The sequence below is a fragment of the Mesorhizobium sp. M0590 genome (assembly GCF_040320905.1).
GTDB lineage: Bacteria > Pseudomonadota > Alphaproteobacteria > Rhizobiales > Rhizobiaceae > Mesorhizobium.
This window is the reverse complement of record NZ_JAMYQN010000006.1, coordinates 170,977-285,283: the sequence shown is the minus strand read 5'-3', so window position 1 is coordinate 285,283 and position 114,307 is coordinate 170,977. Positions and strand designations below refer to the sequence as shown.

At 63.5% G+C, this 114,307-nt stretch carries 103 protein-coding genes, 1 tRNA gene, 1 other RNA gene and 1 pseudogene (1 of these 106 cut by a window edge); 64 read left to right on the top strand and 42 right to left on the bottom strand.

Annotated elements, in window-relative coordinates:
* Positions 1-599 precede the first annotated feature (599 nt).
* Entirely contained in the window at positions 600-1,100 is a 501-nt protein-coding gene (locus NKI52_RS13320) for an MmcB family DNA repair protein (protein WP_023676393.1), read from the top strand.
* A 101-nt stretch (positions 1,101-1,201) separates the two neighbouring features.
* On the opposite strand, the gene NKI52_RS13315 is transcribed toward NKI52_RS13320, so the two are convergent.
* The 10 genes from NKI52_RS13315 to NKI52_RS13270 form a co-directional block, all read right to left on the bottom strand.
* Positions 1,202-1,390 (bottom strand): hypothetical protein, encoded by a 189-nt coding sequence (locus NKI52_RS13315; protein ID WP_352570235.1) that lies wholly within the window; start codon positions 1,388-1,390, stop codon positions 1,202-1,204.
* Between the two features lie 135 nt (positions 1,391-1,525).
* Positions 1,526-1,888, bottom strand: coding sequence for a nuclear transport factor 2 family protein (locus tag NKI52_RS13310; protein WP_023676394.1), 363 nt, complete (start codon positions 1,886-1,888; stop codon positions 1,526-1,528).
* A gap of 85 nt (positions 1,889-1,973) precedes the next feature.
* Entirely contained in the window at positions 1,974-2,447 is a 474-nt protein-coding gene (locus NKI52_RS13305) for a carboxymuconolactone decarboxylase family protein (RefSeq protein ID WP_352448517.1), read from the bottom strand.
* 111 nt (positions 2,448-2,558) lie between these two features.
* Positions 2,559-4,112: an alpha/beta fold hydrolase gene (locus NKI52_RS13300; RefSeq protein WP_352635844.1), complete on the bottom strand. Its 1,554-nt coding sequence runs from the start codon at positions 4,110-4,112 to the stop codon at positions 2,559-2,561.
* A 106-nt stretch (positions 4,113-4,218) separates the two neighbouring features.
* Positions 4,219-4,527, bottom strand: a complete 309-nt coding sequence (locus NKI52_RS13295) for a formate dehydrogenase subunit delta (protein WP_352570237.1) — start codon at positions 4,525-4,527, stop codon at positions 4,219-4,221.
* Positions 4,517-5,344 (bottom strand): formate dehydrogenase accessory sulfurtransferase FdhD, encoded by an 828-nt coding sequence (fdhD, locus tag NKI52_RS13290; RefSeq protein WP_502897325.1) that lies wholly within the window; start codon positions 5,342-5,344, stop codon positions 4,517-4,519. The genes NKI52_RS13295 and fdhD overlap by 11 nt, the downstream gene beginning before the upstream one ends.
* Positions 5,345-5,546: 202 nt before the next feature.
* On the bottom strand, positions 5,547-8,459 hold the full coding sequence (gene fdhF / locus NKI52_RS13285) for a formate dehydrogenase subunit alpha (RefSeq protein ID WP_023676803.1): 2,913 nt from the start codon (positions 8,457-8,459) through the stop codon (positions 5,547-5,549).
* A 12-nt stretch (positions 8,460-8,471) separates the two neighbouring features.
* Positions 8,472-10,028, bottom strand: a complete 1,557-nt coding sequence (locus tag NKI52_RS13280) for a formate dehydrogenase beta subunit (protein WP_352698228.1) — start codon at positions 10,026-10,028, stop codon at positions 8,472-8,474.
* Positions 10,025-10,504 (bottom strand): formate dehydrogenase subunit gamma, encoded by a 480-nt coding sequence (locus NKI52_RS13275; RefSeq protein ID WP_352698226.1) that lies wholly within the window; start codon positions 10,502-10,504, stop codon positions 10,025-10,027. The genes NKI52_RS13280 and NKI52_RS13275 overlap by 4 nt, the downstream gene beginning before the upstream one ends.
* 133 nt (positions 10,505-10,637) lie before the next feature.
* The gene (locus NKI52_RS13270) at positions 10,638-11,537 is read right to left on the bottom strand and encodes a LysR family transcriptional regulator (RefSeq protein WP_352698224.1); all 900 of its coding nucleotides are present in this window, start codon (positions 11,535-11,537) and stop codon (positions 10,638-10,640) included.
* A 193-nt stretch (positions 11,538-11,730) separates the two neighbouring features.
* Here NKI52_RS13270 and NKI52_RS13265 point away from each other — a divergent pair, with 193 nt between their 5' ends.
* Both NKI52_RS13265 and NKI52_RS13260 read left to right on the top strand, forming a co-directional pair.
* Positions 11,731-12,372 (top strand): DUF47 family protein, encoded by a 642-nt coding sequence (locus NKI52_RS13265; RefSeq protein ID WP_352698222.1) that lies wholly within the window; start codon positions 11,731-11,733, stop codon positions 12,370-12,372.
* Positions 12,372-13,376, top strand: a complete 1,005-nt coding sequence (locus tag NKI52_RS13260) for an inorganic phosphate transporter (protein WP_352698221.1) — start codon at positions 12,372-12,374, stop codon at positions 13,374-13,376. Before NKI52_RS13265 ends, NKI52_RS13260 begins: the two co-directional genes overlap by 1 nt.
* A 38-nt stretch (positions 13,377-13,414) precedes the next feature.
* Here NKI52_RS13260 and NKI52_RS13255 read toward each other — a convergent pair whose 3' ends face one another.
* Complete coding sequence (locus tag NKI52_RS13255; RefSeq protein WP_352698219.1) at positions 13,415-13,792, bottom strand: VOC family protein; 378 nt, start codon at positions 13,790-13,792, stop codon at positions 13,415-13,417.
* 194 nt (positions 13,793-13,986) lie between these two features.
* Here NKI52_RS13255 and NKI52_RS13250 point away from each other — a divergent pair, with 194 nt between their 5' ends.
* The 5 genes from NKI52_RS13250 to chrA all read left to right on the top strand — a co-directional run bounded on the left by NKI52_RS13250 (position 13,987) and on the right by chrA (position 21,118).
* Positions 13,987-15,171 carry an Mrp/NBP35 family ATP-binding protein gene (locus NKI52_RS13250; RefSeq protein ID WP_352698217.1) on the top strand — a complete coding sequence of 395 codons (1,185 nt, stop codon included), beginning with the start codon at positions 13,987-13,989 and terminating at the stop codon, positions 15,169-15,171.
* A gap of 238 nt (positions 15,172-15,409) precedes the next feature.
* Complete coding sequence (locus tag NKI52_RS13245) at positions 15,410-17,215, top strand: IlvD/Edd family dehydratase (protein ID WP_352577478.1); 1,806 nt, start codon at positions 15,410-15,412, stop codon at positions 17,213-17,215.
* A gap of 128 nt (positions 17,216-17,343) precedes the next feature.
* On the top strand, positions 17,344-18,573 hold the full coding sequence (locus tag NKI52_RS13240; protein ID WP_352698214.1) for an IS4 family transposase: 1,230 nt from the start codon (positions 17,344-17,346) through the stop codon (positions 18,571-18,573).
* A gap of 320 nt (positions 18,574-18,893) precedes the next feature.
* Positions 18,894-19,733, top strand: coding sequence for a chromate resistance protein ChrB domain-containing protein (locus tag NKI52_RS13235; protein WP_352698212.1), 840 nt, complete (start codon positions 18,894-18,896; stop codon positions 19,731-19,733).
* A complete protein-coding gene (chrA, locus tag NKI52_RS13230; RefSeq protein ID WP_352698210.1) occupies positions 19,730-21,118 on the top strand; it encodes a chromate efflux transporter in 1,389 nt (462 codons plus the stop codon). The genes NKI52_RS13235 and chrA overlap by 4 nt, the downstream gene beginning before the upstream one ends.
* A gap of 3 nt (positions 21,119-21,121) precedes the next feature.
* Here chrA and NKI52_RS13225 read toward each other — a convergent pair whose 3' ends face one another.
* Entirely contained in the window at positions 21,122-22,711 is a 1,590-nt protein-coding gene (locus NKI52_RS13225; RefSeq protein WP_352455053.1) for a trimethylamine methyltransferase family protein, read from the bottom strand.
* Positions 22,712-22,905: 194 nt separating this feature from the next.
* Positions 22,906-24,399, bottom strand: coding sequence for a MocR-like pyridoxine biosynthesis transcription factor PdxR (pdxR, locus tag NKI52_RS13220; protein WP_023676815.1), 1,494 nt, complete (start codon positions 24,397-24,399; stop codon positions 22,906-22,908).
* 254 nt (positions 24,400-24,653) lie between these two features.
* On the opposite strand from pdxR, the gene pgi reads away from it, so the two are divergent.
* A complete protein-coding gene (pgi, locus tag NKI52_RS13215; protein ID WP_352698208.1) occupies positions 24,654-26,297 on the top strand; it encodes a glucose-6-phosphate isomerase in 1,644 nt (547 codons plus the stop codon).
* Positions 26,298-26,302: 5 nt separating this feature from the next.
* Positions 26,303-27,025: an HAD family hydrolase gene (locus NKI52_RS13210; protein ID WP_352698206.1), complete on the top strand. Its 723-nt coding sequence runs from the start codon at positions 26,303-26,305 to the stop codon at positions 27,023-27,025.
* Here the strand turns inward: NKI52_RS13210 and NKI52_RS13205 are convergent.
* Both NKI52_RS13205 and NKI52_RS13200 read right to left on the bottom strand, forming a co-directional pair.
* Positions 27,009-27,665 (bottom strand): class I SAM-dependent methyltransferase, encoded by a 657-nt coding sequence (locus tag NKI52_RS13205; RefSeq protein WP_352698260.1) that lies wholly within the window; start codon positions 27,663-27,665, stop codon positions 27,009-27,011. The genes NKI52_RS13210 and NKI52_RS13205 overlap by 17 nt on opposite strands.
* Before the next feature lie 85 nt (positions 27,666-27,750).
* Complete coding sequence (locus NKI52_RS13200; protein WP_352698204.1) at positions 27,751-29,382, bottom strand: long-chain-fatty-acid--CoA ligase; 1,632 nt, start codon at positions 29,380-29,382, stop codon at positions 27,751-27,753.
* A gap of 55 nt (positions 29,383-29,437) precedes the next feature.
* Between NKI52_RS13200 and NKI52_RS13195 the strand changes: the two genes are divergently transcribed.
* The 6 genes from NKI52_RS13195 (at position 29,438) to NKI52_RS13170 (ending at position 35,475) form a co-directional block, all read left to right on the top strand.
* Positions 29,438-30,025 (top strand): hypothetical protein, encoded by a 588-nt coding sequence (locus NKI52_RS13195; protein WP_352698202.1) that lies wholly within the window; start codon positions 29,438-29,440, stop codon positions 30,023-30,025.
* Between the two features lie 165 nt (positions 30,026-30,190).
* Positions 30,191-31,783 (top strand): ABC transporter substrate-binding protein, encoded by a 1,593-nt coding sequence (locus NKI52_RS13190; protein ID WP_023676821.1) that lies wholly within the window; start codon positions 30,191-30,193, stop codon positions 31,781-31,783.
* A 58-nt stretch (positions 31,784-31,841) separates the two neighbouring features.
* Entirely contained in the window at positions 31,842-32,849 is a 1,008-nt protein-coding gene (locus NKI52_RS13185; protein ID WP_023676822.1) for an ABC transporter permease subunit, read from the top strand.
* Position 32,850: 1 nt separating this feature from the next.
* On the top strand, positions 32,851-33,768 hold the full coding sequence (locus NKI52_RS13180) for an ABC transporter permease subunit (protein WP_023676823.1): 918 nt from the start codon (positions 32,851-32,853) through the stop codon (positions 33,766-33,768).
* 4 nt (positions 33,769-33,772) lie between these two features.
* On the top strand, positions 33,773-34,648 hold the full coding sequence (locus tag NKI52_RS13175) for an ABC transporter ATP-binding protein (RefSeq protein WP_023676824.1): 876 nt from the start codon (positions 33,773-33,775) through the stop codon (positions 34,646-34,648).
* Positions 34,645-35,475: a dipeptide ABC transporter ATP-binding protein gene (locus tag NKI52_RS13170; RefSeq protein ID WP_023676825.1), complete on the top strand. Its 831-nt coding sequence runs from the start codon at positions 34,645-34,647 to the stop codon at positions 35,473-35,475. Before NKI52_RS13175 ends, NKI52_RS13170 begins: the two co-directional genes overlap by 4 nt.
* Positions 35,476-35,497: 22 nt before the next feature.
* Here NKI52_RS13170 and NKI52_RS13165 read toward each other — a convergent pair whose 3' ends face one another.
* Positions 35,498-36,418, bottom strand: coding sequence for a LysR family transcriptional regulator (locus tag NKI52_RS13165; RefSeq protein ID WP_352698200.1), 921 nt, complete (start codon positions 36,416-36,418; stop codon positions 35,498-35,500).
* Positions 36,419-36,511: 93 nt separating this feature from the next.
* Here NKI52_RS13165 and NKI52_RS13160 point away from each other — a divergent pair, with 93 nt between their 5' ends.
* Entirely contained in the window at positions 36,512-37,384 is an 873-nt protein-coding gene (locus NKI52_RS13160) for an NAD(P)H-dependent oxidoreductase (protein WP_352698198.1), read from the top strand.
* Here the strand turns inward: NKI52_RS13160 and NKI52_RS13155 are convergent.
* The 16 genes from NKI52_RS13155 to NKI52_RS13080 form a co-directional block, all read right to left on the bottom strand.
* A complete protein-coding gene (locus NKI52_RS13155; RefSeq protein WP_352591261.1) occupies positions 37,315-38,607 on the bottom strand; it encodes a cysteine desulfurase-like protein in 1,293 nt (430 codons plus the stop codon). The two genes, NKI52_RS13160 and NKI52_RS13155, sit on opposite strands and share 70 nt — an antisense overlap.
* Positions 38,608-38,637: 30 nt before the next feature.
* Complete coding sequence (locus NKI52_RS13150) at positions 38,638-39,312, bottom strand: amino acid ABC transporter permease (RefSeq protein WP_292656040.1); 675 nt, start codon at positions 39,310-39,312, stop codon at positions 38,638-38,640.
* Positions 39,313-39,421: 109 nt separating this feature from the next.
* Complete coding sequence (locus tag NKI52_RS13145; protein WP_352680536.1) at positions 39,422-40,213, bottom strand: ABC transporter substrate-binding protein; 792 nt, start codon at positions 40,211-40,213, stop codon at positions 39,422-39,424.
* A 178-nt stretch (positions 40,214-40,391) separates the two neighbouring features.
* The gene (locus NKI52_RS13140) at positions 40,392-40,787 is read right to left on the bottom strand and encodes a RidA family protein (protein ID WP_352680535.1); all 396 of its coding nucleotides are present in this window, start codon (positions 40,785-40,787) and stop codon (positions 40,392-40,394) included.
* 72 nt (positions 40,788-40,859) lie between these two features.
* Positions 40,860-42,008, bottom strand: a complete 1,149-nt coding sequence (locus NKI52_RS13135; protein ID WP_352698195.1) for an acyl-CoA dehydrogenase family protein — start codon at positions 42,006-42,008, stop codon at positions 40,860-40,862.
* A 224-nt stretch (positions 42,009-42,232) separates the two neighbouring features.
* The gene (locus tag NKI52_RS13130) at positions 42,233-43,045 is read right to left on the bottom strand and encodes an enoyl-CoA hydratase family protein (RefSeq protein ID WP_023676833.1); all 813 of its coding nucleotides are present in this window, start codon (positions 43,043-43,045) and stop codon (positions 42,233-42,235) included.
* Positions 43,042-43,512 carry a MarR family winged helix-turn-helix transcriptional regulator gene (locus NKI52_RS13125; protein WP_352698193.1) on the bottom strand — a complete coding sequence of 157 codons (471 nt, stop codon included), beginning with the start codon at positions 43,510-43,512 and terminating at the stop codon, positions 43,042-43,044. The genes NKI52_RS13130 and NKI52_RS13125 overlap by 4 nt, the downstream gene beginning before the upstream one ends.
* Positions 43,506-44,279, bottom strand: coding sequence for an SDR family NAD(P)-dependent oxidoreductase (locus NKI52_RS13120; RefSeq protein WP_352698191.1), 774 nt, complete (start codon positions 44,277-44,279; stop codon positions 43,506-43,508). Before NKI52_RS13120 ends, NKI52_RS13125 begins: the two co-directional genes overlap by 7 nt.
* Entirely contained in the window at positions 44,276-46,570 is a 2,295-nt protein-coding gene (locus NKI52_RS13115; protein ID WP_352698189.1) for a bifunctional salicylyl-CoA 5-hydroxylase/oxidoreductase, read from the bottom strand. Before NKI52_RS13115 ends, NKI52_RS13120 begins: the two co-directional genes overlap by 4 nt.
* Positions 46,571-46,708: 138 nt before the next feature.
* Positions 46,709-47,308 (bottom strand): VOC family protein, encoded by a 600-nt coding sequence (locus tag NKI52_RS13110; RefSeq protein ID WP_023676837.1) that lies wholly within the window; start codon positions 47,306-47,308, stop codon positions 46,709-46,711.
* 80 nt (positions 47,309-47,388) lie between these two features.
* Positions 47,389-48,219: an ATP-binding cassette domain-containing protein gene (locus NKI52_RS13105; protein WP_023676838.1), complete on the bottom strand. Its 831-nt coding sequence runs from the start codon at positions 48,217-48,219 to the stop codon at positions 47,389-47,391.
* Complete coding sequence (locus NKI52_RS13100; RefSeq protein ID WP_031211797.1) at positions 48,212-49,102, bottom strand: ABC transporter ATP-binding protein; 891 nt, start codon at positions 49,100-49,102, stop codon at positions 48,212-48,214. The genes NKI52_RS13105 and NKI52_RS13100 overlap by 8 nt, the downstream gene beginning before the upstream one ends.
* Positions 49,099-49,947, bottom strand: coding sequence for an ABC transporter permease (locus NKI52_RS13095; RefSeq protein ID WP_023676840.1), 849 nt, complete (start codon positions 49,945-49,947; stop codon positions 49,099-49,101). Before NKI52_RS13095 ends, NKI52_RS13100 begins: the two co-directional genes overlap by 4 nt.
* On the bottom strand, positions 49,940-50,947 hold the full coding sequence (locus NKI52_RS13090) for an ABC transporter permease (RefSeq protein ID WP_023676841.1): 1,008 nt from the start codon (positions 50,945-50,947) through the stop codon (positions 49,940-49,942). Before NKI52_RS13090 ends, NKI52_RS13095 begins: the two co-directional genes overlap by 8 nt.
* A gap of 64 nt (positions 50,948-51,011) precedes the next feature.
* Positions 51,012-52,538: an ABC transporter substrate-binding protein gene (locus NKI52_RS13085; protein ID WP_023676842.1), complete on the bottom strand. Its 1,527-nt coding sequence runs from the start codon at positions 52,536-52,538 to the stop codon at positions 51,012-51,014.
* A 107-nt stretch (positions 52,539-52,645) separates the two neighbouring features.
* Positions 52,646-54,220, bottom strand: a complete 1,575-nt coding sequence (locus tag NKI52_RS13080) for a phytoene desaturase family protein (protein WP_352698187.1) — start codon at positions 54,218-54,220, stop codon at positions 52,646-52,648.
* 117 nt (positions 54,221-54,337) lie between these two features.
* On the opposite strand from NKI52_RS13080, the gene NKI52_RS13075 reads away from it, so the two are divergent.
* The 5 genes from NKI52_RS13075 (at position 54,338) to NKI52_RS13055 (ending at position 61,113) form a co-directional block, all read left to right on the top strand.
* A complete protein-coding gene (locus tag NKI52_RS13075) occupies positions 54,338-55,129 on the top strand; it encodes a cyclase family protein (RefSeq protein ID WP_023676844.1) in 792 nt (263 codons plus the stop codon).
* Positions 55,130-55,278: 149 nt separating this feature from the next.
* A complete protein-coding gene (locus tag NKI52_RS13070) occupies positions 55,279-56,850 on the top strand; it encodes a phytoene desaturase family protein (RefSeq protein WP_352698185.1) in 1,572 nt (523 codons plus the stop codon).
* Positions 56,850-57,329, top strand: coding sequence for a MarR family winged helix-turn-helix transcriptional regulator (locus tag NKI52_RS13065; protein ID WP_352455076.1), 480 nt, complete (start codon positions 56,850-56,852; stop codon positions 57,327-57,329). Before NKI52_RS13070 ends, NKI52_RS13065 begins: the two co-directional genes overlap by 1 nt.
* 42 nt (positions 57,330-57,371) lie before the next feature.
* A complete protein-coding gene (locus NKI52_RS13060; protein WP_352698183.1) occupies positions 57,372-59,525 on the top strand; it encodes a thiamine pyrophosphate-dependent enzyme in 2,154 nt (717 codons plus the stop codon).
* A complete protein-coding gene (locus NKI52_RS13055; protein ID WP_352698181.1) occupies positions 59,518-61,113 on the top strand; it encodes an indolepyruvate oxidoreductase subunit beta family protein in 1,596 nt (531 codons plus the stop codon). The genes NKI52_RS13060 and NKI52_RS13055 overlap by 8 nt, the downstream gene beginning before the upstream one ends.
* A gap of 36 nt (positions 61,114-61,149) precedes the next feature.
* On the opposite strand, the gene NKI52_RS13050 is transcribed toward NKI52_RS13055, so the two are convergent.
* Positions 61,150-61,225 (bottom strand) — tRNA-Thr (locus tag NKI52_RS13050).
* Between the two features lie 353 nt (positions 61,226-61,578).
* Here NKI52_RS13050 and NKI52_RS13045 point away from each other — a divergent pair.
* Positions 61,579-62,736, top strand: coding sequence for a hypothetical protein (locus tag NKI52_RS13045; protein ID WP_352698179.1), 1,158 nt, complete (start codon positions 61,579-61,581; stop codon positions 62,734-62,736).
* Between the two features lie 102 nt (positions 62,737-62,838).
* Here the strand turns inward: NKI52_RS13045 and NKI52_RS13040 are convergent, their stop codons facing one another.
* Together NKI52_RS13040 and NKI52_RS13035 are read right to left on the bottom strand one after the other, a co-directional pair.
* Positions 62,839-64,440, bottom strand: a complete 1,602-nt coding sequence (locus tag NKI52_RS13040) for a cisplatin damage response ATP-dependent DNA ligase (protein ID WP_352698177.1) — start codon at positions 64,438-64,440, stop codon at positions 62,839-62,841.
* Between the two features lie 241 nt (positions 64,441-64,681).
* Positions 64,682-65,691, bottom strand: a pseudogene (locus tag NKI52_RS13035) (ligase-associated DNA damage response exonuclease).
* 107 nt (positions 65,692-65,798) lie between these two features.
* Here NKI52_RS13035 and NKI52_RS13030 point away from each other — a divergent pair.
* Complete coding sequence (locus NKI52_RS13030; protein WP_352698175.1) at positions 65,799-66,743, top strand: class I SAM-dependent methyltransferase; 945 nt, start codon at positions 65,799-65,801, stop codon at positions 66,741-66,743.
* 55 nt (positions 66,744-66,798) lie between these two features.
* Positions 66,799-67,155, top strand: coding sequence for a hypothetical protein (locus NKI52_RS13025; protein WP_352588981.1), 357 nt, complete (start codon positions 66,799-66,801; stop codon positions 67,153-67,155).
* A gap of 7 nt (positions 67,156-67,162) precedes the next feature.
* Here the strand turns inward: NKI52_RS13025 and NKI52_RS13020 are convergent, their stop codons facing one another.
* Positions 67,163-68,026, bottom strand: coding sequence for a prephenate dehydratase (locus tag NKI52_RS13020; protein ID WP_352698173.1), 864 nt, complete (start codon positions 68,024-68,026; stop codon positions 67,163-67,165).
* Positions 68,027-68,058: 32 nt separating this feature from the next.
* On the bottom strand, positions 68,059-68,787 hold the full coding sequence (locus NKI52_RS13015) for a 3-deoxy-manno-octulosonate cytidylyltransferase (RefSeq protein ID WP_023676856.1): 729 nt from the start codon (positions 68,785-68,787) through the stop codon (positions 68,059-68,061).
* A gap of 192 nt (positions 68,788-68,979) precedes the next feature.
* On the opposite strand from NKI52_RS13015, the gene NKI52_RS13010 reads away from it, so the two are divergent.
* The 7 genes from NKI52_RS13010 (at position 68,980) to NKI52_RS12980 (ending at position 78,493) form a co-directional block, all read left to right on the top strand.
* Positions 68,980-69,639 carry a c-type cytochrome gene (locus NKI52_RS13010; RefSeq protein ID WP_352698171.1) on the top strand — a complete coding sequence of 220 codons (660 nt, stop codon included), beginning with the start codon at positions 68,980-68,982 and terminating at the stop codon, positions 69,637-69,639.
* 173 nt (positions 69,640-69,812) lie between these two features.
* On the top strand, positions 69,813-71,696 hold the full coding sequence (locus tag NKI52_RS13005) for an extracellular solute-binding protein (protein WP_352570296.1): 1,884 nt from the start codon (positions 69,813-69,815) through the stop codon (positions 71,694-71,696).
* Entirely contained in the window at positions 71,696-73,564 is a 1,869-nt protein-coding gene (locus NKI52_RS13000) for an extracellular solute-binding protein (protein ID WP_352577505.1), read from the top strand. Before NKI52_RS13005 ends, NKI52_RS13000 begins: the two co-directional genes overlap by 1 nt.
* A gap of 30 nt (positions 73,565-73,594) precedes the next feature.
* Complete coding sequence (locus tag NKI52_RS12995) at positions 73,595-74,689, top strand: microcin C ABC transporter permease YejB (protein WP_352570300.1); 1,095 nt, start codon at positions 73,595-73,597, stop codon at positions 74,687-74,689.
* Entirely contained in the window at positions 74,689-75,828 is a 1,140-nt protein-coding gene (locus NKI52_RS12990) for an ABC transporter permease (RefSeq protein WP_352570302.1), read from the top strand. Before NKI52_RS12995 ends, NKI52_RS12990 begins: the two co-directional genes overlap by 1 nt.
* Positions 75,825-77,456 (top strand): ABC transporter ATP-binding protein, encoded by a 1,632-nt coding sequence (locus tag NKI52_RS12985; protein WP_352570304.1) that lies wholly within the window; start codon positions 75,825-75,827, stop codon positions 77,454-77,456. The genes NKI52_RS12990 and NKI52_RS12985 overlap by 4 nt, the downstream gene beginning before the upstream one ends.
* A gap of 95 nt (positions 77,457-77,551) precedes the next feature.
* On the top strand, positions 77,552-78,493 hold the full coding sequence (locus tag NKI52_RS12980) for a 2-hydroxyacid dehydrogenase (protein ID WP_023676865.1): 942 nt from the start codon (positions 77,552-77,554) through the stop codon (positions 78,491-78,493).
* A 24-nt stretch (positions 78,494-78,517) separates the two neighbouring features.
* On the opposite strand, the gene NKI52_RS12975 is transcribed toward NKI52_RS12980, so the two are convergent.
* Genes NKI52_RS12975 through NKI52_RS12965 form a run of 3 tightly spaced genes read right to left on the bottom strand, consistent with a single transcriptional unit; the run spans position 78,518 to position 80,245 of the window.
* Positions 78,518-78,820, bottom strand: coding sequence for a Dabb family protein (locus NKI52_RS12975; protein ID WP_023676866.1), 303 nt, complete (start codon positions 78,818-78,820; stop codon positions 78,518-78,520).
* Positions 78,821-78,845: 25 nt separating this feature from the next.
* Entirely contained in the window at positions 78,846-79,787 is a 942-nt protein-coding gene (nudC, locus tag NKI52_RS12970; RefSeq protein ID WP_352570306.1) for an NAD(+) diphosphatase, read from the bottom strand.
* Positions 79,788-79,825: 38 nt separating this feature from the next.
* A complete protein-coding gene (locus tag NKI52_RS12965; RefSeq protein WP_023676868.1) occupies positions 79,826-80,245 on the bottom strand; it encodes an HIT family protein in 420 nt (139 codons plus the stop codon).
* A gap of 359 nt (positions 80,246-80,604) precedes the next feature.
* On the opposite strand from NKI52_RS12965, the gene ffs reads away from it, so the two are divergent.
* The 12 genes from ffs (at position 80,605) to NKI52_RS12905 (ending at position 93,829) form a co-directional block, all read left to right on the top strand.
* Positions 80,605-80,701, top strand: an RNA gene (gene ffs, locus NKI52_RS12960) — signal recognition particle sRNA small type.
* 104 nt (positions 80,702-80,805) lie between these two features.
* Entirely contained in the window at positions 80,806-82,626 is a 1,821-nt protein-coding gene (locus tag NKI52_RS12955; RefSeq protein ID WP_352570308.1) for a DNA polymerase III subunit gamma/tau, read from the top strand.
* A gap of 32 nt (positions 82,627-82,658) precedes the next feature.
* Entirely contained in the window at positions 82,659-82,982 is a 324-nt protein-coding gene (locus NKI52_RS12950; protein WP_023676870.1) for a YbaB/EbfC family nucleoid-associated protein, read from the top strand.
* A gap of 289 nt (positions 82,983-83,271) precedes the next feature.
* Positions 83,272-84,210 (top strand): cell wall hydrolase, encoded by a 939-nt coding sequence (locus NKI52_RS12945; RefSeq protein WP_352570310.1) that lies wholly within the window; start codon positions 83,272-83,274, stop codon positions 84,208-84,210.
* A gap of 335 nt (positions 84,211-84,545) precedes the next feature.
* On the top strand, positions 84,546-85,151 hold the full coding sequence (gene recR / locus NKI52_RS12940; RefSeq protein ID WP_352448580.1) for a recombination mediator RecR: 606 nt from the start codon (positions 84,546-84,548) through the stop codon (positions 85,149-85,151).
* Between the two features lie 178 nt (positions 85,152-85,329).
* On the top strand, positions 85,330-86,607 hold the full coding sequence (locus tag NKI52_RS12935) for a lytic murein transglycosylase (RefSeq protein WP_352577509.1): 1,278 nt from the start codon (positions 85,330-85,332) through the stop codon (positions 86,605-86,607).
* Between the two features lie 201 nt (positions 86,608-86,808).
* On the top strand, positions 86,809-88,452 hold the full coding sequence (locus NKI52_RS12930; protein WP_352570314.1) for an ABC transporter substrate-binding protein: 1,644 nt from the start codon (positions 86,809-86,811) through the stop codon (positions 88,450-88,452).
* Positions 88,453-88,483: 31 nt separating this feature from the next.
* The gene (locus NKI52_RS12925; protein WP_023676874.1) at positions 88,484-89,551 is read left to right on the top strand and encodes an ABC transporter permease; all 1,068 of its coding nucleotides are present in this window, start codon (positions 88,484-88,486) and stop codon (positions 89,549-89,551) included.
* Positions 89,552-89,564: 13 nt separating this feature from the next.
* The gene (gene nikC / locus NKI52_RS12920; protein WP_352448584.1) at positions 89,565-90,485 is read left to right on the top strand and encodes a nickel transporter permease; all 921 of its coding nucleotides are present in this window, start codon (positions 89,565-89,567) and stop codon (positions 90,483-90,485) included.
* Positions 90,486-90,495: 10 nt separating this feature from the next.
* Positions 90,496-91,329 carry an ABC transporter ATP-binding protein gene (locus tag NKI52_RS12915; protein ID WP_352698168.1) on the top strand — a complete coding sequence of 278 codons (834 nt, stop codon included), beginning with the start codon at positions 90,496-90,498 and terminating at the stop codon, positions 91,327-91,329.
* On the top strand, positions 91,326-92,072 hold the full coding sequence (locus NKI52_RS12910) for an ABC transporter ATP-binding protein (protein ID WP_352698166.1): 747 nt from the start codon (positions 91,326-91,328) through the stop codon (positions 92,070-92,072). The genes NKI52_RS12915 and NKI52_RS12910 overlap by 4 nt, the downstream gene beginning before the upstream one ends.
* Positions 92,073-92,551: 479 nt before the next feature.
* The gene (locus NKI52_RS12905) at positions 92,552-93,829 is read left to right on the top strand and encodes a 4-aminobutyrate--2-oxoglutarate transaminase (protein ID WP_352576922.1); all 1,278 of its coding nucleotides are present in this window, start codon (positions 92,552-92,554) and stop codon (positions 93,827-93,829) included.
* Positions 93,830-93,838: 9 nt separating this feature from the next.
* Here NKI52_RS12905 and NKI52_RS12900 read toward each other — a convergent pair whose 3' ends face one another.
* Entirely contained in the window at positions 93,839-95,092 is a 1,254-nt protein-coding gene (locus NKI52_RS12900; protein ID WP_352698164.1) for an NAD(P)/FAD-dependent oxidoreductase, read from the bottom strand.
* 423 nt (positions 95,093-95,515) lie between these two features.
* Here NKI52_RS12900 and NKI52_RS12895 point away from each other — a divergent pair, with 423 nt between their 5' ends.
* From NKI52_RS12895 to trmB, 18 genes are all read left to right on the top strand, one after another.
* Entirely contained in the window at positions 95,516-96,808 is a 1,293-nt protein-coding gene (locus NKI52_RS12895; protein WP_031211806.1) for an imelysin family protein, read from the top strand.
* Positions 96,809-96,864: 56 nt separating this feature from the next.
* A complete protein-coding gene (locus NKI52_RS12890) occupies positions 96,865-97,176 on the top strand; it encodes a (2Fe-2S)-binding protein (RefSeq protein WP_023676882.1) in 312 nt (103 codons plus the stop codon).
* Positions 97,142-97,627 (top strand): bacterioferritin, encoded by a 486-nt coding sequence (gene bfr, locus NKI52_RS12885; protein ID WP_023676883.1) that lies wholly within the window; start codon positions 97,142-97,144, stop codon positions 97,625-97,627. Before NKI52_RS12890 ends, bfr begins: the two co-directional genes overlap by 35 nt.
* A gap of 12 nt (positions 97,628-97,639) precedes the next feature.
* Positions 97,640-99,247 carry a di-heme oxidoreductase family protein gene (locus tag NKI52_RS12880; RefSeq protein WP_352698162.1) on the top strand — a complete coding sequence of 536 codons (1,608 nt, stop codon included), beginning with the start codon at positions 97,640-97,642 and terminating at the stop codon, positions 99,245-99,247.
* On the top strand, positions 99,247-100,320 hold the full coding sequence (locus tag NKI52_RS12875; RefSeq protein ID WP_352698160.1) for an imelysin family protein: 1,074 nt from the start codon (positions 99,247-99,249) through the stop codon (positions 100,318-100,320). The genes NKI52_RS12880 and NKI52_RS12875 overlap by 1 nt, the downstream gene beginning before the upstream one ends.
* Positions 100,321-100,322: 2 nt before the next feature.
* Entirely contained in the window at positions 100,323-101,429 is a 1,107-nt protein-coding gene (locus tag NKI52_RS12870; RefSeq protein ID WP_352570326.1) for a DUF1513 domain-containing protein, read from the top strand.
* Positions 101,430-101,588: 159 nt separating this feature from the next.
* Entirely contained in the window at positions 101,589-102,341 is a 753-nt protein-coding gene (gene tsaB / locus NKI52_RS12865; protein ID WP_352570328.1) for a tRNA (adenosine(37)-N6)-threonylcarbamoyltransferase complex dimerization subunit type 1 TsaB, read from the top strand.
* On the top strand, positions 102,341-102,835 hold the full coding sequence (rimI, locus tag NKI52_RS12860; protein ID WP_352698158.1) for a ribosomal protein S18-alanine N-acetyltransferase: 495 nt from the start codon (positions 102,341-102,343) through the stop codon (positions 102,833-102,835). Before tsaB ends, rimI begins: the two co-directional genes overlap by 1 nt.
* Before the next feature lie 21 nt (positions 102,836-102,856).
* On the top strand, positions 102,857-103,657 hold the full coding sequence (gene olsA / locus NKI52_RS12855; RefSeq protein WP_352570330.1) for a lyso-ornithine lipid O-acyltransferase: 801 nt from the start codon (positions 102,857-102,859) through the stop codon (positions 103,655-103,657).
* A 63-nt stretch (positions 103,658-103,720) separates the two neighbouring features.
* Positions 103,721-105,130 carry a tRNA (N6-isopentenyl adenosine(37)-C2)-methylthiotransferase MiaB gene (miaB, locus tag NKI52_RS12850; protein WP_352698156.1) on the top strand — a complete coding sequence of 470 codons (1,410 nt, stop codon included), beginning with the start codon at positions 103,721-103,723 and terminating at the stop codon, positions 105,128-105,130.
* A gap of 26 nt (positions 105,131-105,156) precedes the next feature.
* Positions 105,157-106,206, top strand: a complete 1,050-nt coding sequence (locus NKI52_RS12845; protein WP_023676891.1) for a PhoH family protein — start codon at positions 105,157-105,159, stop codon at positions 106,204-106,206.
* Positions 106,207-106,223: 17 nt separating this feature from the next.
* Entirely contained in the window at positions 106,224-106,721 is a 498-nt protein-coding gene (gene ybeY, locus NKI52_RS12840; protein WP_023676892.1) for an rRNA maturation RNase YbeY, read from the top strand.
* A 28-nt stretch (positions 106,722-106,749) separates the two neighbouring features.
* Positions 106,750-107,823: a hemolysin family protein gene (locus NKI52_RS12835; protein WP_023676893.1), complete on the top strand. Its 1,074-nt coding sequence runs from the start codon at positions 106,750-106,752 to the stop codon at positions 107,821-107,823.
* A gap of 17 nt (positions 107,824-107,840) precedes the next feature.
* The gene (locus tag NKI52_RS12830; protein WP_352570334.1) at positions 107,841-108,311 is read left to right on the top strand and encodes a VOC family protein; all 471 of its coding nucleotides are present in this window, start codon (positions 107,841-107,843) and stop codon (positions 108,309-108,311) included.
* A 93-nt stretch (positions 108,312-108,404) separates the two neighbouring features.
* On the top strand, positions 108,405-109,991 hold the full coding sequence (lnt, locus tag NKI52_RS12825; RefSeq protein ID WP_352570336.1) for an apolipoprotein N-acyltransferase: 1,587 nt from the start codon (positions 108,405-108,407) through the stop codon (positions 109,989-109,991).
* A gap of 137 nt (positions 109,992-110,128) precedes the next feature.
* Positions 110,129-110,548: a helix-turn-helix domain-containing protein gene (locus tag NKI52_RS12820; protein ID WP_023676895.1), complete on the top strand. Its 420-nt coding sequence runs from the start codon at positions 110,129-110,131 to the stop codon at positions 110,546-110,548.
* Positions 110,549-110,877: 329 nt separating this feature from the next.
* Positions 110,878-112,167 (top strand): methionine adenosyltransferase, encoded by a 1,290-nt coding sequence (metK, locus tag NKI52_RS12815; protein WP_023676896.1) that lies wholly within the window; start codon positions 110,878-110,880, stop codon positions 112,165-112,167.
* A gap of 11 nt (positions 112,168-112,178) precedes the next feature.
* On the top strand, positions 112,179-112,880 hold the full coding sequence (trmB, locus tag NKI52_RS12810) for a tRNA (guanine(46)-N(7))-methyltransferase TrmB (RefSeq protein ID WP_352614602.1): 702 nt from the start codon (positions 112,179-112,181) through the stop codon (positions 112,878-112,880).
* A gap of 60 nt (positions 112,881-112,940) precedes the next feature.
* Here trmB and NKI52_RS12805 read toward each other — a convergent pair whose 3' ends face one another.
* A complete protein-coding gene (locus tag NKI52_RS12805; protein ID WP_352448601.1) occupies positions 112,941-113,105 on the bottom strand; it encodes a hypothetical protein in 165 nt (54 codons plus the stop codon).
* A gap of 281 nt (positions 113,106-113,386) precedes the next feature.
* Between NKI52_RS12805 and rimP the strand changes: the two genes are divergently transcribed.
* Positions 113,387-114,019, top strand: coding sequence for a ribosome maturation factor RimP (rimP, locus tag NKI52_RS12800; protein WP_023676900.1), 633 nt, complete (start codon positions 113,387-113,389; stop codon positions 114,017-114,019).
* Positions 114,020-114,066: 47 nt separating this feature from the next.
* On the top strand, positions 114,067-114,307 hold the 5' end (the start) of the coding sequence (gene nusA, locus NKI52_RS12795) for a transcription termination factor NusA (protein WP_023676901.1). 1,355 nt of this gene lie beyond the right edge of the window; only the first 241 of its 1,596 coding nucleotides appear in the window; the start codon lies at positions 114,067-114,069; its stop codon lies off the right edge, out of view.

The following is a 114,307-nucleotide window of genomic DNA, read 5'->3' as shown; positions in this document are numbered from 1 at the left end:
GAAGCACTCATTGACGGGACCTACAAATCAATATGACCCAACACCAGATCGGCAGGCGGTGTTGCAGCGTGACCTAGGGTTGTGTCATGGCATTGAAAATGCCGGCGCCAACTATCGCACATAAGGCTGCGGCCCCAAGCCCTCCCACAATGATGCACCACCAGGCGCGGCCATTTCCCCGAAGCACGGGATTCATTTTTATCATCCGTCGCGCCAGAAGCCCCTGGTAGAGTGCATAAGAAGACCCGAAACCGGCGAGCCAAATGACGGAAAATACGACGCCCCGCGTGAGCATCCTATTGAGCCTAGTCTGCTCGACCGTCAAACTTGCATTCTCAGTAACCATGCTTCGCCACCTTTTTGATTATGCTGCGACCACTATCGGGCCTGCAGCGGTGAATATTAGATCAACCGCGACGCCTCGCGAAAACATAGCTCCCCTCACCAGTAGGAAACGCATTCATAACGCGAGCGGCCCGCCTTGTGGAAGGGCGGGCCTTGTAGCGCCCGCTCCACAGTATTTTGCAGATTAGGTTTGTCAGCCAGATAATCGCCGCGACCGGGTTCAAACCGTGAACAAAATCTGGCATGGTGCGGTAATGCCGATCATCTCACCTCTACCCCTCAATCCGCTCATCGACGGCCGCCAGTCGGAGCGCGCCATGCTGGTCAGGCGCGGCGTGCAGCGGCTGCTCAGGCAGATGGGCGCGCATGTCTTGCCCGAACTGTCGCTGGCCACCGGCCGGCGGGCCGACCTGGTTGCGCTGACCCGCCAGGGCGACATCTGGATCATCGAGATCAAATCCTCGATCGAGGATTTCAGGGTCGACCGCAAATGGCCGGACTACCGGCTGCATTCCGACCGGTTCTTCTTCGCCACCCATCCCGGCGTACCCCAGGAAATTTTTCCGCAGGAGTGCGGCTTCATTCTCTCCGACGGTTACGGCGCCGAGATTTTGCGCGATGCGCCCGAGCACCGCATGGCGGCGGCAACGCGCAAGGCGCTGATGCTGAGGATCGCACGCGCCGGTGCGTCGCGGCTGCTGGCGGCGGAGCTTGCCGGCGTGTCGGTGCCCGCGCTGGACGGCGAGAGCGAATAGAGGTTTGCGCTCTCCGTAATTATAGACGTCGCGCTGCCCCTCATCCGGCTGCCGCCACCTTCTCCCCGTAAGTGACGGGGAGAAGGGAGTAAGCCGGACTGCTATTCCACGATGCGGTAGATGTTCCACAGGCTGGTGCCCGACACGACATAGGGCTCCATCTCCTTGCCCCATTTGGCGTGCGCGTCGATCTTGGCGATCCTGGCGAAGAACGCCTCCAATTGGGCGAGGCTTTCGACCTGGTGATGTGACCCGACCGTCGCTTCCCGCGCGCCGTTCGATTCGGTCATGATCTGGAACTTGAGGTCGTCGAGGCCGACCTGCGAGCCGATCTCGCGTTCTCATTCTTTAATAGTTCGAGCACGGTCTGCTTGTGGCCGAACTTGGCGTCGATCTGCCACCTGGCACTGAACATCGCCGCCGCCTCACTCGTCCCATGCCTGCACGACGGTCTGCCGCACGATCAGGCCGTTCTTCAGCTCCAGCATCGCCGCGCAGAACACCTTGGTCCCGTCCGGATAGGCGCAGGCCTGGGTGAAGGCGAGATTGTTGCCGTCGGCGATGGTGGTGTCGACCTTGTGGGTCATCGCCCGGCTGCAGATGTCGTCCCAGAACGTGGTGATCGCAGCGCGCCCGCGGATTTCGCGCGGCTTGCTCGGCGGGTTGTTGCGGTCGATCACCCGCACCAATGCGTCGTCGGCATAGAAGCTCGCCAGCAATTTTCCATCACGGCCCTCAATCGCCTTCTTGATCGCAGCGCCGTCTATCGTCTGTGTCTTGGTCGGCAATTTTTCCTCCATAGGCCCGTCTTCTCGGATCGGGTGGTTGCTTGATCAGGCACTGCCCGGCGCTCGCCGCCGGGCAGTGGCTTCTTCACTGCGACTTCGCCTTGACGGCCGCGAACACCTCGTCGGACTGCTTCTTGAAAGTGGCGAGATCGACCTGGCTGCCGTTGAGCATCGTCGACCAGTGGCGCACGATCGCCGCCATCGCCACCGCCTCCTTGATCTCCTCGTCGCTGGCGCCATTGAGCTTGGCCGCCTGCGTGTGGAAATAGATGCAGTACTGGCAGGGGATCTGCGAGGCGACGGCGAGGCCCATCAATTCCTTGGTCTTGCCGTCGAGCGCGGTGTTTGGGTTGAGCTGCACGCCCTTGATCTCGGCCCAGGCGCCGGCAACGGCGACGTCCGGCAGCGTCTTGAACATGTCCGGTACCGAGCCGAGCGTTGCCTGGATGTCCTTGTAGGCAGCCGTCGCCGAGGCGTCTTCGGCCTTGGCAGGAACGATCGCCAACAGCGCGCCAACGCCTGCCGCCAGCACCAGTGATTTGAGTGTCGACTTCAGCATTTTATTCCTCCCTTCGCAGCGCCTTTCCCGGCGACATCCGCCTGGCCTGCATGGGACGAAGTGATAGCGCTTACGCATGCCCGGCCGCTTCGCCCGAAAGCGCCATGGCTCCTATGGCCCGTGCGGGCCAGCGTGCCGGGCCGAGAACGCCGCCGCCGCCGCCCGCGACGGCAGGTCCAGCTTGAGCAGAATATTGGCTACGTGGCGCTTGACGGTGTGTTCGCTCAGCCCGAGTTCGGCGGCGATCGCGGCATTGCTCTTGCCATCGGCGATGAGGTTCACCACCTCGCTTTCGCGTGCCGTCAGTGCGGCCGGCTCGGCAGCCTTGGCCTTCGGCCGGCAGGCCGGCTCCAGATGCTGTTCCGAGGTCGCCTGCACCAGCGCCAGCGGCTCATCCAGCTCGTCAAGCGCGATGCGCCCGGCGTCATTGAAATGAAGGCCTGAACCGGCGGCGAGGTCGGCGACCAGCCGCGAAGCGAGGATGTCGCCGCGCCCGGCATGCGCGGCAAGCTGCATCGTCACGCGCGCCGTCAACCCCGTCGGCGGCCCACGCAACTCGACCTCGCCGACATGCACGCCCTGCGCGCTGGCGACGCCGATCTCCTGCGCCGCATCGCGCAGCGCCGCCGCACAGCGTACGGCCCGCGCCGGGCCGTCGAAGCGCGCCATCATCAGCTCGCCATTCGTGCCGGCCGGGCGGCCGCCATGGCGCCCGACCAGCAGCCGCCATGTTTCCTGAAAACGCTGGCTGCGCTCGCTCCACATGCGGTCGCCAAGCCGCGCCGTGTCGTAGATCCGGGTGACCAGCAGTGCAGCCAGCACGCGCTCGGCCTCGGCAACGGCGCGCGCTCCGGTCAGGAACTCCTCGATCAGATCGGCCACCCGGTCGACATCGCCGGTCCAGATCGGGTGATCGCGCCCGGGCACCTCGACCAGCCGCGAATTCGGGATCTTCCTTGCCAGGAAGCGGCTGGCCTCCGGGTCGACGCGCGCATCGTTGCGGCGATGGACCAGCAGCGTCGGTGCGCTGATCGCCGCCAGCACGCCGCGCACGTCGATAGCTGCATTCATGCGGGCCAGGGCGATTGCCGCGGTCGGGCTCGCCGACAGCCGCTCGAAGCGCGCCCACCATGTGGCGAAACGCGGATCGTCGACGCGGCCGGGTGCGAAATGCGGCAGGGTGGCGCCGGTGCCCCATGCGGTCTCCGCCGTCGCGATGAACGCCTCCAGGCGTTCCGGCGGCATCACCCATTTGTGGAAATGCGAATAGCCGCCATAAAGCGCCAGCGCCCGCGTCCGCTCCGGGTAGGTGGCGGCGAACAGCATTGCCATCGGCGCGCCTTCCGAAGCGCCGAGCAAGGCGGCGCGGCCGCTGCCGGTCGCATCCATCACCGCGCGCACATCGTCCATGCGGGTTTCGAGGCTGGGCAGATGGTGGGCATCGACGCGATCGGACAGACCGGTGCCGCGCTTGTCGAACAGGATCAGCCGTGAGAACGCGGAAAGCCGCTTCAACAGCCGGGTGTAGCCCTCGTCTTCCCAGTGCAGGTCGAGATTGGAAATGAAACCCGGCACGAAGACGAGATCGAGCGATCCCTGGCCGACCACCTGATAGGCGATCCGCACGTCGCCACTGAGCGCGTATCGAGTTTCGATCGGCCTCACGAGGTTTGTCCGCCCGACCCGACGAATTCTTGTCGCCGATCATAGCAGAGGCGCGCAGCTTGCGGCAGATGAAACTTTAGAGAGCGTGAATGTGGGCCCGCGGCGCCTACTTCTGTGACGCGGCGGTCGTCTCGGTGTTCGCTCCGCCAGCGCTGAAACCTGCGCCCTCCGGCGCGCCAGGCCGCTTGATGTGTGGCGCGGCCGCGACGACAAGCTCGTTGAACCCTTCGCCGCCGCTGTCCAGCATCTCGAACAATTGCCGGCGCATCCTCGGCTCCCAGAACTTGTTGATGTGCTCGGCGACGCCGGCAATGCCTTGCTCGCGCGGCTTTGAGTGGAAAAAGGCGGCGATCTGGTTGGCCATGCGAACCAGCTTTTCGCTGGTGCTCATGAGGTGGCCCTCGTCATGCGACATGCTTGGCAACTCCGGAAACCACTCGGTCAGGATGGGTAAAAATATCGAAATCGTCGCCGCGCACCAGCGCCACCAGCGTCATGCCGGCATCGTCCGCGGTGCGGATGGCAAGTGCGGTCGGCGCCGAGACGGCAATGATGACGGCCGAGCCGATCGCCGCGGTCTTCTGCACCATCTCGACCGAAACGCGCGACGTGACGACGACGGCCCCCGACCTGCCGTCGATACCGGCTTTGGCCAGCGCGCCAGCCAGCTTGTCCAGCGCGTTGTGGCGGCCGACATCCTCACGCGCCATGACGATGCCCTTGCCGGGGAGGTAAAAACCGGCGGCGTGGACGGCACCGGTCTCGGCGTGCAGCGGCTGCAGCTTCGACAAAAGCTTGACCGAGCGGACGATGTCATTGGCCTGAAGTGTAAGTTGCGACGCACCGACCGGGTTTACCGAGCGCATCGCCTCCTCGATCGATTCGATGCCGCACAGCCCGCAGCCGACCGGCCCAGCCAGCCTGCGCCGCCGCGCTTCGAAGCGGGTGTTGGCCTGGTCCTTCAGCCGGATCTGGATATCGATGCCGGCGCCGTGATCCTCGACCTCGATCGCTTCGATTTCGTCCGGCGAGGCAATGATGCCTTCGGTCAGCGAGAAGCCGAGCGCGAAATCCTCGAAATCAGCCGGGCTTGCCATCATCACCGCATGCGTGGTGCCGGCAAAGGAGAACGCCACCGGCGTCTCTTCCGGCACCATGCGGTTGGCGGCCGCAGTGCCGCCGGCGCGGCGCGCGAGGCGGCTGATCTGTGTGACAGCACGACGTTTGGGCATCACGCGGCACCCCCCTCTGGCCTGCCCTCTTTGTCATCATTTGGCATCTCCCCCTCAAGGGGGGAGATCGGCAGTTCAGGCGTCGCGGCGCACCTTTCGACTTTGGTGATTGGCGAAAGTCGAGATGACATCCAATCTCCCCCCCTGAGGGGGAGATGGCCGGCAGGCCAGAGGGGGGTACTCCGGCACGAAACCAAAACCGCTACTCCGCTGCTTGCAGCGGGGCGATGCGGCGGCTTTGCTTTGCCTGCTCGTCATAGTCGCGCTGCCATTCCGACGGGCCGTTGGATGCACCCACCTGCACCGCGGTCACCTTGTATTCCGGGCAGTTGGTCGCCCAGTCGGAGAAGTCGGTGGTGATGACGTTAGCCTGGGTGTCGGGATGGTGGAAGGTCGTATAGACGACGCCCGGCGACACCCGCTCGGTGATCAGCGCGCGCAGCGTCGTCTCGCCGGAGCGGCTGGTCAGCCGCACCCAGTCGCCGTCGCGCAGGCCGCGATTTTCGGCATCGTGCGGATGGATCTCCAGCCGGTCCTCGCTATGCCAGACCACATTGTCGGTGCGCCGGGTCTGCGCGCCGACATTGTATTGCGACAGGATGCGGCCGGTGGTCAGCAGCAGCGGGAAGCGCGGTCCGGTCCTTTCGTCGGTCGCGACGTATTCGGTGCGGATGAACTTGCCCTTGCCGCGCACGAAGCCGCCGATATGCATGATCGGCGTGCCTTCCGGCGACTTCTCGTTGCAGGGCCACTGCACCGAGCCCACCCGGTCGAGAAGGTCGAAGGAAACGCCGGCGAAACTTGGTGTTGTCTTGGCGATCTCGTCCATGATCTGGGACGGATGCGTGTAGTTCCAGCCGAGGCCGAGCGCCTTGGCGAGCTCCTGCGTCGTTTCCCAGTCGGCATAGCCGCATTTCGGCTCCATCACCTTGCGCACCATGTTGATGCGGCGCTCGGCATTGGTGAAGGTGCCGTCCTTCTCGAGGAACGTCGAGCCGGGCAGGAACACATGCGCGTAGTTGGCCGTCTCGTTGAGGAAGAGGTCGTGCACGACGACGCATTCCATCGCGGCGAGACCGGCGGCGACATGCTTGGTGTCGGGGTCCGACTGCAGGATGTCCTCGCCCTGCACATAGAGCCCCTTGAACGAGCCGTCGACGGCCGCATCCAGCATATTGGGGATGCGCAGGCCGGGCTCGTCGTCGAGCTTGACGCCCCACAGGCTCTCATAGATGGCGCGCACCGCGTCGCCTGAAATGTGGCGATAGCCGGGAAGCTCGTGCGGGAACGAGCCCATGTCGCAGGAGCCCTGCACATTGTTCTGGCCGCGCAGCGGGTTCACGCCGACGCCCGGCCGGCCGATATTGCCGGTCGCCATGGCGAGGTTGGCAATGGCGATGACGGTGGTCGAGCCCTGGCTGTGCTCGGTCACGCCGAGGCCGTAATAGATCGCGCCGTTACCGCCGCGGGCGTAGAGCCGCGCCGCGCCGCGTATGTCGTCGGGATCGACATTTGCAAGCTGGCCGACCACTTCCGGGCTATTTTCCGGCAGCGCCACGAACGATGCCCAGTCCTGGAACTCGTCCCAGTCGCAGCGCTCGCGGATGAAGGCCTCGTCGAACAGGCCCTCGGTGACGATGACATGGGCAAGTGCGGTCAGCATGGCGACGTTGGTGCCCGGCTTCAGCGGCAGATGGAACTGCGCCTCGACGTGGGCCGAGCGCACGATGTCGGTGCGGCGCGGATCGAGCACGATCAGCTTGGCGCCCTCGCGCATGCGCTTCTTCATGCGCGAGGCGAACACCGGATGCGCATCGGTCGGATTGGCGCCGATCAGCAGGATCACGTCCGTCTGCTCGATCGAATCGAAGTCCTGCGTGCCGGCGGAGGTGCCGAAGGTCTGGCCGAGACCATAGCCGGTCGGCGAATGGCAGACACGGGCGCAGGTATCGACATTGTTGTTGCGGAAGCCCTGCCGGACAAGCTTCTGGACGAGGTAGGTCTCCTCGTTGGTGCAGCGCGAGGAGGTGATGCCGCCGATCGAGGTGCGGCCGTACTGGTACTGGATGCGGCGGAATTCATTCGCCGTATGGGTGAGCGCCTCTTCCCACGACACTTCGCGCCACGGATCGCTGACCTTCTCGCGGATCATTGGTTTCAGGATACGGTCCTTGTGCGTCGCGTAGCCATAGGCGAAGCGGCCCTTGACGCAGGAGTGGCCGTGGTTGGCCTTGCCTGCCTTGTAGGGCATCATGCGGATGACCTCGTCGCCCTTGACCTCGGCCTTGAACGAACAGCCGACGCCGCAATAGGCGCAGGTGGTGACGGTCGAGCGCTCGGGCAGGCCCTTCGCCAGCACGGTCTTTTCCCTCAGCGCATCGGTCGGGCAGGCCTGCACGCAGGCCCCGCACGACACGCATTCGGAATCGACGAACGCCTCGTGCATGCCGGCCGAGACCCTGGATTCGAAGCCGCGGCCCTCGATGGTCAGCGCGAACGTGCCCTGCACCTCCTCACAGGCGCGCACGCAGCGCGAGCAGACGATGCACTGCGTCGGATCGTAGGTGAAATACGGGTTCGATTCATCGCGGGCGATGTAATCGATGGTCAGCGAGCCATGGCCGGGCGCCACGCCGTTTTCCTGCTTGACGTGGTTGCGGCCGTCCACGCCATAGCGGTTCTCGGTCAGGCCGACCGTCCTGACGACCTTGTCGAACTCGCTGGCGCCAGTGCCGGCCTTCTCGCCCCACGCCGCAGGATGGTCGGAGACGTAGAGTTCCATCACGCCGCGGCGAATGGCGTCTAGCCGGTCGCTCTGCGTATGCACGACCATGCCTTCGCCGACCGGCGTCGTACACGAGGCCGGCGTGCCGCCGCGCCCGTCGATCTCGACGAGGCAGACCCGGCAGGAGCCGAACGAGTCCAGCATGTCGGTGGCGCAGAGTTTCGGGATTTCGACGCCCGCTTCCATCGAAGCGCGCATGATCGAGGTCCCCGCCGGCACCGTCACCGACTTGCCGTCGACCGTCAGCGTTACCTTTTGTTCTGCTTCAGAGGCGGGTGTGCCGTAGTCGATTTCCTGGACCAGCGATTTGATGTCGAATGCCGCGTTCATACCTGTCCGCTCCTATTCCGCTGCTTCGGCGACCGGCGTCGGCCGAAAGTCGTCCGGGAAATGGTTGAGTGCACTCATCACTGGATATGGGGTGAAGCCGCCGAGAGCGCAAAGCGAGCCGAACTTCATCGTGTTGCAAAGGTCGGTGACCAGCGCGATCTGCTTTTCCGGTTCGACGTTCTGAGCGAGCCGGTCCAGCACCTCGACACCGCGCGTCGAGCCGATGCGGCACGGCGTGCACTTGCCGCAGCTCTCGATGGCGCAGAATTCCATGGCAAAGCGTGCCTGCTTCAGCATGTCGGCGCTGTCGTCGAAAACGACGATGCCGGCATGGCCGATCAGCCCGTCCTTGGCGGCAAACGCTTCGTAGTCGAACGGCGTGTCGAACAGCGCGCGCGGGAAATAGGCGCCGAGCGGGCCACCCACCTGCACCGCTTTGACCGGGCGTCCCGTCGCCGTGCCGCCGCCGATATCGTCGACGATCTCGCCCAGCGTCATGCCGAACGCCGCCTCGTAGAGACCGGGATACTTGACGTTGCCGGCAATCTGGATCGGGATGGTGCCGCGTGAACGGCCCATGCCGAAATCCTTGTAGAAGGCGGCGCCCTTGTCCATGATCACCGGCACCGAGGCCAGCGAGATGACGTTGTTGATCACTGTCGGCTTGCCGAACAGGCCCTTGTGCGCCGGCAGCGGCGGCTTGGCCCGCACCTGTCCGCGCTTGCCTTCGAGGCTGTCGAGCAGGGCGGTTTCCTCGCCGCAAACATAGGCGCCGGCGCCGACGCGCACTTCCATGTCGAATGAATTGGCCGAGCCGAGCACATTGATGCCGAGCACGCCGGCCTTGCGGGCGATCTCGACGGCCTTCTGCATCACCGCCACCGCGTGCGGATATTCGGAGCGGATATAGATAAAGCCCTTGGTCGCGCCGGTGGCGATGCCGGCGATCGCCATGCCTTCGATCAGCACGAAGGGGTCGCCTTCCATGATCATGCGGTCGGCGAACGTGCCGGAATCGCCTTCATCGGCATTGCAGACGATGTATTTGCGGTCGGCCGACGTATCGAGCACAGTTTTCCATTTGATGCCGGTCGGGAAGCCGGCGCCGCCACGACCGCGCAGCCCGGACTCGGTCACCTGCTTGACGACCTCGGCCGGCGTCATCGCCACTGCATTCTGCAGGCCCTTCAGCCCGCCATGCGCCTTGTAGTGATCGAGCGACAGCGGATCGGTGACGCCGCAGCGCGCAAAGGTCAGCCGCGTCTGCCTGGCAAGGAACGGGATCTTGTCCGGTGCGCCCAGCCAGCGCTTGTGGTGGCCGCCGGTGAGGAAGCCGCAGTCGAACAGGCCTTTGACGTCGGAGGGCTTCACCGGCCCATAGGCGACGCGGCCATTAGCTGTTGCCACTTCGACCATCGGCTCGAGGAAATAGGCGCCCCGCGAGCCGTTGCGCACGATCTTGGCCTCGATGCCGCGCTCGGCCAGTTCCGCCCGAATCGCCTTGGCGACCTTTTCCGCACCGAGCGCCAGCGCGCCGGAATCGCCGGGAATATAGATACGCGGGATCATGAGCGCACCTCGGCAGCGATCTCGTTGAGCTTTTCGTCGTCGAGCCGACCGATCACCTCCCCGTCCAGCATCGCCGACGGCGAGCAGGCGCAAAGGCCGAGGCAATAGACCGGCTCCAGCGTCACCGAACCGTCACGGGTTGTCTCGTGGAAGCCTATGCCCAGCAATGATTTGAGCTTGGCGGCGATCGCATCCGAACCCATCGACTGGCAGGCTTCCGCCTGGCAGAGCTTCAGCACATGGCGGCCAGCCGGCTGTCTGCGATAATCGTGATAGAAGGTCACGACGCCGTGCACCTCGGCCCTGGAAATGTTCAGCGCCTCGGCGATGACCGGCAGCGCGTCCTGCGGCACATAACCGAACTCTTCCTGGATACCGTGCAGGATCGGCAGCAGCGGGCCTTCGAGGCCTTTCAGCTCGTGGATGATCGCCGCGGTGCGCGATGCGATCTCGGTACTTGCAGGCTGCATCGTCATGCAGCGCCCTCCCTGGTCGTGGCGGTCTTCCGCTAAGTGGTTAGGAAATCAGAGGAAACCCGCTAAATCAATAAAGCCGATCCGTTGCTCGATAGAAATTTTCTATCGTTCGCGGTCACCAGCCTTGTCTAGCCTAGCGGCGGGCGCGGAAATCGTCCGCCAGCGCCATTGCCTCGTCCAACAGCGCCGAGACCAGTGGCGTGTGCGGTTCGCGCCGTGCCGCCACCAGCCCGACGGTGTGGCTGGCATCCGGCTCGACGATCGGGATAGCCCGGATCGGCTCGGAAAAACCGAAGGTTTCCGAGAGGTTAAGGGGCATGATCGACGACCATTTGCCGGTGCGGATATGCGAAAACAGCACGATCATCGAGTTGGATTCCAATGTCGGCCGCACCTGCACGCCGGCTTCGGCCAGATGCTGGTCGATGATGCGGCGGTTCTGCATGTCGGGCGTCAGCAGGCAGAGCGGCAGCTGACTGAGTTCCGCCCATGTCACTTTGTCGCGGTCGAAATAGGGGTTCCCGACGGCGGTGATCAGCTGGTAGCGCTCGTCGTAGAGCGGCACGCTGGTGACGCGTCCGAGCGGCTCGTTGTCGAGATAGGTGACGCCGGCGTCGATGTCGAAATTGCCGAGCAGCGACAGCACCTCGATCGAGGTCCGCGACAGCACCGAGAAGGTGACGCCGGGGTGCTTTGCCCGAAACGGCGTCGTCAGTCGCGCCACCATGGCCAGCGCCGTCGGGATCGCGGCGATGCGGATGCGCCCTGACAGGCCGTGGCGTGCCGCCCGCATCTCCTCGCGCATGGTCCTGCTGTCGCCGACGATGCGGCGCGCCCACACCAACACCTGCTTGCCTTCCGGCGTCAATCCCTGGAAGCGCGAGCCGCGCAGCACCAGCATCACGCCGAGCTGGCCTTCCAGCTGCTTGATGCCGGCCGAAAGCGTCGGTTGGGTGACGCCGCACACCTCCGCCGCCCGGCCGAAATGTTCTTCCTTGGCAAGTGCTATGAAGAATTCCAGCTTATCGATCATGCCGTCGGGAGCCTGTCACGGACGCTGTGTCCGATTGTAGCGCGCAACGTCGTGGAAATCGCCTTCGGCCGCAAGCCGCGTGTGTAAATCGTCCGCATCCACATCTTTCAGCCGGCTTACTGTTTCCCGCGATGGAATGCAGCGCTATGTGGATGAGACGGGGTCGTGGACTGGACACGACGGGAGACCGAACATGCTGGGCTGGTTCCGCAAGCTGCTGCCGCGCGAAGATCGCTTCTTCGACCTGTTCGAGCGGCATTCCCGCACCGTGGTCGGTGGCGCCGAGGCACTGCAGCAGCTTTTGCAGGGCAACGACATCGACCGCTGGTGTCAGACGATCATCGATCTCGAGGACGAAGCCGATCAGATCACCGCGGAAGTGCTGCTGGCCGTGCGCCGCTCCTTCATCACGCCCTTCGACCGCGGCGACATCAAGGACCTGATCCAGTCGATGGATGATGCCATCGACATGATGCACAAAACCGTCAAGACGGTAAAGCTGTTCGAAAAGAAGGAATTCGACCCGCTGATGCAGGAAATGGGGGGCGTCATCGTCGAGGCCGCCAAGTTGGTGGCCGAGGCGATCCCGCTGCTCGGCAAGGTCGGGGCGCATACGGTGCGCCTCAACGCCATCGCCGAGGAAGTCATGCACGCCGAAGGCCGGGCCGACGACCTGCACGAACAGGGCCTGAAGGACCTGTTCAAGCGGCACGGCCGCAGCGATCCTATGGCCTATCTGATCGGCAGCGAGATCTACGGCCAGCTGGAAAAGGTGGTCGATCGCTTCGAGGACGTCGCCAACGAAATCAGCGGCATCGTCATCGAGAACGTATAGTGGAAGCCGCGATAGCCTATCCGGTGCTGGTCGGCCTTGTCGTCGTCGCGCTGTTCTTCGATTTTCTCAACGGCCTGCACGATGCCGCCAACTCCATCGCCACTATCGTCTCCACCCGCGTGCTGAGGCCGCACTATGCGGTGTTCTGGGCGGCTTTCTTCAATTTCATCGCCTTCATGTTCTTCGGTCTCCACGTAGCGGAGACGCTGGGAACCGGCATCATCGACGCCAGCATCGTCACGCCGGCAGTGATCTTCGCAGCACTTGTCGGCGCCATCGTCTGGAATATTGTCACCTGGCTCGTCGGCATCCCGTCCAGCAGCTCGCACGCGCTGATCGGCGGTTTGGTCGGCGCCGGCGTTGCCAAGGCAGGCACCGGCGCCATCGTCTGGACCGGGTTGGGTAAAACGACGGCGGCCATCGTGCTATCGCCGGCGGCAGGTTTTCTGCTGGCGCTCGTCCTGATCCTCGCGGTCTCCTGGCTGTTCGTGCGGCGGACGCCGTTCGCCGTCGACAGCACCTTCCGCGTCATGCAGTTCTTTTCCGCCTCGCTCTATTCGCTCGGCCATGGCGGCAACGACGCGCAGAAGACTATGGGCATCATCGCCGTGCTGCTCTATTCGCAAGGCATGCTCGGCGCGAATTTTTACGTGCCGCTGTGGGTCGTCATCACCTGCCAGTCGGCGCTGGCGCTGGGCACGTTGCTCGGCGGCTGGCGCATCGTCCACACCATGGGCTCGAAGATCACCCGGCTGAACCCGATGCAGGGTTTCTGCGCCGAGACCGGCGGAGCGATCACCCTGTTCGCCGCCACCTGGCTCGGTATTCCTGTATCGACCACGCACACGATCACCGGCGCCATCATCGGCGTCGGCGCCGCCCGCCGCGTCTCCGCCGTTCGCTGGGGCATTGCCGGTAACATCGTGGTGGCATGGATCGTCACCCTGCCGGCAACCGCGGCGATCGCGGCTCTCACCTACCTCGCGGTCGGCCTGGCATGGTGACAGCACCGTAGCACTGCGCGGCAGGCGATGCGCCGTATCTACCTATCCACAAGGTTCAGGATGTTGCCGTCCGGATCCTTGAACCATGCGACCTTCATGTCCTGACCGACATGAACGTCACCCTCCAGCGTCAGGCCTGGCATGTCGTAATGTTCGAAGGTCACGCCCTTCGATTTCAATGCCTCAACGATCTTGCCGAGTTCGTCGCCGACCGTCCATGTCACAGCCGTCGCCTTGTTGGTCCCAGCGAAGTTCGAACGGTAGACGTTGATGCTGGTGTCGCCGCTTTTATAGACGATCAGTTCGCCACCTTCATTGTGCACCTCTTTCAGGCCAAGGACCCCTTCGTAGAATGCCCTGGCCTTGGCCAGGTCCTTCACGGCGAGATTGGCCGTCGCGTTGCTGTTTGCGAGCATGATTCGTCTCCTTCCCTGGCTGTCATTCCATGCTCATGAAATAGGCTGCGTTGACGATTTGGCGACGGCTGCTCCCACTGGAAATGCCGTCATATGCTCGCTGCCTCCCCGATACGCCGCTGCAATTGGTGGTCCATCGCTTGGTTCTGTTCCGGAACTGCATTATCTGGAGCGGAAGAGTAGAGGAAAAACTCATGCCCGCCGCCAATGAAAACGTGACCAAGGAAATCGTTATCGAGCGCCTGAAGACGGTCAATGGGCCGGATTTCACCGGCAATATCGTCGACCTCGGCCTGGTTTCCGAGATTTTCATTGCCGATGCCAAGGTGTTCTTTTCGATCACCGTTCCCGCTGCCCGTGCCCAGGAGATGGAACCGCTGCGTGCGGCGGCCGAACGTGTCGTCAAAGCGATCCCCGGTGTTGCCGGCGCCGTGGTCGCGCTGACGGCGGAAAAGAAGGGCGGCGGCATGGAGGCGCCGGTTCCGCAAAGACCGGCTCAGAGGCCCGCTCCGCCGGCCGCACCTGCGCGTCCCGCGCCGCAGGCGCCCGCCTCGCACAGCCAGGGCAAGCGCGGCGTACCCGGCATCGAAGCGATCATCGCCGTCGCTTCCGGCAAGGGCGGCGTCGGCAAGTCGACCACCGCCGTCAATATCGCCCTTGGGCTTGCCGCCAACGGGCTGCGGGTCGGGGTGCTCGATGCCGACATTTATGGCCCTTCCATGCCGCGTCTGCTCAACATTTGTGGCAGGCCGCAGACCGTCGACGGCAAGATCCTGAAGCCGATGCAGAATTATGGCCTCAAGGTCATGTCGATGGGCTTCCTCGTCGATGAGGAGACGCCGATGATCTGGCGCGGGCCGATGGTGATGTCGGCATTGACGCAGATGCTGCGCGAGGTCGAATGGGGACCGCTTGATGTGCTCGTCGTCGACATGCCGCCCGGCACCGGCGACGCCCAGCTGACCATGGCCCAACAGGTGCCGCTGGCCGGCGCCGTCATCGTCTCGACGCCACAGGACCTGGCCCTGATCGATGCGCGCAAAGGCCTCAACATGTTCAGAAAGGTCGACGTGCCGCTATTGGGTATCGTCGAAAACATGAGCTATTTTCTCGCCCCCGATACGGGAAAACGCTACGACATCTTCGGCCATGGCGGCGCCCGCCGCGAGGCCGAGCGTCTCGGCGTCACCTTCCTTGGCGAAGTGCCGCTCGAGATGGGCATCCGCGAAAGCTCCGATGCCGGCACGCCAGTGGTGGTCTCCAAGCCGGATGGCGCTGAGGCGAAAATCTATCGCGACATCGCCGCCAAGGTCTGGGACCGCGTCAATGAAGAGCGCGGCGCGGCCGAGGCTGCAGTGCCGAGCATCGTGTTCGAGTGATGCGGATGTCCCTCCCCCAAGTGGGCCCCTTGAGGGGGAGGGTGGCCGGAAGGGTCAGGTAGGGTCCGCGGCGACGCGCTCCAACTCTCCGGGATAGCGGGCTGACAAACCACGATCCCGTCTAGCGCAGAGGCAGATGTATGTCTTTCGCACCAAAGAGCGGATTCGGATGGCGCGTGCCCCTTGCCTGCTCCCGCGCGTTGTCATATCGATTTGTCATACAAATACGGAGACCACGATGGCAGGCGCCCCCACCCACAAGAAAAAATTTCGCTCGCAGGAGTGGTTCGACAATCCCGACAATCCGGGCATGACGGCACTCTATCTGGAGCGCTACCTGAATTACGGGCTGACGCGGGCCGAACTGATGTCCGGCAAGCCGCTGATCGGCATCGCCCAGACCGGCTCGGACCTGTCGCCCTGCAACCGCCATCACATCGAACTGGCCAAGCGCGTGCGCGAAGGCATCGTCTCGATGGGTGGCATCCCTTTCGAGTTCCCTTGCCACCCGATCCAGGAGACCGGCAAGCGGCCGACTGCTGCACTTGACCGCAACCTTGCCTATCTCAGCCTGGTAGAGGTGCTCTACGGCTATCCGCTCGACGGCGTGGTGCTCACCATCGGCTGCGACAAGACGACGCCGGCCATGCTGATGGCCGCGGCCACCGTCAACATTCCGGCTATCGCGCTTTCGGTCGGCCCGATGCTCAACGGCTGGCACAAGGGCAAGCGCACCGGCTCCGGCACCATCGTCTGGGAATCGCGCCAGCGCCTGTCGGCCGGCGAGATTGGCTATGACGAGTTCATGGATATCGTTGCCTCCTCGGCGCCGTCGACCGGCTATTGCAACACGATGGGTACCGCCACCACGATGAATTCGCTGGCCGAGGCGCTCGGCATGCAATTGCCGGGCTCGGCCGCTATCCCCGCCCCCTATCGCGAGCGCGGCCAGATCGCCTACGAGACCGGAAAGCGCATCGTCGACATGGTGCATGAGGATCTGAAGCCCTCCGACATCATGACCCGTAAGGCCTTCGAGAACGCCATCGTCGTCAACTCGGCGATCGGCGGCTCGACCAATGCGCCGATCCACCTCAACGCCATCGCCCGCCATCTCGGCGTGCCGCTCGACAATGACGATTGGCAGAAGGTCGGCCTCAACATACCGCTAATCGTCAATCTGCAGCCGACGGGCGAATATCTCGGCGAGGACTATCACCATGCCGGCGGCGTGCCGGCCGTGGTCGCCGAATTGATGAAGGGCGGCCTGCTGCCCTATCCGGAAGCCATGACAGCTAACGGCAAGACCATCGGCGACAATTGCAGCGGCGCCGTCAACGAGAACCTCGACGTCATCCGCACGGTTGCCGAGCCGCTGAAAGCCAATGCCGGCTTCATCAATCTCAAGGGCAATCTGTTCGATTCGGCGATCATGAAGACCAGCGGCATCTCGCCCGAATTCCGCGAGCGCTATCTGTCGAACCCGAAGGACCCCGAAGCCTTCGAGGGCAACGCCATGGTCTTCGACGGCCCCGAGGACTATCACGCCCGCATCGACGACCCGGCACAGGGAATTGACGAGCACACCATCCTGTTCATGCGCGGCGCCGGCCCGATCGGCTATCCCGGCGGCGCCGAAGTCGTCAACATGCAGCCGCCTGCCTATCTGATCAAAAAGGGCATCCACGCGCTGGCCTGTATCGGCGACGGTCGCCAGTCGGGCACGTCGGGCTCGCCGTCGATCCTCAACGCCTCGCCCGAAGCCGCCATCGGCGGCGGCCTGGCGCTGCTGAAGACCGGCGACCGCGTCCGCATCGACCTGCGCAAGGGCACCGCCGACATCCTCGTCAGCGACGACGAGATCACGCGGCGCCGCGCCGAGCTGCAAAACAATGGCGGCTATCAGTATCCGAAGCACCAGACGCCCTGGCAGGAAATCCAGCGCGGCATGGTCGACCAGTTTTCCGAAGGCATGGTGCTGAAGCCGGCGGTGAAATACCAGGATGTGGCTCATACAAGCGGCGTGCCGAGGGACAATCACTGACCAGGGTCCGTCGCACGAGGCGGCCGCCGGTGCAGGCAATTTGCCGAGGTCAGCGCCACGAGGGGTAGGGTCATAGGCGCTAGTTTAAGCTCTGGACACGAGGAATCTCGATATGATTCAAGCTTGGGATGAAGATTCGTCCTGAGATTTTGGATCATTGGCCGGAAGTGAGCGGGCGACTTCCGGCTAATTTTGACCTGGAAGCAACGGCTCGGTCGTGCGGAGCCTTGACGCGGGTTCGAGAAATCAAGAGCGCTGAGACGCTGTTGCGGCTGGCACTGGCCTATGGCGGCCTCGGCATGTCGCTGCGCGAGACCTGCGTATGGGCAGAGGCTGGCGGAATTGCGCGGTTGTCCGATCCATCGCTGCTCGCTCGGCTGTGCAAAGCCGCACCCTGGCTCGGCGATATCGCGACTGCACTGATTGCCGAACAGACAAAACTGCCCGTGCGGCGCTGGACCGGGCATCGCTTGCGGGCACTGGATGGCACGTCGATCTGCGAGCCGGGAGCTGACCGTACGACATGGCGGCTGCATGTCGGCTACGATCTGGCAACCGGTCAAGTCGATCAGCTTGAATTGACCGACGTGCACGGGGCCGAGAACCTTCAGCGCCTCAACTACCGGCCGGGAGATATCATACTGGCCGATCGCTGCTATGCCCGACCGCGCGATCTGCGGCCGGTGATCGATGCCGGTGCAGACTTCATCGTGCGTACCGGCTGGAACTCGTTGCGCCTGTTGCAGGCGAACGGCGAGCCTTTTGATCTGTTCGCAGCACTTGCCTCTCAGGCTGAGCAGGAAGGCGAAGTGCACCTTCGAATCCACGAAGGCATCAAGGCAGCGACGCCGCTGATGCTGCGCCTCGTTGTCCGGCGCAAGGACCCCGAACAAGCGGCGGCTGAACAGAAGCGCCTGCTGAAGGATGCCAAGAAACGCGGCAAGCAGCCAGACCCGCGCAGTCTTGAGGTGGCGAAGTATATCCTTCTCCTGACCTCGCTGCCGGCCGACGCCTTCCCGCCAGCCGACATTCTCGCCCTCTATCGCTTTCGCTGGCAAATCGAGCTGGCTTTTAAAAGGTTCAAGAGCTTGGCCGGCCTCGACATGCTGCCGGCCAAGAAGCCTGAGCTCGCACGAGCGTGGATCTACGCAAGGCTGATCGTTGCCATCATCGCCGAACAGATTGCCGGGCAAGTCCCGGACTCTTCCCCCTCTGAACCAGGCAACACCACCCGTAACCCCATCGCGCTGGCGTCTCATGAAGTTAGCTCTGGCAACCATCTGCGCCGCCATTCGTGGACCACTCCAGTGGCAGACGCTCCGCAACATGTTCCTCCGAACATGGCGTCATATCTGTGAGCCCCCACGAAGCCGGCGAAAACAATCCGACTATCTGAAAACTCGCTTAAACTAGCGCCTATGAGGGGTAGGGTGGGGGTACATCGCAGAGCGAAAGCCTCGGCTTTCCACCTGCGATAGCCTGCCGTTAATGGGCAGAAATGCCCGGCACAGGGTTGGACGCGGTCATTTGTCAACAGCGATTGCTCCCGCGAGAACGGCAATGCTTGACAAGCGGGCGTGACAAATCCACGATCATCGCAAGGGGTGCATCGCGACGACCCCGTGAGGCGTCAGCCCAACGTTCGCGTCCAAGCTTCTCTTTCAAGGAGGTGGACGCCATGCCGTCAACAACCGCTATCACTGTATCGCAACTGTCCCGTCTGATTGGGCTGCCGGGTGCACCCGCAATCATCGACGTCCGCATCGATGATGACTACAATTCCGATCCGCGCCTGCTGCCGGGGTCGGATCGTCGTGATTTCAGGAGTGTCTCGAACTGGGCTGCCGACTTCGCCGGCAGGCAAGTGACAGTCGTCTGCCAACAGGGAAAAAAGCTCTCGCAAGGCGTGGCCGCATGGCTACGGCAGGAGGGCGTTGCCGCCGAATCGCTCGATGGCGGGTTTGAAGCGTGGCGCGATGCCAAGGGCCTTCTCGTTCACGCCGACAAGATACCGCCCGCCGATGCCAAGGGCCGCACCGTTTGGGTGACGCGTACGCGCCCGAAGGTCGACCGCATCGCCTGCCCCTGGCTGATCCGGCGCTTCATCGATCCTCACGCGGTCTTTCTCTTCGTCGAGCCGGCCGAAGTGGCGGCCGTCGCCGATCGCTTTCAGGCCATCCCTTTCGACATCGAGAACGTGTTCTGGAGCCACCGCGGCGAACGCTGCACCTTCGACACCATGATCGAGGAGTTCGGGCTCAAATCCGAAGCGCTCGATCGCCTGGCCACGATCATACGCGCTGCCGATACTGCGAGCCTCGATCTTGTTCCACAGGCGGCCGGGTTCCTGGCCGCCTCGCTTGGCCTGTCACGGATGTTTCGCGACGATCTGGAGCAGCTCGAGGCCGGCATGCTGCTTTACGATGCGTTCTTCCGCTGGTGCCGCGATGCCACCGAGGAGACGCATAACTGGCCGGTCGCCGGCGCAGTCAGTCTCGGCGCAGGCAAACCATCGTGAGCGCCGTCTTTTCGAAAAAGCCGGCGGAGATCCAGGAGCCCGCTGTGCCGAGCTTCCGGCAGGCCGTGAAGGTCTGGGCGAAAATCGGCGTGCTCAGCTTTGGCGGCCCGGCCGGGCAGATCGCGCTCATGCACAAGGAACTGGTCGAGGAACGGCGCTGGATCGGCGAACAGCGCTTTCTGCATGCGTTGAACTACTGCATGCTGCTCCCTGGCCCCGAGGCCCAGCAACTCGCCATCTATATCGGCTGGTTGCTGCACAAAACGGTCGGCGGCCTTGTTGCCGGCCTCCTCTTCGTCGTGCCGGGCGCGCTTGTCATGCTCGTCCTGAGCAGCCTCTATGCGCTCTATGGCGATGTACCACTCGTCGCGGCGCTGTTTTTCGGGGTCAAGGCGACCGTGCTCGCCATTGTCATCGAGGCGGTGATCCGGATCGGCAGACGCGCGCTGAAAAACCCGGTCATGGTGTCGATCGCACTCGCCGCCTTCATCGCCATCTACGCGTTGAACGTGCCGTTTCCGCTGATCGTGCTGCTTGCCGGGCTGGCAGGCTGGATCGGCAACCGTAGTGCGCCGGCAGTTTTTTCCGGCGCCTCGCGTGGCAAGGGCAATGTTCCCGACATAAAGGGCGTGGTCGATCTGATGTTCGAGCGCGGTGAACTGACCCACGTCAGGCCGACACGATGGCACGCGCCGCGCACTTTGGCGATCTGGCTGCCGATCTGGCTGGGGCCTGTTCTGCTGGTCTGGGCTTTCACCGGCCCTGCCAGCGTTTGGACTCAAATCGGTGGCTTCTTCAGTGTCATGGCGGTCGTCACCTTCGGCGGCGCCTACGCAGCCCTTGCCTATGTCGCGCAGGCAGCGGTCGAGTACTTCGGCTGGCTGGCACCCGGTGAAATGGTCGACGGCCTCGGACTTGCCGAAACCACGCCGGGTCCGCTCATCCTGGTCTTGCAGTTCGTCGGCTTCGTTGCCGCGTTCCGCCAGCCGGGCTTGCTGGCGCCGCTGCTTGCCGGACTGTTTGGCGGGTTGTTCACGCTGTGGGCGACGTTTACCCCATGTTTCCTATGGATATTCCTTGGGGCGCCTTACATCGAAGCGCTGCGCGGCAACAAGGCGCTGTCGGCGGCGCTCGGTGCGATCACCGCCGCCGTCGTCGGCGTCATCATGAATCTCGCTCTATGGTTCGGCTTGCACGTCATCTTCGGCGAAGTGCGCAATGTCGGGCTTGGAATGGACGTGCCGGTGCTTTCATCGATAGACTGGCGCGCGGCGCTGCTTTCCTGTGCCTCGATGATCGCCATTCTGAAGCTGAAGATCGGTATGCTGCCGACGCTTGCCGGATCGGCGCTGGCCGGTGTCTTGTTGCTGGCGGCGAGCGGGTAACGCTCAGCCGCCCATTCTGCCGCGCGGCAGCTTGATCATATCGCCGAAGCGGGCGCGCAATTTGTCGTCGACCGGCTTTGGCACATGGCGCGGGAAGCGTTCGGCAAGCACGCGTTTCTTCTCGATGATCGCCCGCTGCAGGATATCGGGCCTGCCTTTCTCATTCCATTCCTTCGGCGAAAAGCGGTCGCCGACGGCCGGATAGAAATATTCGGTCTGCATCAGCCGCAGCGTCTGCTCGTTGCCGAGATAATGGCCCGGCCCTTTCAGGCAAACATCGGCGATGGTGTCGATCGACAGCGACTCGTCCGTCACCTCGATGCCGCGCACGCAGCGCAGGCAGTGGCCGAGCATGTCATTGTCGATGATCAGGCTCTCCAGGCAGAAGCCGAGCAGCGACGCATGCATGCCGGCCGACTCATAAACCAGGTTGAGGCCGGCGAGACCGGCCATCACGTCGGTTATGCCCTTTTCGTAGCCGGACTGGATGTCAGGCAGTTTCGAATCCGTCATGCCGGCGGCCGAACCGCCTGGCAGGTCGTAGAACTGCGCCATCTGTGCACAGGCCGCGGTCAGCACCGCCTGCTCGGCCGAACCGCCCGACATGGCGCCGGTCCTGAGATCCGAGACAAACGGCCAGGTGCCGAAGATCGCCGGATGGCCGGGCTTGATGGCGTTGACATAGATAAGGCCGACGAGCACTTCGGCGACCGCCTGCACCACAGCACCGGCAATCGCCGCCGGTGCTGTTGCACCCGCTTGGCCGGCCGACAGCAGCAGGATCGGAATGCCGCCCTCCACGCAGGCTTCGAGCACGCCGCAGGCGTCCTCGGCAAACTTCATCGGCGGCACGACGAAGCAGTTCGAATTGGAGACGAAAGGCCGCGCGCGAAAATTCTCTTCGCCGCCCGCGATCGCATAAAGCATGTCGAGCGCCGGCTTGACGTTCTCACGCACAGTGAACGAGGTGCCGACATGCTTCGATGTGCCCATGACGCAGGCGTAGAGCGTGTTGAAATCCATATCGAGCGGGTCGGGAATGTCGCGCGGCACCATCGGCCGCTGGAAGAAATGGATGTTGTCGAGCCCTTCGACCAGGCGCGCGGCATCATAGATGTCCTGCAGCAGCGACTCGCGATACTCACGCTTTTCGACATCGACAAGATGCACCGCAGCACCGGCCGTGCCGTAGTGCACACGCTTGCCCTGGATCACCATGTCGTGCTTCGGATCCTGGCCGTGGAGGGTGAAATGCCGCGCCGCGTTCTTGATGGTGTCGAGCACAAGGCCGCGAGGAAAGCGCAGGCGGCCGTCCTCACTGAAGGTCGCGCCGGCTTTGGTCAGCGCCTCGATGCAGGAGGGGATGGCGTTGGCGAAGCCGACCGTCTCCAGAAGGGTAAGCACGGCCTCGTGGATACGTTCGCAATCGCTGCCGCTGAGCGGGCTGTAGCTTCCGCCTTCGAGGCCGGCACGCACCGGCTTGACGTCGTCGGCAAGCGGTGCCGCCCGCATGGCGCGGCGCGCCTCGCGCCCGCCGGACCGCCGCGAACGCTGGTCTGCGGACACGTCCTGCTTCTCATGGGCCATTGGCATGAAGGCACTCCAACTTTAGCTGCGGAGCGGGCGCGGCGGTTGGTCCACCATCGGCCTGCTTCGTCCCCTCTATACAGCGACTATGCCGCCGGCATTGGCACAGCCTATGTGCCAGCCGGTCCCGTCGCATATGCCAAGGAGCTAAAGAACCGGAGCCGCACTACATGCGCCAGGCTCCGGTCGGGGAAGGGAGATCAGGCCGCTGCCGGCCTGCGTCCAGCTGCCGTCGCAAGTTCGCGGATGCCGGGTTCAATGTGCTGCAACGCGATCGAGGAAATGCCCAAGCGCATGAAACGCGATGGCTTTTCGGTGCGGTCGAAGAAGCGGTCGCCAGGCTCGATGATGACGCTGCGCGAGGCCGCGGCCTCCGCCAGCCCGCGCGAATCGGTGCCGCGCGGCCCCTCGAGCCAGAGCGACGTGCCGCCGGCCGAATCGGTCGAGCGCCACTCCGGCAGGAAGGCGGAAATCGCATGGACCAGACGCTTGCGCCTCTCGTCGAAGGCGCTCGACAGCCGCCGCACCAGCGCCTCGTGATGGCCGAGCGACAGGAACAATGCGACGGCGCGCTGGTTGTTCGCCGGCGGATGGCGCAGCATGAAGCGGCGTAGCGCCCGAAGCTCGGAGATCAGCCCGGCCGAGGCGACGATGTAGCCGAGCCTGAGGCCGGGAGCCAGCGTCTTCGACATCGAGCCGACATAGACGACGCGGCCGGAGCGATCGAGGCTCTTCAGCGCCTGCTGCGGCGCCTCGTCCAGGAGCTGGCTGTCATATCCGTCCTCGATGATGATCTGGTTGTGCCGGTTGGCGCGCGCCAAAAGCTCCTGCCGCCGCTCTGCCGACAGCGGCACCATGGTCGGGCAATGGTGGCTGGGCGTGACGAAGACGAAGCCGGAATCATTGGGAATGGCCGAGGTTACGATGCCGGAGTGGTCGACCGGAACCGGCTGGATCTCGGCGCCGGCCAGCCGGAAGATCGAACGTGCATCGGGATAGCCCGGGTCCTCCATCGCCACCTTGGAGCCCTTGGTCATCAACAGCGTCGCCAGCATGTAAAGCGCGTTCTGCGCGCCCAACGTCACGATGATCTCGTCCGGATTGGCGAAGATGCCGCGTCGCGGCAGCAGCCGTGCCTGGATCTGCTCGATCAGGAGCGGATCGTCGCGGTCGACCATGTCGGATGCCCAGTTGCGGATTTCGAGCACCGCCAACGCCATGCGGTTGCACTCGCGCCATTCGGCGGTCGGGAACAGCGCCGGGTCGAATTGGCCATAGACGAAGGGGTATGACGACTTGATCCAGTTGTCGTGCTTGGCCGGCGGCGGCATGTCGCTCGCCGCGATCTGCCGACGCGCCTTCCAGTCGATCTCGTTGGCCTGGTCGGGCGCCTTCTGATGCGGCTTGGCCGGCGTCGCCAGCACTTCGGGATTGACGAAATGGCCGCGGCGCTCGCGCGCCACCAGGAAGCCCTGGTCGACCAGCTGCTGGAAGGCCAGCACCACGGTGCCGCGCGCCACGCCGAGTTTTTCGGCAAGAATCCGGCAGGACGGAAGCGGCATGGAAGCCGCGATCTGCCGGTCGAGGATGGCGGCGACGATCGCCTGGCGGATCTGCGCCTGCAGGGTCTGACCGGATTCCGCCGAAATCCGGAACAGGCCGGACCATATGGCCGTGTCGTTTCGCTGTGGCATGGGAGATGTTCCTCGATGGCCAGCGTTTCTCACTTGGCTGGACCAGTCGAATGTACCGGTGGCACAAGGTGTTGCGCCAATCAATTTTTCTGATCGCTGGGATTTATGCCAGTGATCCTTTGAGCCGGCCCACGCTGCGCTGCGGCATCGCTGCGCATTGAAACAGATGGAATTCGACCCGATAGTTTGCCGCGACGACACGCGCCGGAAACATCCGGCCTGATAAGATGCACCTCAAGAACTGGAGCGAAGCAGTGGATCAATCGTCCTTTCAAAAGCAGCTCGACGCGTTGCGCGATCACCGTGCGGCCAAATCGGGCTCGATGCGCGAGGCTTTCGCTGCCGATCCGCAGCGCTTCGAGAAATTCTCCGCCAGTGACGGCGACCTGCTGCTCGACTGGTCGAAATGCGCGGTTGATGCGCGGACGATGGAGTTGCTGGAGAAGCTGGCTGAGGCCGCCGACCTCGAAGGCCGGCGCGACGCGATGTTTGCCGGCAAGAAGATCAACGTCACTGAAGGCCGTGCCGTGCTGCACACGGCGCTGCGCAACCTGACCGGCAAGGGCATCGTGCTCGACGGCCAGGACGTGAAGGCGGAAGTCCTTGCCGTACTCGACGCGATGGGTGCCTTCGCCGACGCGGTGCGTTCCGGCAAGGCAGCCGGCGCGACCGGCAAGAAAATCACCGACATCGTCAACATCGGCATCGGCGGCTCCGATCTCGGCCCGGCCATGGCGACGCTGGCGCTGGCGCCCTATCATGACGGGCCGCGCGCGCATTACGTATCCAATATCGACGGTGCCCATATCCACGACACGCTGAAGGGTCTTTCCGCCGAAACCACCCTGTTCATCATCGCCTCCAAGACCTTCACCACGGTCGAGACGATGACCAATGCCGAAACCGCGCGCAGATGGGTCGAGAAAGCGCTCGGCAAGGAAGCGGTCGGCAAGCATTTCGCCGCCGTCTCGACGGCGCTCGACCTGGTCGCCAAATTCGGCATCGCGCCCGATCGCGTCTTCGGCTTCTGGGACTGGGTCGGCGGCCGCTATTCAGTCTGGGGTGCGATCGGTCTGCCGGTGATGATCGCCATCGGCCCGAAGGATTTTCGCGCCTTTCTCGACGGCGCCCATGAGATGGACGAGCATTTCCGCACCGCGCCGCTGGCGGAGAACCTGCCGGCGCTGATGGGGCTGATTGGCTGGTGGCACCGCGTGATCTGCAAATACCCCGCTCGCGCCGTCATCCCCTACGATCAGCGTCTGTCCAGGCTGCCGGCCTATCTGCAGCAGCTCGACATGGAATCGAACGGCAAGAGCGTCACCCTGGACGGCGGCGCTGTAACGACGCCGACCGGCCCGCTGGTCTGGGGCGAGCCCGGCACCAATGGCCAGCATGCCTTCTTCCAGTTGCTGCATCAGGGCACCGATTTCATTCCGGTCGAATTCCTCGCCGCTGCCGTCGGCCACGAACCGGAGCTGAAGCACCACCACGACCTTCTGCTTGCCAATTGCCTGGCGCAGTCGGAAGCCTTCATGAAGGGCCGCACGCTTGAGGAAGCCCGCGCGCAGATGCTGGCGAAAGGCATGAAGCCCGCCGATGTCGACAGGATTGCTCCGCACCGCGTCTTCTCCGGCGACCGCCCCTCGGTGACGATTCTCTACAGAAAGCTCGACCCGCATACATTCGGACGCCTGATTGCGCTTTACGAACACCGCGTCTTTGTCGAAGGCACGCTGTTCAACATCAACTCCTTCGACCAATGGGGCGTCGAGCTCGGCAAGGAACTGGCGACCGGGCTGCTGCCCGTCGTTGAAGGCAAGGAGAACGCCGCAAAGCGGGATGCCTCGACTGCCGGACTGGTGGAATACATTCACCGCTTGCGCGGCCTGGAGTGAAAAGCTTGGCGGACATCAAGGGAGTATTGTTCGACAAGGACGGCACGCTCGTAGATTTCAACGCGACATGGCTGGGCATCGCCGACTTCATGGCGATGGATGCGGCCGAAGGCGATCGCTGGAGGGCAGACAGGCTGCTTGCGGCGGCGGGCTTCGACTTCGCCAACAAGCGCTTCAAGCCGGATTCAATTTTTGCCTCCGGCACCAACATGGACGTCGTCGAGCTGTGGTTTCCGCGGCTGTCCGACGAGGACCAGATGCTTGCCGTCGCCCGCTTCAACGCCATCACTTCGGCGCAGGGATCGGCAATGGCGGTGGCGCTGCCGGGTGTGGTCGAGACGCTTGGCCTGCTTCACAGAAAATCCTACCGGCTTGGCGTCGCCACCAACGACTCGACCAGCGGCGCGGAAAAGACCTTGGTCACTCTGGGCGTCGCGCAGCTTTTCGACGCCGCCTATGGTTACGATGCGGTGGCCAATCCAAAACCGGCGCCGGATACGATCCTTGCCTTCTCGGATCTGACAGGGCTCAGGCCGGCGGCGATCGCAATGGTCGGCGACAATCGCCACGATCTGGAGATGGCGCGCGCCGGCGGCTGCGGCCTGGCGATCGGCGTGCTGTCCGGCACCGGCACAAGGGAATCGCTGTCGCAGATCGCCGACGTCATCCTGGATTCGGTTGCCGATCTGCCTGATTTTCTAGCGGCGCGGGTCAGCGAGACAGTCTAGACTCGCAGCTAGCTGGTCCGAACGAGAACACGCCGCTCGGTTTCATCGCCGCATTCCTGCCTTCGCCGACATCCGGCACCTCGTATTCGGCCAGCAGGCGAAGCCGCGACCGGGGCAGATAGGCGCGGCCCGGATCGCCGATCAGCACGGCGATGCCGGCTGCAAGGCAGCGGTCGAGGAAAGAAAGGGCCTGGCCGGCAAGATCATGGGCGTAAAACAGGTCGCCGACCACCACGACATCCACCGGCGGCGGCGGACCGCTGGTGATGTCTTCGCCAATGATCATGATAGCGACGCCGTTCGCAGTCGCGTTGAGGCCGAGCGCAACCACACCATTGCGATCGATCTCGGCCGCGACGACCGCGCTTGCCCCGGCTTTTGCCGCTGCAATGCCGACGAGACCCGAACCGGCGCCGAGGTCGAGCACGCGACGGCCGGCCACGGTCTCCGGCCGGTCGAATATGTAGCGGGCGAGCACCGCGCCGCCGGCCCAGACATAGGCCCAGTACGGTGGCTCCGGTTCAGGTCCGTCTTCTTCGGTCGCATGTTGGTTCCATTCGAGAAGCCGCCTGAGCCCGCTTCCCGGATGGGCGGTGTAAAGCCGAATTTCGGGAAGCGCGGGCACGGGGGCGATCCGCATGTTCGCCCGGATGAACTCTGCCGGGTCCGGGCGCGAACCTATGCTCACGGCGTTGGCGCCGGCGATGCAATCGCTCAAGCTGCGCCTAGCCCCGCAACGCCCGTCGCAGGATCTTGCCGACCGGTGTCTTCGGCAGCTCGGCGCGGAACTCAATATACCTGGGACGCTTGTAGCCGGTCAGGTTCTCACGGCAATAAGCCGTCAGCATGTCGGCGGTCAGTGCCGGGTCCTTCTTGACGACGAACAGCTTCGGCACTTCACCCGAATGCTCGTCCGGCACGCCGATCGCCGCCACTTCGAGTACGCCTGGATGCTGCGCCACCACTTCCTCGAGTTCGTTCGGATAGACGTTGAAGCCGGAAACCAGGATCATGTCCTTCTTGCGATCGACGATCTTGGTGTAGCCAAGCTCGTCCATGAAGCCCATGTCGCCCGATTTGAAGAAGCCATCCTCGGTCATCACCTTGGCGGTCTCGTCCGGCCGGTTCCAGTAGCCGGCCATTACCTGCGGTCCGCGGATGCAGATTTCGCCGACTTCGCCGAGCGGCAAATTGTTGCCGTCGTCGTCGCGGATGGCGATCTCGGTCGAGGGCAGCGGCAGGCCGATCGTGCCGGTGTAAACGCCGTCGCTGAATTTGTTGATCGTTGCTCCCGGCGAGGTCTCGGTGAGCCCGTAGGCCTCGCTGATCGGGCAGCCGGTCAGCGCCTTCCAGCGTTCGGCGATGGCCCTCTGCACCGGCATGCCGCCACCCAGCGTCAGGATCAGCGGCTTGAAATCGAGCTTGCGAAAATCCTCATTATTGAGCAGCGCATTGAACAGCGTGTTGAGGCCCGGAAAGATGTGGATCGGGTATTTCTGCAGCTCCTTGACGAAGCCGGGGATGTCGCGCGGATTGGGGATGAGGACATTCTGCGCGCCTTGCTGCATGCCTACCAGCACGTTCGCCGTCAGCGCAAAAATGTGATAGAGCGGCAGCGCGCAGAGGAAGTTCAGATGCGCCGGCTTCGGCTTGATGGTAAAGGCGTCTTCGGCCCACAGCGCGTTCTGCGCGACGTTCGCCAAAATGTTGCTGTGCAAAAGCATCGCGCCCTTGGAGATGCCGGTCGTGCCGCCCGTGTATTGCAGGAAGGCGATGTCGTCGGCCGCGACCCTTGCGGGCCTGAAGGCCTTGCCGGTGCCGGCCTTCAGCGCGGCGTTGAATTTGACATGGCCGGGCAGCGACCATGCCGGCACCATCTTCTTGACGCGGCGTACAACGAAGTTGACGATCGTTCCCTTGAGCCCGCCGAGCATGTCGCCCATCGAGGCGACCACGACATGTTTGACCGCGGTCCTGGCGATCACCGCCTGCAGGGTGCAGGCAAAATTTTCGAGGATGACCATGGCTTGAGCGCCGGAATCCTTGAGCTGGTGCTCCAGCTCGCGCGGCGTGTAGAGCGGATTGATGTTGACCACGACATAGCCGGCGCGAAGCACTGCCATAACCGCCACCGGATATTGCAGCACATTCGGCATCATCAGGGCGACGCGCGCGCCCTTCTGCAGCCCCGTTGATTGCAGATAGGCGCCGAAGGCGGCCGACTGTCGCTCGAGGTCGGCATAGGTGATCGATTTGCCCATGCAGACGAAGGCCGGCCGATTCGCAAACTGCTTGCACACGGCGACGAGAAAGTCGCCGATCGAGCTGGAGGGCAGGTCGCCAATCTCGGCCGGCACGATCTTTGGGTAACTCTGGAGCCACGGTTTTTCAGGCAGGCCAGCGGCCAGTGCGGTGATCGCCTTCGGTAATCTCTTGGCCGGACCTGCCGGCGGTCGTGGCGCTGTCGGCACTGCCTTCGCCGCCGGCTTGGCGGCAGATTTTGCAGCAGGCGCAGTCTTGCCGGTTGCCGGTTTAGCAGCCGTTCCAGCCGTGGTCTTCGCCGCCGGCTTCGCGCTTGCCTTCGCGGTTGCCGTCGGCTTGGCGGCGGCCGCTTTTGGCTTGACCGCTTTCGATGTTGCCTCGGCCTTTGCTTTCGCCGCGTTGGTTGTCTTTGCCGGTTTTGCCACCTGTCGCTCCCTCAATCGTTCTTATTGTTTCGGCATGCTTGCGCGCCACCACCGCCCTGATCAACAAAGATATCCCACCGCTTGCCGCAATATCCGGAACCTGGGAAAATCCGGCACGCTGCCCATCTATCTATGTATTGCCACAAGCGGCGGCCGTGCAAGCCTCGCCACCTGGAGTGCGGTAAGACTTGCCGTCAAACCTCTTGGCCGCGACCGGTTTTCGGACGCGCATCTCTTGAACCGAACGGCTCGATTCCCCCAATCGGCGGCATTACCGATCAACAAAAAATTGAAGTCGCTAATAATGTCGTGATCTGCGGATTCGGCTCGTTTTTTCCACAATTTGCCGCGTGCCGGAATTTTTTTCTGCTTCCCGTGGGTTAGGCAAACAAGCAGTTCCAAAGCTAGAAAAACGGTGCTTATATGCGGCCTTCGCGAGCCTGACAGAGGGGCTTGGAAGAACATCAGGGAGTGCTCAATGAAAAAGAAACTGACTTTTGCAGCCGCGTTGCTGGCTGCAAGCGTCCTCGGCGGCGTGGCCAATGCAAAACAACTGGTCTATTGCTCGGAGGCTTCGCCGGCCGGCTTCGACCCGTCGCCATGGAGCGGCGGCAACGACTTCGATGCCTCGTCGCGCACCATCTATTCGCGCCTGGTCGAGTTCGAGCATGGCAAGACCACCATCTCGCCCGGCCTGGCCGAGAGCTGGACGGTTTCCGATGACGGTCTCGAATACACCTTCAAGCTTCGCCCGGGTGTGAAATTCCAGACGACCGATTATTTCACGCCGACGCGCGACCTCAACGCCGACGACGTGATCTTTTCCTTCGAACGCCAGTGGAAGAAAGAAAGCCCGTGGTACAGCTATCTGGAAGGCACCGGCTGGGAATATTTCACCGGCATGGGCTTCCCCGATCTCCTGAAGGAAATCGTCAAGGTCGACGACCTGACGGTGAAATTCGTGCTGAACAAGCCTGAAGTCGCGTTCCTGCCGGACCTCGGCATGGATTTCGCCTCGATCGTTTCCAAGGAATATGCCGACCAGCTCGACAAGGCCGGCACCAGGCAGCAGTTCACCCAGAAGCCGGTCGGCACTGGTCCGTTCCAGTTCGTCGACTATCAGGTCGATGCGGTCGTGCGCTATGCAGCATGGGACGGCTACTATGGCGGCCGACAGAAGATCGACGATCTGATCTTCGCCATCACGCCCGATCCGGCCGTACGCGCGCAGAAGCTGAAGGCGGGCGAATGCGATATCATGTCATACCCGGCGCCGGCCGACATTGCCGGACTGCAGGCCGACGCGAACCTCAAGGTCGACGAGCAGGAAGGCCTGAACATCGGCTACATGGCTTACAACACGACGCAGCCGCCCTTCGACAAGGTCGAGGTCCGCAAGGCCCTCAACATGGCGGTAAACAAGAAGGCGATCATCGACGCGGTCTATCAGGGCGCCGGCGCGCCGGCCATCAACCCGATCCCGCCGACCATGTGGTCCTATAACAAGGACATCAAGGACGATCCCTATGATCCGGAGGCGGCCAAGAAGATGCTGGCCGATGCAGGCGTCAAGGATCTGTCGATGAAGATCTGGGCTATGCCGGTCAGCCGCCCCTACAACCCGAACGCCCAGCGCGTCGCCGAGTTGATCCAGGCCGACTATGCCGCTGTCGGGGTCAAGGCGGAGATCGTCAGTTACGAATGGACCGAGTATCGCCAGCGCGGCAAGGCTAAGGATCGCGATGGCGCCTTCCAACTGGGCTGGACCGGTGACAATGGCGATCCGGACAACTTCTTTTTCCTGCTCGGTTGCGATGCCATCGGCCAGTCCAATTATGCGATCTGGTGCAACCAGGAATTCGAAGCCCTGCTGAAAAAAGGCAAGGCGACGACGGACGTCGCCGAGCGCACCAAGATCTACGAGGAAGCTCAGGTGGTGTTCAAGCGTGAGGCTCCGTGGCTGACCATCGCCCACTCCAAGGTCTTCATGCCGATGAACAAGAAGGTGTCGGGCTTCGTTATGGACCCGCTCGGCATTCATCGGTTTGACGGCGTCGACGTCACCGAATAAGTCCTGAGAAATTGAACGGCGGCGCTGGACTTCCCGCGCCGCCGTTCTATGAAGCAAGATGCTCCGTTATCTCCTCCACAAGCTCGCTTTGATCATCCCGACCGTGTTCGGCATATCGCTGGCGGCGTTTGCTTTCGTCCGGCTTCTGCCCGGCGATCCTATCCTGGCCCTGGCGGGCGAGCGCGGTGTCAGCCCCGAGCGCTACGCCCAGCTCATCGAGCAGTTTGGCTACAACCGGCCCTATGTCATCCAATACCTGGAATATATCGGCAGGGTCCTGACCGGCGATTTCGGCATATCTATTGCCACCAAGCGGCCAGTGCTCGGCGAATTCCAGGCGCTGTTTCCAGCCACGCTGGAACTGGCGACAGTGGCGTTGATCATCGCCGTCCTGCTCGGCATTCCTGCCGGTATCTTCGCCGCGGTCAAGCGCGGCTCGTGGTTCGACCAGGCGACGATGGGTGTCGCGCTGACCGGCTATTCGATGCCGATCTTCTGGTGGGGGTTGCTGCTCATTATCTTCTTCTCCGGCTATCTCGGCTGGACGCCGGTTTCCGGCCGCATCGGCCTGCAGTATTTCTTCAGGCCGACGACCGGGTTCATGCTCATCGACAGCCTGATCTCCGGCAGGAGCGGCGCTTTCAAATCTGCCGTCAGCCATTTGATCCTGCCGTCGATCGTGCTGGCGACGATCCCGCTTGCCGTCATAGCGCGCCAGACGCGCTCGGCGATGCTCGAGGTGCTGGGCGAGGACTATGTCCGCACCGCGCGCGCCAAGGGCCTGGCGCCGCGCCGCGTCATCGGTCTGCACGCTTTTCGCAACGCGCTGATCCCGGTAGTCACCACCATTGGACTGCAGGTCGGCACCTTGATGGCGGGCGCCATTCTGACCGAGACCATTTTTTCCTGGCCGGGCATCGGCAAATGGATGATCGATGCCATCGGCAAGCGCGACTATGTCGTCGTCCAGAGCGGATTGCTGATCATCGCGCTGATCGTCATGGCGGTGAACCTGATCGTCGACGTGCTCTACGCCGTCATCAATCCGCGCATCCGGGTGCAGTGAGATGACCGACGAATCCGCCGCCGAAGCTACCGCCGCCTCCATCCCGACAGGCGGCAGGCAACGGGCTTTCGCCGAGTTCTGGCACTACTTCTCGATGAACACCGGCGCGGTCATCGGCCTTGTCGTGTTTTCGGCGCTGGTGCTGGTGGCGATCTTTGCGCCGTTCGTCGCCCCACATTCGCCCGACGAGCAGTTTCGCGATGCGCTGCTGGCACCCCCTGCCTGGCAGGAAGGCGGCAAATCGATGTTCCTGCTCGGCACCGACGCGGTCGGCCGCGACATGCTTTCACGGTTGATCTTCGGGGCGCGTTTCTCGCTGTTCATCGGTCTGGTGGTCGTTGTCTTCTCGCTCACCAGCGGCATCGTGCTTGGCGTGCTCGCCGGCTATTTCCGCGGCTGGGTCGACACGCTGATCATGCGCATCATGGATATCATCCTGGCCTTCCCGTCGCTGCTTCTGGCGCTGGTGCTGGTGGCGATCCTTGGCCCCGGCCTTTTCAATGCCATGCTGGCGATCGCGCTGGTGCTGCAGCCGCATTTTGCGCGCCTCACCCGCGCCGCCGTGATGGCCGAAAAGAACCGCGAATATGTCATCTCCGCCAAGGTGGCTGGTGCCGGTCATCTTCGCTTGATGGTGAGGACGATCCTGCCGAACTGCCTGGCACCGCTGATCGTGCAGGCGACATTGTCTTTCTCCAACGCTATTCTCGAGGCTGCGGCGCTCGGCTTCCTCGGTGTCGGTGCGCAGCCGCCGACGCCGGAATGGGGCACGATGCTCGCCTCGGCGCGCGAGTTCATCCTGCGCGCGCCTTGGGTGGTGACCTTCCCCGGCCTTGCTATCCTGATCACTGTGCTGGCCATCAATCTGATCGGCGATGGCTTGCGCGATGCCTTCGATCCCAAGCTGAAGAGGTCATAATCCAATGCCTCTTCTCGAGATCAAGAACCTGACCGTTTCCTTCGACACCGCCGCTGGACCATTCATGGCGGTACAAGGCATCGACCTGTCGGTCGAACCGCGCGAGGTACTGGCGATCGTCGGCGAATCCGGTTCGGGCAAGTCGGTGGCGATGCTGGCGGTGATGGGGCTTTTGCCCAACACCGCGACGGTGAGGGCCGACCGCATGGCCTTCGACGGCATCGACCTGCTCAAGCTCGGCCCATCCGAGCGGCGCAAGATCGTCGGCAAGGACATTTCGATGATCTTCCAGGAGCCGGTCGCCAGCCTCAACCCGTGCTTCACCGTCGGCTTCCAGATCGAGGAGGTGCTGCGCTTCCATATGGGCATGGACCGCGCCCAGCGCCGGGCGCGTGCCATCGAATTGATGAAGTTGGTCGGCATCGCCGACCCCGAGGAACGGCTGGGCTCCTTCCCGCACCAGATGTCGGGTGGTCAGTGTCAGCGCGTCATGATCGCCATCGCCATCGCCTGCAATCCCAAGCTTTTGATCGCCGACGAGCCAACCACGGCGCTCGACGTCACCATCCAGAAGCAGATCCTCGATCTGCTGGTCGGCCTGCAGGCCAAATATGGCATGGGCCTGATCATGATCACCCACAATATGGGAGTGGTTGCCGAGACCGCCGACCGTGTCATCGTCCAGTACAAGGGCCGCAAGATGGAAGAGGCCGACGTGCTGTCGCTGTTCGAGTCCCCCAAGAGCAACTACACGCGCGCGCTCCTGTCGGCGCTGCCGGAAAATGCCGTCGGCGACCGGTTGCCTACTGTTTCCGACATGCTGTTCGAGCCGGCCCCATCTGTAGTCGCAGCCCGGTCCGCAGGAGGAACCGCCTCATGAGCGTGACGGTAGTCGAAGGCAAGAACATCGTGCGCGACTATCATGTCGGTGGCGGGCTTTTCCGCCCCTCCCGTACGGTTCATGCGGTCAAGGGTGTTTCGTTCAGCGTCGACAAGGGCAAGACGCTGGCCATCGTCGGCGAGAGCGGCTGCGGCAAGTCAACACTCGCCCGCATCATCACCCTGATCGACCCGGCGACCTCCGGCGAGCTTTTCATCGACGGCAAGAAGGTAGACATCGGCAGGAACGGCCTGTCGAAGGAAATGCGCCGCAAGGTCCAGATCGTCTTCCAGAACCCTTATGGTTCGCTCAATCCACGCCAGAAGATCGGCGACGTGCTTGGCGAGCCGCTGCTCATCAACACCGACAGCACGGCCGACGAGCGGCGCGATCTTGCCATGAAGATGCTAAAGAAGGTCGGTCTCGGCCCCGAGCACTTTAATCGCTACCCGCATATGTTTTCGGGCGGCCAGCGCCAGCGGATCGCCATCGCCCGCGCGCTGATGCTCAACCCCAGCCTTCTGGTGCTGGACGAGCCGGTCTCGGCACTTGATCTTTCGGTGCAGGCGCAGGTGCTGAACCTGCTCGCCGACCTGCAGGACGAGTTTCAGCTAACCTATGTTTTCATCAGCCACGACCTGTCGGTGGTGCGCTATATCGCCGACGACGTGATGGTGATGTACTTCGGCGAAGCGGTCGAATACGGCTCGCGCGACGAGGTCTTCGCCGACCCCAAGCACAGCTACACCAGGACGCTGTTCGCGGCGACGCCGCGTGCCGACGTTGCCAGCATCAAGGCACGGTTGGCGAAGAAGAAGGCCGCCTGATCCGGCGAGGTTTGCCGGCCGGCTACCGCTTCTCGATCCCCGGAATGCCGGAGATCTGCTCGGCGAGAAAGTCGACCAGCAGCCGCACCCGGGCAATGCCCGCACGCTCCGGAACGATCAGCATGCTCAGCGGGACGGGAGGCGGAAAATAGCCCGGCAGGACCACTTCCAGCCGGTCGGCCGCCAGAAGATCGTCGACAAGCCAGTGGTGGGCGGGTGCGATGCCGCGTCCGGCGACAAGGGCTTCGCGCGCAGCAAGCCCATGGTCGACCAGAAATCTGCCGCCAAAGGGCACCGCAAAGGTCTCGCCGCCCGGCCCCTGCAAGGTGAGCGTGTCGCTTCCCGCGATGTTCGACATCCGGATGCCTTCATGGCCAGGCAGATCCTGCGGGACAGCCGGTCTGCCCCGCGCCGCCAGATAGGCCGGCGCCGCCACCAGCAGACGCCGGGATTGCCCGAGCGCCCGCAGTTTCATTGAGCTGTCGGTGAGCGGGCCGAGGCGAAGCGCGATGTCGACGCCCTCCCGCACAAGGTTGATGCGCTCGTCGGTAAGGCTGAGATCGATGCCGATATCGGGATAGCGGTCCTGAAAGGCGAAGATCAGCCGGCTGACATGTAAGACCCCGAGCGCCGCCGTGCAGGATATCCGGATCGTGCCGGCCGACGCGCCGCGCGTGCCCCGCGCCTCATCGCCGGCCTGCTCGACGAGGCGCAGGATCTGGACGCTGTCGGCATAGTAACGGCTGCCTTCATCGGTCATCGTGACGCGCCGGGTGGTCCTGCTGAGCAAGGGCACGCCGACGGCCTCCTCGAGTTCTCGCAAATGCCGTGTGACCGTCGACTGCCCAACTCCGAGCTCGCGCGCCACCGCCGAGAGGCTGCCGCGCTCGGCGACGCGAACGAAGGTGCGCATGCGCTCGAGAGTGACGTCCGATCTATCCATTATTCGGCATTATCTTATACATTTCCTACATATAGTGGATCAGCCCGCGGCTGGCTACCTTTGGTGTCTATCGTCCTTCTTCGGAGTAGACCCATGAAAGTCCTGCTTGTTTTTGCTCATCCTGAACCGCGTTCGCTCAACGGTGCGCTGCGTGACGTCGCCATCAGGGAACTCGAGGCCCAGGGCCACGAGGTGCGGGTGTCGGACCTCTACGCCGACGGCTGGAAAGCCGAGGTGGACCGTGCCGACTTTCCGTCGTGGCCGCCGGAAGCACGCTTCCTGCCGGCCGGCGCCTCCAAAAAGGCTTTTGCGACCAACACTCTGACCGATGACGTCAAAGCCGAGATCGACAAGCTGCTATGGGCCGACACCCTGATCCTCCAGTTCCCGCTGTGGTGGTACGCCATGCCGGCGATCCTCAAGGGCTGGGTCGATCGCGTGTATGCCTACGGCTTCGCCTATGGCGTTGGCGAGCACAGCGACAAGCGGTGGGGTGACCGCTTTGGTGAGGGAACGCTCGCCGGCAAGCGCGCAATGCTGATCGTGACCACCGGCGGCTGGGAGGAGCATTATTCCGCCCGCGGCGTCAACGGCCCGATCGACGACCTGCTGTTCCCGATCAATCACGGGATTCTATACTATCCGGGCTACGACGTGCTTCCGCCGTTCGTGGTTTACAGGGTGGACCGTTTCGGGGAGGCGGATTTCGAGCCTGTCGCGGAGCGACTGCGCGAAAGGATGCGAACGCTCGAGACAATGCGGCCCATTCGTTATCGGCAGCAGAATGGCGGCGATTACTTGATCCCAAGCATGCAATTGCGCCCCGGCTTGGAGAACCCGGGTGCGATCGCCTTTGCGCTTCACGAGGATCGCGCCGGCGCCGCCGCCCAGTCCGATCAGGACAGCCGGGCGATGATGGTGCGCAGCGCCTCGCCGAAGCGCCGGACTTCCTCGATCGTATTGTAATGCACCAGCGAGGCGCGCACGGCGCCGCTGTCCATGCTGAGGTTGAGCCGCTTCATCAGACGCGGCGCATACATGTGGCCGTCGCGAATGCCGATCTGCATCTCGGCCATTTCCTCGACGATCCTCTGTGGCGACAGCGTGCCGACATTGAAGCAGAAGGTCGGCACGCGTTCGCTGAGGCGTGCCTCTTCGGCCACGCCGTAGATCGTCGCGCCGCAATCTTTGAGCACCGCCAGCATTTCGCGCGCCAGCACCTGTTCGTAGTCGCGGATGGCATTCATGCCGGCGACGATGTTGTCGCGGCGCGATTGGTTATTCTCGGACAAGAAATTGCGGCCGATCGATTCGAGGTAGCGCACCGCGGCATCCATGCCGGAGACGTTCTCGTAGATGAACGTGCCGGCTTCGATTTTATGGGGCGGCTCGTCGGGGATGAAATCCTCGCGGAAGGTCGGCAAGCGCTTCAGTGTTTCGAAGCGGCCCCACAGGAAGCCCATATGTGGCGAGAAATTCTTGTAGCCGGAGCAGACCAGATAATCGCAATCCCAGGCCTGCACATCGATCAGCCCGTGCGGCCCGTAATGCACGCAGTCGAGGAACACTTCGGCGCCTGCCGCATGCGCAATCCCAGCCACGGAGGCAACGTCGACAATCGAGCCGATCGAATGCGCCGTTACCGTGCAGGCGACGAGCCGGGTGCGCTCTGAGACCAGCGGGCGCAAATCGTCGACATGCAGATTGCCGTCCTCGCGCATCCGCCACCATTTGAACTTGGCGCCGGCGGGCGCCAGCGCCAGCCAGGTCGCGATATTGGCGTCGTGATCCATGTCGGTGATGACGATCTCGTCACGCTCCCCGTTTGGGCGCTCGGAAAGCATCTGGCCGATGCCGAGGCTGACCAGGCGGATGAACGAAGTGGCGTTCATGCCGAAGCAGATCTCCGCCGGGTTGGTGGCGTTGATCAGCAAGGCCACGCTTTCGCGAGCGCCGGCGACGGCTTGGTCGACGGTGACGCTGCGGCCATAGCGGCCGCCGCGCTGCACATTATGCGCGACCAAATGGTTGGTGACCGCATCGAGCACGCTTTGCGGGATCTGCGCGCCGGCGGCATTGTCCATAAAGACGAAGTCCCCGGCTTGCTGCAAGGCGGGAAACATGGCGCGGATCGTCTCGACCGGGAAAGCTGCGGCATCGCCGGTTTTCGAAATCTGATGCTGGTTCAAGATCGTCTCCTGCGAAGTGCGCTGACAGATTCAGCGGGTCTTTTCGGTTTGAAAGCGGCGTTCAAGGAGGCTGACGAGACGGACCATCGGCCAGAGAAAGATCAGATAGACCAGCGCCGCGCCGATTAGCGGTGAAGGATTGGCATAGAGCGATTGCGCGTTGGTCGCTTCCTTCAGCAGTTCGGGCAGCGCCACGGTGGAAGCGAGCGAAGTATCCTTGAACATCGAAACGCAATTGCTGGTCATTGGCGGAATTACGACGCGGATCGCCTGCGGCAGCACTACCTTGCGCAAGGTCAGCAAGAACGGCAGGCCGAGCGCCTGCGCCGCCTCGAACTGGCCGCGCGGAATGCTCTCTATACCGGAGCGGAACACCTCGGCCGAATAGGCCGCCATGATGATGGCGAAGGCCATCACCGCGGACGTCCACGATGACAGGCGAATGCCGAGGAACGGCAGCGCATAGTAGATCAGGATCAGCACGACCAGCACCGGCATCGCCCGGAAAATGTCAATGTAGCCGACAGCCAGCAGCCGAAGCGGCTTTGGCGCATAGAGCCGCACCAGGCTGATCGCGAGGCCGACGGGAATACCGATGCCGATGCTCATGATTCCGAGCAGCAGGGTGTTCAGGAAACCGCGCAGCAGCGCCGGCAGGCTGGAGACCATGACGTCGGCGTTGAAGAAGGTGTCCAGCAGCGACATCGCAGCATTTCCGAAACGTTTGGCGTCCCGCGACGCTCGAGCCCGAGCCCGAAATCCGAAATCGTGCCGGCATCGAAAGCCGGCACGACATTTAAGCGCGAACTGCCGCTCAGGCCTTCGGCATAGGCATTTCCTTGACGGTCGAGGAATCGGCAGGTGCGTCGCTGCCGAACCACTTCTTGTGGATCGCGGCCAGCGTGCCGTCCTTCTTCATCGCGGTCAGCGCGTCGTTCAGCTTGCCGAGCAGCGGGTGGTCCTTGGTCATCATCAGACCGTACTGCTCGCCGGTCTTGATGCGCTCTTTTACGGCGAGATCCTTCATCCTGGTGAAAGAATATTCCAGGCCCGGAATATCGCTGACCGCCGCATCGACGCGGCCGGAGCTGAGATCGAGCAGCAAATTCTGCTGCGTGTCGTAGCCCTTGACGTCACTGAACCCGTCCGCTTCCTGGTGGGCCTTGACCCAGGCTTCGCCGGTCGAGCCGGACAGCACGCCGACGATCTTGCCCTTGAGGTCGGCCTCGGCCTTGATCGGGCTGTCGGCCTTCGCGGCGATGCCCATGTCGGAATCATAGTAGGGCTGCGTGAACGACTGAGACTTCAGCCGCTCCGGCGTGATGGTGATCGACGAGATGGCGACGTCGATGCGCTTCGAGGTGGTGGCGGCGAACAGCGCCTGGAAACCGAGATCGGCGATATCAGTGGTCATGCCGATACGCTTTGCCGCCTCATTGATGATGTCGACTTCGAAACCCTCGAACGTGCCGCTCTCGTTCTTGTATTCAAAAGGCGGATTGGTCGGATAGGCGCCGACATTCAGCGCGCCTTCGGCGTAGGCCGGGCCGCCGGCGATGCCGATGGCAGCAGCAAGAAGCAGCAGGTTGCGACGGGTGAAGTTCATTTTCGTTCCCTCTGGTTGTGATCGGACGGGTTTGGCCCCGCACGGTTTTGATGCGCCAAGTGACGGGACTGCCGGAAAGCCCTCCCGGCACGGCAGTCGCAAGACATTGGATGCTATCCAAAGTACCGCGCTTTTCAAGGCGAAAGTTTTAAGCTTAAAAAATTGCCACGTGTTGCCGTCACTCCGGAATAACCGCCGTGGCCTGGATCTCAACCTTGGCGCGATCCTCGACCAGCGCCATCACCTGCATGGCGGCCATCGCCGGAAAATGCCGGCCGATCACCTCGCGATAGGCCTCTCCGATCCCCTTGAGATTGGCCAAATATTCCGCCTTGTCGGTAAAGTACCAGGTCATCGAGGTGATATGTTCCGGCTTGGCGTCGGCCTCGGCGAGCACAGCAACAATATTGGCCAGCGTCTGCCGCACCTGGCCGACAAGATCATCGGTCTCGAAGCGGCCCTGTCCGTTCCAGCCGACCTGCCCGCCGACGAAGACAAGCTGCCCACGCGCGGCGACGCCATTGGCATAGCCGACGGGTTTCGCCCAGCCTTCCGGCTGCAGGATGGTGTGCATGTCAAAACCTCCCAATGCTCAAATCCGGTCGCTCAAAACTCGAAGACAATAATTTTCACGCAAACTCCTGTCTCAGGCCGCTCCCATCACTTGCCGTGCAATCACCACCTTCTGCACGTCGGACGCTCCCTCGTAGATGCGCAGCGCCCGGATCTCGCGATACAGGCTTTCGACGATATGGCCCTTGCGGACGCCGTCGCCGCCATGCAGCTGCACAGCCTTGTCGATCACCTCCTGCGCTTTGTCGGTAGCGAACAGCTTGGCCATGGCGGCTTCGCGGGTAACCCGAGCCGCGCCCATGTCCTTGGTCCAGGCGGCACGATAGACCAGCAACGCGGCGGCATCGACATCCAACGCCATCTCGGCGATGTGGCCCTGCACCATCTGCAGCTCGGCCATCGGCGCATCGAACAGCCTGCGCTCGGCCACTCTTGTGATGCTTTCGTCCAGCGCGCGCCGGGCAAAGCCGAGCGCCGCTGCGCCGACGGTCGAACGGAACACGTCGAGCACGGACATGGCGATGCGAAAACCGTCACCGGGTTTGCCGATCAGCGCCGAGGCTGGAATGCGTGCATTGTCGAAGGACAGCCGGGCGAGCGGGTGCGGCGCGATCACCTCCAGCCGCTCGGCAACGATCAGCCCCTCGGTTTCGGAAGGCACGACAAAGGCGGAAAGCCCCTTGGCGCCCGGCGCTTCGCCGGTGCGGGCAAAGACAGCATAAAAGTCAGCGATACCGCCGTTGGAGATCCAGGTCTTTTCGCCGGACAAGAGATAGCTGTCACCGTCACGTGTAGCCGTCATTTCCATATTGGCAACGTCCGAGCCCGAGCGCGGCTCCGACAGTGCGAAAGCCGAAATCGCCTTGCCGGCCCGTGTCTTAGCCAGCCAGTGCTGCTGGTCGGGCGTGCCGAACAGGCTGAGTGCGCCGGTGCCGAGCCCTTGCATCGCGAAGGCGAAATCGGCCAGCCCGTCATGCCGGGCCAGCGTTTCGCGCGTGAGGCAGAGCGTGCGCACGTCGAGCGGTCCCGGATTGTCCACATCGAGCGCCGTCGGCTTCAGCCAGCCGTCCTGGCCGAGCTTGGCCACCAGCTCGCGGCAGGCCGCGTCGACATCGTCATGCGCGACCGGCAGGTTCTTGGCGCACCATGCCTCCAGCCGCTCCGCCAGATCGCGGTGGCGATCCTCGAAGAACGGCCAGGAGAGGAAGGAACGGTCAGGCATTGCTGCCTCCACAATTCTCCGGCCCTGGCGCTCCACGGCGCCTCCCTCTGTCCTGCTGGACATCTCCCCCTCTAGGGGGGAGATTGGCGGCTTCGCTGCCACGGCTCTCCCTGCGATGTTGGAGATTGGCGAAAGCGGGCCTGATATCCAATCTCCCCCCTTGAGGGGGAGATGGCCGGCAGGCCAGAGGGGGGTGCTGTCCCGCCAGCGTGGAAGCGATCATCTCAATTTCCCTCGAACACCGGCTTCTCCTTAGCCACGAAAGCCGTGTACGCCCGCTCGAAATCGCGGGTCTGCATGCAGATCGCCTGCGCCTGCGCTTCCGCTTCGATCGCCTGGTCGAGACCCATCGACCATTCCTGGTTCAGCTGCGTCTTGGTCATGCCATGGGCGAAGGTCGGGCCGGAAACGATGCGCGCGGCCATGTCGAGCGCGTCGGCCTCAAGCGTTGCGGTATCGACCAGCCGGTTGTAGAAGCCCCAGCGCTCGCCTTCCTCGGCACTCATCGTGCGGCCGGTATAGAGCAGCTCGGCGGCGCGGCCCTGGCCAATGATGCGCGGCAGGATCGCGCAGGCCCCCATGTCGCAGCCGGCAAGGCCGACGCGGGTGAACAGGAATGCTGTCTTGGCCTGGGGCGTGGCGATGCGGATATCGGAGGCCATGGCGATAATCGCGCCGGCGCCGACCGCCACGCCATCGACCGCCGCAATAATCGGCTTGCCGCAATTCAGCATCGCCTTGACGAAATCGCCCGTCATGCGGGTGAAGGCGAGCAGCGCCTTCATGTCCATCTTGACCAGTGGGCCGATGATTTCGTGGACATCGCCGCCCGAGCAGAAATTGCCGCCATTGGGCAGGACCACCACAGCATCGACATCATCGGCGTAGACAAGGTCGCGAAATATGTCGCGCAATTCGGCATAGCTGTCGAAGGTCAGCGGGTTCTTGCGCTCCGGTCGATCGAGCCGGATCTTTGCGATCTTGCCTTCGACCTGCCAGAGGAAATGCTTCGGCTTGCGGCCGGCCAGCTTCGTCATTCCCGTCCCTCCCAATTGCTGCGGAAGGAGGTCAGCATGCCGGTCAGCCGGCGCGCCTCATCCTCGCTCACATCGCCCAGCAACTCGCCGACCCATTTTTCATGCGCGGCGGCGATCACGGCGAAAATCTTCGATCCCTCTTCCGTCAGCCGCACCATCGAGGTGCGGCGGTCGCCATTGCGTCGGGCCCGCATCACCAACCCTTCCGAGACCAGCCGGTCGATGATGCCGGTGACATTGCCGTTGGACACCAGCAGGAAGCGCGAAAGATCGCTCATCAGCATGCCCTCCGGCGCGCGGTAGAGCGCGGCCATCACGTCGAAGCGTGGCAGCGTTGTGTTGAACTCTTGCCGCAGTCGTTCGCGCAGCTCGGCCTCGATGGTGCGCGAGGCGCGCAGCAGGCGTATCCACAGCCGCAGGCGGTCCTTGCCGGGTCCGGACGGGGCGGGCAGGGGACCGGCTACCATGTCCCACCTCCGGAGATCGAAATCGTCTGCCCGGTAATCGACCGGGCGGCGTCGCCACACAGATAAAGTACCGCGGCCGCAATTTCTTCCGGCTGGATGAAGCGGCCTTGCGGGTTGGTCGCGGCTAGGCTTGTCCGTGCCTGCTCGGACGAGCGGCCGGTCGTTTGGACGATGCGCTGGACGGTGCTCTCCAGCATCTCGGTTTCGACAAACCCTGGGCACACGGCATTCACTGTTATGCCGGACTTGGCGGTCTCGACGGCGAGTGCCCGCATCAGGCCGACGACGCCATGCTTGGCGGCAACGTAAGCTGCGACATAGGGATAGCCTTTCAGTCCGGCGGTGGAAGCGACGAAGATGATACGGCCAGTCTTGCGCACTGCCATGCCGGCCAACGCCGGCTTCACCGTCAGGAACGTACCGGTCAAGTTGACGTCGAGCGTGCGCTGCCAGTCTGCCAGCGAGGTCCGCTGCGCCGGGGCACTGCCGGACATGCCGGCATTGGCAACGACGATGTCGAACGCTCCGCGTGCCGCTTCCGCGGCCTCGTAGAGCGACGCCATCGACGTCTCGTCGGTGACGTCGGCGGCAATGGCGAAGATGGACTTGTTCTCCGCGGCGACCTCGGCAAGCGGCTCCACGCGCCGGCCGCAGATGGTCACGTCAACGCCCGCGCCGGCCAGCGCCAGCGCGATCGCGCGGCCGACGCCGGAGCCGCCGCCGGTGACCAGCGCATGACGCCCCGAAATCGTCGCCGCGGCACTCATACTTTCAACCCCGCTGCCGCTTCGCGTTCGGCCAGCCGGTAGAGCTGGTCGCGGCCGGGCAGATAGGGATCCGGCCATTTGACGCCGCGATCGCCAAGCATGACGGCCGCGTGCAGCGTCCAATACGGATCGGCAAGATGCGGCCTAGCCAGTGCGACGAGATCGGCGCGGCCCGCCATCAGGATCGAGTTGACGTGGTCCGGCTCATAGATATTGCCGACCGCCATCGTCGCCATGCCGACCTCGTTGCGGATGCGATCGGAAAACGGCGTCTGGAACATGCGGCCATAGACCGGTCTTGCCACGGCCGAAGTCTGGCCGGCCGATACGTCGCAGATGTCTACGCCGGCCTCATGCAGCAGCCGCGCGATCTCTACGGCATCGGCCGGCGTCACGCCTTCGATGCCCAGCCAGTCATTGGCGGAGATGCGCATCGAGATCGGCTTCTCGGCCGGCCACGCGGCGCGCACCGCATGAAAGATTTCCAAGGGGTAGCGCATGCGGTTTTCCAGCGAGCCGCCATAGGAGTCGGTGCGCCGGTTGGTCAAGGGCGTGATGAAGGAGGACAGGAGATAGCCGTGCGCGGCGTGGATTTCGAGCATGTCGAAGCCGCAGCGCGCCGCCATCTCGGCCGAAGCGACAAACTGGTCGCGCACCATATCCATGTCGGCGCGGTCCATCGCCTTCGGCACCTGGTTTTCCCGCGACCACGGCACGGAAGACGCTGCCATGACGGGCCAATTGCCTGAGGGCAGCGGCACGTCGGTTCCCTGCCAGCCGAGCCTGGTCGACCCCTTGGCACCGGAATGGCCGATCTGGGCGCAGATCTTGGCCTCGGTTTCGGCATGGACGAACTCGACCAGCCGCTTCCAGGCGACCTCATGCTCGGGCGCATAGAAACCAGGGCAGCCAGGCGTGATGCGGCCCTCCGCGCTGACGCACGTCATCTCGATGTAGAGGAGACCGGCGCCGCCCTTGGCCCGTTCGGCGTAATGGGCGAAATGCCAATCGGTCGGACAGCCGTCGACCGCTTTGTACTGCGCCATCGGCGAGACGACGACGCGGTTCTGCAGCGCCATGCCGCGCAGCCGGAACGGCGCGAACATCGGCGCGCGACGCAGATTGTTGCCCCCGGCGCCGGCCTGGCGCTGGAACCACTCCTCGGCGCCGGCCAGCCATTCGGCATCGCGCAGCCGCAAATTCTCGTGACTGATGCGTTGCGAACGCGTCAGCAGCGAATAGTTGAACTGCACCGGATCGAGGCCGAGATAGCGCTCGACCTCCTCGAACCATTCGAGCGAATTGCGCGCCGCCGACTGCAGCTTCAGCACTTCGGTGCGGCGGGCGTCCTCATATTTGCTAAAGGCGGCCTCGAGGTCTGGCTCGGACTCGAGATAGTCGGCCAGCGCCACCGCGCTTTCCAGCGCCAGCTTGGTGCCGGAACCGATCGAGAAATGCGCGCTCGCCGCCGCGTCGCCCATCAGCGCCAGGTTCTTGTAGGACCAGCGTTCGCACAAGACGCGCGGGAAATTGATCCACGCCGAGCCGCGGATATAATTGGCGTTGGTCATCAGCGCGTGGCCGCCGAGATGACGGGCAAAGATGCGCTCGCAGACGGCAATCGATTCCTGCTGCGACATCGCGCCGAAGCCGAAGCGCTGCCAGGTCTGCTCGCTGCATTCGACGATGAAGGTCGCGGTATCGCTGTCGAACTGGTAGGCATGCGCCCACACCCAGCCATGCTCGGTCTTTTCGAAGACGAAGGTGAAGGCGTCGTCGAATTTCTGGTGGGTGCCGAGCCAGACGAACTTGCATCTACGAATGTCGATATCGGGCTTGAACACGTCGACGAAGGCGCTCCGCGCTTTCGAGTTCAACCCGTCGGCGGCGACAACCAGGTCGTGCCTCTCCATATATGGCTTGGGATCGGCGATGTCGGTTTCGAAGACCAGCTTGACGCCGAGTTCGCGCGCCCGCCGCTGCAGCAACGTGAGCAGCCGCTTGCGGCCAATGCCGCAAAAGCCGTGACCGGTCGAGACCGTGCGCACGCCGTCATGGATGACGGCGATATCGTCCCAATAGGCGAAATGCTTGCGGATCCAGACGGCGCTGACCGGGTCGTTTTTGGTCAGGTTCTCCAGCGTTTCCGCCGACAGCACGACGCCCCAGCCAAACGTATCATCGGCACGGTTGCGCTCGAACACCGTGACCTCATGCGCGGCATCCCTGAGCTTCAGCGAGATTGCAAAGTAGAGCCCGGCTGGTCCGCCGCCGAGAACCGCAACTTTCATCGTGCGATCTCCTCTTCGCTTCTGTTTGTCGAGTTTACGCCTGAGACGGATTAATTCAAGCTTGAAGTTTCAGGATTGAAACAATCCGCCCCAGAAACCCAGCTTGCCGGCAGTTGCGCAGGCCAGGGACGCCCCGGGCTATTTTTCCGGGTTCTTCGGGCTCCACAGCACCGTCTCCGCATCTTTTTCATAGGCCATGCCATTGGGATAGCTGATCGCTTCCAACTGCAAGCCCCAGGGCGCCTGGAAGTAGAGGATGGTCTGGCCGGCCGCCGGGCCTTCGGTAACCGGCAGCGGTCCCATCCGCGTCTTGACGCCCTTGCCGTCAAGATAGGCTTTTGCGGCGGCGATGTCGTCGACATAGAAGGCGATATGGAAGCCGCCTATGTCGCTGTTGCGAGGCGTCAGGTCCTTCTGGTCCGGCGCGGTGTATTTGAACAGCTCGATGTTCGACCCGTGTCCGCAGCGGACCAGGGTGATCTCCTCAATCACCGCCTTGGGATCGACGCCCAGCAGATCCTGCATGAATGTGCCCTTGTCGTCGGCGAACGGGCCGAACGACATCGCCTTCTTGCAGCCAACCACCTCGGTGAAGAAATCGACCGCCTGCTCCATGTCGGGGACGGTGACGCCGGTGTGGTCGTGGCCACGCATGCCGGGAATGGAACTGGCGTAAGCCGTGCCGATGCCTCCCAGCACGGTGGCGGTGAGCACTGCGTAGCGGATTGCATTCTTCATGTCAGTCATCCTCCATCGCGGGACATTTTGCCGGGTGCACGCCTGAGGCCCGCTCTTTAGCGTGCGAATAGGATTGTGTTTCATGCCGGCGCCTTTGCGGCGGGAAGCAGCCAGGCATCATCGATCTCGGGCAGCGGAATGGCGGCGAGGAGGTCGCGCGTGTAAGCCTGCTGCGGCTTCTCGAACAAAGTATCCGTCGCACTGGCTTCGACGATCGCGCCTTCGCGCATGACGATCACTTGCCGGCAGAGCCGCCGGATCACCGACAGGTCATGGCTGATGAAGGCGACGGTCAGGCCCATCTCCGCTGCAAGCTTTTCCAGCAGCGTCAGGATCTGTGCCTGCGTCGACACGTCGAGGCCTGAGACGATTTCGTCGGCCAGCACGAATTTCGGCGACAGCGCCAGCGCTCGGGCAATGCCGACGCGCTGGCGCTGGCCGCCCGACAATTCATGACGATAGCGGCTGGCGAAGCCTTGCGGCAGGCCGACGCGCTGAAGCGCTTCAGCAACTCGGGCTTTCAGATTGTCGCCGAGGCCATTCTGTTTGAGTGGTGCGGCGATGATGCTGGCGATGGTGCGGCGTGGGTTAAGCGACGACATCGGGTCCTGGAAGATCATCTGCAGATTGCGGCGCAGCGGCCGGAGTTCGGCCTCAGCCAGATGCGTGATGTCGCGGCCGTCGAAGATGACCTTGCCGGCGCTCGGCTCCAGAAGCCGCACTAAGGCGCGGCCAAGCGTCGATTTGCCGGAGCCGGATTCGCCGACGATGCCGGTCACCGATCCCTTTGGCAGGTCGAAATCCAGCCCTTTCAGGATCTCGGCCAAGGGCGCGCGGCCGATCAGCGGCTTGCGCGTCATGTCGGGCAGCGCGACCTTCAGCCCACGCACGGAAAACAGCGGCTCAGCCATGCGGGCGCCTCCAGGCCTGATCGGCGGCGGCGATCTCCGAAGCAAGCCCGGCCAGCACCGCCTCGTCCACCGGCTTCAGCGAGGCGAAGGGATCGGTGTAGCGTGGCGTCGCGGCCATCAGAGCTCGCGTGTAGGGGTGCTGCGGAGCGGCGAAGAGAGCGGCCGTTTCGGCCTCCTCGACCACCTTGCCAGCATAGAGCACCGAGACCTTCTGGCTGATCTTGGCGACGACGCCGAGATCATGGGTAACGAACAGGATCGCCGTGCCGTGCTCGCGCTGCAGTTGCGCGATCAGCCGCAGGATCTGCTTCTGCACAGTCACGTCGAGCGCCGTGGTTGGCTCGTCGGCGACGATCAGCCTTGGTTCGGCTGCGAACGCCGCGGCGATCAGCACGCGCTGGCGCATGCCGCCGGACAGCTCGTGCGGATAGCATTTGAGGACACGCTCGGGTTCGCGGATTTGCACCTCGTCCAGCAATTGGCGGATGCGTGCATCGGCCTTCTCGCCGCTCCAGCCGAGGATGCGCACCAGCCGGTCGGTCATCTGCGGGCCGATGCGGCGTGACGGGTTGAGCGCGGTCAGCGGGTCTTGCGGGATCAGCGCCGTGCGCGCGCCGATCAGCGTGCGCCTTGCCTTGGCCTGCAGTTTGCCGAGGTCCTCGCCCTCAAGCAGCATGTCGCCTTCGACGATGCGCACGCTCGAAGGCAGCACGCCAAGCACCGCCTTGCCGATCATCGTCTTGCCGGCGCCGCTCTCGCCGACCAGCGCACGCACCTCGCCGGGCTCGACGGCGAGCGACACCGAGCGCAGCACGCGCAAGCCATTAGGCAGCACCGCGCTAAGGCTGCGTATGTCGAGGCAGGGTTTCGCCAGCGCGTTCATCGCAGCACCGGATCGAAACGTGCCCTGAGGCCCTCGCCAAACTGGCTGAACGACAGCACCGTCAGGATCAGCGTGACCAGCGGGAACACCAGCACCCACCAAGCCTGATGGATCGACAGGCGGCCCTCGGCGATGATGCCGCCCCAGGTTGGGTCGTCGGTCGAGATCGACAGATTGACGAAGGACAGGATCGCCTCGACGATGACGGCAATGCCCATCTCCAGCGACAGCAGCGCGACGATCGACGGCACCACATTGGGCAGCACTTCGCGCAGCATGATGCCGATGCGGCCGTAGCCGGCGATGCGGGCATTCTCGACATAGTCCATGCGCGACTGGCCCATCGTCTCGGCGCGGATCACCCGGCAGAAGCGCGTCCAGTCGATGACGGCAATGGCAATGATAACCGAGCTCAAGCCGGTGCCGAGCACGGCGACCAGAAGGATGGCAAACAGCACCGGCGGAAACGCCATCCAGACATCGACGATACGCGAGATGATGCGGTCGGCCCAGCCGCCGAAATAGCCGGCGATCAGCCCCAGCGTCGAGCCGACCAGGCAGGCGGCAAGGGCTGCCGCGAAGGCGACGATGAAGGCGATGCGGGCACCGAAGATCAGCCGTGACAGGAGATCGCGGCCGAGACTATCGGTGCCGAGCCAGTAGCCGGGCTCGGCTCCATCGAGCCAGAACGGCGGCAGGCGCTCCAGCATCAAATCCTGCGCCAGCGGGTCCTGCGGTGCGACCAGCGGCGCAAAAATTGCGGCCAGCAGCGCAATCAGCAGCCAGCCGCCGGCCAGCCACAGGCGTGCCCGCGAGCCATGTCTCGAAATGCGGGCCTCATCCATGGCGCAGCCTCGGATTGAGCAGGGCGTACATCATGTCGACGGCAAGGTTGATCAGCACAAACAGCAGCGCGAAGACCAGCACGATGCCCTGGATCAGCGGCAGGTCGCGGTTGATGACGGCATCGATCGCCATGTTGCCGAGACCTTCATAGGAAAACAGTCGTTCGACGATGACCGTGCCGCCGATCAGGAAGGTGAACTGCACGCCGACCAGCGTCAGCGTCGGCAGGGCCGCGTTCTTCAGCGCCTCGCGCAGGATGACCTGCGTTTCCGAAAAGCCCTTTACCCGCGCCAGCACGACGTAGTCGAGGTCGAGCACTTCCTTCAGCGACTGTTTCAGCAGCTGCGAGATGATCGCGGCCAGTGGCAGCGCCAGCGCAATCGCCGGCATCAGCATGTGTGCCAGCAGGTCCCTGGTCAGGTCGAAGCGCAGCCGTACGATGCTTTCGAACAGATAGAATTGCGTGGCGAAGGGCAGGTCGAGCTGCGGCGACACCCGGCCAGAAATGTCGAAGATAGGCACCAGCACGCCGAACAGAAGGATCAGCACCAGGCCCCACAGGAAATCGGGAATCGAGAGTGCCGCACCGCTGGCAATGTCGATGCCGGCTTCGACCGCGGTGCCGCGTTCGCGCGCGCCGAGGATCGCCGTCGTGCCGCCGATCGCCAGCGCCATCACAAGCGCGACGATGGCGAGTTCCAGCGTGGCCGGGAGGCGATTGAAGACCAGCCCAAGCACGTCCTGCCGCAGTGAGATCGACGTGCCGAAATCGCCCCTGACGACACCGGCCAGCCAGATGAAGAATTGCTGGACGATGGTCTTGTCCAGCCCGTAAAGCGCGCGCAGCCGAGCGATGTCGGCATCGGTCGCGCCGGGCGGCAGCATCATCGCGATCGGGTCGCCCGGCGCGACACGGATGACGATAAAGACGACGACGGCCACGCCGAACAGCGTGATCGCCATCGTCAGAAGACGGATCAGGAATCTTTGCAGCAGCATGGTCGCCCGTGGCGGAAAATGCGCGCCGTCATTCCGGACGGCGCGCGGCAAGCCGAAGACTGTCTCAGGCCGGGCTCATCAGCGCCGGCAGAAGTGCGCCCGACACATGCTGCACCACATTGACGCCCTTGGCATGCACGATCGGCTGCGCATACTGGATCAGCGGCAGCACATAGGCCTGTTCGGCGATGTATTTGTCGACGGCCTTCCAGCCGGCAATGCGCTTGGCCTCGTCCTTCTCGCCCCATAGTGGATTGATCATGTCGATCAGGTCCTGGCTGTCCCATACCGAATGCGGGCTTGGGCCATACATGGCAAAGCCGGTCGACGTGGTGGGATCGCCGATGGCATTGCCCCAATTGTAGAAGGCCGCCGGCGCCAGCTTGTCGGCGGCGCGCAGCTCGTAGTGCTTGGCGATCTCGTAGACCTCGATCGTTGCCTCGATGCCGACCTTGCGCCACATGCCGACGATCGCCTGGATCATCTCGTAGTCCTTGGGCTTGAAGCCCTTGGTCGTCTGTATCGTGAACTTGACCGGCTTTTCCGGCGAATAGCCGGAGGCGGCCAGCAGTTCCTTGGCCTTGTCCGGATTGTGCTCCACCTTGATCGACGCATCGTAGGCCTCGTATTCCGGCGTCTCCAGCGTATCGATGGGCTGGCCGTAACCGCGCAGCAGCCGGTCGACCAAAAGCTTTTTGTCGACCGCCATCACCGCCGCCTGGCGCACGTTCTTGTCCAGCATCACGTCGATGTCGTTGAAGAAGATCATGCCGATGTCGGAGACGTTCTTGCATGAGCCGGCAAGTCCATCCTTGGCGATCAGGCGGTCATATTCCTCATAGGGGATTTCCAGCGTCACCTGCGAGGAACCGGACTCGATCTCGGCGACGCGGCTCGCCGCATCGGTGACGAACTTGATGGTTACGTTTTCGAAGGCCGGCTTGCCGCCCCAGTAGTTCGGGTTGGCCTTGAGCCGCAGGAAGGCGTTGCGCTCGAATTTGTCGACCATATAGGGCCCGGTGCCGATCGGGGCTTTCTCAAAACCCTCGGCGCCGACCTTTTCGTAATAGGCCTTCGGCATGATGTAGCCGGTCAGGAACGACATCCACTTGAAATACACCGGGTCGAATTGCACGACGTCGCCGGTGATCTTGTTGCCGTCGATCTTGAAGTTGTTGACGTTCTTCCAGACGAACTGGATCGGGTTGCCGGTCTTTTCATCGCCCGCCCGCTGCAGCGACCAGACCACGTCTTCGGCCGTGAATGGCGAGCCGTCATGCCAGGTGACGCCCTCGCGCACCGTCATCATGATCTTGCTGCGATCCTCGTTCCAGCCCCATTCGGTGAGCAGGCCGGGCGCGAAAGAAAGATCCGGCTTCTGCGGGATGAACTGGTCGAACACCGACTGGTAGAGACCCTGGATGGTCGGGTTGACCGCCGAAGGCCCGGTGGTCGGGTCCCAGGACGGCAAATTGACATTGTAGGCGATGGTCAGTTCGCCGGCAGCCTTGGCGATTTGCGGCAGGCCGAGCGCCGTGGCGCCAAGTGCGGCCGCGCCATATCCGAGCAATTCTCGTCTGTTGATTGTCATGGTCGTTCCCCTGTTGCTTTTATGCGCGGTGTCGTTGTCAATCGGTGGGTTCAGGCTCCTTGGGCAACCGCGCCTTGTCCTCCTTCACCCTAGATGAAAAATGGAGCCTACCTCCCGCCAAGTTGTTGCGCGAGCATGTAGCCCGACGCCGCCCCGGTGCCGGCGCCGGGCCATGTTGCCGCCCCGGTCAGGTGCAGATTGCCGACCGGCGTGTTCCAGCCGGCGTAACCGCGCGCCGGCCGGAACAGGAAATTCTGCGCCAGATGATGGCTGCCGCAGATCTGGTCGCCGCCGACAAGGTTCGGGTTCTCGCGTTCGAGGTCGATGGGCGAGAACACGGCGCGGCCGAGGATCTTCCGACGAAGGCCGGGCGCATAGCGCTCGATAATGTCGAGGACGCGCTCGGCGTAGTGCTCCCTAGCCTCGTCCCAGTGAGCCGCCGCGATCGTGCCCGCTGCATCGCCTGCAATCTCGGCTGGCAGCATGCGCACCTGCACCCAAAGTACGTGCTTGCCGTCCGGCGCGCGCGAGGGATCGACGGCCGTCGGCTGGCCGACGACCAGCACCGGTTCATCCGGCAGCATGCCTGCCATCACCTGCTGGTAGGTCAGCGACATGGCGTCGAGCGACGGCGAAAGGTGCACATAGGCGAACTGCCGAAGCTCGGCGCCGGCGCGCCAGTCCGGCAGATCGTCGAGCGCCAGATGGATCATCAACGTCCCCGGCGCGTGGCGGAATTTTTTCACGGCCGTGTCGAAGCCGGTGTCGCCCGATCCGTTAGGCAACAGTTTCCCGGTCAGCGCCTTGGGCGCGACACCGGCGATGACGGCCTTGGTGGCTGTGTGGGTCTCGCCGGAAGCGAGCCGCACGCCGGTCGCTTTGCCGGCCGAAACCGTGATCTCGGCGACATCAGCCCCGGTGACGATCTTGCCGTCGGCGGCCGTGAGCATGCCCGACAGAGCGCGGATAATGGTGTCGGCGCCGCCTCTGCCGAGCACCATGCCGAAGCGCTGGTTGGCCATGGATTCGAGGTAAGGGAACACCGCGCCGCCGGCGATATCGGGGGCGAAGTCGAGATGCATGCCCCAGGTGGCGAGCGTCGCCCTGACATGCGGTGACTGGAAAGTCTCCTCGAGCCAGGCGCGGGGTGACGAAAGCAGCAACCGACCAGTATCGAGCGCGCCCGCAAAACCCTTCTTGCGCCAGAGGTTCCAGGCGGTGCCGGCGAGCGCACGGCCGCTCATCGGCGAGCCCAGCAGCCGGAACAGATGCTCGGCCTCCGCCGGGAATGCCGCAACCAGACGGCGCCATGTCTGTGCGTCCGCGTCGGAAAAAGCGGCCATGCGCGAGACGGTCTTTTCCAGGTCGCTGCTGACGCCGAACCAGCGACCGTCGGGGAAGGCGCTGGCAAAACAGTCGGCCACCGGCACGAATTCCAGCCCGTGGGTTTTCAATTCATTTGCATATTTCTTGTGAAAGGCCGAGCCGGCGAACAGGCTGAGATTCATCGCGCCGAAATCGTGCCGGAAGCCCGGAAGCGTCAATTCGCGCGTCTGGACGGCGCCGCCGATCGTTGCATTACGCTCGAAAACTGCCGTTTTCCAGCCTTTGAGCGCCAGATGCGCGGCGCATGCCAGACTGTTGTGGCCTGCCCCGACAAATATGGCGTCGAACTCGCTCACGCCCCGTCCCATTTGCTTTATGCTTAAAGATAATTGCAGATGCATATGTTTTCGTCTAGTAGGATATTAAGGGCCGCGAGAGCCTTCAGCACCATCGAGAAAGAGGGAACAGAGACCATGGACACACAACAACTTCTAGGCGAAGTCGCCGGCCAGCTGCTTTCAGGCGCCATCCAGGTGGTCGACCTGACGGCGCCGCTCGGGCCCAACACGCCACTGATCAAGCTGCCGCCGGAACTGGCGGTCGACACGCCGAAGATCGAGATCCACGCCATCTCCGCCTATGACAAGAATGGCCCGTGGTGGGCGTGGAACTGGCTCAAGCTCGGCGAGCATTCGGGCACCCATTTCGACGCACCCAACCACTGGATCACCGGCAAGGATTATCCGGACGGCGCCACCGACACCATTCCGGCGCAGAACTTCGTCGGCCCGGTCAACGTCATCGACTGTTCGAAGCAAGCGGCAGCCGATCACGATTTCCTGCTCACCGTCGATCACATCAAGGCATGGGAAGCCGAACATGGCGCTATCAATCCCGGCGAGTGGGTGGTGATGCGCACCGACTGGTATAAGCGCAACGGCTCGGAAGCCGAGTTCCTCAACGCCAATGAGACCGGACCGCACACGCCTGGCCCGACCGCCGAAGCCATCCAGTATCTGATTAGCAAGGACATCAAGGGCTGGGGCAGCGAGACGATCGGCACGGATGCTGGAAAAGCAGGGGGAATGGAGCCGCCGTTTCCGGCGCATAGCCTGATGCACAAGGCTAACCGCTACGGCCTCGCCAGCCTCTGCAACCTCGACCGGCTGCCGCCGAAAGGCGCGATACTGATCGCTGCACCGCTCAAGATCGAGCACGGCACCGGCAGTCCGATCCGCGCGTTGGCGTTGGTGCCAAGGCAATAGGGTAGCTGCGGTCTTCGGGAGAAGATCATGTGCGGAAATGGCACTGTGGTGACGGAGTGGGAGCGGCAGCCTTGCAAAGCTGCGGCTCTACGGCGCCGTAGAGCGCCAATCTCTGCAATTGAACTCCTGCCGGCTAGGAGCACGCATCGATGAGCGCTCCCGATCACATCGTCGTCGGCAGCGGCATCAACGCGCTGGTCTGCTCGGCGATGCTTGGCGGCAAGGGGGCGAAGGTGCTGGTGCTCGAGCGCAACGACCGCATCGGCGGCTGCATGCGAACCGAAGAAATCACCGCGCCCGGCTTCATCCACGACGTGATGGCGACGACCTTTGTCCTGTTCATCACCTCGCCGGCGTATGCGGCGCTGGGCAAGGATCTGGCGCGGCACGGCCTGGAGTTTTGCAACACCTCCACGCCGACCGGTGTGCTGCGCCCGGACGGCAGCCATGCCGTCCTGCGCACCGATCGTATCGCCAATGTAGCGGCGATCAATGCGCTTGCCGCGGGCGACGGCGACCGGCACGCAAACGATGTCGGCGAGATCGAGCGCAACGCCGGTCTGCTGTTCGGACTGCTCGGTGGCAGCCTGTGGTCCTACCCGACGGCCAGGCTGCTGGCGGGTGAAGCCTGGCGGCGCGGCCCGCGTGGCCTTGCCGCCTTTCTCGGCAGCGCGCTGGTGCCGGCGCGCGGTTGGCTGGAAAGCACCTACCAGTCGGAAACCATGCGCGCGCTGTGGGCGCCCTGGGTGCTGCATGCCGGCCTCGGGCCTGAGGACGTGTTCTCCGGCCAGATCGCCAAGGTCATCGCCTTCGCGCTTGAGGCGGCCGGCGCGCCGATCGTCAAGGGCGGTGCCAGGAATCTGCTGGCCGCCTTCGAAGCCCTGATCAGGGAACGTGGCGGCGAAATCCGCACCGGCGCCGACGTCGCGGCTATTGTCCAAAGCGGAGGCCGCGCCGCCGGCGTGCGGCTGGCTTCGGGCGAAACGATCAACGTGAACAAGAGCGTCATCTGCTCGGTCACGCCGACCCAGCTCTACGAGCGGCTGCTCGGCGACGCGGCGCCGAAAGCAGACGTCGAGGCAGCGCAAAAATACCGCTACGGCAAGGGCAATTTCCAAATCCACTATGCCTTGGACAAGCCGCCGGCATGGCGCGGGGAGGGCCTGGACAAGGTCGCGCTGCTGCATCTGACGCCGGGCCTCGACGGCGTCTCGAAGGCCTGCAACGAAGCCGTGCGCGGCATGCTGCCGGAGGTGCCGACCATGTGCGTCGGCCAGCCGCACGCGCTCGACCCATCGCGCTGCCCGGACGGCAAGGCGGTCCTGTGGCTGCAACTGCCCGAGGCGCCACGGCATATCAAGGGCGATGCCGCCGGCAAACTGCAAACACCGGCAGACGGTCGCTGGACCGAGGCGCTGCGCGAAGCCTATGCCGACCGCGCCGAAGCGATCCTCGCCAGCCATATCGATGGGTTCAAGGACAGCGTCATCGCACGCCGCGCCTGTTCGCCGGCCGATCTGGAAGCGATGAACATCAATCTGGTCGGCGGCGACCCCTATGGCGGTTCCCCGGCTATCGACCAGTCGTTTCTGTGGCGGCCGTTCAAGACGAGCCGCAATCACGCCACCGGGGTCAGGGGTCTCTACCACATCGGTGCCTCGACCCATCCGGGTGCTGGCTTGGGCGGCGGCTCCGGCTTTCTCCTGGCGGGGAGGCTGTGATGGAACAGAAGGTTGAAAAGCGCCAGCGCATCTCGACTTTGGGCCAGATCGGCCTGCAGCAATTCGCGCCCTATCTGATGAACCGCATCATGGGCCGCTACAACGCCACTTTGCGTGACAATTTCCGCAAGCAGGGCCTGACCATTCCGCAGGTGCGCACGCTGGCCGTGTTGTCGGTCACCGATGGCGTCACCGTCAACGATCTCTCGGTCTATACCGTCATCGAGCAGTCGACCTTGAGCCGGACGCTCGACACGCTGGAGGGGCAAGGGTTTGTGCGGCGCGAGCAGGGGGTCACCGACAGCCGTATCCGCCATGTGTTCCTGACCGACGATGGCCGCGCCGAGTTCGCGCGCGCCTGGCCGGCCATGCACGACGCTTTCGAGGCAATGTTCGACGATGTCGACGATGCCGAATACGCGGCGCTGATCGCGACATTGCAGAAGATGCTGAAGAACATTCGCAAGCACGACATCTGATCTTACGCGCCGCCATCGGGGCGGTAACGGAAGGAGCCCAAAATGGCCGAACGGTCTTTTGCCAAGGAAGTCGAAAAGCTCAGGCTCGGCGCCGGCGAGGAGTTTTCCGGCGAAGGCATTCTCGCCATCACCAAGGCGCTGCTGCAATGCGGCGTCGGCTATGTCGGCGGCTATCAGGGCGCGCCGATCAGCCATTTGATGGACGTGCTGGCCGACGCGCAGGATATCCTGGGCGAGCTCGGCGTGCATTTCGAGGCGAGCGCCTCCGAAGCGACCGCCACGGCCATGCTGGCGGCATCGGTGCACTATCCGATCCGTGGCGCGGCCACCTTCAAGTCTACGGTCGGCACCAATGTCGCCTCCGACGCGCTCGCCAATCTCGCTTCCGGCGGCGTCACCGGCGGTGCGCTGATCATCGTCGGCGAGGATTACGGCGAAGGCTCCTCGATCATGCAGGAGCGCAGCCACGCCTTTGCCATGAAAAGCCAGGTCTGGCTGCTCGACCCGCGACCGAACCTGCCGTCGATCGTCAAGGCGGTGGAGGACGGCTTCGAGCTGTCCGAGGTTTCCAACACGCCGGTCATGCTGCAGGTCCGTATTCGCTGCTGCCATGTCCACGGCCACTTCATCGCCAAGGACAACAAGCGCCCGGCAATGACTGTGGCCGATGCGCTCGAGGCGCCGCGCCGCGACACCGGCCGCATCGTGCTGCCGCCCGCGTCCTTCCTGCACGAGAAGGAAAAGGTGCAGAAACGCTGGCCGGCGGCGGTGGATTTCATCCGCACCAACAAGATCAACGAGTTTTTCGGCCCGGAGCACGGCTCGGTCGGCATCGTCATGCAGGGCGGCATGTACAATTCGGTCATCCGGGCGCTGCAGCGGCTTGGCCTCGCCGACACTTATGGCGACACCGACGTGCCGCTCTATGTGCTCAACGCCGTCTATCCCTTAGTCGACGACGAGTTCCTGTCTTTCTGCGAAGGCAAGGACGCCGTCCTCGTCGTCGAGGAAGGCCAGCCCAACTACATCGAACAGGCCTTTGCCGCGATGCTGCACAAGGCCGGCCGCGGCACCAGGCTCGTCGGCAAGGAACATCTGCCTATGGCCGGCGAATATACCGGCCAGGTGATGCTCGACGGCATCGGATCGTTCCTGCGCGCCACCATCCCGCATCTGCTGCCAAGCGAGGTCCGCGCGCCGAACAAGATCGGCGACGGGCTCGACACCGCCGACCTGATCAACGTCGTCCCGGGCCGGCCGCCCGGCTTCTGCGTCGGCTGCCCGGAGCGGCCGATCTTCGCCGCCACCAAGCTGGTCGAGCAGGAGCTGGGCAAGCACCACATCGCCTCCGACATTGGCTGCCATCTGTTCTCGATCATGCCGCCTTTCGAGCTCGGCGCCACTACCATGGGCTACGGGCTGGGGCCGGCCTCGGCTTCGGCGTTCAATTCGCCCGATGCCAAGCGCCGCTCGATCTCCTTCGTCGGCGACGGCGGCTTCTGGCACAACGGTCTGACCTCGTCGATCGGCAACGCGGTGTTCAACAAGAACGACGGCGTCATCGTCATCGTCGACAATTTCTATTCGGCCGCCACCGGCGGCCAGGACATCCTGTCGTCCCGCGCCGGCAACAAGACCAAGTCGACCAAGCACCCGATCACCGAGGCGGTGAAGGGCATGGGCGTCAAATGGCTGCGCCACATCGACCGCACCTACGACGTAACCAAGATGCAAGACACGCTGCGCGAGGCGCTGACGACGGACGAAAAGGGCCCGAAAGTCATTGTCGCCTCGTCCGAATGCATGCTCAACCGGCAGCGCCGCGAAAAGCCGCTGGTCGACAAGGCGATCAAGGGCGGGGCGCGCATAGTCAAGCCGAAATTCGGCGTCGACGAAGATATCTGCACCGGCGACCATGCCTGCATGCGGCTTTCCGGCTGCCCGTCGCTGTCGGTGAAGTCGCTGGACGACCCCCTGCGCGACGATCCGGTGGCGCATATCGACCAAAGCTGCGTCGGTTGCGGCAATTGCGGCGAGGTCGCCGATGCGGCGGTGCTCTGCCCATCCTTCTACCGCGCCGATGTCGTGCACAATCCGAGCCGCTGGGACCGTTTCCTTGAAGCCGCTCGCCGCGCCATGATCGGTCTCTTGCAGCGGCGCCGTGAAAGCCGGCGCCTGATATTCGCCGATGCTTGACGCCGTGCCCTCATCGCGCTCGAAAGCCGGCGCCCCCGAAGACGAGCGCGTCATCAAGCTTGCCGTGCTGGCGGTCGGTGGCCAGGGCGGTGGCGTGCTGGCCGACTGGATCACCGACGTCGCCGAGCGCAACGGCTACGTCGCGCAATCGACCTCGGTCGCCGGCGTCGCCCAGCGCACCGGCGCCACCATCTATTATGTCGAAATGTGCCCCGACACCGGCCGCCTGCCGGTCTTCGCGCTGTCGCCGTCGCAGGGCGACGTCGACATCCTGATTGCCGCCGAACTGATGGAGGCCGGCCGCGCCATCATCCGCGGCTTCGTCACGCCCGAGCGCACGACGCTGATCGCCTCGTCGCACCGCATCGCCGCGGTCTCGGAGAAGATCGAGCCCGGCGACGGCCGCGCCTCGTCCTCCAAGGTGCATGCCACGGCGGAAGCCGCGGCCAAGCGCTTCATCGCCTTCGATATGGAGAAGATCGCCGCCGACAATGGCTCGATGATCTCGGCCAGCCTGCTCGGCGCGCTGGCCGGCTCCGACGCCTTGCCGTTTACACGCGAGAGCTACGAGCAGGCGATCGGCGCCGGCGGCCGTGGTGTCAAGGCCAGCCTCGCCGCCTTCGGCGCCGCCTACGATCGGGCGCGCGGCATCGCGAGTGCGCCTTCGGGCGACAAGACTGCAGGGCCGGCAGCCGCTGAAACCGGCTCGGGCGCAACGGCAAAGGTGAGCGGCCCGCAAAGTCTCTTGCGAGGCTGGCAGCAACTGGCCGCCCGGGTCGATGCTTTGCCGGCTCCTGTCGCCGACATGGCGCTTCGCGGCCTGAAAAAAGTGGTCGACTATCAGGACGTTGCTTATGGCGGCGAGTATCTCGATAGGCTCGACCGGGTCGTCGCTCTGGACGATGCCGAACACGCCTACGCGCTGTCGATCGCCGCCGCCAAGCATCTGGCCAACGCCATGTGCTACGACGACATGATCCGCGTCGCCGACCTGAAGACGCGCTCTAGCCGCGACCGACGCGTACGCCGTGAGGTTGGCGTCAAGGACGGCTCGGTCCTGCAGGTGACCGAATATTTCCATCCGCGCATCGAGGAATTCTGCGGCACGCTGCCGGCCGGGCTCGGCAGCTACATCGAGGCGCGGCCGAAGCTCGCCGCCTTCCTCGACCGCCGCATCAACCGCGGCCGCCATATCCGCACCGACAGTTTCGCCGGCTTTGCCGCTTTGTGGTTCATCGGCGGCCTGCGCCGCTGGCGCCGCCGCCTGCTGCGCCACAAGGTCGAGACCGCGCATCTCGAGCGCTGGTATGCGCTGGCGCTGGGCCAAGTCGGCGAGGACTACGCGCTTGGCACGGAGATCCTCAACTGCCGCCGGCTGATCAAGGGCTACAGCGACACCCACGCCCGCGCGCAGTCGAAATTCGACCGGGTGCTGTCGGCACTCGACCTGGTCAAGGGCCGCCCGGACGCCGCCGACTGGATCCGGCGCCTGCGCGAAGCCGCGCTGAAGGACGAGAAGGGCGACATGCTCGACGGCGCGCTGAAGACCGTGGCGTCGCTGGGTGATAGCGACGTTCCATCGAGTTGATCTGTGAAATGGTCCCGTTTAATTCATCGAGAATTTTGGTGCCGCTTAGGTGACTCGAACACCTGACCCCATCATTACGAATGATGTGCTCTACCAACTGAGCTAAAGCGGCCCGGGAAGCCGAGCTTCCAGGATGGGCTGCGTGATAGACGCAACCGGCCGCGAATTCAAGATGGCAGTCGCGATTTCAGGACGAGGCAATTCGTGCCGCCTCCGGCCGGGCGCAAGGGCAGCCGCCGCGCCGATCTACCATTGGCCGCGCGATGCCGCATCGGCACGCCGCGCGACCGCCACGTTGGCCGTGACCGGAAAATCAGCGAAAAATGTTGATGCCTTTACCGAAAACCGCCGAAATAAGCTTTGTACCCCTCGGCAAGGCAGAATGCGGCCGCTCGCTTGTTGATTGATTGGTCGCCTGCGGCTAACGATCATGACAAAGTGAGTGAAATTGCAGAGGGAATTCGCTTGGACGCGATCGAAAAAGCGATCCGCAATGCCTTCGAGAAAGGCAATGCCGACGACCGGGCGTTTCGCGAGCGGGTCTATCGATCGGCTTTCGCGGCGCTCGACCGTGCCCTGCAGGCCAATCCAAACGTCACCGTGGAGGTCGCCATCAAGCGCCGCAAGGCGGTCCAGGCGAAGATCACCGAAATCGAATCGGAATTCCTGCCGGCGGTTGCCGACGTTGCCGCGCCGACCGACAGTTTAGAGGCAGCACCGGAGGTGGAGCCTCCGGCCGAAGCCGAAGCCGAGCCCGCGCCGTCGCCCGATGTCGTCGTTGACGGTCCGGCGCAGCCGCCCGAATCCGATGCGCCCCGGTCGCGCGTCCTGCCGGTCGTTCCCGACATCATGCCCGATGCGCCTGTTCCCGAGGCGCCGGTTATCGACATGGGGGCCTCGGTTCCGACCGAAGCCGACGTCGAAACCGACGACGCGGAAGTGACGCCCGACCGCGACGACCGGCGGGCGAGGCGGCGCCGCCTGCCCTTGACCGCGATCTTCTTCGGTGTGACGCTGCTCGCAGCCGCCGGCATCGGCCTTTATTTCGCCAACCAGACCGGCGTCTTCAAATCGGCGACCGAGCTCGACACAGCGCCACCGGAAGCGCCGCCAACGGTCGATGGCGAAGATTTCACGCCGGACGACACCGCTTCGCCGCCAAAGCAGGGCGAGGAGGACCAGGCGCGCGACTGGATCAACGTTTTTTCGCCGGGTGACCCGACGCAGGTCAATGCACCGTCGGACGCCAAGGCCGACGTCATCCAGGACGAAAGCGGTTCCTTCCTGCGCATCCGCTCGGGGGCATCCGGCTCGGCCATCAGCTTCGACGTCGGACAAGGCGTGTTGGAAAAACTAGCCGGCAAGCATGCCACATTCGACATCATCGCGCGCTCCGAGGAGGGGCAGGAGACGCAGATTTCCGTCGATTGCAATTTCGGCGAACTCGGCGACTGCGGCCGCAAGCGCTATGCGGTCGGTCGCGAGCGCAATGAATATCTGTTCGACGTGCGCTTTCCCGACAAGCGTCCGGGTGCTGCCGGCACCATCGCCATCAATTCCGACTTCGACAAGCAGGGCAAGTCGGTCGACATCTACGAGATCCGCGTTTCAGTCGTTCCCTAAAGCACGTCGCGTTCGGACCGGCCTCATGCGACGCACTTTAGGTTCTTGTTTTGGTGCATGTCGTTACCGCAAAACCGCTGCACACTTTTTGCGCCACATGCACTAACTATCGAGCAGCGCCTGCAGCGTCTCGATGCGGTCGGCTTCGGCCGCCGGCTTGTCCCAGCGCAGCCGCGAAATGCGCGGAAAGCGCATGGCAACGCCGGATTTGTGCCGCGTCGAGCGGTTGAGCCCTTCGAAGGCTACCTCAAGCACCAGCCCGTTCCTGCGGTCGGCACGCACCGAGCGGACCGGGCCAAAGCGCTCGATCGTATTGTCGCGGACATATTTGTCGATCTGCCTCAGTTCCTCGTCGGTGAAGCCGAAATAGGCTTTTCCCACCGGCACCAGCTCCTCCGATCCTTCCGGCCCGGACCAGACGCCGAATGTGTAGTCGGAATAGAAGCTCGAACGCTTGCCGTGGCCGCGCTGGGCATACATCAGCACCGCGTCGACCGTGTGCGGATCGCGCTTCCATTTGAACCACGGGCCCTTCGGCCGCCCGGCCACATAGGGCGAATCCCAGCGCTTCAGCATGACGCCTTCGATGACCGGATGCAGCGGCTTGCGGCGCAATTCCTCCAGCGTCTGCCAGTTGGTGAATTCGACCAGCGGCGACAGATCGAAGCGGCCCGGATCGAGTGTCCTGACGAAGGCCTCGAGCCGGCCGCGCCGTTCGCGGAAGGGAAGTCCGCGCACATCCTCGTCACCAATCTGCAGCGCATCGTAGCAGCGCATGAAGGCGGGGTATTGCTGCTGGATCTTGGGTGACACGCTCTTGCGGTTCAGCCGCTGCTGCAGGTCCGAGAAGGTGCCCGTCGCCTGCCTGGGGTCACCGACCAGAAGCTCGCCGTCGAGGGCGCCGGAAAAATCCATCGCCTCGGCAAGATCCGGAAAGGCGCCGGAGACATCGTCACCGGTGCGCGAATAGAGCCGGCGAATGCCGCCTTGGCAAACCGCCTGGACGCGGATGCCGTCCCATTTCCATTCGGCCGCGTAGTCGGCCGGGTCGAGCTTTTCGAGGTCGCCGTCGCCGACGGCATTCGACAGCATCACCGGCCTGAACAGCGCCAGCGCCGTCTTCCTGGGTTTTTCGGCCTTGCCTTCGAGCCAGGCGAACAGCGCGAGATAGGGCGGCGTCAGCCCGTGCCAGAGTTCCTCGATCTCGGCGACATCGACCTTGCCGAAATCGGCCAGCGCCTGCTTGGCGAGCCGCGCCGAGACACCGATGCGCAGGCCACCGGTGACCAGCTTTATGATGGCAAAGCGCGCCGAAGTGCTGGCGCTGTCGAGCAGCCGGGCCAGCACCTGCGGCCCGTCGGAACGGCTCGCCGCCTGCAGCTTCGCCACCACCTCGGCCAGCGTCGGCTCGTGGTTCGCAATGTCGACCGGCGCCTGCGGCCAGACCAGCGACACGGTCTCGGCCAGGTCGCCGACATAGTCGTAGGAATAGCCGAACAGCACCGGATCCATGCGCTCGATCACCAGTGTGCGCAGCATCGCCGGCTTGACCGCGGCGATGGACAGATCGCCGGTGATGGCAGCCAGCGCCAGCCCGCGGTCCGGATCCTCGACGCTGCGGAAATAATCGGTCAAGAGCGTCAGCTTGCCGTTGCGCGACGGCGTCAGCACCAGCCGGTCGAGAAGCTCGGCGAAGCGGTTCATGGGAGGGGCGACGCCAATGGGAAAGGCTTGCGTTCTGTCGCGCCCCCCTCTGTCCTGCCGGACATCTCCCCCTCAAGGGGGGAGATTTGCTGTCGCGACTGCTTTCGCCAATTTCCAACGTTGCAGGATGAGCGGCAAAACCAAAGCTGCCGATCTCCCCCCTTGAGGGGGAGATGGCCGGCAGGCCAGAGGGGGGCGCCGTAGAGCGCCGTACCGGCGATTGCTGGATCCAAAAACACCATCAATCGCCCTCGTCCTCATAGCCAACGAGATGCAGCGGCCGAGCCGCAATGCCTTCGAGTTCGCACCAGCGCACCAGAGCCTCCTCGCGGCCATGCGTTACCCAGATTTCTTCGGCGCCGGTCTCCTTGATCGTGGCGGTCAACTCGTCCCAGTCGGAGTGGTCGGAAATGATCAGCGGCAGCTCGACGCCGCCCTGCTTGGCGCGCTGGCGGATGCGCATCCACCCTGAGGCGAAGCAAGACATCGGATCGGGAAAACGCCGCGCCCAGCGATCGGCGAAGGCGGATGGCGGGCCGACGACGATGGCGCCGGCAAAGTCGCTTTTTTGGCCGGTCTCGACGGTCGCCGGTTCCAATGTGCCGAGATCGATATTCTGGCTCTGGTAATACTCGCTGAGCTTGGCCAGCGCGCCGTGGATGTAGATCGGCTTTTCGTAGCCGGCATCGCGCAGCAGGCGCATGACAGCTGCGCCTTGCCCAGCGCATAAGCGCCGACCAGATGCGTGCGCTCGGGAAACTGTTCGGTCGATTTCAGCAGCCGGGCGATCTCTTCGGAATCGGGCGGATGCCGAAACACCGGCAGGCCGAACGTCGCCTCGGTGATGAAGACGTCACACTTGAGCGGCTCGAACGGCTCGCAGGTCGTGTCCTTCTGGCGCTTATAGTCGCCGGACGCGACGATGCATGTGCCCTGATGCGCGACCTTGATCTGCGCCGAGCCCAGCACATGGCCGGCCGGGTGAAAGCTGACGGCCACACCGCCAAGCGCAATCGTCTCGCCGAGCACGGCGGCTTGCGTCGTTCCGGCAAAACCTTCGCCGTAACGCAGCCCCATGATATCGAGCGTCTGCTGCGTCGCCATTACCGAGCGGTGGCCGGAGCGGGCATGGTCGGAATGGCCATGTGTGATCAGCGCCCGGTTGACCGGCCGCACCGGGTCGATGAAGAAATCGCCGGGCGGGCAATACAGCCCTTCCGGCCGGGGATGAAGCAGGTCGCTGGCGCGCATGGCCCCAAGATAGGCGCTAATTCCGGCGCGGGAAGCCTGTTGTAAGTCACTGCTGACTCCAGCATAGAGCGCAAGCCGGCTGCAAACACCCGGCGGAACCCGATCGCATGAAACCGCTCCAGACCTCGTCCGGCGATTTGACCGCCGACCGCCGCGCCGACTATGCCGAAATGCTCTATGCATCCGGCGATCATGCGGCAGCGGCGGAATTGCTGCTCGGCGCGCTCGAACTGGCGCCGCAATGGCCAGCCGGCTGGTTCCGCCTCGGCGAGATGCAGGAAGCGGCAGGCGCGCCCGATCGTGCCGCGCAGGCCTGGACGACGGCACTGCGGCTCGACCCGGCGGACAGGCTCGGCGCGGTGCTCAAGCTGCAATTGATCGGCAGGGCAGCGGCGGCCCCGGCGCCGCCCAGCGCCTTTGTCGAGACGCTTTACGACCACTATGCCGGGAGCTTCGAGGGTGAGCTGGTCGACAGGCTCGGGTATCGTCTGCCCGAATGCCTCGACCGCGCCATCCAGGCAGCACGGCCGGGCCGGTTTTCGCTGGCGCTCGATCTCGGCTGCGGCACCGGCCTCATGGGCCAGAGGCTGCGGCCGATCGCCGATCGGCTGGAGGGCTACGACATCTCGACCGGCATGCTGAGGCAGGCGCGCGCCAAAGGCGTCTACGATCTGCTCGTCAAGACGGACCTGCAGGATTTTTGCTATTCTGGCCCGAAAGCCGATCTGGTGACGGCGGCCGATGTGTTCATCTATGTCGGCGCACTCGAAAAGGTGGTGAACAAGATTGCCGGAATGCTTGCCGGCGGCGGTCTGTTTGCGTTCTCCGTCGAGACGCTCCTTGGCGGCCACTCGTCTGGCAGCGGCGATTTCGCCTTGCTGCCGTCCCGCCGCTACGCGCATTCCCAAAGCTATGTAGAGCGGGTTCTGGACGCCAACGGCTTTTCGGTCCTGTCGCTGCAGGCAACAATCATCCGGCAGGATCGCCGCCAACCGGTCGAAGGGCTGGCCGTAGTGGCAAGCTTGCTTTCCGGCAGCGTAAAATCTGGCTAAGACTCCTGCCGCTGCGCATGAGAAGCCGCAGCTGCGAACGACAAGGAGCACGTTCATGCGCTGGAACATGATGGTCTTGGCGTCTTGCCTGGCGATGGCCGGCTGCGTCGGCAATTCGATGTCCGAACGGCAGGACGAAAACGTCCAGTCCTCGCTGCTATATGACAATGTGCCTTGCGATCAATTGCTGGCGCAACGAAACGGCCTGGCGCAGCAATATCATTTGCCGGTGGACGCCAAGCCGTCCTTCTCCAACCCGGCGACGGGCTTTGGCCCGTTCACGCCGGACATGCGCTCGAAAGCCAAACGCGACGCCGACCAGGCAAGCGGCAAGATCGACGCCATGAACCGGTCGATCAGCCGGCGCGAATGCGGCAAGCCGGCCAAGCAGAACAAGCTCGGCCTGACCTGACCGGATCCTAATCCGCTACCTTCCATTGCTCGCGCGAGGCGCTGGCGGGATAGACGCCGAGAATGCGCATTTCGCGCGAGAAGAAGGCGAGCTCGTCGAGTGCCAGCTTCACCAGCGGATCGTCGGGATGGCCCTCTATGTCGGCGTAGAACAGCGTCGCTGTAAACGCGCCGAGCTGGTAGCTTTCCAGCTTGGTCATGTTGATGCCGTTGGTGGCAAACCCGCCCATCGCCTTGTAGAGCGCTGCCGGCACGTTGCGGACGCGGAAGATGAAGGTCGTCATCATCCTGGCGTCGGCCGAGGGACGTTCGGCCCATTGCTTGTTCTTGGTCAGCACGACGAAGCGGGTGACGTTGCTGTCGGTGTCCTCGACATTCTCCTCAATGATGTCGAGCCCGTAGAGGGTCGAGGCCAGCGCCGGCGCCAGCGCGGCCATGGTGCGGTCCTTCATCGCGGCGACCATCTTGGCGGCGCCCGCGGTGTCGCCGGCAACCGTCGCCTTCCAGCCGTTCTTGCGGATGTATTTGCGGCATTGGCCGAGCGCGTGGATGTGGCTGTGCACGGTCCTGATCTCGTCGCGCCTGACGCCGGGCAGCACCATCAGCTGGAAATGGATCGGCAGAAAGTATTCGCCGATGATGTGCAGCTTCGATTCCGGCAAGAGGTGATGGATGTCGGCGACGCGGCCGGCAATGGTGTTCTCGATCGGGATCATCGCCAGATCGGCCTTGCCGGTCTCGACCGCGTTGAAGGCGTCCTCGAAGGTCGGGCACGGCAACGGCTCCATCGACGGGAACATGTTGCGGCAGGCGGTGTCGGAATTGGCACCCGGCTCGCCCTGGAAGGATATTTTGTTGGTCTTTTCAGGCATGCGCAGTGTCTCGGGATTGGGGGAGGAATTTCTTAGTTGGAAAGGAGCGCCCTGGCGCGTTCTAGATCGTCCGGCGTGTCGACGCCAAGCGGCACCGACTGCACGATCTCCGCATCGATGCGCATGCCGGCCTCCAGCGCCCGCAACTGCTCCAGCCGCTCGCGGCGCTCCAGCGGCGACGGCCTCAGCGCAACGAAGCGTTCGAGCGCGGCGCGGCGATAGGCATAGAGGCCGATATGATGGTAGAGCGGGCCTTCGCCCCAAGGGGCGGTGGCGCGGGTGAAATAGAGCGCCCTGAGCCGCGTCGTCGAGAGTGGCGAGCCGACCAGCTTGACGACGTTCGGATTGGTCTTTTCCTCGTCGCGTACGATCTCGACGCAGAGCGTGGCGATATCCACCGCTGCGTTCTCGAAAGGCTTCAGCGCGGCGCCGATAACAAGGGGGTCGATGGTCGGCAGATCGCCCTGCACATTGACGATGGTCTCGACGCTGTTGCCGGGATCGAGAATGGTCAGCGCTTCGAAGATGCGGTCGGAACCGGTTTCGTGGTCCGCCCGCGTCATCACCGCCTCGAAACCATGCGCGCGCACCGCCTCCGCAACGCCTTGCGTATCGGTGGCGACGACGACCCGGCCGAGCCCCGCCTCGGCAGCACGGCGGGCGACGTGGACGATCATCGGAGTGCCGGCAATGTCGGCCAGCGGCTTGCCCGGCAGGCGCGTCGAGGCCATGCGGGCCGGGATCAGGATGAGGGTGGACATGAGGCGGGCAGGGGCTCGAAAAAGAGGAGGACAAAAGTGGCAAAAGGTCTCACTGGCAGCGCCCTTATAGGTGTTGCAACGCCGGAGCAAAAGACCTAGTTTCCGCGCGATTTGACCGCCTCGCAGGGTGGTTCACGATACCGACGGACGGAGTGGACGGATCGGTCCGCCGGAAAAGGGAGCCTGGGGCGTATGGATTCCAACGAAGTCAACAAGCTGCTCGCCGGTCTCCTCGGAACCGTGTTCATCGTCTTTTCCATTGGCATCGTGTCCGACGCGCTGTTTGCCTCGCCGGCGCCGGAAAAGCCCGGCTTCGCCATCGAGGCGACCGAGCCCGCCGAAGGCGGCCCGGCCGCTCCCGCCGCGGCCGTGAAGCCGATTGCCGAGCTGCTGACCACTGCCAACGCCGAAGCGGGCGCCGCCATCTTCAAGAAATGCCAGGCTTGCCACTCCGGCGAAAAGGGTGGCCCCAACAAGGTCGGCCCCGATCTCTGGGACATCATCGACCGTCCGGTCGCCGAGCATGAGGGCTTTGCCTATTCGGCCGGCATGAAGGAGTTCTCCAAGGGCGGCAGCGAGAAGTGGACCTACGACAATCTAAACCACTTCATCACCTCGCCGAAGAAGTTCGTAAAGGGCACCGCGATGGGCTTCGCCGGTCTGCCGAAGGATGAGGACCGCGCCAACGTCATCGCCTATCTGCGCACGCTGTCGGACAATCCGAAGCCGCTGCCGGCGCCCGGCGCCTCGGCCGAAAATGAGGCCGCCAAGCCGCCCGAAGGTGCGGCCCCTGCCAAGCCGGCAGAAGGCGCGGCGCCAGCCGCTCCGGCGCCGGCTGCGCCCGCAAAATAACAAAACTGTAATGGCATAATCCTTGAAAAAGCCGGGTTCAGCCCGGCTTTTTCGTTAGGAAAAATGCATATGCGACGACAAAGCCGCTCGGTTGCGGTTTTCAGCGCCGCCAAATGATCTAGATTGGGCCCAGACGCTATGGTGACGGCGCTATATCGCGAAGAGGAGAACGCATGACGGTTGGCCGAGCGCGGACGCTTCTGAAATCAGTGCTGATGCTGGCCGCTTTTGCCGGCGGATTGCAGGCGGCCTTCGCGGACGAATGGCGTACGACCTCCTCGCTGATCGGCGAATCCAAATACGGCGACAACTTCCAGCACTACGACTACGTCAATCCGGATGCGCCGAAGGGCGGCACAGTGAACTCAGTGGTGCTCGGCACGTTCGACAGCTTCAACCCCTATATCGTGCAGGGTTCGCCGGCCGCCGGCTTCGCGCAGTTCGGCGGCGGCCTGCTCTACGACACGTTGATGGAGCAGGCGACCGACGAGGGCAGCACCAGCCATCCGCTGATCGCCGACGCCTACAAATATCCGGCCGACTATTCCTCGGCGACCTACCGGCTCGATCCGCGGGCGAAATGGCATGACGGCCAGCCGATCACCACCGAGGACGTGATCTGGTCGTTCCAGGTGCTGAAGGCCAACAGCCCGATGTACAGCCGCTATTTCGAAAACGTCACCGACTCCGTCGCGGTGTCCGACCGCGAGGTCGAATTCCACTTCAGCCAGAAGGGCAACCGGGAGCTACCGAAGATCATCGGCGATCTCGTTGTGCTGCCCAAGCACTGGTGGGAAGGCACCGACGCCAACGGCAAGAAGCGCGACGTCACAAAGCCGACGCAGGAGCCGCCGCTCGGCTCCGCCGCCTACAAGATCGCCAGCTTCAAGCCTGGCTCCGAAATCATCTGGCAGCGCGTGCCCGATTACTGGGCGGCCAAGCTGCCCGTAAAAATCGGCCGCGAGAATTTCGACAGGCAGCGTTTCACCTATTTTCTCGACGACAATGCCGCCTGGCAGGCCTTTACCAAGGGCGGGCTGGACGACATCAAGCCGGAGAACAGTTCGAGGCGCTGGAACACGGCCTATAATTTCCCGGCAGTTCAGGCCGGCGACGTCATCAAGAAGGAATTCAAGACCGCGTCGCCCGAACCGATGCAGGCCTTCATGCTCAACACCAGGCGCCCGCTGTTCCAGGATCGCCTGGTGCGCGCCGCGTTGATGTATCCGTTCGATTTCGAGACGATGAACCGGACCCTGTTCTTCGGTTCCAACACCCGCACCAGCAGCTATTTCCAGGGCACCGAACTGGCGTCGAGTGGCCTGCCGCAGGGCAAGGAACTCGAAATCCTCGAGCAGTACCGTGACAAGCTGCCGCCTGAAGTCTTTACCCAGGAATTCAAGCTGCCGGTCTACGACAACCCGCAGGCTGAGCGCAAATACCTGAAGACCGCGGTCGATCTGTTCGCCAAGGCAGGCTGGATCATCAAGGGCGGCAAGATGGTCAACGCCAAGACCGGCGAACCGTTCAAATTCGAGATCCTCGGTTGGAACGACACCGACCAGGTCATCGCCAGCCCGTATATCGCCAATCTGCGCAAAATCGGCGTCGACGCAACGCTGCGCCTGATCGACCAAACCCAGTATATCAACCGAGTCACCCACTTCGACTTTGACGTGGTCACTTCGATACTCGGGCAGTCGGACTCTCCCGGCAATGAACAGCGCGATTTCTGGAGTTCCAAGGCCGCCGATTCGCCGGGATCGCGCAATTACGCCGGCATCAAGAATCCGGTCGTCGATGCGCTGGTCGACCGCATCATCTTTGCCACCGACCGCGACGATCTGGTTGCCGCCACCCATGCGCTCGACCGGGTGCTGCTGTGGAACTACTATGTCGTGCCGCAATATTACCGCGCCGTGGTTTGGCTGGCCTACTGGAACAAGTTCGGTATGCCGGAGAAACAGCCCGCCTATAGCGGCGTCGACCAGAATTCCTGGTGGATCGACCCGGACAAGGAAAAAGCGCTGGCCGCCAAATACAAGAGTGGCAATTGATGGCGGCGCTGCCCCGTCGCGATTTCCTGGCCCTTGGCGGTGCGGCCGCCGCTGCAGCGCTGCTGCCCGGCCGGGCTTTCGCCGCCATCCCGACCGGCGTGAAACTGCACGGGCTGTCTGCCTTCGGCGATCTCAAATATCCTCCGGATTTCACGCATTTCGACTATGTCAATCCAGACGCTCCCAAGGGCGGCCGGATGAATTTCGGCCCGCCGAACTCCACCCTCAATCAGAGCTTTCTGACTTTCAACACGTTGAACTCGCTGGTGTTGAAGGGGGATTCGCCGCCGCGCACCGAGCTCTGTTTCGATTCGCTGATGGCAAGGGCGCTCGATGAGCCGGATGCGGTCTACGGCGTGCTTGCCGAATTCGTTACCTTGTCGCAGGACCGCAACGGCTTCCGCTTCAGCCTGCGGCCACAAGCGCGCTTCCATGACGGCTCGCCGCTGACGGCTGAGGACGTTGCCTTCGCCTTGAACCTCTACAAAGACCGGGGACACCCGAACCTTTCCCAAGCGCTGCGGCATATGACGGATGCGGTCGCAATCGATCCGCTTACTGTCAGCCTTACCTTCAACGGCAAACAGTCGGCGCAGAATATCCTCGCGATCGCCGTAATGCCGATCGTGTCCAAAGCCTTCTATACGGCCAATGATTTCGACGCCTCGACGATGACCCCGCCGCTCAGCTCCGGGCCGTACAAGATGGGACGGGTCGTGGCCGGGCAGACTATCGAATATGAACGCGTCGCCGATTATTGGGGGCGCGATCTCGCCGTGAACCGCGGGCTTAATAATTTCGACCGTATCCGTATCGATTTCTACCTTGATCGCCAGGCAGCGTTTGAAGCGTTCAAGAAAGGCGATACGCATTTTCGCGAGGAGTTCACCGCGCGCGTATGGGCGACCGGCTACGACTTTCCAGCGCTGAAGGATGGCAGGGTCGTCAAACGCGAATTTCCCGGCGAGAAATCGCCCGACATGCAGGCTGTCGCGCTGAACCAGCGCCGGCCGCAATTCCGCGATGTGCGCGTGAGACAGGCGATCGCCTATTGCTTCGATTTCGAATGGACCAAGCGGGTACTGTTTTTCGGCTCCTACGAGCGCTCGCAATCGAACTTCGAACGATCGGACTACAAGGCCGAGGGCCCGCCCTCGCCCCAGGAATTGAAACTGCTGGAGCCGTTTCGAGCCGAGTTGCCGCCGGAAACCTTCGGCGAACCGGTGGTGCAACCCGTCTCGGACGGTTCCGGTCACGACCGTAAGGTGCTGCGCGAAGCTTCGAGACTGCTTGCCGAAGCCGGCTGGAAGCGAGCGGGCAATTTCGTCGTCAATGAGAAGGGCGAGCGACTGCGGGTGGAAATGCTGGCCGAGGACGAGGGTCTCGTTCGCATTTTCGCGCCGTGGTCCGAGAATATGAAGGCGATTGGCATCGACGCTTCGATCCGGCAGGTCGATTCGACGCAATTTGAAGCGCGGCAAAGCAACTACGATTTCGATTTCAACATGCTACATTGGTTGATCGGGGCGACGCCTACTGCCGACGGCCTGGAAATCCTCTACAATTCCCGGATGGCGAAAACGCCGGGGATGCGCAACTATCCGGGTACGGAAAGCAAAGCCATCGACGCGCTGATCGAGGCAGCCGGCAAGGCGCAGAGCCGGATCGAACTCGTCACCGCGCTCAACGCGCTCGATCGGGTCTTGCGCGCGCGGCTAGACTGGATTCCAACATATCATCTGGCGAATCACCGGGCTGCCTTCTGGGATATGTTCGGCTTTCCCGCTCAAAAGCCGGATTACGACTTTCCGGTCGAGACGCTGTGGTGGTTCGACAAAGACAAGGCGGCAAAAATTGGCAAAGCCTGAGATTTTCGCACAAGCGAGGCAGAGAGCCTGATGGGCGCCTATATACTGCGCCGTATCCTGCTGATGATCCCGACCCTGTTCGGCATCATGGCGGTGTCGTTCGCCGTCATCCAGTTCGCGCCGGGCGGGCCGGTCGAGCAGGTCATCGCCAGGCTGACCAACCAGGGCGGCAGCGATCGCCTCGGCGGCGGCGGCGGTGATGCTGGCGGCGCCAATTTCGACGTCGCCGGCGACGTCGGCTCGAAATACCGCGGCGCGCAAGGGCTCGACCCGGAATTCATCAAGAAGCTGGAGAAGCAGTTCGGTTTCGACAAGCCGCCGCTCGAGCGCTTCGGCATGATGCTGTGGAACTATCTCCGCTTCGATTTCGGCGACAGCTATTTCCGCGACATATCGGTGCTCGACCTGATCCTGGAAAAGATGCCGGTGTCGATCTCGATCGGGCTGTGGATCACGCTTTTGTCCTATCTGATCTCGATCCCGCTCGGCATCCGCAAGGCGGTCAAGGACGGCTCCACCTTCGACGTCTGGACCAGCGGCGTCGTCATCGTCGGCTACGCCATTCCCGGGTTTCTGTTCGGCATATTGCTGATGGTGCTGTTTGCCGGCGGCTCGTTCTGGGACTGGTTTCCGCTGCGCGGCATCACCTCCGACAATTGGGACCAGCTGTCGTGGCCGGCGCGGATCGTCGACTATTTCTGGCATATGACCTTGCCGCTGACCGCGCTGGTATTGTCGGCCTTCGCCACGACGACGCTTTTGACCAAGAATTCCTTCCTCGAGGAAATCCGCAAGCAATATGTGGTCACAGCCCGCGCCAAGGGCCTGTCGGAGCGGCAGGTGCTTTATGGCCACGTCTTCCGCAACGCCATGCTGATCGTCATCGCCGGTTTTCCCGGTGCTTTCATCTCGGCCTTCTTCACCGGCTCGCTGCTGATCGAGAACATATTTTCGCTCGACGGCCTCGGCCTGCTCGGCTTCAACTCGGTGGTGCAGCGCGACTATCCGGTGGTGTTCGCCAATCTCTTCATCTTCTCGCTGCTTGGCCTGTTCGTCGGGCTTTTGTCCGATCTGATCTATACCTGGGTCGATCCACGCATCGATTTCGAGCGGAGAGACGTCTGATGGCGCAGGCCACAGCCGAAACGGCGCCGGCACGGATCGCGCGGCCCTTTCTGTCGCCGCTCAACCAGCGGCGCCTGCAGAACTTCAAGTCCAACCGGCGCGGCTACTGGTCGTTGTGGATATTCCTGTTCCTGTTCGTGCTGTCGCTGGTTTCGGAATTGGTCGCCAACGACAAGCCGATCATCGCCTCCTACAAGGGCGAGATCCTGTTTCCGGTCCTGGTCGCTTATCCCGAGGAGAAGTTCGGCGGCTTCTATGCGGTCACCGACTACCGCGACCCGGTGATCCAGGACGAGATCAACGCCAATGGCTGGATGGTCTGGCCGCCGGTGCGCTACTCCTACCAGACCGTCAACAACGCTATTCCCGAAGCAGCACCGACCAAGCCGTCCTGGCTCTACGACAAGAAGACGCGCTGCAACCAGTATCCGAAAGGCGAGGCAGACCCCAATTGCAACGTCGGCAACTGGAACTGGCTGGGCACCGACGACCAGGCCCGCGACGTGCTGGCGCGCGTCATCTACGGCTTCAGGATATCGGTGCTGTTCGGCCTGATCCTGACCGCCGGCTCGGCGCTGATCGGCGTGGCGGCCGGCGCTCTGCAGGGCTATTTCGGCGGCTGGACCGACCTCCTGTTCCAGCGTTTCATCGAGATCTGGTCGGCGATCCCGGTGCTGTATCTGCTCTTGATCGTCGCCGCCATCCTGCCGCCCGGCTTCTTCATCCTGCTCGGATTGATGCTGCTGTTCTCCTGGGTGGCACTGGTCGGCGTGGTGCGGGCCGAGTTCCTGCGCGCCCGCAATTTCGAATATGTCAACGCGGCGCGCGCGCTCGGCGTATCCAATGTCACCATTATGTTCCGGCATCTGCTGCCCAACGCCATGGTGGCGACGCTGACCTTCCTGCCCTTCCTGCTCAGCGGCTCGATTTCGACGCTGACCTCGCTCGACTATCTCGGCTTCGGCCTGCCGCCCGGCGCCGCCTCGCTGGGTGAGTTGCTGAAGCAGGCACAGCGCAATCTCAACGCGCCCTGGCTCGGCATTTCCGGCTTCGTCGTCATCTCGCTGATGCTGTCGCTGCTGGTCTTCGTCGGCGAGGCCACCCGCGACGCCTTCGATCCGCGCAAGACGTTCAGATGAGCGACACCCCGCTGCTCTCGGTCCAGGACCTCAGCGTCGCCTTCACGCAAGGCGGCGACCAGTCGATCGCCGTCGACCATATTTCCTTCGACCTCGCCAGGGGCGAGACGGTGGCGCTGGTCGGCGAATCCGGCTCCGGCAAGTCGGTCACCGCGCTGTCGGTTCTGAAGCTGCTGCCCTATCCGACCGCCAGCCACCCGTCGGGAAAGATCCTGTTCCTCGGCGCCGACCTGCTTGCCGCCGACGAGAGAGACCTGCGCCGCGTGCGCGGCAACAAGATCACCATGATCTTCCAGGAGCCGATGACCTCGCTCAACCCGCTGCATACGATCGAGCAGCAGATCGTCGAGGTATTGAAGCTGCATCAGGGCCTGGGGGATCGCAAAGCCAAGGCGCGCACGCTGGAACTTCTGCACGAGGTCGGCATCCGCGAGCCGGAGAAGCGGCTCGACGCCTATCCGCACCAGCTTTCCGGCGGCCAGCGCCAGCGCGTCATGATCGCCATGTCGCTGGCCAACGAGCCTGAACTTTTGATCGCCGACGAGCCGACGACGGCGCTCGACGTCACCGTCCAGGCGCAGATCCTCGAGCTGCTCGCCGGCCTGAAAAGCCGCAAGAACATGTCGATGCTGTTCATCACCCACGATCTCGGCATCGTCAGGAAGATCGCCGACCGGGTCTGCGTGATGACCAAGGGCAAGATCGTCGAGACCGGCCCGACCAAGGAGATATTCGCCAATCCGCAGCACGCCTACACGCGGCATCTGCTTGCCGCCGAGCCGAAAGGCAAGCCGCCGGCGGCCAACCAGGCCGCCAAGCCGGTGATGGTCGGCAAGGACGTCAAGGTCTGGTTTCCGATCAAGAAGGGCTTCTTCCGGCGCACCGTCGACAATGTGAAGGCGGTCGACGGCATCGACGTCACCGTGCGGGCCGGCCAGACGCTTGGCGTCGTCGGCGAATCCGGCTCAGGCAAGACGACGCTCGGCCTGGCGCTGGCCAGGATGATCTCGTCGACCGGGACCATCCAGTTCAACGGACGCGGCATCAATCAGCTGTCCTTCAACGAAATGCGGCCGCTGCGGCGCGAGTTGCAGATCGTCTTCCAGGATCCGTTCGGTTCGCTCAGTCCGCGCATGTCGGTCGCCGAGATCATCGAGGAAGGGTTGAAGATCCACGAGCCGAAGCTGTCTCCTGATGGGCGCGACGAGCGTGTCGTCGACGTGCTGAAGGAAGTCGGCCTCGATCCGGCGACGCGCAACCGCTATCCGCACGAATTCTCCGGCGGCCAGCGCCAGCGCGTCGCCATCGCGCGCGCCATGGTGCTCAACCCGCGTTTCGTCATGCTGGACGAGCCGACCTCGGCGCTCGACATGAGCGTGCAGGCGCAGGTCGTCGACCTCTTACGCAGCCTGCAAGCCAAGCACGACCTCGCCTACCTCTTCATCAGCCACGATCTGAGGGTCATCCGCGCGCTCGCCAACGAAGTCATCGTCATGCGTAACGGCAGGATCGTCGAGGCCGGTCCTTCCGAACAGATTTTCGGCAACCCGCGGACCGACTACACAAAGGCGTTGATCTCGGCCGCCTTCAAGATCGAAACGGCGCCGGTCGGCATCGTCAGCGAGTAGATTTTCGCCAGAGATCATGCACAAAATCAAAACACTGCCGCGCCTTGCGCGTCGGAACGCGAACGCTGTTGGTAAAAAGGGAAAAACAATCCACAATGGAAAAAGGCCGCATCCTGCTTGCCCTCACCGGTATTCATCCGCTGCGCTGGCGCGAACTGCTGTCGGCGGAGCGCGAGGTGGTGCTCGAGCCGAATGGCGCCGGCGATCCCTCGATTACCTATGCTGTGGTGTGGAAACAGCGGCCGAACCTGTTGTCGTCGCTGCCCAATCTGCGCGCCATCTTCTCGATCGGCGCCGGCGTCGACCACATCTTCGCCGATCCCACCTTGCCCGACGTACCGGTCGTCAAGGTGGTGGCCGACAACCTGACCCAGTACATGACCGAATACGTCGTCTGGCGGGTGCTCGACCACCATCGCCAAGGCATGCTCTACCGCGCCCAGCAGCAGAAGAAGATCTGGCATGAACCGCAGCAGCGGCCGGCCAGCGACATCTCGGTCGGCATTATGGGGCTCGGCACGCTTGGCCGCGCGGCGGCATCGGTGCTGTTGTCGCTCGGCTTTCCCGTCAATGGCTGGTCGCGCAGCGATCGGCCGATGCAAGGTGTCTCGACTTACGCGGGCGAGGCCGGCCTGATCCCGTTCCTAAACGCCACCGACATCCTGGTGGTGCTGCTGCCGCTGACGCCGCAGACGCACGGTATCATCAACCACGGCGTGCTGAAGGAGCTGCGGAAGCGCAACGGCCTCGGCGGCTCAGTGCTGATCAATGCCGGGCGCGGCAGGCTGCAGAAGGACGCCGACATTTTGCGCGCGCTGGACGACGGCACGCTGAAGGAAGCCAGCCTCGACGTTTTCGAGGTCGAGCCGCTGCCGAAGACCAGCCCGCTATGGAGCCACCCCAAAGTGTTCGTGACGCCGCATGCGGCGGCAACTTCCGATCCGGTCCACCTGGCGCCGATCATGCTGCGCCAGATGGATGCTTTCGAGAGCGGCGAACCGCTGGAAAATGTGGTGGATCGCGACGCCGGGTATTAATTTTTAGAGCGCCGCTTTCCAGTCTCAGCCCCAGCCGAGCGGCACGTAGTCGATCTCCATAAACGCCTCGACTTCCGGGATCCAGCGGTCGCGGACGAAGGCGACGTGGTCGGGATGGTCGTTGTAGCCGGAATAGGCCCGCTGATCGGCGAACTCCATCGAGAAGCCGAAGCGGTAGTCGTTCTTGGGACTGACCTGCCGCAACTGCTCGAAATGCGTGACGCCCTTTATCGCCGTGAGAATCCTCTTGGCGTCGGCGAGGAACCGTTTTTCCTCGAGCGAATGCGGCGGGTGTTTCAGCGTGAACACGACGGTGTGACGGATCATTTTTTGCTCCTGCGATATCTTCGTGTCACGCGCTGTCAGCCCAGGCGCGGATGAGGTTATAGGCGATCGCCCCCTTCGGCGGTGTCATCAGGCCGCCCGGATGCTCGCGGGCCAGCATCAAGAGCACCTCGTCGCGAAAGAACCAGCGGCAATCTTCCAGCTCGTTGAGGTCGGGCTGGATATCGTCGTTGAGCGGTTCGCCGAAGCAGCCGATCATCAGCGAATAGGGAAACGGCCAGGGCTGGCTGGCGTGGTAGACGACACGGCCTAGCCGGATGCCGGCTTCCTCCAGCGTTTCGCGGCGCACCGCCGCCTCGATCGTCTCGCCCGGCTCGATGAAACCGGCGAGCGCCGAATACATGCCGGGCCCGAAATGCCGGCCGCGGCCGAGCAGGCATTTTTCGCGTGTTGCCGTCAGCATGATCGCCACCGGGTCGGTGCGCGGAAAGTGCTCCGTACCGCAGGCCGGGCAATGCCGCTTGTAACCGCCCGCCCGCATCTCGGCTTCGGTGCCGCATTTGCTGCAGAAGCGATGGCTGGCATGCCAGGCGAGCAGCGCCGCCCCTTGCGCCAGCGCGCCGGCCGCCGCTTCGTCGATCAGCCCCTGCATATAGACCGAGCGATAGTCGATCGCCTTGATCGTCTCGGGAAGCTGCTCGGGCTCGACCCCGGCCGGCACCGCCAGCACCGGGCCGCTTTCGGAAAAACCGAGCAGGACGCCGTTTTCGAGCGACGCTTCGAGCGGTCGGCATTCGGCCACGCCGAACCAGGGGTCGAATGCGCCTTGCGCAAGCTTCAAATAGAGCCGGCCGCCACGCATCAGCAAAAGCCGCGCCGAGGGATCGGCGAGTGCCTTTTCGACGGAATCGTCGGCGCGGTTTTCGGACTGCCGGTCGATAATGTTGCCGGCGAAGCCGACGAACTGGCTCGGCTCGCGCAAGGGCGCGTCAAACAGGCGAAAGCTCATGCAGACTCGGGAAGGTTCAAGGTGGACACGGGAGAGGCTTATAGCGCTGCCTTGATCTTTTCCGCAAACTTGCGAAGGTCGGAGCGCTGATAGGGCTCGCGCAGGCCGTGCCCCCACACCGGGCCGGGCCAGCCGGGATCGCCTTCCGAGCGCGCAATGACGTGTACATGCAACTGGCGCACGATGTTGCCGAGTGCGCCGGTGTTGATCTTGGTGCAGCCGGTCACCCGCTTCAGCGCCAGCGCCACCATGTTGGTCTCGAAGGTCAGCATCGCCTGGTCCAGCGGCGTCATGTCGTGGATTTCCTCGATGCCCGGCCGCTGCGGCACCAGCAGCAGCCATGGCCAGCGGCGGTCGTTCATGACGCGCAATTCGCACAGGCCGAGCCACATCAACTGTTCGCTGTCGGCTTCCAGCTGGGCGTCAAGCGTGAATCCGGCCTTGAGGCCCGGCAGCATCGGCGTTTCCCTCACTTTTTGACGTTTTTTGAACTCCATCGACGCTAGAGCGGCTTCCGAAGGGCCGCAAGGGGCAGCAACCAACATTGGCCGTCGCGGCGCTGATTGTGCGCGAAGAAGTGAGGGCCCGGGCAAATTGCATCAGGTTGGCGCTGCCCCGCCGAGGTCGACGATTTTGATCGCGGCCACATTTTGTTCTTGCTTTGTGCCGGCAGCTATGCTACTAATTTCGCTATGGTGATTATTCGCACCAACGACCCGCCCGCCGAGGCGGGTTTTTGGTTTCAGCTTTCGCCGTCGCTCAAGGCCCCTATCATCCGCACTTGCATTTCATCGCCGGATTGCCGATATGGAGGCTGGGAGGTTGGTGGTGGACGGTCCACTCGCCAACCGGGTCAGGTCCGGAAGGAAGCAGCCCTAACGAGCCCGGAACGGGTCATTGTTCCAGCCTCCCGCCTCTTCGCCTTTTGCCCTGACATTGACGGCGCCAAGCCGAGCGGGCGAAACTATGCGCAGGAATCGGCCGCCTCCAGTGGCAGCCCTTGGAGCTTAACGGGCGAATGAGCGAAGCCGGAAACGAGGCCGGGAAATTGGACAAGCCTGCCGCCTACCGCGTGCTGGCGCGCAAATACCGACCGTCGAATTTCTCCGAACTGATCGGCCAGGAGCCGATGGTCCGCACGTTGACCAATGCCTTTGCCACCGGCCGCATCGCCCAGGCCTGGATGCTGACCGGCGTGCGTGGCGTCGGCAAGACGACGACCGCGCGCATACTCGCGCGGGCCCTGAACTACAAAACATCGACCGTCGACCAGCCGTCCGTCGACCTTGCCGTGCTCGGCGAGCATTGCCAGGCGATCATGGAAGGCCGGCATGTCGACGTCATCGAGATGGACGCCGCCTCGCATACCGGCATCGACGACATCAGGGACATCATCGAGCGTGTGCGCTACGCCCCGGTGTCGGCGCGCTACAAGGTCTACATCATCGACGAAGTGCACATGCTTTCCAACCAGGCCTTCAACGGCCTGCTGAAGACGCTGGAAGAGCCGCCGCCGCACGTCAAGTTCATCTTCGCCACCACCGAAATCCGCAAGGTGCCGATCACCGTCCTGTCGCGCTGCCAGCGTTTCGACCTCAGGCGCATCGATGCGGCAATGATCAAGGCCGACCTTGCCAGGATAGCCGGTCTGGAGGGCATCGAAGTCGAAGACGATGCGCTGGCGATGATCGCGCGCGCGGCCGAAGGCTCGATGCGCGATGCGCAGTCGATCCTCGACCAGGCGATCGCCCATGGCGGCGGCGCGGTCAGCGCCGAAGCGGTGCGTGCTATGCTCGGCCTTGCCGACCGTGCCCGCATCGTCGACCTGTTCGAACATGTCATGAAGGGCGACGTCGCCGCCGCACTTGCCGAATTCCGTGCCCAGTACGATACCGGCGCCGATCCTGCCGCGGTGCTGACCGACCTTGCCGAGTTCAACCATCTGGTCACCCGTCTGCGTTTCGTGCCGGCTGCCATCGACGACGCCTCGCTGTCCGAGGACGAGCGCCGGCGCGGCGCCGATTTCGCCAGCATGCTGTCGGTCAAGGTGCTGTCGCGGACGTGGCAGATGCTCTTGAAAGGTATTCCCGAGGTGCAGACCTCCAACCGCCCGGTCAGCGCCGCCGAGATGGTGCTGATCCGGCTGGCCCATGCCGCCGACCTGCCGACGCTGGACGAGGCGCTGAAATCGCTGGAGAACGGCGGTACCCTGCCGGGCACTGCGCCGCGCGTGAATGGCACGCCGGCAAGCCCCGGCCCCGCAAACCATGCGCCTGCAAGCGGTGGTGCCGGCGCCGTGGCGCAGGCGCGGATGCCGATGGCCAATGGCGGCGCCCAGACAATGCGTCTGGTCGAGGCCGAGCCGGTGCCGACCAACTTCGTTACTCCGCCGGAGCCGGCGGTCGAGGCGCCGCCGGTGCCGGTGAAATCGCTGGCCGACATTGTCGCCCTTGCCGACGCCCAGCGCGACATGGCCTTCAAGGTGTTGGTGAAGCGTTGCGTGCGCCTGGTGCGCGTCGAGCCCGGTCGTATCGACGTCAGCCTGACCGACGATGCGCCGAAGATGTTGCTCAACGATTTGACCGCCAAGCTGCGCGCCTGGACCGGCCGCAACTGGCTGGTGTCGCTGTCGAAGGAAGAGGGCGGCCAGACCTTGGCCGAGCTGGAATCGACAAAGCGCGAAAACGCCTTCCTCGATGCCAAGAGCGACCCGACGGTCGCCGCCATCCTGGCGCGCTTTCCCGGCGCCAAGATCATCGACGTGCGCATTCCCGACGCGCCGGAAGCCGACGAGGCCGACGTGCCGGTCGAGCCGCCGGCCGACGACGACGAAACCTGAAACAACCAGCACCAGCTGCAAAGGACCGTGCGATGAAAGACCTTCTCGGCATGATGGGCAAGGCAAAGGAAATGCAGGCCAAGTTCCAGGCCATGCAGGATGAGATCGCCACGCTGGAAGCCACCGGGCAGGCCGGCGGCGGCCTGGTCAGCGTCACGCTGACCGGCAAATTCGAGATGAAGTCGCTGAAGATCGACCCGTCGCTGTTCAAGGAAGACGAGGTCGAGATTCTCGAGGACCTGCTTCTCGCTGCCCACAACGACGCCAGGACCAAGGTCGAGCAGATCATGCAGGAGAAGACCAGGGCGCTGACCGCGGGCCTACCGATCCCGCCGGGAATGAAACTGCCGTTCTAAGGCTAGTGCATGTCGCGCAAAAGTGTGCAGCGGTTTTGCGATAACGACATGCATCAAAACAAGAACCTAAAGCGCGTCGCATGAGGCCGGTCGAACGCGACGCGCTAGTCAATCGGTATGCCGTTACAGTGGCCGAAGAGTGCAGCGGCCCAGTGCTCGCTCTACCGCCAGCTGTGTCTATTAGGCAACTCCCCACACTTAATAACGCTTTAGCCATCTTTTTGCCTGAAAGTGTCTCATTCTTGCCGCAACCAGAGGCGGGCTGGCAGCAGAATTGAGGGGACACCTGTTGATCTCTACCCGATGGAAGACGCCGTTGCGGCTCGGCGTCGTTATCTCGCCGCTGTTTTTGGCCGCTTGCAGTCAGACCGCCTCGCACGGCATGTCCAGCCTGACCGATGCTATTACGCCGAGTTTCCTGAGCTCGCGCTCCTACAATTCCACGCCGAAGGAAAAGGAGTGCCTGGAGCGGGCAATGTTCTTCGAGTCCAACCGGTCGAGCCGTGACGGCATGATTGCGGTCGGCACGGTGGTGATGAACCGGCTGCGGTCCGGCAATCACGGCAACACCATCTGCCAGGTCGTCGGCGAGCGCGGGCAGTTCGCGCCGGGCGTCATGACACGGCCGATGAATTCGAAGGCGATGCCCGACGTCGAGGAAGCCGCCGAGGCGGTGCTCAAGGGCGAGCGCAAAGCCAAGCTGAAGAACACCATGTTCTTCCACACCGCCGGCCTGCGCTTCCCCTACAAGAACATGCACTACACCATGGTCGCCGGCGGCAATGCCTTCTATGAAAAGCGCGGCCGCAACTGGCAGCCGCTGCCGGACGAACCGGTGGTCGCCATGGCCCAGGCCAAGCCGCAAGCGCCTGCCGCTCAGGCCATACTTGTCGCCTCGGCGGAGCCGGCACGCAGCGCCAAGCCGACATTCGCCAAAGCGACCTATGTGACCGCCGCGGCATCGCTGCCGGCAAAGCAGACAAGGGTGACTGCCGGGATGGCAACCGCGGCGAGGGCGACACCGGAGAAGCCGATGCTTGTGGCGCTGCAGGAACCAATGCAGGAGCCGGATGCGGCCCGTTTTGGCGGAACCGTGAGCGAGCGGCCTGTCACCTCCTTCCAGGCCGCGCCGGCAGAGCCGACAATGTCGTTCGAGGCGACGCCCGAGAACACCGACGCCATCGGCGCGATGATCGCCGGCCAGACCCGGCCACTGGAAGAAAACTGACGGCCCTAGTGGCTTGCAGTCGCTTCGGACAGACAAATACGTGGAGTCGGCGCCGCCCCTCATCGCCCTGCCGGGCACTTCTCCCCGTATAGTGACGGGGAGAAGGGGGACGGCCGCAATCCTGGCGTACATTCTGCAACGATGATGATTGGCGAAACCGTCGATAAGAGCGTTCCTCTCCCCGTCACTATACGGGGAGAGGTCGCCGGCAGGCGGGTGAGGGGCAGCGCCAACGCCCGGAAAAGGGTGACGGGCGAATTCAAGCCTGAAGCGATTGCCCGGTCGCCCGCCTCAGCAGAGTTCCAAAGCGTGCGGAAAAATCCTAAACCGGTGCGATGTCTAAGCGAATCGCCGGTCCCGAGATCGAACGCCTGATCCAGCTGCTGGCCAAGGTGCCGGGGCTCGGTCCGCGTTCGGCACGCCGCGCCGCGCTCCACCTCATCAAGAAGAAGGAACAGCTGCTGGCGCCGCTCGCCGCCGCCATGGGCGAGGCGGTCGACAAGGTGCGCATCTGCTCGACCTGCGGCAATGTCGATACCTCGGATCCATGCATGATCTGCACCGACCCCCGCCGCGACCCCACTACGCTCATCGTCGTCGAGGACGTGGCCGACCTTTGGGCGCTGGAGCGGGCGACAGCCATGAACGTGCGCTACCATGTGCTCGGCGGTACGCTGTCGCCGCTCGACGGCATTGGTCCTGATGAGCTAAACATCCGTTCGCTGGTCGATCGCGTCGCCGGCGGCGAAGTCAAGGAAGTGATCCTCGCCGTCAACGCCACGGTCGAGGGCCAGACCACCGCGCACTACCTCACCGACCAGCTTTCCGGCTTCGACATCAAGGTGACGCGCCTGGCGCACGGTGTTCCGGTCGGCGGCGAACTCGATTATCTCGACGAAGGCACGCTGGCCGCCGCACTGCGCTCGCGGACGGTGTTTTGAGGCGAGTTGCGGGGAGAGTGCTTCCGAGATGATTGCGTTCCGTCGCGCCCCCCTCTGTCCTGCCGGACATCTCCCCCTCCAGGGGGGAGATCGGCAGCCTCGACATCCCCGCCAAGCTTGCGACGTTGAAGATTGGCGAAAACAGACGCGACAGCCAATCTCCCCCCAAGTGGGGGAGATGTCCGGCAGGACAGAGGGGGGCGCGACAGAACGCCGAGCTCGCACACTAGCCTGCCTCTCGTTTCTAGCAGCCCTACTTGGGTTGATCCTCGCCACCCCCGCCTCGGCGGCAAAGATCGACGACCAGTTCCGCGCCTGGCTTGGCAACGACCTCTGGCCCGAAGCCAAGGCCAAAGGCATCTCCAGGAAAACCTTCGATGCCGCCTTCGAAGGCGTCAAGCCGAACCTGAAGCTGCCCGACCTGGTGAAGCCGGGCGAGAAGGCGACGACGCCGCAGAAGCAGCATCAGGCCGAGTTCGGTTCGCCGGGCGCCTATTTCGCTGAAAAGATAATCCGAACGGTGACCGCCGGCGGCCGCACCCGCGAGGCGACCAACGCTAGGACTCTTGCCGCGATCGAGAAACGCTACGGCGCGCCTGGCGAAGTGCTGCTGGCGATCTGGGGCCGCGAGAGCGGCTTCGGCGCGGCGAAGATGCCTTATGACGCCTTCGAGGTGCTGGGCACCAAGGCGTTCATGTCGACCAAGAAGGAATTCTTCCGCACCGAGCTCTTGGCTGCGCTCGCGATCGTCGAGCGCGGGCTTGCCCCGGTCGGCGCGATGAAATCGTCTTGGGCAGGCGCGCTTGGCCAGCCGCAGTTCATGCCGACATCGTTCCTCAAGCATGCCGTCGATTTCGACGGCGACGGCCGCACCGACATCTGGAATTCGACGCCCGATATACTGGCATCGATCGCCAATTATCTCGTCCATTATGGCTGGGTCAGGGGCCGCGGCTGGGGCTTCGAGGTGACTGTGCCGGACAGCGTCTCGTGCTCGCTCGAAGGTCCGGACCAGGGCAAGAAGATTTCCCAGTGGGCTGATATGGGCATCAGGCGTGTGTCGGGTAAACCGTTCCCGGCGAGCGAACTGAAAGCCGAGGGCTTTCTTTTGATGCCGGCCGGGCGTAGCGGCCCGGCCTTCATCGTCACCCCCAATTTCTATGTGCTGAAGCAGTATAACACCAGCGATCTCTATGCCCTGTTCATCGGCCATGGCGCCGATCGCATCGCCCATGGCGACAGCAATTTCTCGGGCAATTGGGGCGCGGTCGGCGGGCTCTACCGCTCCGACATCGCCGCCCTGCAGCGGGCGCTGGAAGCTAAGGGCTACGATGTCGGCAGCGCCGACGGCCTGCCTGGCTTCAAGACGCGCCGCTCGATCGGCAAATGGCAGGCCAGCAACGGCCGTTCCGCTACCTGCTTTCCCGACGCCGACCTGGTTACCGCGCTGAAATAGCCGGATTTTCGCACCGCCGGTCTGGCCCAATCGACCGTTCTGCAAATGCTCGTTGCCGCGCTCGAAACCGCCGGATATGGTGAACCGGAACCGCACAAAAAATTGCCAAGACAACGGTCCGGGGATCACCGTTCGACGCGGCAAGAAATGCCACAACCCTGAGCCGGGAACTCAGGTCAACAAAAACAGGGAACAGTTAAAATGATGATGGAAAAGTTTGCTCTACGCTCCCGCTTCTTGCTCGCGGGCGCGGCCATGTCCGCGCTGCTTCTGGCCGTTGCGCCTGCCTTCGCGGTCACGCCCGCCGACACGCTGGTCGAGGGTTTCGCCATCGACGACATCATCACCATGGATCCGGGCGAAGCATTCGAATTGTCGACCGCAGAGGTCACCGGCAACACCTATGATCTTCTGGTACGCCTCGACCTCAGCGACACATCCAAGGTCAAGGGCGATCTCGCCGAAAGCTGGAGCGTCTCCGACGACGGCCTGACCTACACATTCAAGCTCAAGCCCGGCCTCAAATTCGCCTCCGGCAATCCGATCACGGCGGCCGACGTCGCCTATTCGTTCGAGCGCGCCATCAAGCTCGACAAGAGCCCGGCCTTTATTATCGGCCAGTTCGGTATCGATGGCGGCAACGTCACCGAGAAGGCCAAGGCCGTTGATGACACGACGTTCCAGTTCACCGTCGACAAGGCCTATGCGCCGAGCTTCGTCTTGAACTGCCTTTCGGCGACCGTCGCTTCGGTCGTCGACGCCAAGCTGGTCAAGGAGCATGTCGCTGCGGTCACCCCGAGCGCCGACTACAAATGGGACAATGATTTCGGCAACGCCTGGCTGAAGACCGGCTATGCCGGCTCCGGTGCCTTCAAAATGCGCGAATGGCGGGCCAACGAGGCCGTCGTCCTTGAGCGCAACGACAATTACTACGGCGAAAAAGCCAAGCTTGCCCGCGTTATCTATCGCAACATGAAGGAAAGCTCGGGCCAGCGCCTGGCGCTCGAAGCCGGCGATATCGACGTCGCCCGCAATCTCGAGCCGAACGACCTCGATGCCATCGCCAAGAATGCCGACCTCACCACCACCAGCGCGCCGAAGGGCACGGTCTATTACATCAGCCTCAACCAGAAGAACCCGAACCTCGCCAAGCCCGAGGTTCGCCAGGCTTTCAAATATCTGGTCGACTACGACGCCTTGAGCACGACCATCCTCAAGGGCATCGGCGAGATCCACCAGACCTTCCTGCCCAAGGGCGTGCTCGGCGAACTGGACGAGAACCCGTTCAAGTTCGACGTCGCCAAGGCCAAGGAACTGCTCGCCAAGGCCGGCCTCGCCGACGGCTTCAGCGTCACCATGGACGTGCGTACCGGGCAGCCGACGACGGGCATGGCGGAATCGATCCAGCAGACGCTGGGACAGGCCGGCATCAAGCTGGAGATCATCCCCGGCGACGGCAAGCAGACGCTGACCAAATACCGCGCCCGCAACCACGACATCTATATCGGCCAGTGGGGCCAGGATTATTTCGATCCGAACTCCAACGCCCAGACCTTCGCCAGCAACCCCGACAATTCGGATGAAGGCAAGACCAAGACGCTGGCCTGGCGCAACGCCTGGGACATCCCGGACTTGACCAAGCAGACCGAAGCCGCCCTGCTCGAGAAGGACGCGGCCAAGCGCGCCGCAATGTACCAGGATCTCGAGAAGAAGATCCTCGATACCAGCCCCTTCGTCATCATCCACCAGCAGCTGGAAGTGGCCGGCCTGCGCAAGAACCTCAAGGGTTTTGCGCTCGGCCCGAGCTTCGACACCAACTTCGTCGGCCCCGTCTCGAAAGAGTGATGCCGGGGAGTGACGCCGGCGGACGCGCCGTATGAGTGTGGCTGAAAGCGAGGTGACGGCAGGGCGCGGCGGCGCCCGCGCCGTTGCCGTGGCCTCATCTATCGCCCGGTTCCTGGTCATCGCGATAACGACCTATCTCGGTCTGCTCGCGGTGACCTTCTTCATCGGCCGCGTGATCCCGATCGACCCGGTGTTGGCGGTGCTCGGCGACCGGGCGCCGGCCAACGTCGTCGAACGAACGCGCCGCGAGATGGGCCTCGACCTGCCGCTGGTCGAGCAGTTCTACATCTATGTCAAACATGCCCTGAACGGTGATTTCGGCACCTCGGTGCTGACCACCAATCCGGTGATGACCGATATCCGCCGCGCCTTTCCGGCGACGCTCGAACTGGCGACGTTGGGAACATTGATCGGTTCGGTGATCGGCGTGCCGCTTGGCGTGCTGGCCGCCGTGCGGCGCGGCAGCGTCATCGACCAGATCGTGCGCATCATCGGCCTTGTCGGCTATTCCGTGCCGATCTTCTGGCTGGGGCTGCTGGCGCTGGTGCTGTTCTACGCCAAGCTGCAATGGGTCGCCTTTCCCGGCCGGCTCGACGTCGTCTACGAATACACCTTCACGCCGATTACCGGCTTTTACCTGCTGGATGCGCTCTGGCAGCGGCAGTGGGATGTATTTGCCGATGCCTTCCGCCACATCATCCTGCCGGCTTCGCTACTCGGCTATTTCTCGCTCGCCTACATCAGCCGCATGACGCGCTCGTTCATGCTGAACGAACTCACCCAGGAATACATCGTCGCAGCGCGCGCCAAGGGCCTGTCGGAAACGCGCATCATCTGGGGTCACGCGCTGCGCAACGCCGCGGTGCCGATGGTCACGGTGATCGCTCTGTCCTATGCCGGGCTGCTCGAAGGCTCGGTGCTGACCGAGACAGTGTTTTCGTGGCCGGGCATCGGCCTCTACATCACCAACTCGCTGCAGAACGCCGACATGAATGCCGTGCTTGGCGGCACGATCATCATCGGCTCGGTCTTCATCGCCATCAATCTATTCTCCGACCTGCTCTACCGGCTGCTCGATCCAAGGACCAAGGCAGGATGAGGACCAAGGCAGGATGAGCACGGAAGCGATTCAAACCCGCCGCGACTGGCTGCTCAGCGAGCGGCCGGCGTCGCGCGTGCAGGCGAGGCTCGGCCGCGCCTATGTGGCGTGGCGGCGCTTTTCCGCCAACCGGCTGGCGTTTGCCGGCCTGCTCATCATCGTCGCCCTGCTGGTGGTCGCGGCATTCGCCGATGTGCTGGCGCCCTATTCGCCGACATTCGGCGACCTCAAGGGCTCGCGGCTGCTGGCGCCGAGTGCGGCGCACTGGTTCGGCACCGACGATCTCGGCCGCGATATCTATTCGCGCATCATCTTCGGCTCGCGCTGGACACTCTACGTCGTCATTCTGGTTGCCATTATCGCCGCGCCGATCGGCTTGCTGGTCGGCACCGTCGCCGGTTACGCCGGCGGCTGGACCGATGCGATCCTGATGCGCATCACCGACATCTTCCTCGCCTTTCCGAAGCTGATCCTGGCGCTGGCCTTTGTCGCGGCGCTCGGCCCCGGCATCGAAAATGCCGTGCTTGCCATCGCCATCACCTCGTGGCCGCCCTATGCGCGCATTGCCCGCGCCGAAACGCTGACGGTGCGCAATTCCGATTATATCAAGGCGGTGCAATTGATGGGCGCCTCGCCGTTTCGCATCGTGCTTCGCCACATCATGCCGCTGTGCATCTCCTCGCTGATCATCAGGGTGACGCTCGACATGGCCGGCATCATCCTGACCGCGGCCGGCCTCGGCTTCCTCGGCCTCGGCGCGCAGCCGCCGCTGCCCGAATGGGGCGCGATGATCGCGTCGGGCCGCCGCTTCGTGCTCGACCAGTGGTGGGTGGCGGGTGCTCCGGGCTTTGCCATCCTCATCGTCAGCCTCGGCTTCAACCTGCTCGGCGACGGACTGCGCGACGCGCTCGATCCCCGAAGTGGCGACCAATGAGTGGCGACCAATGAGCACGCTTCTCGAAGTCAACGACCTGCGCGTTACCTTCCCGACGCGCACCGGCCTGATCGAGGCGGTGCGCGGCGTCTCCTTCTCGCTCGGCCGCGAGCGGCTCGGCATTGTTGGCGAGAGCGGTTCGGGCAAGTCGCAGACCGGCCGCGCCATCATGGGCGTCACCCCGCCGCAGGCCGAGGTGACCGCGAAGACGCTCGCTTTTGACGGCATCGACCTGCTGGCCGCCCCGCCGCGCGAGCGCCGCGCGCTGCGCGGCAAGCGTATCGCCATGATCCTGCAGGATCCGAAATATTCGCTCGACCCGGTGATGAGCATCGGCCGCCAGATCGTCGAGACGCTGCGCACGCATGAGAAGGTCTCCAAGGCCGAAGCCCGCGACCGCGCGCTGGCCATGCTGGAGGCTGTGCAGATCCGCGATCCGGCCCGTGTCTTCGACCTGCATCCGCACGAGGTTTCCGGCGGCATGGGCCAGCGCGCCATGATCGCCATGATGCTGATCGCCGGGCCGGAAATGATGATCGCCGACGAGCCGACCTCGGCACTCGACGTCACTGTCCAGCTCGACGTGCTCGGCATCCTCGACCGGCTGGTCAGCGAGCGCGGCATGGGGCTGATCTTCATCTCGCACGATCTGCGCCTGGTCTCGTCCTTCTGTGATCGTGTGATCGTCATGTATGCCGGCAAGGTGGTCGAACAGCTCAAAGCCTCGGAGCTCGGCCGCGCCCAGCATCCCTATACGCGCGGCCTGCTCAACTGCATGCCCAAGATCGGCGCCGACCGTCACCCGCTGCCGGTGCTCGACCGCAAGCCGGAGTGGGCAGCATGACGGCAGCCCTTTCCGTCGACAGGCTGGAGGTGGTCTTCGACCGCTTCCGCGCGTTGAAAGGCGTCAGCCTCGAGGTCGAATCCGGTGAATCCTTCGGCCTGGTCGGCGAGTCCGGCTCCGGCAAGTCGACGTTGCTCAGGGCAATCGCCGGCCTGGCGCCGGCCGCATCAGGCACCATCGCGGTCAACGGCAAAATGCTCGGCGCGCGTCGCGACAAGGCGTTCTACCGCGAGGTGCAGATGGTCTTCCAGGACCCGTACGGTTCGCTGCACCCGCGCCAGACCGTCGACCGCCTGCTTCAGGAGCCGCTCGCCATTCACGGCTTCGCCGACGGCGAAAAGCGCATCCAGCGGGCACTCGACGAGGTCGGCCTCGGCACCGGGTTCCGTTTTCGCTATTCGCATCAATTGTCCGGCGGTCAGCGCCAGCGCGTGGCGATCGCCCGCGCCCTGATTCTGGAACCGTCGATCCTGCTGCTCGACGAGCCGACCTCGGCGCTCGACGCTTCGGTGCAGGCGGAGGTGCTGAACCTGCTGGAAGAGATCAGGCGCCGCCGCAAGCTGACCTTCCTGATGGTCAGCCACGACCTAGCCATCATCACCCACATGTGCGAACGGCTGATGGTGATGCAGAACGGCGAGGCGATGGAGAATCTGACCGCGGACGATCTTGTCGAACGCCGTGTCACCAAGGATTATACGCGCAATTTGCTGAGGGCCAGCGAGGGGTTCGTGAGGACGTAGTTTAACATTCCAGGTCGCGCTCTGTCGCGCCCCCCTCTGTCCTGCCGGACATCTCCCCCTCAAGGGGGGAGATCATTCGCTCTACCGCTTTCGCCAATGACAAACGCCGGAAGGCTGGCGAGGCAACTGAAACTGCCAATCTCCCCCCTTGAGGGGGAGATGTCCGGCAGGACAGAGGGGGGCGCGAAGGAACTCAACTTCCGCCTTAGGCCCCGCTACCCTCCACAATGGCACTGCTATCTCCCGCCTCGCCCTCCGCCTCTTTCGGCTCCTTGACCTGAACCACGCCGAATAGCGCGCCGGCAGGAACAGCAGCATGATCGCTGCGCCGGCGATAGTGCCGGCCATCATCGCGTAGCTGCCGGACCGCAGGCCCAATCACCCGCCGCCAGTGCCAACTTGAGGAAAACCTGAAATAAGCCCAGAAGAGTCTCAACAGCCATCAAACGAGAGCGGGCGCCGGCCCGGTGAGGGATACGATGACAAATTCAGCCATTTCCGAACGCAAGAGCCAGTCGATTTCGCGCGGCGTCGGCATGACCACTCAGATCTATGCCGATCGCGCCGAAAACTCGGAGATCTGGGATGTGGAAGGCCGCCGCTACATCGATTTCTCGTCCGGCATCGCCGTCGTCAACACCGGCCACCGTCACCCCAGGGTGATCGAAGCGGTCAAGGCGCAGCTCGACCGCTTCACCCACACCTGCTATCAGGTCGTGCCCTATGAGAGCTATATCAGGCTGGCCGAACGGCTGAACGGCATGCTGCCCGGCAAGTTCGACAAGAAGACGATTTTTGTCACCACCGGCGCCGAAGCGGTCGAGAACGCGATCAAGATTGCGCGCAACGCCACCGGCCGGCCGGCGGTCATCGCTTTTTCCGGCGGCTTCCACGGACGCACCTTCATGGGCATGGCGCTGACCGGCAAGGTCGTGCCTTACAAGGTCGGCTTCGGCGCCATGCCGGCGGATGTCTTCCATGCGCCGTTCCCGGTTCCGCTGCACGGCGTGTCGGTCGCCGATTCGCTGGCTGCGCTCGACCGGCTGTTCAAGGCCGATGTCGATCCGGCCCGCGTCGCCGCGATCATCGTCGAGCCGGTGCAGGGCGAGGGCGGCTTCTACGAGGCGCCGCGCGATTTCATGACCGCATTGCGCAAGATCTGCGATCAGCACGGCATGCTGCTGATCGCCGACGAGGTGCAGACCGGCTTTGCCCGCACCGGCAAGATGTTCGCCATGGATCACCACGAGGTGGCGGCCGACATCACCACCATGGCCAAGAGCCTGGCCGGCGGCTTCCCGTTGGCGGCGGTCACCGGGCGCGCCGATGTCATGGATGCGCCGAACCCCGGCGGGCTCGGCGGCACCTATGGCGGCAGCCCGATCGGCGTCGCCGCGGCGCATGCCGTGCTCGACGTCATCGACGAGGAGAAGCTCTGCGACCGGGCCAACACGCTGGGCAACCGTCTGAAGCAGCGCCTGCAAGCGATCCGCGACGAAGCCCCGGAAATCGTCGATATCAGAGGCCCCGGCTTCATGAACGCGGTCGAGTTCAACGATGTGGCGAAGGGGCTGCCGTCGCCGGAACTCGCCAATGCGGTCCGGCTGAAGGCGCTCGACAAGGGCCTGATCCTGCTCACCTGCGGCGTCTACGGCAACGTCATCCGCTTCCTCGCGCCGATCACCATCCAGGACGGAGTCATGAACGAGGCGCTCGACATCCTGGAAAGTTCGATCCGCGAGGCCCGCGCTGCCTGAGCGATACGATTATCCTGCCGCGCGGGCCGGCTCTGCCTGCTGGAAGGCGGCGAGCGCTGCCTTCAGCCCGTCGGGCCCGGTCGCGACAGTCTGCGGCGACGGCGAAAAGCCGGCGCCGAGCATCTTGCGGCCAAGCATGTGGTCGCCGGGCCGGTTGACCGATTCGATGCCGAGCAGCCGGCTTGCGGCATAGTGGTAGATCGAGAATTTGTTCTCGGCCACGTCGCCCAGCACGACATGGCTGTCGCCGCCCGAAATCAGGCCGACCATCTGCAGCTTCATGTCGCCGATATCGGACCAGAACCACGGCACCGCCGAGTAATTGTCGGTGTGGCCGACGATGGTGCGCGCGGCGAGCCGCGCCTGGTCAGTGGCGTTCTGTACCGATTCCAGCCGCACATCGCCGCCGGTGAACCAGTGCCGGTAGGAGGCGGCATCGCCGATGGCGAGGATTTCCGGCACCGACGTGCGCATCTGCTGGTCGACGCGGATGCCGTTGGCGATGGCAATGCCGGCGGCTTCGGCCAATTCGACATTCGGCACGACGCCGATACCGATGACGACCACCTGCGCCGGCAATCTCTCGCCAGATGAGGTGATTGCAGCCGAAACACGGCCGTTCTCGCCCTCCAGCCGTTCGATGGTGGTGCCGGTAAGAATGCGCACACCGGTGGCCTCCAGCCGCTGGCGCACATGGCCGGCGATGACCGGTGCCACGGCGCGGCCGAGCAGCCGGTCGACCGCCTCGACCACCGTAACCTTGCGGCCTGCCGCGGTGAGCGTCGCGGCAATCTCCAGGCCGATGAAGCCGCCGCCGAGGATGACGACCTCCTCGCTTTGCGCGCTCAATTCGCGGATCAGGCGGGCATCGCCGAGCGAGCGCAGCGACACAACGCCAGAAAGCTCCGAACCCGGCAGCGGCAGCAGGCGCGGCCGCGCGCCGGTGGCGAGGATCAGCCGGCCGAACGGCAGCACGCCGCCGCCCGATATCTCCAGCCTGCGGCCGCCTACGTCGATCCGCTCGACCCGGATGCCTGGCCGGAAGTCGATGGCGCTGCCGGTATAAAAAGCCTCGCCGCGCAACGGCTGCGGCTTTGCTTGCTGATCCTTGATGAAGGTCTTCGACAGCGGCGGCTTGTGGTAGGGCAATTCGTTTTCGTCGCCGACCAGGATCACCGGGCCGTCATAGCCTTCTTCGCGCAGGCTGGCGGCCGCTTGCACGCCCGCATGACCCGCACCGACAATGACGACCCCGTTCTTCATAACAGCCCGATTCCTCATCCAAATCTAGGACGTCTCGCCAGGTGGCGATTGTCCGGCGCCGCCGCAAGAGCGCCGATCCGGGTCGCACCCGGAACGGCCGCCTGTCAACTGCGTCATGCGCCGGCATTCCTCATACGTCGGTGTTAAAGTTGACAGTTCTAGTTTAGAATAATTCTAAACTATTGTTTCAATTGAATTTTTTCTATGCCACCAGTTGACATCCGGCGTCTTCGCCGTTTTATGGAAGCTCGCGCGTCAGCGCATCCCTTTGATGTCTGGGCCTTGAACCCTTTCGATTGGAGGCATTTCGGTGTCTTTCTTCCGCGAACCGCGCGATGGCGCGACCCTTCTTTGCCCGCTGGCAACTGCCCGCCGCGGCGCCGGCATTTCATTGATTCCCGAGGAGAGACAATCATGAGAACGATGATCACGGCGCGGTATGGCGGCAGGCTTGCGGCGATCGGCGCCACCGCGATGCTGACGGCGGCCGTGTTCGTGCTGCCGGCCAAGGCGCAAACCGATGCCAAGGCGGTCATCAAGACCTATTCCGACATTGCGCTCGCCAAATACGAGGATTCGCTGATCACGGCCGAGGCGCTCGACAAGGCTGTCGATGCGCTGCTCGCCAAGCCATCTGCCGAAACGCTGAACGCCGCCCGCGAGGCCTGGAAGGCATCGCGCGTTCCCTATCAGCAGACCGAGGTCTATCGCTTCGGTAATGCCATCGTCGACGACTGGGAAGGCGAGGTGAACTCCTGGCCGCTCGACGAAGGCTTGATCGACTATGTCGCCAAGAGCTACGGCACCGAGTCGGACGCCAACGTGCTCTACACCGCCAATGTGATCGCCAACAAGTCGATCGAGATCAACGGCAAGAAGGTCGACGCCACCGACCTGACGCCGGAGTTCCTCTCCGGCACCCTGCAGGAGGCCGGCAGTATCGAGGCCAATGTGGCGACCGGCTATCACGCTATCGAATTCCTGCTTTGGGGTCAGGACCTGCACGGCACCGGTCCGGGCGCCGGCGAACGGCCCTACACCGACTACGACCTCGCCAATTGCACCGGCGGCAATTGCGACCGTCGCGGACAGTATCTGAAATCGGCGAGCGACCTTCTGGTTTCCGATCTAAAGGATATGGTCGACGACTGGAAGGAAGGCGGCGCCGCCCGCAAGAACCTTGTCGATGGCGAGCTGAACGCCGCCATTTCGACCATCTTCACCGGCATGGGCTCGTTGTCCTATGGTGAGCTCGCCGGAGAGCGGATGAAGCTCGGCCTCTTGTTGCACGACCCGGAAGAGGAGCACGATTGCTTCTCCGACAATACCTACAACTCCCATCTTTACGATGCGATCGGCATCCGTGCCGCCTATCACGGCAGCTACAAGCGGCTCGACGGCACTGTCGTCGAGGGGCCGTCGGTGGCCGACATGGTCAAGGCGGCCGACCCGGCGGTTGACAAGGAATTGTCGGACAAACTGGACGTCACCGTCGCCAAGATGGAGGCCATCAAGGCGCGGGCGCTTGCCGGCGAGGCCTATGACCAGCAGATCGGAGAAGGCAACACGGAAGGCAATGCCACCGTGCAGGCGGCGATCGACGCGCTGGTCGATCAGACCAAGTCGATCGAACGCGCCGTCGGCACCCTGAAGCTCAATGCGATAGCCTTCGAGGGTTCGGACAGCCTCGATTCACCGGACAAGGTGTTCCAATAAACTATCGAAACCACCAGCCACACGCCGCAACGAAGCGCCGTTAGCCAGAGCGACAAATGCTGATCTGCCATTGCAACATCATCACCGAAAAGGAGATAGAGCAGACGATCGTCGGACTGCTGGATGAGGACCCCTGGCAGCTGATCGTGCCGGCCAAGGTCTATCACGCCATGCACAAGCGCGGTCGCTGTTGCGGCTGCTTCCCAAATGTGGTCGAAACGATCATTCGGGTCACCGAAAATTACCATGCCCGCTCGGCGGCGAGTGGCGTGGACATCGTTTCACACCTGGATCGCGTCAGAGGCCTACGCGTCCAATACGGGAGCAGAACCCATGAAAGGCGAACAGCAGATCATAGAGCGGCTTAACGAGGCTCTGTTTCTGGAACTTGGGGCGGTCAATCAATACTGGGTGCATTTCCGGCTGCTGGAAGACTGGGGATACGCCAAGCTAGCGAAGAAGGAACGCGCTGAATCGATCGAGGAAATGCACCATGCCGACCGGCTCGTGGCGCGCATCATCTTCCTCGAGGGCCATCCGAACCTGCAGTCCGTGGCGCCGCTGCGCATCGGGCAGAATGTCAAGGAAGTGCTCGAATCCGATCTTGCCGGCGAATATGACGCGCGCACCGCCTACAAGCGTTCGCGCGAGGTTTGTAACGAAGCAGGCGACTACGTGACGATGAAGCTGTTCGAGGAATTGCTGGCTGACGAGGAAGGTCACATCGACTTCCTCGAGACGCAACTCGACCTGCTCGCCTCGATCGGCGAAGAAAAGTACGGCCAACTCAACGCAGCGTCGGCCGACGAGGCGGAATAAGGACATGCCGGAATGCGGCGCCCCCTAGATTTCATGCGCCGCTTGCGGCCGGCCGAGCATTGTGGCCTGCCGCCTCAGAAGAAGCCGCGATACGGTATCCTTCGCGGCGCCTTTCTTGCCGTGGTGGCGACGCTCACAGCCTCGGCGCTGGCCGGGGCGCCGCAACCGGCGGGGCTTGCCACCAGCCGCACGGATCTGACGCCGAAGGATCTGGCGCGCGTCATCGCCATCACCAGGCCGACCAGCGATTTCTCCAAGCCCGAGCAATTCGAGCTGATGCAGGGCGGCGCCGGCACCTCGAAGAAGGACGTCAACAAGGACGCCTTCTCGCAATCCTCTGCCAACATCAGCTTCGAGGAAGAGGGTACCTTCAAGCTCGGCAACGCCATTTTCCGCAAGAACTGGGTGTCCTCGCCATCCTCGACACAAGCCTCGGATGGGCTCGGCCCGTTGTTCAACGAGCGCGCCTGCCAGAACTGTCATCTGAAGGACGGCCGCGGCCATCCGCCCCAAGGCGACAGCGGCACCACCTCGATGTTCCTGCGCCTGGCAAGGGAAGCCAGTACCGAGGAGGAGAAAGCCGCGCTCGCCGATCACAAGGTGCTCAACTTTCCCGACCCGGTCTATGGCACACAACTTCAGGAGCTAGCCGTTCCCGGCCTGCAGGGCGAAGGCAGGATGCATGTCGATTATCAGGAGCAAAAAGTAAAACTGGCGGACGGCAGCGTCGTGTCGCTGCGCAAGCCGAGCTATTCGGTCGACGGTCTCGCCTACGGGGCGCTCGATCCACACACCACGCTGTCGCCGCGCATGACGCCGCCGATGATCGGCCTTGGCCTGGTCGAGCAGATCGCTCCTGCCGACATCCTTACGCGTGCCGATGCGGCCGACCGCGATGGTGACGGGATTTCCGGCAGGCCAAACATAATACGCGACGCCAGCAGCGGTGAACTGACGCTCGGCCGTTTCGGCTGGAAGGCGCAGGCGGCATCGATCCGCCAGCAATCGGCGGACGCTTTTGCCGGCGATATCGGCATTTCGACGCCTGAGGTGCCGAAGCACTGGGGCGATTGCAGCGCCGCGGAAAAGACCTGCCTTGCCCTACCTAACGGTGTACAGGAGCGCCTCGGTCCGGTCGAAGCGCCGCCGCCGGTCATGGACCTCGTGACCTTCTATTCGCAAAACCTTGCCGTGCCGGCCCGGCGCGATCTCGACAGACCGGACGTGCTCGCCGGCAAAAAACTGTTCTACGATATAGGCTGCATCTCCTGCCATACGCCGAAATTCGTCACCCGTCGCGGCACCCCGAACAAGGCGCAGGCCTTCCAGCTGATCTGGCCTTATTCCGATTTCCTGCTGCATGACATGGGACCCGGTCTTGCCGACGGACAGGCGGTGGGCGAGGCCACGGGAAGCGAATGGCGCACGCCGCCACTGTGGGGCATCGGGCTCACCCAGACCGTCAGCGGCAACACCTTCTTCCTGCATGACGGGCGCGCACGAAGCCTGGCCGAGGCGATTCTGTGGCATGGCGGCGAGGGCCAGAAGGCGCGTGACCGCTTTGCCGCTGCCGATGCGGCCGACCGCGCCGCGCTGATCAAGTTTCTGGAGTCGCTCTGATGCGGAAGCGTCTTGCATTCGCTCTGATGCTGGTCCTCGGCGGTGCGCTGCCGGCATCCGCGGCGGTGAAGGCATCGGATGTGATCCAGCGGGCGATCGACGGCTTCGTCCGCCCGGCCTATGCCAGACTGCATGACCATGCGGACAGCTTGGCCAAGACCATGCACGCGCTTTGCCAAGCGCCCTCGCGAGACAATCTCGATGCGGCACGCGCCGAATTCTCGGGTGTCGTGGATGCCTGGTCGGTGGTGGAAATCATCCGTTTCGGGCCGATCGCGGAAAACAACCGGCTTGAGCGCATGCTGTTTTGGCCGGACCGCAAGAGCATCGGCCTGAAGCAGGTGCAGGCGGCACTTGCCGGCAAGGATCCGACAGCCGCCGATCCGGCCCAGCTGGCTACAAAGAGCGTCGCCATGCAAGGGCTCGGCGCACTGGAATTCGTCCTCTACGGCGACGGAGCCAGTCAATTGGTCGGCAGGGACGACGCCTATCGCTGCGCCTACGGTGCGGCCATTGCCGGCAATGTCGAGACGATTGCCGGCGAAGTTGGCGATGCCTGGAACGAGCCCAACGGCTTTGCCGCGCTCTGGGCCAATCCGGGTCCGCAGAACGCGCTCTACCACGACGGAACAGAAGCGGTGACCGAACTGGTCGGCGTCTTCATCAACGAACTGGAAATGGTCCGCCACGTACGCCTGAAAGGCTTCCTGGGCGCCAAGCCGGAGGCCGACAAACCGAAACAGGCGATCTATTGGCGCTCGCAAAACACCGCCCGCTCGCTGACCGGGAATCTGGCGGGCATGGACACGCTGTTCCAGGCCTCGCAGCTTGGCGACGCGCTGCCGCCCGATGCGCGCTGGATGGCAGAATCGGTCCACATCCAGCTCACCAACGGGATCGAGGCGGCCAAGGCGATCAGGGGACCGATCGACAAGGCACTTGCCGATCCGGCGCTGCGCCAGAAGCTCGACTATTTCTCGCTGGTGACATCCAGCCTGACGACCCTGATCGGCACCAGGCTGACCGCCGAATTCGGCCTGACCGCCGGGTTCTCGTCATTGGATGGCGACTGATCATGAGGACGCCGCTGATCGATCGGCGCGATTTCCTGAGGGCCGCAGGCGCTGGTTTCGTAGCGGCGATGGCGCCGTCGGCCTGGGCAAAGACACTCGACGCCGACGCGGTCTTCGCCACCGCTTTCGTCAAGCGCGACGGCAGCTATGGCGCGGCCGTCCTGTCCAAGGCCGGCAAGTTGTTGCACACGATCGATCTGCCCGATCGGGGCCACGATGTTACCTTCGACCCGGTGTCCAAGCGTTCGGTGGTGTTTGCCAGGCAGCCGGGCACCTTTGCTGTCGTCTTCGACCATACCGGCCGCGGTGAACCGCGCACCATTGCCAGCGTTGCCGGCCGGCATTTCTTCGGCCATGGCGTGTTCTCGGCCGATGGCACGCTGCTCTACGCAACCGAGAACGATTTCGACAATGCCGCCGGCGTCGTCGGCGTCTATGACGCGCATGCGAAATTCAAGCGCATCGGCGAGTTTCCGACCTACGGCACAGGCCCGCACGAGCTTTTGCTGCTTTCCGACGGCAGGACGATCGCTGTGGCCAATGGCGGCATCGAGACGCATCCGGATTATGGCCGCGCCGAGCTCAACATCGCAACGATGAAGCCTTCCTATGTTCTGGTCGACCGCCTTACCGGCGATCTCACCGAAAAGCACGAATTGCCGCCGGCGCTGCACCAATTGTCGATCCGCCATATGGATGCCGACCGGTCCGGCACCGTCTGGTTCGGCTGCCAGTACAGGGGGCCGGGTACCGACCGTGCCCCGCTGGTTGGCCGCGCGCCGCGCGGCAAGGACTTGCAATTGCTCGATATGTCGCAGGATGTGCTCTCCGGCTTCAGGAACTATATCGGCTCGGTCGCCGCCAATCCTGCCGCCGGCACCATCGCCGTGTCTTCGCCTGAGGGCAATTCGCTTGCCGTGATCGACACGGCCAGCGGCCGCGTCGTCGCTACCAAGGCTCTGGTCGAGGTCTGTGGCGTTGCGCCCGATGGGAAAGGCTTCATCGCGACGACGGGTGCCGGCGAAATCATCGAAGCCGGTGGCGCGACTCGTTCCGAGCCGGACTATGTCTGGGATAATCACGTGCTGCGTATCGAGCAGGTCGGCTAGTCCCGATACCTATTGTGGCGATTGCGTGCGGTGGAACTTACATTCTTGGACCCGCGCCGAAGCCAAGTCGCCTGATGATTTATCCATTATTCCCTTGCGGGGATGAGCCCTGGCGGGCAGAGGGAAGCTGTTTTCGAAACTGTCTCAACCGGCCGCTTCATGAAATTGCTTGCCGTCGACTGTGCCGCCAATCTCTGCGCCGCCTGCGTCTACGACGCGGCGGCCGGGAAAGAACTCGGCCGTTCGGTGCTCGATCTCGGTAAGGGTCATGCCGAGCATCTGATGGGTGTCATCGAAAAGGCGTTGGGGACCAGCAGAACCGACTATTCCGGCCTCGGCGCCATTGCCGTTTCGACGGGTCCGGGCTCCTTCACCGGTCTGCGCGTCGGCGTCTCGGCGGCGCGCGGCCTTGCGCTGGCGCTGAAAATCCCGGCGATCGGCGTGACGACTCTGGAGGCCCTGGCGGCGCAAGCGAGAGCGGCATTTCCCGGTCGCGCCGTGCTCGCCGCGCTCGATGCAGGTCGCGAGGAGATCCATGCGGCACTTTACGATGAGAGGTCGGTGCTGATCTATGGTCCGGCTGTGACCACACTCTCGCAAGCCGCAGCCATGGCGGTCGACAGATCTGCGGTTCTCGCCGGCACGGCGGCAACCCAGATTGCCGCGGCGGCCGGGCGCAGCTTCGATCTCGGCGGGACGGCGGCCACCGCCGACATCGCCGTCTATGCCCGGCTGGCCGCGGCCCAAGGTGCCGGTAAACACGGCGAGAGCGAAAAACCGAAACCGCTCTATCTGCGCGGCGCCGACGCAAAGCCGCAGGCCGGCTTTATTCTATCGAGGCAAGACCATGATCCCAAAAAGTGGAAACCGGTTTTGGGAAAAGATCATGGTCCAAACGGAAACAAGTCCTGATGCGCATTCCCTTCCTCCAGTCGCGCCGCAGGGACTATGCGCTCGAGCCGTTGACGGTTGCCGATAGCGCGGCCATGTCGGTGCTGCATCGCGAGGATTTCGCGCGGCCGTGGACCGACGACGAATTCGCCGCCCTGCTCGAGCAGGACACGGTGTTCGGCTATGCCGCGCGCGAGACCGGACAGGGTGCCAAGCCGCCGGTCGGCTTCGTGCTGGCGCGGCTGGCGGCCGGCGAGGGGGAGATCCTGACGGTCGCGGTGGCACGCTCGCATCGGCGCCGGGGGCTCGGCTGGCAATTGATGGATGCGGTGCTGCGTGAACTGCACGCACAGCGCGCCGAGGCGCTTTTCCTCGAGGTCGACGAGACCAATGTCGCCGCGATCGCGCTCTACCGGCGGTTCGGCTTCCGCGAGGTCGGCAAGCGTGCCAACTATTACAAGTCGCCGGAGCACGGCTCGACCGGCGCGCTTGTCATGCGCCGCGATCTTCGTTAGCCAAACGCCGGGGTGGTGCGGATGATCGGAAAAATCAGGATTTTCCTGGCGCTGGGGCTGGTTGTCGTCGGCTCGCTGGTGCTTGTGCCGCTGCAGATCTTGTCGATGCGGACCGGGCTCTGGCGCGAGACCTTCATCCTGAAAATCTGGCACAGGATGATTGTCAGGACGCTGGGGCTGCGCATCCATGTCAAGGGAGCGCTGTCCGGCCAGCGCCCATTGCTGATTGCTGCCAACCACATCTCCTGGACCGACATCATGGTGCTGGGGTCGATGGTCGACGTGACGTTCATCGCCAGGGCCGATATGGCCGGCTGGCCGTTGATCGGCATGCTGTCGAAGCTGCAGCGCACGGTATTCATCGAACGTGAGCGTAAGCGTTCGTCGGGCGACCAGGCGAGCGAGATCGCCGGCCGCATGGCCAAGGGCGACGCCATGGTGCTGTTTGCCGAAGGCTCGACCGGCGACGGCAACATGATCCTGCCGTTCAAGAGCACGCTGTTCGGCGCCGCTACAATGGCGATTGCGGAAGGGGCGGCCGAACAGGTCTTCGTCCAGCCGGTGGCGATCGTCTATACGCGCCTGCATGGCGTGCCGCTCGGCCGCCGGCATCGGCCGGTTGCCGCCTGGATCGGCGATGAAGAGCTGATGCCGCACCTCAAGGTGCTGATGGCCGAGGGCGCCCTCGACGTCGAGGTGCATTTTGGCGAGGCGATTGCTTTCTCCAAGGGCTCCAGCCGCAAGGAGACGGCAAAGCAGATGGAACGCCAGGTGCGCGAGATGGTACAAGCGGCGCTCGCCGAACCGCGTCCGAGCCGGTAGGCTGCGCAGGTTCCGGCCAGATTCGTCTGTTTTTTGTCAGGGAAAGGCGTTAGAAGCCGCGAAATGGAATTGAACACGATAGAACGCGACGACATCGGCGCTGCCGCCGAAAACCTGGTCGTTCCGCCTGCCGCGACCAGAAAGGTCTTCGTCAAGACCTATGGCTGCCAGATGAACGTTTACGATTCGCAGCGCATGACCGATGCGCTGGCGGCCGACGGCTATGCCGCGACAGACGCTATCGGCGAGGCCGATCTGGTGCTGCTCAACACCTGCCACATCCGCGAGAAAGCGGCGGAAAAAGTCTATTCCGAACTTGGGCGCATCCGTGAGTTGAAGGCCGAGCGTGCAAAGGCCGGGCGCGAAATGCTGGTCGGCGTCGCCGGCTGCGTGGCGCAGGCCGAGGGTGCCGAGATCATCCGCCGCTCGCCGGCCGTCGACCTGGTCATCGGCCCGCAGACCTACCACCGGCTGCCCGGTGTGCTGGCGAGGGCGCGTGGCGGCGAAAAGATCGTCGAGACCGACTATGCCGTCGAGTACAAGTTCGAGTATCTGCCGCAGCCGAAGCGCGCCGAACTGATCAGGCGCGGCGTGACGGCGTTCTTGACCGTTCAGGAAGGCTGCGACAAGTTCTGCACCTTCTGTGTCGTGCCCTATACGCGCGGCTCGGAAGTCTCGCGGCCGGTGGCACAGATCGTCGCCGAGGCCGAGCGCCTGGCAGATGCCGGCGTGCGCGAGGTGACGCTGCTCGGCCAGAACGTCAACGCCTGGCACGGAAGAGGTGAAGACGGCGAGGAATGGGGCCTTGGCCGGCTGCTGTTCAGGCTGGCAGAGATTCCAGGCCTGGCGCGGCTGCGCTACACGACCAGTCATCCGCGCGACATGGAGGATGAATTGATCGCCGCCCATCGTGATTTGCCGACGCTGATGCCCTATCTACATTTACCGGTGCAGTCCGGCTCCGACCGCATACTCAAGGCGATGAACCGCAGGCATATGGCCAAGGACTATTTGACGTTGATCGACCGCATCCGTGCCGCGCGGAACGACATCGCACTGTCGGGCGACTTTATCGTCGGCTTTCCCGGCGAGACGGAAGCCGATTTCGAGGCGACGATGCAGTTGGTCGAAGACGTCAACTATGCCTCGGCCTTCTCGTTCAAATATTCTCCGCGCCCCGGCACGCCGGGCGCCGAGATGGGCGATCACGTGCCGGAGGCCGTCAAGGACGAGCGCCTGCAGCGGCTGCAGGCGCTGCTGCTGAAACAGCAGCAGGATTTCGGCACCAGCCTGGTCGGCAGGACCATCGACACGCTGATCGAAAAGCCGGGCCGCCAGGCCGGCCAGAAGGTTGGCCGCTCGCCCTGGCTGCAGCCGGTTATTGTTGATGAAAAGGCCGGCGAAATCGGTGACATTATCCAGGTACGAATCACGAAGACGGGCTACAACAGCCTGTTCGCCGAATTGGCCTGAAGGTCTCGGCAGATGAGGAGAGACGGTTGAGCGCTGCTGAAGTGAAGAACCTGCCCCAGAACCTACCCTCGGGGGCCTCGGATATCGCGCACATCGTACTGACTTTCGACAACAACAAGCTTGCCAGCGCCCTTTACGGCCAGTTCGACGAGAATCTGGCCCGACTCGAGCAGAAGCTCGGCGTCGATATCCGCTCGCGCGGCAATCAATTGACCATCAAGGGCTCTTCCTCGGCCGCCGAGCAGGCACGCCGCGCCTTGGACAATCTTTACGGCATTCTGCAGAAAGGCACCGACATCGGCCAGTCCGATGTCGACGGCGCCGTGCGCATGGCGATCGCCAGCGACGACCAGCTGACGCTGCCGACGCTGGAGCGCAAGGGCAAGGTGTCCGCCGCCCAGATATCGACGCGCAAGAAGACCATCTATGCCCGCTCGCTCAACCAGGACGCCTACATGCGCGCGCTGGAGCGGTCGGAACTCGTCTTCGGCATCGGCCCGGCCGGCACCGGAAAGACCTATCTGGCGGTGGCGCATGCGGCAATGCTGCTCGAACGCGGCATGGTCGAACGCATCGTGCTGTCGCGCCCCGCGGTCGAGGCGGGCGAACGGCTTGGCTTTCTGCCGGGTGACATGAAGGAGAAGGTCGATCCCTATCTGCGGCCGCTCTATGACGCGCTCTACGACATGATGCCGGCCGACAAGGTCGAGCGGGCGATTGCCGCCGAGGTCATCGAGATCGCGCCGCTGGCGTTCATGCGCGGCCGTACGCTGGCGCACGCTGCCGTCATACTCGACGAGGCGCAGAACACTACGCCGATGCAGATGAAGATGTTCCTGACCCGCCTCGGCGAGAACTCGCGCATGATCGTCACCGGTGATCCGACCCAGATCGATCTGCCGCCAAACACCAAGTCCGGCCTGGTCGAGGCGCTGAGAATCCTCGACGGCGTCACCGGCATGGTGACGGTCCGCTTCAACGAAGGCGACGTCGTCAGGCATCCGCTGGTCGCCGAGATCGTCAAGGCCTATGACCGCGACGGCAAGCTGGCCAGGGGCCTGGGTGTCGAAAGCTGATATGATTATGCGGCCGCATGGCTGAGGAGCAAAAGGCGGGGGGGCCGCTTCCCGTCGAGATCGACATCGCGATCGAGGCGGGCGACTGGCCCGACGAGACGACGCTGACGCGGCTGGTCGACCACGCCGTCTCGGCCGGCTTTGCCGAAACCGGTGCCGACGGCCGTTCCGAGCTCAGCATCGTCTTTTCCGACGATGCCCATATCCGTACGCTCAATGCCGGCTGGCGCGGCAAGGACAAGCCGACCAACGTCCTGTCTTTTCCGGCTTTTCCGTTTGCCAGGGGCGGGCCTCTGCCGCCGATGCTCGGCGACATCGTGCTGGCCGCCGAGACTGTCGCGCGCGAGGCGGCACTGGAAGACAAGCCCATCGAGGACCATATCTCCCATCTCGTCATCCATGGCCTGCTGCATTTGCTGGGCTATGATCACGAAACCGATGCCGAAGCGGAACTGATGGAAGCGACAGAGCGCGCAGCACTTGCGAGGCTTGCCATTCCCGATCCCTACACGTAATTACAAAAGACCAATTGACCGGACGATGATGAACGACAAACCAGAGACTGCCGCCCGCTCCGACGCCGGCAGTGTGATCAAGCCTTCCGAAACGACGGAAGAGGGCTCGAGTCCGAGTACCTCGACCGGCAGCTTCGCCAGCGAGGCATCGCCTGCCGGTCCTTCCCTGTTTGATCGCGTGCTCGGGCTTTTCAGGCACCGCAACGGCACCAGCCTGCGCGAGGAGATTGCCGGTGCGCTTGCCGAAACGGCGAGCGATGCAGAATCCTTCTCGCCTGGCGAACGCGCCATGCTCAACAACATCCTGCGCCTGCGCGAAGTGCGCGTCGAGGACGTCATGGTGCCGCGCGCCGACATCGAGGCGGTCGAGATCACCACGAAGCTGGGTGATCTTCTGGGGCTGTTCGAGCAGTCCGGCCATTCCCGCATGCCGGTCTATTCGGAGACGCTCGACGATCCGCGCGGCATGGTTCATATCCGCGACGTGCTGGCGCACATCACCAAGGTCGCCCGCGTCAGAAAGGGCAGGACGACAAGGAAAACTCCGGTCGCGACGGTTCTCGATCTCGCTCAGGTCGATCTGGCGCGCACCATCGGCGATCTCAACCTGATCCGACCGGTGCTGTTCGTGCCGCCGTCGATGCTCGCCTCCGACCTGATGGGGCGGATGCAGACGACGCGGACCCAGATGGCTTTGGTCATCGACGAATATGGCGGTACTGACGGTCTCGTCTCGCTCGAGGACATCGTCGAGATGGTGGTCGGCGACATCGAGGACGAGCATGACGAGGACGAGCCGATGATTACCCAGGCCGGCGAAGGCGTCTTCATCGTCGACGGCAAGGCCGAGATCGACGACGTCGCCAAGATGATCGGCGAGGATTTCGCCGCCGGCGAGCACGGCGAATATGTCGACACGATCGGCGGCATGATCTTCAACACGCTTGGCCGGGTGCCGGCGCGCGGCGAAGTGGTGCAGGCCATACCCGGCTTCGAGTTTCATGTGCTCGACGCCGACCCACGCCGCGTCAAGCGCGTGCGCATCGTCGAGACCCTGAAGGGCGAGCGCCGCCGCCGCGCCGTCCGCACCGAGCAGGCTTGAAGGACGCGGCTTGCCCGATGCCGGTTGAGGACCCGTTCAAGCACTCAACCTTGGGCTCGGGTGTCTTCTACCAGAATCCGCGGGCCGCATTGACATGGCTTGAAAAGGCTTTCGGCTTCGAGCCGAGCATGGTGGTCAGCGATGCCAATGGCAGGCTCGTCCATTCCGAGATGCGGTTCGGCGACGGCTATATCATCGTCGATTCCGAATGGGCCGACCATATAGCCAGCCCGGCTTCAATTGCAGGCAAGAACACGCAGTCGGTCTATGTACGTCTCAAGGACGGGATAGATGCCCACTGCGATCGTGCAAGGGCGGCGGGAGCCGAGATCGTCGAGGGGCCTGCCGACCAGCTCTACGGTGAACGGCAGTACAGGGCGCGCGATCCTGAAGGCCATATCTGGACCTTTTCCCAGACTGTCCGCTCCGTCCCACGCGAAGAGGCTGAGCGGCTGGGCGGACTGAAGATCGAAGGCTGGCATCGATAGCTATGAGCGGACTTGTTCGCTCTTATCCGGTTTGGAGCCAAGGCCGCGGCCTGATAAATCTTGCTTCCTGATTCGCACGACTCGGAAGCATAGATGGAGCGCCAGGCCGGCCGGATAATTCTGCTTTGGGGCTGGCGGCGCGCGCTGGTTGCGTTTTTTGCCGGCGCGCTGGCGGTTCTTGCCCAGGCGCCGTACGATTTCTTCGCCGTCTGTTTCGTTTCGTTTCCCCTGCTGGTGTGGCTACTCGACGGCGCGACCGGCGAAGCCTCGGACGGTTTTCTGCGGCGCTTGCTGCCGGCTTTCGCCATCGGCTGGTGGTTCGGTTTCGGCTACTTTCTTGCCGGTCTCTGGTGGGTCGGCTCGGCGCTTCTGGTCGAGGCCGACAGCTTCGCCTGGGCCTTGCCGTTCGCTGTGGTCGGCATCCCCCTCGCGCTGGCCCTCTTTTACGGTTTCGCTGCCGTGGTTGCCCGGCTGTTGTGGAGCAACGACATCGGGCGCATCGCCGCGCTCGCCTTCGGCTTTGCGCTGGCGGAATGGCTGCGCGGCTTCCTGTTCACCGGCTTTCCGTGGAATGCCGTCGGCTATGCGGCGATGCCGGTGCCTTTGCTGATGCAGAGCGTATCGGTGACCGGCATGGTCGGCATGGACGCGCTTGCGGTCTTCGTCTTTGCGCTGCCGGCGCTGCTTGCGGCCCGCCGGCATCTCCGCCTCGGCGCGGCATTGCTTGTCGTTCTCGTCGCCGCCCATGCCGGCTTCGGCTATATCCGGCTCGCCGCCCCCGAAAAGCCGGCCGCCCGCAGCCTTGACGTCCGTATCGTGCAGCCTGCCGTCGACCTTACGGAAAAATGGGATACCTCGGTGCGTGACCGTATCTTCGCCACCATGATGGGGCTTTCGGCCAAGGCGCCGGAACCCGGCCATGACAGGCCGCAATTGATCCTGTGGCCGGAGACGTCCGTGCCGTTTCTGTTCACCGAACGTCCGGATGCCCTGCCTGCGATCGGAGAGATGCTTGGCGATGGCCAGATGCTGGTCGCCGGCGTCGTTCGCGAGGAAGGCGGCTCGGCGGCCGGCAGCCGTTACTACAACTCTGTGGTGGCGATCGACGAAAGGGGCGAAATCGTCGATGCCGTCGACAAGGTCCACCTGGTACCCTTCGGCGAATACCTGCCTTTCGCCGATCTGCTCGGCCGCTTCGGGCTTGAGCAGCTTGTTGCCGGTCCAATGACCTTCGCGGCGGGCAATGAGCGGCATCCGATCGCGCTGCCCGGCGGTATCCGGGCGCTGCCGTTTATTTGCTATGAGGTCATCTTTCCCGATCTGGTCGCAGTTGACGCAACGTCAGCCGAGCTTATTGTGAACGTCACCAATGACGCCTGGTTCGGCGACACGCCGGGGCCGTACCAGCACTTCAGGCAGGCGCAGATCCGGGCGGTGGAGAATGGGGTGCCCCTGTTGCGCGCGGCTAATAACGGCATTTCGGCCGTTGTCGACCCGCGCGGTCGCATCGTCGACGCGCTGGCAATCGATGCACGCGGCGCGATCGATGTGCGTGTGCCGATCTCCAACCAAGCCGTCGTTTCCTCCGGCCAACGACGCATTAACGGAATGCTGATCATGTTTTTGCTTGCCGTTACGGCATGCATTTTGAACGTAAGGCAAAGGCTACGGGCGAATTGACAGCCGACACATTAGAAACTCATACTGTAAGCGCCTGAAAATTTTCGAAGTCGATAAGGTCGTTCTGTTGGGGCACGGGCCGCGGCGTCGTTTGGGCAGCAAAATAGAAAAAGCCGGAAAAATTCGGCGAGGAAAAAATGACAGAAGAAAACAAGAAAAAGCCGAATCCGATCGACATCCACGTCGGAAGCCGCATCCGGCTTCGCCGCAATATGCTGGGAATGAGCCAGGAAAAACTGGGTGAAAACCTCGGCATAACGTTCCAGCAGATCCAAAAGTACGAAAAGGGCACCAATCGCGTCGGCGCCAGCCGTTTGCAGGCAATCGCCTCCATACTCGGCGTCCCCGTCGCCTTCTTTTTCGAGGATGCGCCCGGTCAGGAGCCCGTGGGCAACCGTGGATTTGCCGAGGATGCTTCGATGACCTCCGCCGTCGAATTCTGCGGCAGCCCGGAAGGCCTCCAGCTGAATCGCGCCTTCGTCAAGATCGCCGACGTGAAAGTGCGCCGCAAGATCATCGAGCTGGTGAAGTCGCTTTCCACCGACGAAGTCGATTGACTGGCCCGTGAAGAGTTCAACAAGGAAGGGGTCGTCGTAGCTGGGCATGCAATTTCTCGCGGCTGCGCCATTGAGGGATGTTCATTCCGCAGATGCGCTGAAGCGCAGATCGATTTCGCTCGACACGCTTCCTCGAAGCCGTTTTCCTCAGTCTGTTGGTGCAAGGGCTGATCGCAGTGCGCCCTGCCGCCATCTCGGGATGCAAAGATAATAACGTCAAAATTCATGCCAGAACGGCTGCATGGCTTGACGAGCGACGCCCGGCACCGTTAACAACTGGCGCGCCAAAATCGGCGGCCTGCCGATATTTTTTTCAAGAGGGGACACCCGTGACGCGGCACAATTACTTCTTCACCTCGGAATCCGTTGCCGAGGGCCATCCCGACAAGGTCTGCGACCGCATCTCCGACGAGATTGTCGATCTCGTCTATCGCGAAGCCAGAAAGACCGGCATGGACCCATGGAAGGTCCGCGTTGCCTGCGAGACGCTTGCGACGACCAATCGCGTTGTCATCGCCGGCGAGGTGCGCGTCCCCGAGACGCTGCTCAAGAAGGACAAGGAGGGCAACGTCCTGAAGGATGCGGCCGGCCATCCGATTGTCAACCCGGCCAAGTTCAAGTCGGTCGCTCGCAAGGCGATCCGCGAAATCGGCTACGAGCAGGCCGGCTTCCACTGGAAGACAGCCAAGATCGAGGTCCTGCTGCACGGCCAGTCGCCGGATATCGGCCAAGGCGTCGACAACGCCTCCGACCGGCAAGGCGAGGAGGGAGCCGGCGACCAGGGCATCATGTTTGGCTATGCCTGCCGCGAAACCCCGGACCTGATGCCGGCGCCGATCTATTACAGCCACAAGATCCTCGAATTGCTGGCGGCTGCGCGCCATGAAGGCAGCGGTGATGCCGGCAGGCTCGGGCCGGATGCCAAGAGCCAGGTCACCGTCCGCTATGTCGACGGCAAAGCGGCGGAAGTGACGCAGATCGTGCTGTCGACCCAGCATCTCGATGAGACGTGGGATTCGAAGAAGGTGCGCAACGTCGTCGAGCCCTATATTCGCGAAGCACTGGGCGACCTGAAGATTGCCGACAATTGCAATTGGTACATCAATCCGACTGGCAAGTTCGTCATCGGCGGGCCTGATGGCGACGCCGGCCTGACCGGCCGCAAGATCATCGTCGACACTTATGGTGGGGCTGCGCCTCATGGCGGCGGCGCTTTTTCTGGCAAGGACACCACCAAGGTCGACCGCTCGGCGGCCTATGCGGCGCGTTATCTCGCCAAGAACGTGGTTGCCGCAAAGCTCGCCGATCGCTGCACCATCCAGCTTTCCTATGCGATCGGTGTCGCCCAGCCGCTGTCGATCTACGTCGACCTGCACGGCACCGGCAAGGTCGACGAGGCAAAACTCGAGCGTGCACTGCGCGCCGTGATGGACCTGTCGCCGTCCGGCATCCGCCGCCACCTCGATCTCAACAAGCCGATCTATGCCAAGACGTCGTCCTACGGCCATTTTGGCCGCAAGGCCGGCCGCGACGGATCCTTCTCCTGGGAGAAGACCGATCTCGCCAAGGCTCTCAAGGACGCTCTCGCCGAACCGGTCGCCGAAGCAGTCGCCGCCTAACCGCGGCGCCTATGGATCCGAAGGACCGGCCAAGCCGTGCGACCGAGGCCTTTTTCGGTCGCCGGCGAGGCAAGACCATTCGACCACAACAGGCCGCGGCGCTGGAGAGCGGCTTCGCCGCCTACAGGCTCGATCTGACGGTTGAACCGCCGGCCGACTTGCGCAGCCTTTTCGAAGCCGAAGTTTCGGCTGTCCAGCTCGAAATCGGTTTTGGCGGCGGCGAACATCTTCTGCACCGTGCTACGGCCAGCCAGGCGACCGGCTTTATCGGCGTCGAGCCTTTCGTCAACGGCATGGCCAAGATGATGATGGCGGTCCGGGAGCGGCCGCTTGCCAATCTGCGCGTCTATGACGACGACGCCACACGTCTGCTGGACTGGCTGCCGCAGGCTTCGCTTGACGGCATTGACCTTCTCTATCCGGATCCGTGGCCGAAGAAGAAGCACTGGAAGCGGCGCTTCGTCAGCCCGGTCAATCTCGACCGCTTCGCGCGCGTCCTGAAGCACGGCGGAAAGTTCCACTTTGCGTCCGATATCGATAGCTATGTGAACTGGACGCTCCTGCATTGTCGGGCGCACGACGCCTTCACGTGGCAGGCAAGCGAAGCAGCCGACTGGCACCGGCCCTATGATGGCTGGCCGGGGACGCGCTATGAGGCCAAGGCCATTCGCGAAGGCCGACGGCCCGCCTATCTCACCTTCGTGCGGAAATAAGCGGGAAAGTAGAGCTGAGCACAAGGCGAGCGGGCCGAAGGCTCTCGGCGCTCACTTGGCTCAGAAGCGACGGATCTTGTCGAAGGCTGCCGGCTCCATGCCGAGATTGCGCAGATCATGCGCACGCGGCTTGCGACCGCTTTCCACAGCCCGGGACGCGGCTACGGCGCTGCCGAACACGCTAAAGACATCGCCTATGGCTGAAAAAAATCCACGATTGTTCATGATGGTACCCTTTTGAGCGCAGTGAGCGCTCCAATTGTGCAATGCAACATAGATAGTCGTGCGTGGCCGGTGCTCAAAGGGGGATCACTGCACGGGCGCCATGCATTTGGCGCAGCGCTGCGGACTCGGAGCCTTGCCGTCATGCAGGACGGGCTTGAAACGAGGACCACGATCGTCTATATCAGCTTCAAATTCTTGGTCGCTGTGACGAAGAGTGGGTCCACCCGGTCCCGCTCTTTTTTATTACCTGCCGACCAACAGAAATCGAGTGACAGGACCGAATGACAGTGACGGCAAGCGAAGGCGACGACCGCATCATCCGCGAAAGCGGCATCGATGCGCGCATCGCGCTGATCGTTCAGCCGGTACTGCGCGCCATTGGTTTCCGCTTGGTACGTGTGCACCTGTCGGGCCAGAACGGGCTGACGCTGCAGATCATGGCCGAGCGCGAAGACGGCACCATGACGGTCGAGGATTGTGAAGAGGTCAGCCGGGCGGTGTCGCCGGCGCTCGATGTCGATGATCCGATCGAGAAGGCTTATCATCTCGAAGTGTCGTCGCCGGGCATCGACCGGCCGCTGGTCCGCAAATCGGACTTTGCAGCCTGGACCGGCCATCTGGTGAAGATGGAAACATCGGTTCTCGTCGCCGACCGTAAGCGCTTCAAGGGCAAGATCGCCGAAAGCGACGCGGACGGTGTGCTGATCGAGCGTGACAAGGCCGCTTACGGCGAGGAGCCGACGGTACGTGTTCCCTACGATGCGATTGCCGAAGCGCGGCTGATTCTGACCGACGACCTTATCCGCGATGCGCTCTCGAAGGACAATCGGGCGCGCAAGGAAGCCAGGAAACGCCGCGGCGAACCCGAAGACGCACCAGAGGGTGCGGAAGACGAAACCGAACAGGAAATGTGATTGGGCTGCCGGCCGTAAGGGTCGGCAACAAGCTCGGGAGAAAGAAGATGGTTGTAAGCGCCAACAGGCTTGAACTGCTGCAGATCGCCGATGCGGTCGCGCGTGAAAAGTCGATCGACAAGTCGATCGTCATCGCCGCCATGGCCGATGCGATCCAGAAGGCCGCGCGCTCGCGCTACGGCCAGGAAACCAATATCCGCGCCGACATCAATGCCAACACCGGCGAGATGAAGCTGCAGCGGCTGATGGAAGTGGTCGAGAAGGTCGATGACTACGCGACGCAGATTG

What these genes read in the sequence shown, in the direction of transcription:
- NKI52_RS13280 (WP_352698228.1), bottom strand. Translation starts at nt 10,028, where the DNA reads ATGATCCCGCGTATCTATATTCCCGGCGATTCCGGCGCGCTGGCGCTC.
- NKI52_RS12895 (WP_031211806.1), top strand. Translation starts at nt 95,516, where the DNA reads ATGATCACGGCGCGGTATGGCGGCAGGCTTGCGGCGATCGGCGCCACC.
- ybeY (WP_023676892.1), top strand. Translation starts at nt 106,224, where the DNA reads ATGGCTGAGGAGCAAAAGGCGGGGGGGCCGCTTCCCGTCGAGATCGAC.
- NKI52_RS13065 (WP_352455076.1), top strand. Translation starts at nt 56,850, where the DNA reads ATGGAACAGAAGGTTGAAAAGCGCCAGCGCATCTCGACTTTGGGCCAG.
- trmB (WP_352614602.1), top strand. Translation starts at nt 112,179, where the DNA reads ATGGATCCGAAGGACCGGCCAAGCCGTGCGACCGAGGCCTTTTTCGGT.
- NKI52_RS13295 (WP_352570237.1), bottom strand. Translation starts at nt 4,527, where the DNA reads ATGTCGCATGACGAGGGCCACCTCATGAGCACCAGCGAAAAGCTGGTT.
- NKI52_RS12965 (WP_023676868.1), bottom strand. Translation starts at nt 80,245, where the DNA reads ATGCTGCCGGGCCTCAAGGCCGGATTCACGCTTGACGCCCAGCTGGAA.
- pdxR (WP_023676815.1), bottom strand. Translation starts at nt 24,399, where the DNA reads ATGCCACAGCGAAACGACACGGCCATATGGTCCGGCCTGTTCCGGATT.
- NKI52_RS13270 (WP_352698224.1), bottom strand. Translation starts at nt 11,537, where the DNA reads ATGATCGATAAGCTGGAATTCTTCATAGCACTTGCCAAGGAAGAACAT.
- NKI52_RS13115 (WP_352698189.1), bottom strand. Translation starts at nt 46,570, where the DNA reads ATGAAAGTTGCGGTTCTCGGCGGCGGACCAGCCGGGCTCTACTTTGCA.
- NKI52_RS13190 (WP_023676821.1), top strand. Translation starts at nt 30,191, where the DNA reads ATGAAAAAGAAACTGACTTTTGCAGCCGCGTTGCTGGCTGCAAGCGTC.
- NKI52_RS13150 (WP_292656040.1), bottom strand. Translation starts at nt 39,312, where the DNA reads ATGTCGCTGCTGGACACCTTCTTCAACGCCGACGTCATGGTCTCCAGC.
- NKI52_RS13255 (WP_352698219.1), bottom strand. Translation starts at nt 13,792, where the DNA reads ATGCTCGCAAACAGCAACGCGACGGCCAATCTCGCCGTGAAGGACCTG.
- NKI52_RS13100 (WP_031211797.1), bottom strand. Translation starts at nt 49,102, where the DNA reads ATGAACGCGCTGGCGAAACCCTGCCTCGACATACGCAGCCTTAGCGCG.
- NKI52_RS12835 (WP_023676893.1), top strand. Translation starts at nt 106,750, where the DNA reads ATGAACGACAAACCAGAGACTGCCGCCCGCTCCGACGCCGGCAGTGTG.
- NKI52_RS13320 (WP_023676393.1), top strand. Translation starts at nt 600, where the DNA reads ATGCCGATCATCTCACCTCTACCCCTCAATCCGCTCATCGACGGCCGC.
- NKI52_RS13125 (WP_352698193.1), bottom strand. Translation starts at nt 43,512, where the DNA reads ATGGTAGCCGGTCCCCTGCCCGCCCCGTCCGGACCCGGCAAGGACCGC.
- nikC (WP_352448584.1), top strand. Translation starts at nt 89,565, where the DNA reads ATGAGCACGGAAGCGATTCAAACCCGCCGCGACTGGCTGCTCAGCGAG.
- miaB (WP_352698156.1), top strand. Translation starts at nt 103,721, where the DNA reads ATGGAATTGAACACGATAGAACGCGACGACATCGGCGCTGCCGCCGAA.
- NKI52_RS12820 (WP_023676895.1), top strand. Translation starts at nt 110,129, where the DNA reads ATGACAGAAGAAAACAAGAAAAAGCCGAATCCGATCGACATCCACGTC.
- NKI52_RS13085 (WP_023676842.1), bottom strand. Translation starts at nt 52,538, where the DNA reads ATGACAATCAACAGACGAGAATTGCTCGGATATGGCGCGGCCGCACTT.
- NKI52_RS12900 (WP_352698164.1), bottom strand. Translation starts at nt 95,092, where the DNA reads ATGAAGAACGGGGTCGTCATTGTCGGTGCGGGTCATGCGGGCGTGCAA.
- NKI52_RS12935 (WP_352577509.1), top strand. Translation starts at nt 85,330, where the DNA reads ATGTCCGGCAGGACAGAGGGGGGCGCGACAGAACGCCGAGCTCGCACA.
- nudC (WP_352570306.1), bottom strand. Translation starts at nt 79,787, where the DNA reads ATGAGCTTTCGCCTGTTTGACGCGCCCTTGCGCGAGCCGAGCCAGTTC.
- NKI52_RS13015 (WP_023676856.1), bottom strand. Translation starts at nt 68,787, where the DNA reads ATGTCCACCCTCATCCTGATCCCGGCCCGCATGGCCTCGACGCGCCTG.
- NKI52_RS13140 (WP_352680535.1), bottom strand. Translation starts at nt 40,787, where the DNA reads ATGCACACCATCCTGCAGCCGGAAGGCTGGGCGAAACCCGTCGGCTAT.
- NKI52_RS13235 (WP_352698212.1), top strand. Translation starts at nt 18,894, where the DNA reads ATGCCGTCAACAACCGCTATCACTGTATCGCAACTGTCCCGTCTGATT.
- NKI52_RS13170 (WP_023676825.1), top strand. Translation starts at nt 34,645, where the DNA reads ATGAGCGTGACGGTAGTCGAAGGCAAGAACATCGTGCGCGACTATCAT.
- NKI52_RS13160 (WP_352698198.1), top strand. Translation starts at nt 36,512, where the DNA reads ATGAAAGTCCTGCTTGTTTTTGCTCATCCTGAACCGCGTTCGCTCAAC.
- NKI52_RS13005 (WP_352570296.1), top strand. Translation starts at nt 69,813, where the DNA reads ATGACGGTTGGCCGAGCGCGGACGCTTCTGAAATCAGTGCTGATGCTG.
- NKI52_RS13095 (WP_023676840.1), bottom strand. Translation starts at nt 49,947, where the DNA reads ATGGATGAGGCCCGCATTTCGAGACATGGCTCGCGGGCACGCCTGTGG.
- NKI52_RS13250 (WP_352698217.1), top strand. Translation starts at nt 13,987, where the DNA reads ATGCCCGCCGCCAATGAAAACGTGACCAAGGAAATCGTTATCGAGCGC.
- NKI52_RS12875 (WP_352698160.1), top strand. Translation starts at nt 99,247, where the DNA reads ATGCGGAAGCGTCTTGCATTCGCTCTGATGCTGGTCCTCGGCGGTGCG.
- NKI52_RS13030 (WP_352698175.1), top strand. Translation starts at nt 65,799, where the DNA reads ATGAAACCGCTCCAGACCTCGTCCGGCGATTTGACCGCCGACCGCCGC.
- lnt (WP_352570336.1), top strand. Translation starts at nt 108,405, where the DNA reads ATGGAGCGCCAGGCCGGCCGGATAATTCTGCTTTGGGGCTGGCGGCGC.
- NKI52_RS12955 (WP_352570308.1), top strand. Translation starts at nt 80,806, where the DNA reads ATGAGCGAAGCCGGAAACGAGGCCGGGAAATTGGACAAGCCTGCCGCC.
- NKI52_RS12905 (WP_352576922.1), top strand. Translation starts at nt 92,552, where the DNA reads ATGACAAATTCAGCCATTTCCGAACGCAAGAGCCAGTCGATTTCGCGC.
- NKI52_RS12910 (WP_352698166.1), top strand. Translation starts at nt 91,326, where the DNA reads ATGACGGCAGCCCTTTCCGTCGACAGGCTGGAGGTGGTCTTCGACCGC.
- bfr (WP_023676883.1), top strand. Translation starts at nt 97,142, where the DNA reads ATGAAAGGCGAACAGCAGATCATAGAGCGGCTTAACGAGGCTCTGTTT.
- NKI52_RS12990 (WP_352570302.1), top strand. Translation starts at nt 74,689, where the DNA reads ATGGCGCAGGCCACAGCCGAAACGGCGCCGGCACGGATCGCGCGGCCC.
- NKI52_RS12830 (WP_352570334.1), top strand. Translation starts at nt 107,841, where the DNA reads ATGCCGGTTGAGGACCCGTTCAAGCACTCAACCTTGGGCTCGGGTGTC.
- NKI52_RS13020 (WP_352698173.1), bottom strand. Translation starts at nt 68,026, where the DNA reads ATGCCTGAAAAGACCAACAAAATATCCTTCCAGGGCGAGCCGGGTGCC.
- NKI52_RS12985 (WP_352570304.1), top strand. Translation starts at nt 75,825, where the DNA reads ATGAGCGACACCCCGCTGCTCTCGGTCCAGGACCTCAGCGTCGCCTTC.
- NKI52_RS13315 (WP_352570235.1), bottom strand. Translation starts at nt 1,390, where the DNA reads ATGACCGAATCGAACGGCGCGCGGGAAGCGACGGTCGGGTCACATCAC.
- NKI52_RS12805 (WP_352448601.1), bottom strand. Translation starts at nt 113,105, where the DNA reads ATGAACAATCGTGGATTTTTTTCAGCCATAGGCGATGTCTTTAGCGTG.
- NKI52_RS13105 (WP_023676838.1), bottom strand. Translation starts at nt 48,219, where the DNA reads ATGGCTGAGCCGCTGTTTTCCGTGCGTGGGCTGAAGGTCGCGCTGCCC.
- NKI52_RS13180 (WP_023676823.1), top strand. Translation starts at nt 32,851, where the DNA reads ATGACCGACGAATCCGCCGCCGAAGCTACCGCCGCCTCCATCCCGACA.
- NKI52_RS12950 (WP_023676870.1), top strand. Translation starts at nt 82,659, where the DNA reads ATGAAAGACCTTCTCGGCATGATGGGCAAGGCAAAGGAAATGCAGGCC.
- NKI52_RS13000 (WP_352577505.1), top strand. Translation starts at nt 71,696, where the DNA reads ATGGCGGCGCTGCCCCGTCGCGATTTCCTGGCCCTTGGCGGTGCGGCC.
- olsA (WP_352570330.1), top strand. Translation starts at nt 102,857, where the DNA reads ATGATCGGAAAAATCAGGATTTTCCTGGCGCTGGGGCTGGTTGTCGTC.
- NKI52_RS12880 (WP_352698162.1), top strand. Translation starts at nt 97,640, where the DNA reads ATGCGGCGCCCCCTAGATTTCATGCGCCGCTTGCGGCCGGCCGAGCAT.
- NKI52_RS12890 (WP_023676882.1), top strand. Translation starts at nt 96,865, where the DNA reads ATGCTGATCTGCCATTGCAACATCATCACCGAAAAGGAGATAGAGCAG.
- tsaB (WP_352570328.1), top strand. Translation starts at nt 101,589, where the DNA reads ATGAAATTGCTTGCCGTCGACTGTGCCGCCAATCTCTGCGCCGCCTGC.
- NKI52_RS13175 (WP_023676824.1), top strand. Translation starts at nt 33,773, where the DNA reads ATGCCTCTTCTCGAGATCAAGAACCTGACCGTTTCCTTCGACACCGCC.
- NKI52_RS13145 (WP_352680536.1), bottom strand. Translation starts at nt 40,213, where the DNA reads ATGAACTTCACCCGTCGCAACCTGCTGCTTCTTGCTGCTGCCATCGGC.
- NKI52_RS13275 (WP_352698226.1), bottom strand. Translation starts at nt 10,504, where the DNA reads ATGACGATGCAGCCTGCAAGTACCGAGATCGCATCGCGCACCGCGGCG.
- NKI52_RS13130 (WP_023676833.1), bottom strand. Translation starts at nt 43,045, where the DNA reads ATGACGAAGCTGGCCGGCCGCAAGCCGAAGCATTTCCTCTGGCAGGTC.
- NKI52_RS12915 (WP_352698168.1), top strand. Translation starts at nt 90,496, where the DNA reads ATGAGCACGCTTCTCGAAGTCAACGACCTGCGCGTTACCTTCCCGACG.
- NKI52_RS13135 (WP_352698195.1), bottom strand. Translation starts at nt 42,008, where the DNA reads ATGCCTGACCGTTCCTTCCTCTCCTGGCCGTTCTTCGAGGATCGCCAC.
- NKI52_RS13075 (WP_023676844.1), top strand. Translation starts at nt 54,338, where the DNA reads ATGGACACACAACAACTTCTAGGCGAAGTCGCCGGCCAGCTGCTTTCA.
- rimI (WP_352698158.1), top strand. Translation starts at nt 102,341, where the DNA reads ATGCGCATTCCCTTCCTCCAGTCGCGCCGCAGGGACTATGCGCTCGAG.
- NKI52_RS13055 (WP_352698181.1), top strand. Translation starts at nt 59,518, where the DNA reads ATGCTTGACGCCGTGCCCTCATCGCGCTCGAAAGCCGGCGCCCCCGAA.
- NKI52_RS13040 (WP_352698177.1), bottom strand. Translation starts at nt 64,440, where the DNA reads ATGAACCGCTTCGCCGAGCTTCTCGACCGGCTGGTGCTGACGCCGTCG.
- NKI52_RS13025 (WP_352588981.1), top strand. Translation starts at nt 66,799, where the DNA reads ATGCGCTGGAACATGATGGTCTTGGCGTCTTGCCTGGCGATGGCCGGC.
- NKI52_RS12870 (WP_352570326.1), top strand. Translation starts at nt 100,323, where the DNA reads ATGAGGACGCCGCTGATCGATCGGCGCGATTTCCTGAGGGCCGCAGGC.
- NKI52_RS13205 (WP_352698260.1), bottom strand. Translation starts at nt 27,665, where the DNA reads ATGCGGATCGCCCCCGTGCCCGCGCTTCCCGAAATTCGGCTTTACACC.
- NKI52_RS12980 (WP_023676865.1), top strand. Translation starts at nt 77,552, where the DNA reads ATGGAAAAAGGCCGCATCCTGCTTGCCCTCACCGGTATTCATCCGCTG.
- recR (WP_352448580.1), top strand. Translation starts at nt 84,546, where the DNA reads ATGTCTAAGCGAATCGCCGGTCCCGAGATCGAACGCCTGATCCAGCTG.
- NKI52_RS13060 (WP_352698183.1), top strand. Translation starts at nt 57,372, where the DNA reads ATGGCCGAACGGTCTTTTGCCAAGGAAGTCGAAAAGCTCAGGCTCGGC.
- NKI52_RS13120 (WP_352698191.1), bottom strand. Translation starts at nt 44,279, where the DNA reads ATGAGTGCCGCGGCGACGATTTCGGGGCGTCATGCGCTGGTCACCGGC.
- NKI52_RS12930 (WP_352570314.1), top strand. Translation starts at nt 86,809, where the DNA reads ATGATGATGGAAAAGTTTGCTCTACGCTCCCGCTTCTTGCTCGCGGGC.
- NKI52_RS13165 (WP_352698200.1), bottom strand. Translation starts at nt 36,418, where the DNA reads ATGGATAGATCGGACGTCACTCTCGAGCGCATGCGCACCTTCGTTCGC.
- NKI52_RS13265 (WP_352698222.1), top strand. Translation starts at nt 11,731, where the DNA reads ATGCTGGGCTGGTTCCGCAAGCTGCTGCCGCGCGAAGATCGCTTCTTC.
- NKI52_RS12975 (WP_023676866.1), bottom strand. Translation starts at nt 78,820, where the DNA reads ATGATCCGTCACACCGTCGTGTTCACGCTGAAACACCCGCCGCATTCG.
- rimP (WP_023676900.1), top strand. Translation starts at nt 113,387, where the DNA reads ATGACAGTGACGGCAAGCGAAGGCGACGACCGCATCATCCGCGAAAGC.
- NKI52_RS12995 (WP_352570300.1), top strand. Translation starts at nt 73,595, where the DNA reads ATGGGCGCCTATATACTGCGCCGTATCCTGCTGATGATCCCGACCCTG.
- NKI52_RS12925 (WP_023676874.1), top strand. Translation starts at nt 88,484, where the DNA reads ATGAGTGTGGCTGAAAGCGAGGTGACGGCAGGGCGCGGCGGCGCCCGC.
- NKI52_RS13245 (WP_352577478.1), top strand. Translation starts at nt 15,410, where the DNA reads ATGGCAGGCGCCCCCACCCACAAGAAAAAATTTCGCTCGCAGGAGTGG.
- NKI52_RS13070 (WP_352698185.1), top strand. Translation starts at nt 55,279, where the DNA reads ATGAGCGCTCCCGATCACATCGTCGTCGGCAGCGGCATCAACGCGCTG.
- NKI52_RS13225 (WP_352455053.1), bottom strand. Translation starts at nt 22,711, where the DNA reads ATGCCAATGGCCCATGAGAAGCAGGACGTGTCCGCAGACCAGCGTTCG.
- NKI52_RS13185 (WP_023676822.1), top strand. Translation starts at nt 31,842, where the DNA reads ATGCTCCGTTATCTCCTCCACAAGCTCGCTTTGATCATCCCGACCGTG.
- NKI52_RS13090 (WP_023676841.1), bottom strand. Translation starts at nt 50,947, where the DNA reads ATGCTGCTGCAAAGATTCCTGATCCGTCTTCTGACGATGGCGATCACG.
- fdhF (WP_023676803.1), bottom strand. Translation starts at nt 8,459, where the DNA reads ATGAACGCGGCATTCGACATCAAATCGCTGGTCCAGGAAATCGACTAC.
- fdhD (WP_502897325.1), bottom strand. Translation starts at nt 5,344, where the DNA reads ATGCCCAAACGTCGTGCTGTCACACAGATCAGCCGCCTCGCGCGCCGC.
- NKI52_RS13240 (WP_352698214.1), top strand. Translation starts at nt 17,344, where the DNA reads ATGAAGATTCGTCCTGAGATTTTGGATCATTGGCCGGAAGTGAGCGGG.
- NKI52_RS13110 (WP_023676837.1), bottom strand. Translation starts at nt 47,308, where the DNA reads ATGAAGAATGCAATCCGCTACGCAGTGCTCACCGCCACCGTGCTGGGA.
- NKI52_RS13305 (WP_352448517.1), bottom strand. Translation starts at nt 2,447, where the DNA reads ATGCTGAAGTCGACACTCAAATCACTGGTGCTGGCGGCAGGCGTTGGC.
- NKI52_RS13010 (WP_352698171.1), top strand. Translation starts at nt 68,980, where the DNA reads ATGGATTCCAACGAAGTCAACAAGCTGCTCGCCGGTCTCCTCGGAACC.